This is a genomic window from Candidatus Pelagibacter communis, from assembly GCF_001180225.1.
GTDB classification, from domain to species: Bacteria; Pseudomonadota; Alphaproteobacteria; order Pelagibacterales; family Pelagibacteraceae; genus Pelagibacter; species Pelagibacter ubique_D.
On the sequence record NZ_CVST01000034.1, the window covers coordinates 115344 to 198925 of the forward strand.

The 83582-nt window shown below is 31.0% G+C and carries 84 protein-coding genes, 1 tRNA gene and 1 other RNA gene (1 of these 86 only partly in view); 25 read left to right on the plus strand and 61 right to left on the minus strand.

Annotated features, from left to right (window positions below):
- The 3 genes in view from AMN99_RS02270 to AMN99_RS02280 are tightly spaced (at most 21 nt apart) and all read left to right on the plus strand, a layout consistent with a single transcriptional unit that may run on beyond the window.
- Nucleotides 1-124, plus strand: the 3' portion of a protein-coding gene (locus AMN99_RS02270) for a DMT family transporter (RefSeq protein ID WP_075506220.1). Its footprint begins 746 nt before the window's first position; the window shows 124 of its 870 coding nt (coding positions 747-870); its start codon lies off the left edge, out of view; the stop codon is at nucleotides 122-124.
- Nucleotides 124-1065 (plus strand): NAD(P)-dependent oxidoreductase, encoded by a 942-nt coding sequence (locus AMN99_RS02275; protein WP_075506221.1) that lies wholly within the window; start codon nucleotides 124-126, stop codon nucleotides 1063-1065. The genes AMN99_RS02270 and AMN99_RS02275 overlap by 1 nt, the downstream gene beginning before the upstream one ends.
- A gap of 21 nt (nucleotides 1066-1086) precedes the next feature.
- A complete protein-coding gene (locus AMN99_RS02280) occupies nucleotides 1087-2517 on the plus strand; it encodes an aldehyde dehydrogenase family protein (RefSeq protein ID WP_075506222.1) in 1431 nt (476 codons plus the stop codon).
- Here AMN99_RS02280 and AMN99_RS02285 read toward each other — a convergent pair.
- Both AMN99_RS02285 and AMN99_RS02290 read right to left on the minus strand, forming a co-directional pair.
- Nucleotides 2514-3653, minus strand: coding sequence for a TauD/TfdA family dioxygenase (locus AMN99_RS02285; RefSeq protein WP_075506223.1), 1140 nt, complete (start codon nucleotides 3651-3653; stop codon nucleotides 2514-2516). The two genes, AMN99_RS02280 and AMN99_RS02285, sit on opposite strands and share 4 nt — an antisense overlap.
- Nucleotides 3653-4384: a class II aldolase/adducin family protein gene (locus AMN99_RS02290; RefSeq protein ID WP_075506224.1), complete on the minus strand. Its 732-nt coding sequence runs from the start codon at nucleotides 4382-4384 to the stop codon at nucleotides 3653-3655. Before AMN99_RS02290 ends, AMN99_RS02285 begins: the two co-directional genes overlap by 1 nt.
- 120 nt (nucleotides 4385-4504) lie before the next feature.
- Here AMN99_RS02290 and AMN99_RS02295 point away from each other — a divergent pair, with 120 nt between their 5' ends.
- A complete protein-coding gene (locus AMN99_RS02295) occupies nucleotides 4505-5530 on the plus strand; it encodes a quaternary amine ABC transporter ATP-binding protein (protein ID WP_075506225.1) in 1026 nt (341 codons plus the stop codon).
- A 7-nt stretch (nucleotides 5531-5537) separates the two neighbouring features.
- Here AMN99_RS02295 and AMN99_RS02300 read toward each other — a convergent pair whose 3' ends face one another.
- Nucleotides 5538-5936 carry a GFA family protein gene (locus tag AMN99_RS02300; RefSeq protein WP_075506226.1) on the minus strand — a complete coding sequence of 133 codons (399 nt, stop codon included), beginning with the start codon at nucleotides 5934-5936 and terminating at the stop codon, nucleotides 5538-5540.
- A 43-nt stretch (nucleotides 5937-5979) separates the two neighbouring features.
- Here AMN99_RS02300 and AMN99_RS02305 point away from each other — a divergent pair, with 43 nt between their 5' ends.
- From AMN99_RS02305 to AMN99_RS02350, 10 genes are all read left to right on the plus strand, one after another.
- The gene (locus tag AMN99_RS02305; RefSeq protein WP_075506227.1) at nucleotides 5980-6447 is read left to right on the plus strand and encodes a thioesterase family protein; all 468 of its coding nucleotides are present in this window, start codon (nucleotides 5980-5982) and stop codon (nucleotides 6445-6447) included.
- Nucleotides 6448-6487: 40 nt separating this feature from the next.
- A complete protein-coding gene (locus AMN99_RS02310; protein ID WP_075506228.1) occupies nucleotides 6488-7441 on the plus strand; it encodes a DMT family transporter in 954 nt (317 codons plus the stop codon).
- Nucleotides 7438-8406 (plus strand): 2OG-Fe(II) oxygenase family protein, encoded by a 969-nt coding sequence (locus AMN99_RS02315; RefSeq protein WP_075506229.1) that lies wholly within the window; start codon nucleotides 7438-7440, stop codon nucleotides 8404-8406. The genes AMN99_RS02310 and AMN99_RS02315 overlap by 4 nt, the downstream gene beginning before the upstream one ends.
- Before the next feature lie 57 nt (nucleotides 8407-8463).
- Entirely contained in the window at nucleotides 8464-9615 is a 1152-nt protein-coding gene (gene glpD / locus AMN99_RS02320; RefSeq protein WP_075506230.1) for a glycerol-3-phosphate dehydrogenase, read from the plus strand.
- A gap of 123 nt (nucleotides 9616-9738) precedes the next feature.
- Nucleotides 9739-10908 (plus strand): LLM class flavin-dependent oxidoreductase, encoded by a 1170-nt coding sequence (locus AMN99_RS02325; protein WP_075506231.1) that lies wholly within the window; start codon nucleotides 9739-9741, stop codon nucleotides 10906-10908.
- On the plus strand, nucleotides 10905-12608 hold the full coding sequence (locus tag AMN99_RS02330; protein ID WP_256998096.1) for a thiamine pyrophosphate-binding protein: 1704 nt from the start codon (nucleotides 10905-10907) through the stop codon (nucleotides 12606-12608). The genes AMN99_RS02325 and AMN99_RS02330 overlap by 4 nt, the downstream gene beginning before the upstream one ends.
- A complete protein-coding gene (locus tag AMN99_RS02335; RefSeq protein ID WP_075506232.1) occupies nucleotides 12605-13192 on the plus strand; it encodes an amino acid synthesis family protein in 588 nt (195 codons plus the stop codon). The genes AMN99_RS02330 and AMN99_RS02335 overlap by 4 nt, the downstream gene beginning before the upstream one ends.
- A gap of 6 nt (nucleotides 13193-13198) precedes the next feature.
- Nucleotides 13199-13981, plus strand: coding sequence for an alpha/beta fold hydrolase (locus AMN99_RS02340; RefSeq protein WP_075506233.1), 783 nt, complete (start codon nucleotides 13199-13201; stop codon nucleotides 13979-13981).
- A complete protein-coding gene (locus tag AMN99_RS02345; RefSeq protein WP_075506234.1) occupies nucleotides 13974-15455 on the plus strand; it encodes an aldehyde dehydrogenase in 1482 nt (493 codons plus the stop codon). Before AMN99_RS02340 ends, AMN99_RS02345 begins: the two co-directional genes overlap by 8 nt.
- Before the next feature lie 92 nt (nucleotides 15456-15547).
- The gene (locus AMN99_RS02350; RefSeq protein ID WP_075506235.1) at nucleotides 15548-16738 is read left to right on the plus strand and encodes an ABC transporter substrate-binding protein; all 1191 of its coding nucleotides are present in this window, start codon (nucleotides 15548-15550) and stop codon (nucleotides 16736-16738) included.
- Nucleotides 16739-16769: 31 nt separating this feature from the next.
- On the opposite strand, the gene AMN99_RS02355 is transcribed toward AMN99_RS02350, so the two are convergent.
- The 16 genes from AMN99_RS02355 to AMN99_RS02425 form a co-directional block, all read right to left on the minus strand.
- Entirely contained in the window at nucleotides 16770-17945 is a 1176-nt protein-coding gene (locus AMN99_RS02355) for an MFS transporter (protein ID WP_075506236.1), read from the minus strand.
- A 74-nt stretch (nucleotides 17946-18019) separates the two neighbouring features.
- Nucleotides 18020-19351, minus strand: coding sequence for a branched-chain amino acid ABC transporter permease (locus AMN99_RS02360; RefSeq protein WP_075506298.1), 1332 nt, complete (start codon nucleotides 19349-19351; stop codon nucleotides 18020-18022).
- A gap of 35 nt (nucleotides 19352-19386) precedes the next feature.
- Nucleotides 19387-20397, minus strand: a complete 1011-nt coding sequence (locus AMN99_RS02365) for a branched-chain amino acid ABC transporter permease (protein ID WP_075506237.1) — start codon at nucleotides 20395-20397, stop codon at nucleotides 19387-19389.
- Nucleotide 20398: 1 nt separating this feature from the next.
- Entirely contained in the window at nucleotides 20399-21106 is a 708-nt protein-coding gene (locus AMN99_RS02370) for an ABC transporter ATP-binding protein (protein WP_075506238.1), read from the minus strand.
- On the minus strand, nucleotides 21106-21894 hold the full coding sequence (locus AMN99_RS05665) for an ABC transporter ATP-binding protein (RefSeq protein WP_102134023.1): 789 nt from the start codon (nucleotides 21892-21894) through the stop codon (nucleotides 21106-21108). Before AMN99_RS05665 ends, AMN99_RS02370 begins: the two co-directional genes overlap by 1 nt.
- Complete coding sequence (locus tag AMN99_RS05670) at nucleotides 21895-22662, minus strand: pyrroline-5-carboxylate reductase (RefSeq protein ID WP_102134024.1); 768 nt, start codon at nucleotides 22660-22662, stop codon at nucleotides 21895-21897. It abuts the gene before it with no gap.
- A gap of 34 nt (nucleotides 22663-22696) precedes the next feature.
- Nucleotides 22697-23608: a glutarate dioxygenase GlaH gene (gene glaH / locus AMN99_RS02380; protein WP_075506239.1), complete on the minus strand. Its 912-nt coding sequence runs from the start codon at nucleotides 23606-23608 to the stop codon at nucleotides 22697-22699.
- A gap of 40 nt (nucleotides 23609-23648) precedes the next feature.
- Nucleotides 23649-23972: an AzlD domain-containing protein gene (locus tag AMN99_RS02385; RefSeq protein WP_075506240.1), complete on the minus strand. Its 324-nt coding sequence runs from the start codon at nucleotides 23970-23972 to the stop codon at nucleotides 23649-23651.
- A complete protein-coding gene (locus tag AMN99_RS02390; RefSeq protein ID WP_075506241.1) occupies nucleotides 23962-24666 on the minus strand; it encodes an AzlC family ABC transporter permease in 705 nt (234 codons plus the stop codon). Before AMN99_RS02390 ends, AMN99_RS02385 begins: the two co-directional genes overlap by 11 nt.
- Nucleotides 24666-25451, minus strand: a complete 786-nt coding sequence (locus AMN99_RS02395; RefSeq protein WP_075506242.1) for an ABC transporter ATP-binding protein — start codon at nucleotides 25449-25451, stop codon at nucleotides 24666-24668. Before AMN99_RS02395 ends, AMN99_RS02390 begins: the two co-directional genes overlap by 1 nt.
- Nucleotides 25451-26191 carry an ABC transporter ATP-binding protein gene (locus AMN99_RS02400; RefSeq protein ID WP_075506243.1) on the minus strand — a complete coding sequence of 247 codons (741 nt, stop codon included), beginning with the start codon at nucleotides 26189-26191 and terminating at the stop codon, nucleotides 25451-25453. Before AMN99_RS02400 ends, AMN99_RS02395 begins: the two co-directional genes overlap by 1 nt.
- On the minus strand, nucleotides 26188-27240 hold the full coding sequence (locus AMN99_RS02405; protein WP_075506244.1) for a branched-chain amino acid ABC transporter permease: 1053 nt from the start codon (nucleotides 27238-27240) through the stop codon (nucleotides 26188-26190). The genes AMN99_RS02400 and AMN99_RS02405 overlap by 4 nt, the downstream gene beginning before the upstream one ends.
- Complete coding sequence (locus tag AMN99_RS02410; RefSeq protein WP_075506245.1) at nucleotides 27227-27409, minus strand: hypothetical protein; 183 nt, start codon at nucleotides 27407-27409, stop codon at nucleotides 27227-27229. The genes AMN99_RS02405 and AMN99_RS02410 overlap by 14 nt, the downstream gene beginning before the upstream one ends.
- Nucleotides 27406-28299 (minus strand): branched-chain amino acid ABC transporter permease, encoded by an 894-nt coding sequence (locus AMN99_RS02415; RefSeq protein ID WP_075506246.1) that lies wholly within the window; start codon nucleotides 28297-28299, stop codon nucleotides 27406-27408. Before AMN99_RS02415 ends, AMN99_RS02410 begins: the two co-directional genes overlap by 4 nt.
- A gap of 63 nt (nucleotides 28300-28362) precedes the next feature.
- The gene (locus AMN99_RS02420) at nucleotides 28363-29601 is read right to left on the minus strand and encodes an amino acid ABC transporter substrate-binding protein (protein ID WP_075506247.1); all 1239 of its coding nucleotides are present in this window, start codon (nucleotides 29599-29601) and stop codon (nucleotides 28363-28365) included.
- Between the two features lie 88 nt (nucleotides 29602-29689).
- A complete protein-coding gene (locus AMN99_RS02425; protein WP_075506248.1) occupies nucleotides 29690-30304 on the minus strand; it encodes a LysE family translocator in 615 nt (204 codons plus the stop codon).
- Nucleotides 30305-30426: 122 nt separating this feature from the next.
- On the opposite strand from AMN99_RS02425, the gene AMN99_RS02430 reads away from it, so the two are divergent.
- Nucleotides 30427-30723 carry a TIGR03643 family protein gene (locus tag AMN99_RS02430; protein ID WP_075506249.1) on the plus strand — a complete coding sequence of 99 codons (297 nt, stop codon included), beginning with the start codon at nucleotides 30427-30429 and terminating at the stop codon, nucleotides 30721-30723.
- A 3-nt stretch (nucleotides 30724-30726) separates the two neighbouring features.
- Complete coding sequence (gene grxC / locus AMN99_RS02435) at nucleotides 30727-30984, plus strand: glutaredoxin 3 (RefSeq protein ID WP_075506250.1); 258 nt, start codon at nucleotides 30727-30729, stop codon at nucleotides 30982-30984.
- 8 nt (nucleotides 30985-30992) lie between these two features.
- Here the strand turns inward: grxC and msrB are convergent, their stop codons facing one another.
- From msrB to hflK, 23 genes are all read right to left on the minus strand, one after another.
- A complete protein-coding gene (msrB, locus tag AMN99_RS02440; protein WP_075506251.1) occupies nucleotides 30993-31367 on the minus strand; it encodes a peptide-methionine (R)-S-oxide reductase MsrB in 375 nt (124 codons plus the stop codon).
- A gap of 2 nt (nucleotides 31368-31369) precedes the next feature.
- Nucleotides 31370-32263, minus strand: a complete 894-nt coding sequence (locus AMN99_RS02445) for a histone deacetylase family protein (RefSeq protein WP_075506252.1) — start codon at nucleotides 32261-32263, stop codon at nucleotides 31370-31372.
- 2 nt (nucleotides 32264-32265) lie between these two features.
- Nucleotides 32266-33216 carry a D-2-hydroxyacid dehydrogenase family protein gene (locus AMN99_RS02450; RefSeq protein WP_075506253.1) on the minus strand — a complete coding sequence of 317 codons (951 nt, stop codon included), beginning with the start codon at nucleotides 33214-33216 and terminating at the stop codon, nucleotides 32266-32268.
- 2 nt (nucleotides 33217-33218) lie between these two features.
- Nucleotides 33219-34106 (minus strand): DMT family transporter, encoded by an 888-nt coding sequence (locus AMN99_RS02455; RefSeq protein ID WP_082255137.1) that lies wholly within the window; start codon nucleotides 34104-34106, stop codon nucleotides 33219-33221.
- Nucleotides 34107-35348 (minus strand): NAD(P)/FAD-dependent oxidoreductase, encoded by a 1242-nt coding sequence (locus AMN99_RS02460; protein WP_075506254.1) that lies wholly within the window; start codon nucleotides 35346-35348, stop codon nucleotides 34107-34109.
- Nucleotides 35349-35416: 68 nt separating this feature from the next.
- On the minus strand, nucleotides 35417-36541 hold the full coding sequence (rodA, locus tag AMN99_RS02465; RefSeq protein WP_075506255.1) for a rod shape-determining protein RodA: 1125 nt from the start codon (nucleotides 36539-36541) through the stop codon (nucleotides 35417-35419).
- Nucleotides 36541-38445, minus strand: a complete 1905-nt coding sequence (gene mrdA, locus AMN99_RS02470) for a penicillin-binding protein 2 (protein ID WP_075506256.1) — start codon at nucleotides 38443-38445, stop codon at nucleotides 36541-36543. The genes rodA and mrdA overlap by 1 nt, the downstream gene beginning before the upstream one ends.
- On the minus strand, nucleotides 38438-38956 hold the full coding sequence (gene mreD, locus AMN99_RS02475; protein ID WP_075506257.1) for a rod shape-determining protein MreD: 519 nt from the start codon (nucleotides 38954-38956) through the stop codon (nucleotides 38438-38440). The genes mrdA and mreD overlap by 8 nt, the downstream gene beginning before the upstream one ends.
- Nucleotides 38956-39801 (minus strand): rod shape-determining protein MreC, encoded by an 846-nt coding sequence (gene mreC / locus AMN99_RS02480; RefSeq protein WP_075506258.1) that lies wholly within the window; start codon nucleotides 39799-39801, stop codon nucleotides 38956-38958. Before mreC ends, mreD begins: the two co-directional genes overlap by 1 nt.
- Nucleotides 39802-39804: 3 nt before the next feature.
- Nucleotides 39805-40839, minus strand: a complete 1035-nt coding sequence (locus AMN99_RS02485) for a rod shape-determining protein (protein ID WP_075506259.1) — start codon at nucleotides 40837-40839, stop codon at nucleotides 39805-39807.
- Nucleotides 40839-42410, minus strand: a complete 1572-nt coding sequence (locus AMN99_RS02490) for a 2-isopropylmalate synthase (RefSeq protein WP_075506260.1) — start codon at nucleotides 42408-42410, stop codon at nucleotides 40839-40841. Before AMN99_RS02490 ends, AMN99_RS02485 begins: the two co-directional genes overlap by 1 nt.
- A 103-nt stretch (nucleotides 42411-42513) precedes the next feature.
- The gene (locus AMN99_RS02495) at nucleotides 42514-44193 is read right to left on the minus strand and encodes a dipeptide ABC transporter ATP-binding protein (protein ID WP_082255140.1); all 1680 of its coding nucleotides are present in this window, start codon (nucleotides 44191-44193) and stop codon (nucleotides 42514-42516) included.
- Complete coding sequence (locus tag AMN99_RS02500; protein WP_082255138.1) at nucleotides 44190-45122, minus strand: ABC transporter permease; 933 nt, start codon at nucleotides 45120-45122, stop codon at nucleotides 44190-44192. The genes AMN99_RS02495 and AMN99_RS02500 overlap by 4 nt, the downstream gene beginning before the upstream one ends.
- Entirely contained in the window at nucleotides 45115-46098 is a 984-nt protein-coding gene (locus AMN99_RS02505; protein WP_256998098.1) for an ABC transporter permease, read from the minus strand. Before AMN99_RS02505 ends, AMN99_RS02500 begins: the two co-directional genes overlap by 8 nt.
- Before the next feature lie 62 nt (nucleotides 46099-46160).
- Nucleotides 46161-47723, minus strand: a complete 1563-nt coding sequence (locus AMN99_RS02510; protein ID WP_075506262.1) for an ABC transporter substrate-binding protein — start codon at nucleotides 47721-47723, stop codon at nucleotides 46161-46163.
- A gap of 81 nt (nucleotides 47724-47804) precedes the next feature.
- Entirely contained in the window at nucleotides 47805-48827 is a 1023-nt protein-coding gene (ilvC, locus tag AMN99_RS02515) for a ketol-acid reductoisomerase (RefSeq protein WP_075506263.1), read from the minus strand.
- Between the two features lie 17 nt (nucleotides 48828-48844).
- Nucleotides 48845-49393, minus strand: coding sequence for an acetolactate synthase small subunit (gene ilvN, locus AMN99_RS02520; RefSeq protein WP_075506264.1), 549 nt, complete (start codon nucleotides 49391-49393; stop codon nucleotides 48845-48847).
- Nucleotides 49394-49398: 5 nt separating this feature from the next.
- Complete coding sequence (locus tag AMN99_RS02525) at nucleotides 49399-51165, minus strand: acetolactate synthase 3 large subunit (protein ID WP_075506265.1); 1767 nt, start codon at nucleotides 51163-51165, stop codon at nucleotides 49399-49401.
- 52 nt (nucleotides 51166-51217) lie between these two features.
- Entirely contained in the window at nucleotides 51218-52126 is a 909-nt protein-coding gene (gene miaA / locus AMN99_RS02530) for a tRNA (adenosine(37)-N6)-dimethylallyltransferase MiaA (RefSeq protein ID WP_075506266.1), read from the minus strand.
- Between the two features lie 2 nt (nucleotides 52127-52128).
- A complete protein-coding gene (locus tag AMN99_RS02535) occupies nucleotides 52129-53544 on the minus strand; it encodes a Do family serine endopeptidase (protein ID WP_075506267.1) in 1416 nt (471 codons plus the stop codon).
- A 1-nt stretch (nucleotide 53545) separates the two neighbouring features.
- Complete coding sequence (locus AMN99_RS02540) at nucleotides 53546-53731, minus strand: DUF2065 domain-containing protein (protein ID WP_075506268.1); 186 nt, start codon at nucleotides 53729-53731, stop codon at nucleotides 53546-53548.
- A 7-nt stretch (nucleotides 53732-53738) separates the two neighbouring features.
- On the minus strand, nucleotides 53739-54611 hold the full coding sequence (hflC, locus tag AMN99_RS02545) for a protease modulator HflC (protein WP_075506269.1): 873 nt from the start codon (nucleotides 54609-54611) through the stop codon (nucleotides 53739-53741).
- Nucleotides 54612-55718, minus strand: a complete 1107-nt coding sequence (gene hflK, locus AMN99_RS02550; protein WP_075506270.1) for an FtsH protease activity modulator HflK — start codon at nucleotides 55716-55718, stop codon at nucleotides 54612-54614. It lies immediately after the preceding gene.
- A gap of 51 nt (nucleotides 55719-55769) precedes the next feature.
- Between hflK and AMN99_RS02555 the strand changes: the two genes are divergently transcribed.
- Nucleotides 55770-56594, plus strand: a complete 825-nt coding sequence (locus AMN99_RS02555; protein ID WP_075506302.1) for an Mrp/NBP35 family ATP-binding protein — start codon at nucleotides 55770-55772, stop codon at nucleotides 56592-56594.
- Here AMN99_RS02555 and thyX read toward each other — a convergent pair.
- Entirely contained in the window at nucleotides 56575-57522 is a 948-nt protein-coding gene (gene thyX, locus AMN99_RS02560) for an FAD-dependent thymidylate synthase (RefSeq protein ID WP_075506271.1), read from the minus strand. The two genes, AMN99_RS02555 and thyX, sit on opposite strands and share 20 nt — an antisense overlap.
- A gap of 4 nt (nucleotides 57523-57526) precedes the next feature.
- Here thyX and ssrA point away from each other — a divergent pair.
- Nucleotides 57527-57825: a transfer-messenger RNA gene (gene ssrA / locus AMN99_RS02565) on the plus strand.
- On the opposite strand, the gene AMN99_RS02570 is transcribed toward ssrA, so the two are convergent.
- Genes AMN99_RS02570 through AMN99_RS02590 form a run of 5 tightly spaced genes read right to left on the minus strand, consistent with a single transcriptional unit; the run spans nucleotide 57826 to nucleotide 64434 of the window.
- Complete coding sequence (locus AMN99_RS02570) at nucleotides 57826-58032, minus strand: DUF1737 domain-containing protein (RefSeq protein WP_075506272.1); 207 nt, start codon at nucleotides 58030-58032, stop codon at nucleotides 57826-57828.
- 10 nt (nucleotides 58033-58042) lie between these two features.
- Nucleotides 58043-60703, minus strand: coding sequence for a pyruvate, phosphate dikinase (ppdK, locus tag AMN99_RS02575; RefSeq protein WP_075506273.1), 2661 nt, complete (start codon nucleotides 60701-60703; stop codon nucleotides 58043-58045).
- Nucleotides 60703-62769: a glycine--tRNA ligase subunit beta gene (glyS, locus tag AMN99_RS02580; protein ID WP_075506274.1), complete on the minus strand. Its 2067-nt coding sequence runs from the start codon at nucleotides 62767-62769 to the stop codon at nucleotides 60703-60705. The genes ppdK and glyS overlap by 1 nt, the downstream gene beginning before the upstream one ends.
- Nucleotides 62769-63641, minus strand: a complete 873-nt coding sequence (locus AMN99_RS02585; protein WP_075506303.1) for a glycine--tRNA ligase subunit alpha — start codon at nucleotides 63639-63641, stop codon at nucleotides 62769-62771. Before AMN99_RS02585 ends, glyS begins: the two co-directional genes overlap by 1 nt.
- Nucleotides 63631-64434 (minus strand): S49 family peptidase, encoded by an 804-nt coding sequence (locus tag AMN99_RS02590; protein ID WP_075506275.1) that lies wholly within the window; start codon nucleotides 64432-64434, stop codon nucleotides 63631-63633. The genes AMN99_RS02585 and AMN99_RS02590 overlap by 11 nt, the downstream gene beginning before the upstream one ends.
- A gap of 114 nt (nucleotides 64435-64548) precedes the next feature.
- Here AMN99_RS02590 and AMN99_RS02595 point away from each other — a divergent pair, with 114 nt between their 5' ends.
- The gene (locus tag AMN99_RS02595) at nucleotides 64549-65562 is read left to right on the plus strand and encodes a polyprenyl synthetase family protein (RefSeq protein ID WP_075506276.1); all 1014 of its coding nucleotides are present in this window, start codon (nucleotides 64549-64551) and stop codon (nucleotides 65560-65562) included.
- On the opposite strand, the gene pdxH is transcribed toward AMN99_RS02595, so the two are convergent.
- Nucleotides 65559-66185: a pyridoxamine 5'-phosphate oxidase gene (gene pdxH, locus AMN99_RS02600; protein WP_075506277.1), complete on the minus strand. Its 627-nt coding sequence runs from the start codon at nucleotides 66183-66185 to the stop codon at nucleotides 65559-65561. The two genes, AMN99_RS02595 and pdxH, sit on opposite strands and share 4 nt — an antisense overlap.
- 33 nt (nucleotides 66186-66218) lie before the next feature.
- Between pdxH and aroC the strand changes: the two genes are divergently transcribed.
- Complete coding sequence (gene aroC, locus AMN99_RS02605; RefSeq protein WP_075506278.1) at nucleotides 66219-67301, plus strand: chorismate synthase; 1083 nt, start codon at nucleotides 66219-66221, stop codon at nucleotides 67299-67301.
- A 4-nt stretch (nucleotides 67302-67305) separates the two neighbouring features.
- Here aroC and dxs read toward each other — a convergent pair whose 3' ends face one another.
- Genes dxs through AMN99_RS02620 form a run of 3 tightly spaced genes read right to left on the minus strand, consistent with a single transcriptional unit; the run spans nucleotide 67306 to nucleotide 70324 of the window.
- The gene (dxs, locus tag AMN99_RS02610; protein ID WP_075506279.1) at nucleotides 67306-69222 is read right to left on the minus strand and encodes a 1-deoxy-D-xylulose-5-phosphate synthase; all 1917 of its coding nucleotides are present in this window, start codon (nucleotides 69220-69222) and stop codon (nucleotides 67306-67308) included.
- Nucleotides 69219-70091 carry a polyprenyl synthetase family protein gene (locus AMN99_RS02615; protein ID WP_075506280.1) on the minus strand — a complete coding sequence of 291 codons (873 nt, stop codon included), beginning with the start codon at nucleotides 70089-70091 and terminating at the stop codon, nucleotides 69219-69221. Before AMN99_RS02615 ends, dxs begins: the two co-directional genes overlap by 4 nt.
- Nucleotides 70088-70324, minus strand: a complete 237-nt coding sequence (locus tag AMN99_RS02620) for an exonuclease VII small subunit (protein WP_075506281.1) — start codon at nucleotides 70322-70324, stop codon at nucleotides 70088-70090. The genes AMN99_RS02615 and AMN99_RS02620 overlap by 4 nt, the downstream gene beginning before the upstream one ends.
- Nucleotides 70325-70344: 20 nt before the next feature.
- Between AMN99_RS02620 and AMN99_RS02625 the strand changes: the two genes are divergently transcribed.
- Genes AMN99_RS02625 through AMN99_RS02635 form a run of 3 tightly spaced genes read left to right on the plus strand, consistent with a single transcriptional unit; the run spans nucleotide 70345 to nucleotide 72793 of the window.
- Complete coding sequence (locus tag AMN99_RS02625; RefSeq protein ID WP_075506282.1) at nucleotides 70345-71280, plus strand: L-threonylcarbamoyladenylate synthase; 936 nt, start codon at nucleotides 70345-70347, stop codon at nucleotides 71278-71280.
- Entirely contained in the window at nucleotides 71277-72005 is a 729-nt protein-coding gene (locus AMN99_RS02630) for an ABC transporter ATP-binding protein (protein ID WP_075506283.1), read from the plus strand. Before AMN99_RS02625 ends, AMN99_RS02630 begins: the two co-directional genes overlap by 4 nt.
- Entirely contained in the window at nucleotides 72002-72793 is a 792-nt protein-coding gene (locus tag AMN99_RS02635; protein WP_075506284.1) for an ABC transporter permease, read from the plus strand. The genes AMN99_RS02630 and AMN99_RS02635 overlap by 4 nt, the downstream gene beginning before the upstream one ends.
- 1 nt (nucleotide 72794) lies before the next feature.
- Here the strand turns inward: AMN99_RS02635 and AMN99_RS02640 are convergent.
- A tRNA-Arg gene (locus tag AMN99_RS02640) sits at nucleotides 72795-72871 on the minus strand.
- Between the two features lie 23 nt (nucleotides 72872-72894).
- On the opposite strand from AMN99_RS02640, the gene AMN99_RS02645 reads away from it, so the two are divergent.
- Entirely contained in the window at nucleotides 72895-73875 is a 981-nt protein-coding gene (locus tag AMN99_RS02645; protein ID WP_075506285.1) for an RluA family pseudouridine synthase, read from the plus strand.
- 53 nt (nucleotides 73876-73928) lie between these two features.
- Nucleotides 73929-74810, plus strand: coding sequence for an RNA polymerase sigma factor RpoH (gene rpoH, locus AMN99_RS02650; RefSeq protein WP_082255141.1), 882 nt, complete (start codon nucleotides 73929-73931; stop codon nucleotides 74808-74810).
- Here rpoH and AMN99_RS02655 read toward each other — a convergent pair.
- From AMN99_RS02655 to AMN99_RS02690, 8 genes are all read right to left on the minus strand, one after another.
- On the minus strand, nucleotides 74807-76099 hold the full coding sequence (locus tag AMN99_RS02655) for an adenylosuccinate synthase (protein ID WP_075506287.1): 1293 nt from the start codon (nucleotides 76097-76099) through the stop codon (nucleotides 74807-74809). The two genes, rpoH and AMN99_RS02655, sit on opposite strands and share 4 nt — an antisense overlap.
- Nucleotides 76099-76911 (minus strand): bifunctional hydroxymethylpyrimidine kinase/phosphomethylpyrimidine kinase, encoded by an 813-nt coding sequence (thiD, locus tag AMN99_RS02660; protein ID WP_075506288.1) that lies wholly within the window; start codon nucleotides 76909-76911, stop codon nucleotides 76099-76101. The genes AMN99_RS02655 and thiD overlap by 1 nt, the downstream gene beginning before the upstream one ends.
- Before the next feature lies 1 nt (nucleotide 76912).
- Complete coding sequence (gene glmM / locus AMN99_RS02665) at nucleotides 76913-78244, minus strand: phosphoglucosamine mutase (protein ID WP_075506289.1); 1332 nt, start codon at nucleotides 78242-78244, stop codon at nucleotides 76913-76915.
- A complete protein-coding gene (gene folP / locus AMN99_RS02670) occupies nucleotides 78244-79296 on the minus strand; it encodes a dihydropteroate synthase (protein ID WP_075506290.1) in 1053 nt (350 codons plus the stop codon). The genes glmM and folP overlap by 1 nt, the downstream gene beginning before the upstream one ends.
- A gap of 6 nt (nucleotides 79297-79302) precedes the next feature.
- Nucleotides 79303-81210, minus strand: coding sequence for an ATP-dependent zinc metalloprotease FtsH (gene ftsH, locus AMN99_RS02675; RefSeq protein WP_075506291.1), 1908 nt, complete (start codon nucleotides 81208-81210; stop codon nucleotides 79303-79305).
- A gap of 63 nt (nucleotides 81211-81273) precedes the next feature.
- The gene (tilS, locus tag AMN99_RS02680) at nucleotides 81274-82296 is read right to left on the minus strand and encodes a tRNA lysidine(34) synthetase TilS (RefSeq protein ID WP_075506292.1); all 1023 of its coding nucleotides are present in this window, start codon (nucleotides 82294-82296) and stop codon (nucleotides 81274-81276) included.
- The gene (gene ybgF, locus AMN99_RS02685) at nucleotides 82256-83260 is read right to left on the minus strand and encodes a tol-pal system protein YbgF (RefSeq protein WP_075506293.1); all 1005 of its coding nucleotides are present in this window, start codon (nucleotides 83258-83260) and stop codon (nucleotides 82256-82258) included. Before ybgF ends, tilS begins: the two co-directional genes overlap by 41 nt.
- A gap of 78 nt (nucleotides 83261-83338) precedes the next feature.
- Nucleotides 83339-83582: OmpA family protein (locus tag AMN99_RS02690; RefSeq protein WP_179850431.1), on the minus strand; the 244-nt coding region annotated here is incomplete at its 5' end.

Below are 83582 nucleotides of genomic sequence, written 5' to 3' on the forward strand. Positions count from 1 at the left end.
ATTGGCTGCAATTTTTCTTTTAGGAGAAGAGCCGACAAAAGAACTATTCATTGGTGGATCAATAATAATAGTTGGCGTCATATTAATTGTTTTTACAAAAAATAAAAAAGAAGAGGTAAAATAATGAAGATAGGTTTTATAGGTCTAGGAAATGTAGGTGCTAAACTTGCAGGAAGTTTACTGAGAAATGGATTTGACTTAACAGTAAGAGACGTAGACCAAAATTTAACAGATCAATTTAAAAATTTAGGTGCAAAAGTTGCAAACTCTGGAAAAGAACTTGCAGAACAAGTTGATCTTATAATTACTTCTTTACCATCACTAAAAGTAAGTGCAGAAGTTATGGAAGCTGAAGATGGAGTGCTTGAAGGCCTTTCTGAAAATAAAATCTGGCTTGAAATGAGTACTACGGATGAGGCTGAGGTAAAGAGAATTGGAGAAAAAGTAATTGAGAAAAATGCCATACCTTTAGATGGTCCTGTAAGTGGTGGTTGTCATAGAGCTGCAACAGGAAATATTGCAATTTTTGTAGGTGGTGAGAGAAAAGCATTTGAAAAAATATTACCTGTCTTAACAGTCATGGGAAGAAAAGTATTACATACTGGTGAACTAGGTACAGCAAGTACTCTTAAAGTAATTACAAATTATTTAGCTTCAGTGCACCTAGTTGCCTTAGGAGAAGCTTGGACGGTTGCTAAAAAATCTAACCTAGATCTTGAAAAAACATTCAAAGGAATTGCTGCATCATCAGGAAATTCATTTGTTCACGAAACAGAAAGCCAGGTAATCTTAAATGGTTCTTATAATATAAATTTTACAATGGATTTAGTTTTAAAAGACACAGGTTTATTTGATGATTTGGCAAAAAAGTTAAATGCCCCACTGGAATTATCTCCAAAAGTTGTTGGAATATTTAAAGATGGACAAAAAAAATATGGATCTAGAGCGTGGTCTTCTATGATTGTAAAAAGGATGGAAGATTTAAACAATATTGATTTTAGAGCCAAAGGTTTCCCAGAAGAATTAGTTGATAATGAGCCTGAGGAAAAAGGATATGAAATCTAAATAGTATGCTAAAATAGGATTATGTTAGATAAAAGAAAATTTTATATTGATGGTGAATGGGTAGATCCAATTAGGAAAAATGACTTTGATGTTATCAATCCATGTAATGAAGATCCTTGCGCAGTAATTTCTCTAGGATCCACCGAAGATACAAATAGAGCTGTAAAAGCTGCAAAAACAGCATTTGAAACTTGGAAAGAAACCTCAAAAGAGGAACGAATTAAATTATTAGAAAAATTATTAGCTATTTATAAAAAAAGATTTAATGAAATGGCAGAAGCTATTTCATTGGAAATGGGTGCTCCAATGGATTGGTCGACTGATGTTCAAACTGCATCAGGAAGAGATCATTTAGAGGATTTTATATTAAGACTTAAAAATTTTAACTTCGAAGAAAATTTTGATGAAAAATCAAATAACCATATTTGTTATGAACCAATTGGAGTTTGTGGATTAATAACTCCTTGGAATTGGCCAATAAATCAAATCGCTCTTAAAGTTGCTCCAGCATTTGCAACTGGTTGTACAATGATTTTAAAACCCTCAGAAATTGCTCCTATATCAGGAATGTTATTTGCTGAAATGATTGATGAAGCTGGTTTTCCAAAAGGAGTTTTTAATTTAGTAAATGGCGATGGAGCTGGGGTTGGAACAGACATTTCGAGTCATCCAGATATTGATATGGTCTCTTTTACAGGCTCAACAAGAGCTGGAAAGTTAATTTCTAAAAATGCTGCTGATACAATTAAAAGAGTTTGTCTTGAGCTAGGTGGTAAAGGAGGAAATATTGTTTTTGCCGACAGTTATAAAGATGCAGTGAGAGATGGTATCCGAAATGTAATGAGTAATTCAGGACAATCTTGTGATGCGCCTACAAGAATGTTGGTTGAAAAATCTATTTATGAAAGAGCAGTAAAAGAAGCTGTTGATGAAGCAAACAAAATTAAAGTAGATCAAGCAACTAAAAAAGGAGATCACATTGGCCCTGTAATTTCAAAAGTTCAGTACGATAAAATTATAAATCTTATTGAAAGTGGAATTTCTGAGGGAGCAACTTTAGCAGCAGGAGGGCCAGAATTACCAAACGGTTTAAACAAAGGATATTTTATCAAACCAACTATATTCACAGATGTTACTAACGAGATGAGAATTGCAAAGGAAGAAATCTTTGGGCCTGTTTTATCAATTATTCCGTTTGATACTGAAGATGAAGCAGTGAAAATTGTAAACGATACTTCTTATGGTTTAGGAAATTATCTTCAAACTGATGATAAAGAAAAAGCACATAGAGTTGCAAAAAAATTAAGATCAGGATGTGTTTACATAAACGGTAATGCGGCTGATGTTGGAACTCCTTTTGGTGGTTACAGACAATCTGGAAATGGTAGAGAAGGAGGAGTTTGGGGATTGGAAGAATTTTTAGAGGTAAAAAACGTAACTGGTTGGAATTAATTTGAATTTCTCAAATACCTTAATCTTCCAATAATTTCATCACGATCCATGTAATATCCTTGAAGGTGCCTATGACCTGAATTTGGATCAAATTCAGTTCTCCCATGAAGCAACCTTCTATTGTTGAAAGTAAATATATCTCCTGGCCCTAATCTAAATTTAATTTGAAATTTATCATCGTGTAATAAATTTCCAAATCGATGATGAGCTTTGTAAACTTTGTCCATTAAATCAGGATGGCAATCTAGAGCATCCATAGTTGCAACACTAAATCTAATGTCATGATAATCATTATCTTTAGTTAAAGAAATCGCAGGCGCATAATAACTCCTAACAGACTCTTGAGTGTAATCCATATCTCTAAATTTAAGGTGAACATTAACTAATGTATCAAAAATTTCTTTTTCATTTTTTCTTAAATAATCTGCAACTGCAAATCCATCTACAGCTGAAGAATCTCCACCATTTGCAGAATTAACCAAACAGTGAAGAAATTGATAACCTGGAGGTGTTTCAAACCAAGGTAAGTCCATATGATTTCTAAGAGCATGAGCTGTGTAAGCAGAATTATTTGGTTTTGGAATATTGATTACCTCAAATGGAGTTTTAAAAAAAGTTTCTCTAGTATGACTGATTCTATTTAAAACTTTAAATCCAGAGTTCTCATCTGTCGGTGCATTTTTTACAATTGCAATTCCAGTATGATGCAAAAGTTCCAACCATTTTATCAAGCCCTCATCTGAATTAATGATTTCATCATGATCAATTTCTACAGATTTTAGTTCATCTTGGAGAGAGTTATCCCAAAGCTTATAGGGTGATTTGTATTCTAAATTGTTTTTAATTGTATAACAATTATCTCTCAACCATTTTTGATCATAACAACTAACATGATCTCCCTCACTCCACTCAATTTGAAGTTTGCCTTCATCATTCAGAGAATATTTTTTAGGATTTATGTCTTTAGATACTTTGAGAATATTAAACATTCTGTGACGAGAATCTTTGTCGTGTGCTGTAGGGCAATTATCTCTCAACCATAAATAATTAAACTTACTTTTTTTTCCATCGCTCCAATAAACTTCTAAATTAGTAGAATTTTTAGTTATATTTTCAATTTTATAATTTTGTTCCATTAGCTTTTATAATTTGAATTTTCACGATCTAATTTTCTTAATAATGCAGCCCACTCTGTTTTTCCATCATAATTATAATCATCTGAACTGCTCATATTGTCCCAAAAATAAGCAGCTTTCTGTTTATCTATTTCATGTTTGCTTAATCCCATAGATAAATTTTTAACCTGAACAGTGCATGCTTGTTCTAAATAGTAAGCTCTAAAAAATGCTTCTGCAGCAGTTTTACCCACTGTGTAGTATCCATGATTTCTTGTAATTAAAATATCGTGCTTACCTATAAGATTTTCAAATTTTTTTCCAAAATCTTTATCTTCAACAAATTCATAATCAATGTATCCAATTAAATGATTTAAATAGACTGCTGCTTGTGAAAGGCACATCAAACCTTCTTTTGTCCCTCCAACTGCCATAACATCGTTAGCGTGTCCGTGAACATAAAAGTTAACATCAGGACGTGAATTAAATATCCATTGTGCAAGATTAATACAACCATCATTTAACCATGGTCCATCTGAATTTATTTTTCTTCCATATTTATCAATCTTAACTAAAGATGACGCTGTAATCTCTTCATAAAACATTCCATAAGGATGAACAAAAGAAAAATCTTTATCTTCCGCTGATCTCGCTCCCGCACATTGATTAGCTAAATCAGTCATCCCATACATGTGTAAAATTCTATAAAGTGCTGATAGTTCACATCGAACAGCATGATCTGATTTGCTCATAAATTAAATGATTATTTAAATGACTAACAAAATCAAACAAAATCGAATTTGGAAAAATCAATTAAAAGTTGTATAGAAATTGTTTTACATTTTGCGCCATGAACTGTTAGAACTTAATTGATGTCAAAAATCGAAATCAACAACGTTTATAAAATCTTTGGTAATAATCCAAAATCAGTACTTCCAATGGTCAAGGAAGGTTCAACTAAAGATGAAATATTAGAAAAGACTGGGCACACAGTTGGATTAGATAATGTCTCTCTTAAAATTGAGGAAGGCGAAACTTTTGTTTGCATGGGTCTTTCAGGATCAGGAAAATCTACATTAATTAGACATTTAAATAGACTTATAGATCCAACTGATGGGGAAATTTTGGTCGAGGGCACAAATGTGATGTCGCTTGATAAAGAAAAACTGATTGAGTTTAGAAGACATAAAATGAGTATGGTCTTCCAAAGGTTTGGTTTATTCCCACATAAAACAGTTTTACAAAATGTTGGTTATGGTTTGGAAATGCAAGGTAAAGCAGAAGATGAGAGAAACAAAATCTCAATGGAAAAAATTGATGCTGTTGGATTAAATGGATTTGAAAATCAATATCCAAATCAATTATCCGGTGGAATGCAACAGCGTGTTGGTTTAGCAAGAGCGCTAGCAACAGACACAGACATAATGTTGATGGATGAAGCTTTCAGTGCTCTAGATCCACTTATAAGAAGTGATATGCAAAAACAACTTATTGATCTTCAATCAGAATTAAAAAAAACAATTGTATTTATTACTCATGATCTTGATGAGTCATTAAGATTAGGTGACCATATTGGAATTTTAAATTCAGGGAAATTAGTACAAGTTGGAACTCCAGAAGAAATTATAATGAACCCTGCAGATGATTACGTAAAAGCTTTTGTTAAAGATGTTAATAGAGCAAAAGTGATCAAAGCAAAAATAATTATGAAAAATTTAAATGAGTCTGAAAATATAGATAAATCAAACGTTATTAAAGTAAATGAAGATCAATTTATTGAAGAATTTTTACCTCAAATAGTTTGTACAGACTCAAATTGTGAAGTAGTTGATAAAAATGGTAATATTAAGGGTTATATTACTAATCAAGAATTACAGTCTTCTTTAATTAAATCTTAAAATAATATTATTTAGCAAACCTTTTATATTTTGGAAGTTTGTCATTGATTTGATAAAAATCTGACTTTGAACCTACAAATATATTTCTAAAAGTTTTTATTCTTGTTTTACCGTCAAACATTCCTGCAGAAATTGAAACATTGTCAGATTTATCAACTTTAAAAAATATACTTGCTCCACATTTATTACAAAAACCTCTCTTGGAATTCTTAGATGACTTAAACCATTTCAAAGTAGTTTTGTTTAAAAATTTAAGTTCTTTATCTTTAATATTCGTATAAGCTCCAAATACGCCATGAGTTTTTCTGCATTGCACACAATGGCAATTAGATACACTTCTTAGTTTACTAAGTGTTTTAAACTTTACACCTTTGCATAAACAACTAGCTGTTAATACTTTTTTCATAAAAACTTTATTATATGATATTAATATTAATTTAAAAAATTAAATGTCTGTTTTTCTTAAAAGCTTCACAATCACAAATAACTGGGTTGATTATAACAACCATTTGAACATGGCCTATTATGTTTTAATATTTGATGAAGCATGGGAAGTAGCACTTGAGAAGTTTAAAATGGGAGCAAGTGCAGCAAAAAATCTAAATAGAAGCACTATGGTTGTCGAGACAAACACCAAATATCTTAATGAGGTTAAAGAAGGTGAATCTGTTGATATAAACCTTACTTACTTTGACCATGATAAAAAACGATTACATTTAAAAATGGAAATGGTTACAAAAGAGACTAAAAAAATCTCAGCAGTGATGGAATGGATATCACTATATATTGATCTCAGCAAAAGAAAGGTAACAGAATTCGAAGAAGAAAAGTTGAAGTTGATGGCTTCTTTTATAAAGGAAAATGAAGCTGAATTTTCAAGTGAAAATCTTTTGTTCTCTTCAAAACTGAAGAAATAATTAAATATAATTCATTATCTTATTTTGGTATAGGTGCGAAATGAGTACCGATAATAACTCTAAAGGAATTATTCTTATCATTATTGCAATGACTTTATTTGCAATGCAGGACTCATTAATCAAATTTATATTTGAAAAAGCAGCATTATATGAAATTTTTTTTGGCAGATACTTTGTTGCTGCAATTTTATTATTTGGTTACATAAAAATAAGAGGACAAAAAGTAATTTTGAAAACTCATTATCCCTTTTTAACTTTGGTGAGAGTGACTTTTCACTTTTTAGCATTTTCTGCTTTCTTCGTCTCCTTAACTTACATGCCATTAGCCACTGCTAATGCACTTTTTTTCTCCTGCCCTTTTTTTGTGTCAATTTTTGCCAAATTTTTTTTAAAAGAATTTATTGGAATTAGAAGATGGTCTGCAATTGTATTTGGTTTTATTGGAGTATTTATAGTTTTAGATCCAAATTTTTCAGATTTTGAATACAAAAGTTTACTTCCTGTCGGATGTGCTTTTTTTTATGCAGCATCAATGACAATTACAAAATATACATCAGATAAAGATGATGTGAACACACAGCTTTTTTATTTTTATTTGATTGCTTTAATACTATGTGGAATTATTTATATATTTATGGGCAATGGTCAATTCAATGATGTTAATTTCGACCAAACAACTCAATTTATTTTCAGAGAATGGTTTACAAATTCTGAATATACATGGAAATTTATTTTATTTTTTGGAGTTGCAGCATCAATTGCTTTTGTTTGTATATTTTCTGCTTACATTGTTGCCTCTCCTTCTGTTGTTTCGTTATTTGAATACTCTTTAATCATTATGTCCATGATACCAGGATATTTTTTATTTAATGAAATTCCGTCTACTAGAACTTTTATTGGCGTAGCCTGTATAATAACTGCGGGAATTTATATATACCTTAGGGAAAGAGTACGTGATCAATATATTGCAACTGAAACACCAGTTAGAAGATGACCAAAAGCTATATTCCAACTATTAATATATCCTCACTTCTCAAAAATAACTTTGATACATTAAATGCGACTAAAACATTAAAGAAAATTAAAAAAGCATGTGTTGATATTGGTTTTTTCCAAATTACAGGGCATGGGCTAAATTTAAATCAAATAAAAGAAACCTGCAAAATTGCGAATAAGTTTTTTAATTTAACAGATAAAGAAAAGAAAAAGCTATCTCCAAAAAAATGGAATAAAAAAAATAACAATACTTACAGAGGTTACTTTCCTAGTGATGTAAATGGGAAAGAAGGGTTAGATATAGGTGATTTAAGTGTTACAAAAAATTATTCTTCTAAACTAAAAAATCAATATATCGAACATTTAAATCTAGAAAATTGTTTCAGCAATAAATCTATAAAAATTTTGAATGGCTATTTTGATAATATCTATAATTTAAGTGAGATATTGTTTAAAAGTGTAATAAAACTTAATAACAAAAACCCAAATATATCCTCCAAAGCCTTTTCAAGAATTAAAACATTAAGCACTTTAAGATTTAATTACTATCCAAATCAAACAAAACCAGTAGAAATTTCAAAACAAGATGGAGTTGCACTTGGATGTGAAACGCATGTTGACAGTGGAATATTTACAATTCTCTACCAAGATAAAAAAGGTGGTCTTCAAGTGCAGAATAGAAAAACAAAAAAATGGTATGATGTACCATTTAATAAAAAAGCTTTAGTGGTGAATACAGGTAGAGCGTTAGAATTTTTAACAAAAAGTAAATTTAAAGCAACTAATCACAGGGTTTTATGGAACAAAAGTAAAAGACTATCTGTCCCTTTTTTCTTTGAGCCCTCATATGATTTCAAAATGAATAAATCTTTCCTTAACTCTAAAAAATACTCCAATACAGGTCAAGTTTATGAAAAATTCTTAAATCAATCATTAAAAAAATTTGTTGAATATCAGCGGTAAAATTTTCTAGCTCATTGAAAATTTTTCAATAAAATTTATAAACAATTCAAGGTTTAAATGTCAAAAGTATTTGATTTATTCATTATAGGCGGTGGTATAAACGGAGCTGGCTTAGCTAGAGATGCTGCTGGAAGAGGTTTGTCTGTGTGTTTGGCTGACAAAGGTGAAATTGGAGGTGCCACTTCCTCTTGGTCAACAAAATTAATTCATGGTGGCCTTCGTTATTTAGAAAATTATGAATTTAAGTTAGTTAGAGAGTCTCTTAAAGAAAGAGAAATTGTTTACAGAATTGCAAAAAACATCTCAAAACCAATACCATTTATTATTCCTCATACTGATAAAATTAGACCAGCATGGTTAATTAAATTTGGTTTGCTTTTGTATGATAATTTAGGTGGGAAAACTAGTATTCCTAAATCAAAAACATTGGATCTTAATAAAAAATTTCCAAATATTCTTAAGGAGAAATACAAAACTGGTTTTCAATATTATGATATTCAAATTGATGATAAAAAATTAACAAAACTAAATGCTCAAGATGCAAAAAGAAATAAATCCAAAATTCTAGAATACAACAAGGTTAAAAAAGCTGAAATTATTAATAATGCTTGGGTCATTAGTCTTCAAAATAGAAAAAAAATAAAATCAAAAGTTTTAATCAATGCGTCTGGACCATGGATAAATGAAACTTTACATAAAAATATAAAAATAAAATCTAAAAATAAAATAAGGTTAGTTAAAGGTAGTCACATAATTACAAAGAAATTATATAAAGAAGATGTTGCATTTACATTTCAAAATACAGATAAAAGAATAATTTTTGTAATTCCCTACAAAAAGAAATTTTCATTAATTGGAACGACTGAAGTAGAGGTTAAAAACCCAGAAAACACTGTAATATCAAAACAAGAAATTCAATATTTAATTCAGTCAGTAAATAATTATTTAAAAAAACAAATTAGCAAAAAAGATATAGTTGATACTTATTCAGGAATAAGGCCTCTAATAGAGGATTTTAAAGAGGCCTCAAAAGTTACAAGAGATTATGTTTTTGATTTACAAATTGTAAAAAAATTACCACTTTTAAACATTTATGGAGGAAAACTTACTACATACAGAAAGTTGTCTGAAAAAGTCCTATTAGATCTTAAAAAGTTTTTACCCAAAACAAAAAAAGGTCCATGGACAGATAAAAAGAATCTTTTTTAGATTTCCACTGCCATTAAAAAGTGATATCGTTATTTTATAAAGCGATACATAACTCGTCGTTAAAATCAAAGATTTGCGAAAGTGGGATCGGTCGTCTTTAAATTAACTTTTAAAGGAGGCTTTATGAAATTTGGTTATTTTTGCAATACCACTAACTGGACACACAAACCATATCATCAACTATTAGACGAAACTAAAGAGATCACAGAATATTGTGATCAAAATAATTGGAACTCTATTTGGTTTACAGAACATCACTTTAATCATGAAGGAATGGAGTCTTGTACAAACCCAATAATGATGGGAGTAGATGCAGCCGCAAGAACAAAAAATATTAGAATAGGACAAGCTGCAAATGTAATCACATTTCACAATCCTATAAGACTAGCAGAAGATATTGCTACGCTAGATCAACTTTCAAAAGGAAGAGTTGAAGTAGGTGTTGCTAGAGGAATTTACGGTAGAGAAGCAATAAATTTGAACAAAGAAGCTGATCTTAAAGACCAGGCAAAAAACTTCAGATTGTTTGCTGAAACACTTGAAGTTCTAAAAAAAGCATGGAGTGAAAAGTTTTTTAGTCATCAAGGTGAGTTTTATACATATCCTTCTCCAAATTATGTTTGGCAACATGATATGAGTCCACCAAGTGAAGAATTTATGAATATGGAAGATAACACAATGAAAAAAATTAGTGTTTTGCCACAACCTTTTCAGAAACCTTATCCTCCTATTCATCAAGTAGTTGATGGAATTAGATCAATTGAGTGGGCAGCTGAGAATAATATTAATATTATAATGTGGATACCAACAGTAAAAGCTCTAAAGGCAAAATTTGAAGCTTATAAAAATAAAAGATCTGAGGTAACCAAAAAAAATATTCCTTTAGGTGAAGGTGTATCTCTTGTTAGAGACATGTTTGTAGCTGATACAATGGAAGAAGCTAAAGAAAAAGCTGGTGAACACATGGTAAATTATATGCGTTGGGTTTGTCATTGGCGTGGTCTAGGTAATCATATGGATCCAGGTGAAGAACTTCCAGAAACCAAAGGTAAGCTAGATTTGTTAAATTATGAATTTTTACACAAAAGAAATATGTTATTTGGAACGCCTGAATATGTTATTGATAAAATTCATGAATTAAAATCTGAATTAAATTTACAAAACTTGCAAGTTTGGTCAAACTTTCCTGGTGTGAAACATAAAGATTGTATGAAAAGTATTAAACTTTTTACAGAAAAAGTGATGCCTCATTTTCAAGATGATTTAGGAACTGAAGTTAAAAAAGTTTCGTGATCAACTCCAAAAGAAAAATAAGCGGTGGTCAGGCTGCCGTTAGAGCTCTTAAGAGAGAAAAAACTAAACACGTTTTTGGTTTAATTGGTTCTGCAACAATGGAAATGTTTGATGCTTTTTATCATGAAAAAAGTATAAAATTTATTGGAGTTAGAGACGAAAGAACAGGCACTCATATGGCTGATGGATATGCAAGAGCATCTAATAAGCATGGTGTAATTATTGCAGGCCAAAATGGACCAGGTGCAACAAATTTAGTGACTGGGGTAGCGCAAGCAAAAGCTGCCTTCTCCCCTGTAGTTGCGATTGCAGGTTCTTACTCAACAAAAGATAAAATGGAAGATGCTTTTCAAGGCTTAGATCAACAATCCTTGTTTGCTCCAATTACAAAAAAGACTTGGACTGTAAAAAATTCTAAGGTTGTTCCTAAAGTAATTGGTGATGCATTTGATTTATCAATGAAACCAAGAAGGGGACCTGTTTGTATCAATCTTCCAAGAAACATATTGGCGGAAAAAAATACTTACAATATTAATTTAAATGAACCTTCGTTCTCAAGTGAAAGTAATCTTAAAGGAAATAAAGAGAGAATAAATAAAGCAACTAAATTGCTACTGAAATCAAAAAATCCAACAATAATTGTTGGGGCTGGTATTAAATATAACTCAAAATATAGAGAAGTTATTAAATTGGCAGAATTGCTAAATGTTCCAATTGTTACAGCCGCAGGTCATGGGGACGCCATACCCTTTAATCATAAATTAAATGCAGGGCAAATGGGACCAAGAGGCAATCCTGTTGCATCAAGATTAGTCAAAGAAGCAGATATTATTTTAGCTATCGGTACTCGACTAGGATTTAATTCAACATTTTACTCTTATGAAAATATAAATAAAAAAGCAAAAATAATTCAAATTGAATTAGAAAAAAAAATGATTGGAAAGTATTTTCCAGTTTCAATAGGAATTCATGCAGACGCTGCAACAGCAACTGTTCAATTATATAAAGAAATTAAAAAAGAAAAAATCAAATTAGATGCAAAAAAATGGACTGATTTGTATTTTAAAGAAAGAAAAGAATTTTTAAATAATAGAGAAAATGAAAATTTAGGAAAAAATTTTCCAATCCAGCCGAAAGGTTTGTTTAAACAATTAAGAAAAGTTTTGCCTAAAAATTCTGCCATCACTTTAGATGCAGGAACCTTGTGCTTACAAGCAACAGACGCTTTAGAATACTATGATCCCCCTTCTCTATTTACACCCCTAGATTTTGGCCTAGTTGGTTTTTCTTTTGCTTGTGGACTTGGAGTTAAAGTTGCAAAACCAAAAAAAACAGTTGTAAGTTTGATGGGCGATGGTGGTTTTGGAATGACTATTTCTGAATTAAGCACAGCTGTTGAATATGGAATAAATACAACAACTATAGTGATGAATAATCAAAGTTGGGGAGCCGAAAAAGCTTATCAAAAAGATTTTTTTGGTAAAAGATATTTGGGCGCTGATATAACAAGTCCATCTTTTGATAAAGTTGCTGAATTATATGGGGCAAAAGGATTTAAAGTTAAAAAAGTTTCTGAAATAAATGAAGCAGTTAGAGCTGCAATAAAAAGCAATAAACCTGCTGTGATAGATGTTGATGTAGATCCGAAAGCATTATACAGTTTTAGAAGAGATAGTTTTCAACATAGAATTAAAAAATGAAATTAGAGCTAAGAAAATTTTCAAAATTTGTAGACAAAACTTTTATTGAAGGAGGCAAGGAAGCAAAAGAGCCTGTATTATTAGTATCTGTTGCTGCAGTTTTTAAAAATCCATGGCATGGTCAAGGATTTGTTGAGGACTTAAGACCAACTATTTTAGATCTAGCTCCTAAGTTAGGTGATTTACTAGTTCCAGAATTAATAAAAGAAATAGGATCTCCAGAAAAAATACTAGCATATGGTAAAGCAGGAGTAGTTGGACTGGATGGAGAAATAGAACATGCATCAGCTTTTATTCACACTTTGAGATTTGGAAATAAATTTAGAGACGCTGTGGGAGGCACATCTTATTTAAGTTTTACAAATACAAGGGGACCAGCTGGATCAAAAATTTCTATTCCCATGATGCATAAAACTGACTCTGGGTTAAGACCTTATTATCTCACACATGAATTTACTATACATGATGCACCATTTAACGACGAAGTAGTTATTGCGATAGGCGGGGCATCTAGTGGAAGAGCACATGCTAGAACAGGTGATCGATATCAAGATATGAAAGAAATGGGAATTGAACCCAAATAAATCTTGATGACCACTGGAACTACTGCTTCTGGAACTTTTTACTCGTATATTAAGAAAGACCAAGAAATTCCAATCGTATTTGTTCATGGCGTAGGTTTAACTCACGAGATTTGGAAACCTCAATTAGATTTCTTTAATGATCATAGTACTCTTGCATATGATATTCTTGGTCATGGAAAATCGTCTTTAGATAAGGAAATAATTTCGTTTGATGACTTTTCGGATCAATTAATTGATTTGATTAACCACCTTAATATAAAAAAAATTCATTTGGTTGGTTTTTCAATAGGTTCTTTGATTGCGAGAAATTTTGCTATCAATCACAGTTCACATTTACAATCACTAACTCTTTTATGCTCAATATATAAAAGGACCGAAGAGCAACAAAAAATTGTAAATCAAAGATTTGAACAAGCAAAGAAAGATCTTAAATTGTCAAGACAAGCTCTTAAAAGATGGTTTACAGACAAGTATATTGAAAACCATCCAAGTATTTATGATAAAATTAGCTCTATTTTAGCAGCTAATAATATGGATCATTTTCTGAAAGTTTATGAGCTGTTTGTAAAACATCAAAATGATGAGGATTTTAATAAAATTCAAAATAACACTTTAGTTATGACTGGAGAATATGACATTGGCTCTACAGTTAAAATGTCTCAAGAATTAAATGCTTTAATACCAAAAAGCGAATTAAAGATAATCAGGGATGGAAAACATCTTTGTGGTATTGAGTGTGCCGATGATGTAAATTCATCTCTTAAAAATTTTATCAAAGAAAATGAGTAAACTTAAAAAATATCAAATGTATATTGATGGAGAGTGGGTCGATGCTGAAAACAATAAAACATTTGAAACTTTAAACCCTGAAAATAATGAACCTTGGGCAATTGTTCCCGAAGCAAGTGCTAATGATACTGATAAAGCAGTTAAAGCTGCACAAAAAGCATTCGAAGGTGAATGGCCTAAATTACTTCCTAAGGAAAGAGCAAAATTTTTAAGAGCTATTGGGGACCAGTTAAGAGAAAATGCAGAAATGCTTGGGGAAATAGAAACAATAGATACAGGAAAATTGTTTAGAGAAACAAAAAAACAAGCAATCTATATTGCAGAATACTATGATTACTACGCAGGTTTAGCTGATAAAGTTGAGGGTACAGTTTTGCCAATTGATAAACCAAATATTCAAGCAATAACCACTAGAATACCGATAGGTGTGGTGGCAGCCATTATCCCTTGGAACTCGCAAATGTTTTTAACTGCTACTAAATTAGCTCCAGCACTTGCAATGGGAAATACAGTTGTAATTAAATCATCAGAACTAGCACCTGCGGTATTATTTGAATTTGCCAAATTAATTGAAAAAACTGGGATACCCAAAGGAGTAGTAAATGTCATAACTGGATTTGGAGACCCATGTGGAAAAACTTTAACAACGCATGATTTAGTTGAAAAAATTGCTTTCACAGGTGGACCAGAAACCGCAAGACATATAATTAAAAATTCCGCAGAAAATCTTTCTGAAGTGAGTTTAGAACTTGGAGGAAAAAGTCCAGTGGCTGTTTTTGATGATGCCGAGCAAGAAAATGCAATTAATGGAATTACAGCAGGAATTTTTGGAGCAAGCGGTCAAAGTTGTATAGCTGGTTCAAGACTTTATATTCAAAAGGGTATCTATGACGAATTTTTAAACAAACTTTCTGAAAGAGCTTCTAAAATAAAAATAGGAGCACCTATGGATCCTGAAACTGAAATGGGCCCTTTGAGTAATTTTAAACAATTAGAAACAATAGAAAAAAATATTAAAGAAACTATTGATCAAGGTGGAAAAATTAAATGTGGTGGTGAGAGACATTCTTTTTCAAATAAAGGTTATTACTTCCCACCAACTATAATTGAATGTGATAATCATAATTTACCTGTTGCAGAAAATGAATTATTTGGACCTGTTTTATCTGTAATGAAATTTGATACTGAAGAAGAGGTTATCTCAAAAATGAATGACAATCAGTATGGATTATCTTCTGGAGTATATACCAGTAATTTATCTAGAGGTATGAGAGTATCAAAAGCAATTAGAGCTGGAATAACATTTGTTAATACTTACAGATTAATTTCACCGTCAGCTCCATTTGGAGGTATCAAGGATAGTGGATACGGTAAAGAGGCAGGAATTGACTCAATTAAAGATTACACAAGAGTAAAAACAACTTGGTTCTACACATCAGATGAACCATCTTTAGACCCATTCTCTATTAGATAATAGTTTAAAATAAGCCAATTTTGTCATTGAATATTCAGATTATTCATACTTTAATTAGATTTTATAAATTGTTAACAATAAAGAGGAAGATAATGAGAAAACTATTTATCGCTGCATTTATGTTTGTATCAAGCTTTGGTTCAAACGTTATGGCAGACGGACATTCGATCAAAATGGGAATCATTTTAGGATTTACAGGTCCTATTGAATCTCTTACTCCGGCTATGGCTGCATCTGCAGAGCTTGCATTCAAAGAAGCTTCAGATTCAGGTTCATTACTTGGTGGAAAAAAAATTGAAGCAATGAGAGCAGACTCAACTTGTGTTGACTCAGCAGCAGCAACAGCAGCAGCTGAAGGTTTAATTTCAGGTGGTGTAGCTGCAATTATGGGAGCTGACTGTTCAGGTGTAACAGGTGCTATTGCAACAAATGTTGCTGTACCAAACGGTGTAGTAATGATTTCACCTTCAGCAACTTCTCCAGGATTAACTACTCTAGATGATAATGGATATTTCTTTAGAACTGCTCCTTCAGATGCTAGAGGTGGTCAAATCTTAGCTGACATTACTAAAGACAGAAAAGTAAAAAGTGTTGCAATTACTTATACTAACAATGACTATGGAAAAGGTTTAGCTGATGTTTATAAAGCAGCAGTTGAAGCTCATGGTATTAAAGTTACAACTGTAACTGCTCATGAAGATGGTAAAGCAGATTACTCATCAGAAGTAGCAACTCTTGCTTCTGCTGGTGGTGATGCTGTAGCAGTTATTGGTTATCTTGACCAAGGAGGAAAAGGAATTATTCAGGCTTCTTTAGACTCTGGTGCATTTGATACTTTCGTTTTATCAGATGGTATGATTGGTCAATCATTAGTTGATGCATTTGGTAAAGACTTGAGCAAATCATTTGGATCTCTTCCAGGTTCTACTGGCAAAGGTGCTGGTGTATTTGCAGAAGTTGCAAAAGCTGGTGGTATAGATTCATCTGGTCCTTACACTGGAGAATCTTACGATGCAGCTGCTTTAATAGTTCTTGCAATGCAAGCAGGTAACTCTGCTGATAGAGCATCTATTGCAAAAAATGTAATGGATGTTGCTAACGCTCCTGGTACTAAAATCTACCCAGGTGAATTAAAGAAAGGTTTAGACTTACTAGCAAAAGGTAAAAAGATAAACTACGAAGGTGCTACTGGAGTATCTTTTACTGAAGTTGGTGAAGCTGAAGGTTCTTTCTTAGAGCAAGAAGTTAAAGGCGGAAAATTCAAAACTAAAAAACAAAGATAATTTAAATCTTATTTTAAAAAGCCCCGGTAAATTAGTTTGCTGGGGCTTTTTTTATATCTGCTCTTAAAATTACAAATAAAATAATTATCAAAAAAGGAATACACATAAAATTTACTATTTTCCAACTCAACAATGAAATTAAAATTCCTGCTGATAAACTTCCAATTGCTGTAGCAGAAAAAACTATTAGATCATTAAATCCTTGAGCTTTAAATTTTTCTTGCTCATTGTAGGTGGTAACTAATAAGCTAGTTCCTGAGATGTATAGAAAATTCCACCCTATACCTAAAAATATCAATGAGGCAAAATAATTTATAAAAGTTGGTTCAAATAAGCTTAATGATATTGTCAAAGCATAAAAAAATACTCCCGTGTACATTATATTTGAAAAACCAAATCTCTTTATTAGATTACCTGTGAACAATGATGGAAGAAACATTCCAAGTACGTGAAATTGGATAACCAATCCAACTTTGTCTACACTTAATTTATGGACATAATGCATACTAATTGGAGTAGCTGTCATTAAAAATGCCATAACCACATAACCAAAAGTAGCAGCTACCATTGCTTGTAAAAATTTTGGATCAGAAACAAATTGTTTGTAAGTCCTAACATTGGAATATGTTGAATTATTTTTATTAGTAATTTTTGAATTTTTATAAAAACTTAAAAAAATTGCAGGCATAATAGTAAGACATGCTAATGCGATATACGATCCAACATAAACATGATCACTAATTAAATCTTTTGTTTTATTTGCTAAAGTAATTCCTATAAATGCAGAGACAATTCCTGCTAACAAAAGCATAGAAACTGCCTTGGGTGCTTTATCTTTTTCAACTGTTTCAGCTGCTGCAAATCTATACTGATGAATGAAAGCCATTCCAGTACCAAGTAAAAAACAAGAAAATGAAAATATTATAAAGCTATTAATAAAGATTGAGTAAGCAGCAAGTAAACAAGCTAAAGAGCTACCTATAGATGCCAAAACAAAACCTAAACGTCTGCCAATAATTGACATAACCTTTGCAGCAAAAATAGTAGAGATTGCTATACCAACAACGTAAATTGAAGGAGGAAAAGTAGCTAGTGATTTAATAGTTGAAAGCTGACTACCGATTATTCCACTTAAAAAAACTGTTACATTGGCCGCTGTGAAACCAAAAACTTGGCTTGAAATAAGTAGCGAAAGATTTCTGTTCATTAAAACATATACTTGTCAGCCATATACATAGCCCAAGCAATAGCGGCACCTAAAATAATATATTTCATGTTTAATTATTTTATTTCTATTTTTTCTGGAAGTATACCTTTAGGTCGGTATCTCATTATGAATAACAAACCTAAACCCATCAATAAAAATCTAAAATAAGGAACACTTTCAATAAGATGAGCTTTGATAGCGTTTGTTTCGGGAATACCTGCTGTAAAGAAGTTAATTAAAAACATTGAAATTGGTGCTGCTTCAATCCATAAAAACCATACAACAAAACCACCTAAAATTGCACCAAAGTTGTTTCCACTTCCTCCAACTATGACCATAACCCAAATTAAGAATGTATATCTCATTGGTCTATAACTTCCTGGTGTAAATAATCCATCCTGAGTTACTAGCATTGCTCCTGCAATTCCAACAATTGCTGAACCTAAAATAAATATTAGCAAATGTTGTTTCACAACATTTTTACCCATAGCATTTGCTGCTTCTTCATTATCTCTTATTGCTCTCATCATTCTCCCCCATGGAGAATAAAGAGCTTTCTGTGTAAGAATTAAAAGTATTATAACGACAACTAAAAATAAACCTGAGTAACAAAGTTTAACAAATATTGAAGAGCCCTCTATTACGAATTGATTTAACGCTGCTTGTCTTTCGGATAAATCAGTAATTAGATCTAATTTACTAGATTTAAACTTTTCTACTAAATTTATAAACCAATCAGTGGTCTGCAGATCGACCTCATATGGAGCTGGCCTCTTTAAGCCAATAACATTTTTAACACCTCTAGTTAACCAGTCCTCATGCTTAATTATTGCTATTACAATTTCTGAAATCAATAGTGTTGCAATTGCTAGATAATCAGCTCTCAAACCTAAAGCAACTTTTCCAACTATAAAGGCTAAACCTCCAGCAAATAATGCACCTACGATCCAGGAGAAAATGATAGGTAAACCAAACCCACCGAGAAAACCAGTAGTTGCAGGATTTACAGCTTCAATTTTTTCAATACCTGGTTCCGCTGTAACTCTGATAATTATGATAGCTGCAATAATTAAAGCTGCAATACTGTAAGTTCTTAATTTTGATTTTTCAAAATTTTTCAAAATAAATCTGATAACTAAAACCATTACAATGATGAGCCATAAGCACATTAAAATATCAAATCCGCCAGCTCTCCATGCTTCCTGAACAGGATCAACTGAAATTATTACTGCAGCGAGACCCCCTAAAGCAGTGTATCCCATTATTCCAAAATTAATTAAACCAGCATAACCCCATTGTATGTTTGCACCCATAGTCATAACTGCTGAAATTAAACAAAGATTAAATATAGATAATGCAATATTCCATGATTGAAAAATTCCAACTAATAAGATTAGAACCATCATGATGCTGTATGCTGCAATAACGTTTAGATTTTTTCTCACAATACTTTCCCTTTGAATATCCCTGATGGTCTATAAAGTAATACAATCACCAAGATTGAAAATGAAACTGCAAATTTGTAATCGGTCGAAAGTAATTGAACTAAGCCTTCTGGCTCCATACTCTCAGGTAATATGTACATAAAAAATTTCTTATATGCATATGTTAATAAAATTTCTGAAAAAGCAATCACATAGCCACCTAAAAATGCACCGAAAGGATTTCCAATTCCTCCAACGATTGCTGCAGCAAAAATAGGAAGCATATTATTAAAGTAAGTGAAAGGTTTAAAACTTTTATCTAAACCATACAAAGCTCCTCCAATAGTGGCTAAAATTCCTGCAATTACCCAGGTTACCAATACTATTTTCTTTGGATCTATTCCTGAAAGCAAAGCAAGATCTTCGTTATCAGAGTAAGCTTTCATGCTTTTTCCTGTTTTAGTTTTATTTAAAAACCAGAACAATAAAGAGACTAAAACTATTGTAACAAAAATAGTAATGACTTGAGTAGATTTAAGGGCAAGTCCTTCGTTTAAACCTGTCATTTCTTTAAATTCTCTAGCCTTGATAATGAATTTTTCTCCATCAAAAAACCTTCTATCTCCTGGACCTATTATAATTCTAACAACTGCTTGGGTTACAAACATCACACCGATACTAACCATAGCAAACTGAACTGGAGGACTTTTTTGAGTTCTGTAATACTTAAAAACAAATTTATCGATTGTAAGCATGTATAAAATCATAAAAAAAATACCAAATGGAAGTGCAATTAAAGCTGTAGGCAGAACTCCAAGAGAAATACCTAAAGATTGAAAATACCAAGTGAATAAAATTGTCATCATGGTTCCAAATGACATCATGTCTCCAGTTGCAAAATTAGCAAATCTCAGAATTCCATAAATTAAAGTAACAAAAATTGCACCCAAAGCTAATTGAGAACCGTAAGTAAGTCCTGGAATAAAAATATAATTTAGTAAAAGAATTATTGCATTAATAAGATCCATATTATCCTCCTAAGAAAGAGCTTCTTACTCTTGGATCGTTCAATAATTCTTTGCCTGTTCCTGAATAACGATTTTCTCCAGTAACTAATACGTAGCCTCTATCAGAAATATTTAATGCTTGTTTAGCATTTTGTTCTACCATTAAAATAGCAACATTAGTTCTTTTTACTTTAACGATATGATCAAACAATTCATCCATAACAATTGGTGATACCCCTGCAGTTGGTTCATCTAACATTAGTACTGTCGGTTTAATCATTAATGCTCTTCCAAGCGCTACTTGTTGTCTTTGACCACCAGATAATTCACCTACCATTTGGTCTCTTTTTTCTCTAAGGATTGGAAATAGTTCGTAAATTTCCTCAATAATATTTTTTATCTCAGAGTTTACTAAAAAGGCGCCCATTTCTAAATTTTCCTCAACCGTCATTCCCGCAAAAACATTTTTTGTTTGAGGAACAAATGAAATTCCTTGTTTAACTCGATCCTGTGGAGAAAGTTTTGAAATATCCTTACCATCAATTTTAACTGATCCAGATTTTAAATTTAATAAACCTAACATTGCTTTCATAGCTGTAGATTTTCCAGCACCATTAGGTCCTAGAATAGAAACAATTTCTCCTTTGTTTACTTCAACAGAACAAGAATTAATTATATCTGGTCCATTTCCATAACCACCAGTCATCTCTATTCCCTCAAAATATGCCATTAAACTTCATCCTTTAATTTTGATCCTCTGCCAAGATAACTTTCTATTACCTTTTCATCTTTTTTAGCTTCATCAACCGTACCCTCAAATAAAACCGAACCTTCAGCCATAACAATTACGGGATCACATAATCTCCCTATAAAATCCATATCATGCTCAATCATACAAAAAGTATAACCTTTTTCTTTATTTAGCTTTTCGATTGCAGTGCCGAGATCTTTTAATAAAGTTCTATTTACTCCTGCCCCTACTTCATCCAGTAATACTAATTTTGCATCAACCATCATAGTTCTTCCAAGTTCTAACAATTTTTTTTGACCTCCAGAAAGATTTCCTGCAAGCTCATTTGACAAATGCCCTAGATTTAAGAATTCAACTACTTCTTTTGCTTTTTCTTTAACTTCTGCTTCCTCTTTTGCAACTAACCCTGGCTTAAATAATGCTGTCATTAACTTTTCACCTGATTGATTTCCTGGAACCATCATCAAGTTTTCTAGAACAGACAAATTTGAAAACTCATGAGCTATTTGAAAAGTTCTAAGTAATCCTTTAGGAAATAATTCATAAGATGGAACATCTGTGATATTTTCTTCATCAAATGTTACACTCCCACCTGAAGATTTTAAATTTCCTGCAATTAAATTAAATAAAGTTGTTTTGCCAGATCCGTTTGGTCCAATTATACCTGTGATAGTTCCTCTTTTAACTTTTATAGAACAATCAGAAACTGCAGCAAGTCCTCCAAAATACTTTGATAAATTATTTATCTCTAAAATATTATCAGACATTTATTTATCTAATCTTTTGTAAATGCTATTTAAAGTTTTCTCTAATGATTTATAAAAACCAGATTTTGACAATTCATTTACACCCTGCTCATTTAATCCCTTAGGTGTTTGCGACTCTTTAACTAACTCTCTTAAGTTTTCTTTAGAATGTATAACTGCATCTTCTGACAAAGCTAAAAACAAAGAAGTTATATATTTTTGAGCATTATTTCTTTTTACTCCTTTTTTAACTAACCAATCAGACATTACTCTTTGCATTTCATAAAAAGGTGCCATCATTCCAGAAGTAGACCAAAAGTTTATTGAGGATTTTTCATTTTTGATTTCTACAGTAGTTCCTAAATGATTAAAAAAAGCTTTCACTTTTGAATTTGGAGGACAAATTGGAACTGGTCCTTTCTTTAATGATATTGGTGGCAAAGGAATTGCTCTTACTATTTTTGCTTTTACTTTAATGGCTTTTTTTAACTGTGATAGAGTTATTGTAGAAATAAAGCTAACAATTGTTTGACTAGACTTAAATTTTAAATTTTTAATTATCTTATCTCCCACCGTAGGTGTAATAGATAAAAATACCCAAGTAGATTGATCAACAATTTGTTGATTATCTTTAGCAATAACTATTTTTTTGAACTTTTTTTTTAAACTTTTGGCAATCTGCTTATTCCTTGGAGAAATTATTATTTTTTTATATTTAAGGTTAGATTTACATATTCCAGTTATTACTGAAGATGCAATTTTACCCGTACCAATAAAACCTAAAATCATAATATTTTGGTTACTTTATATTGATTATATTGAATTAATTAACAAAAAAAGATCCTCTAATTCTCAACAATTCTCTGCTTAATTCTTTATTTTCTTTGAAAGGTTTTCTTCCATGAAGCCAAAAATAATTATTTGCAATTATAGAGCAACCAACCGGTAACTTTGTAATTACTTTATTTTCACTTCCTTCCAGAGCATCAGATAATCTCTGTAAAAAATTGCCTTGTTCCATGTTTTTTGGTTCAGGAAATTGGTCAATATATGAAATGTGTGGTCTTCCTTTATCATCTGAAGAAAAAACTGGATGCTCAACTTTATAATCTACATTTTTACTCTTAGGTGAGCTCCAAAGAAAATCTTGTTTACCCACAGGATCATTTGATAGTTCTTTGCAATGTTCCCAATCATCTAAATGCAACATCGCAGTCTCTCCACCCTCTACATTTTCTTCTTCTAACTTTGTCATAATTAACCAATCAGTAATTTCTTTAACATAAGTTCCATCTGTATGAAGATCCATATTACGGTAAGCTTTTCTTAAATAAGAGTCACTCGCGTCTTCGTGTTTAACATGAAAACGAGCATAGTATTTTCCTGCCATTGAATCATGGTTAGGATTTCCAATTAAATAGGCAATAGCTGTTGATAATTTTACTAAAAATTTATCATTAATTTTTGGTGAAATATTTTTTGGTCCAATTATAAAACAACCAGTTGAACGATCTCTAATTATTGAGTTCATTAGTTTACTAAGTTTATTTTCTGTTAAATCATCTAAACTTTTTGCTATTGTAAACCTTGTAAAAGGCTTTAGTTCTAAAGCTGTTAAGTCAAATTTATTAAATGGAAAAACTAATTTCTTAATAATCTCATCAGTAATTTTAATATTCAAAATTCTTTTTGATTTATCATGTTCTTGAATTTCTAAACCAGGTATTTTTTCCATAAGAAACCTTAAGTTAAGTTTTTTAATAAATCAATTTTATTTAGAAATAATTAACTAATATTGACATACTTATGGCAGAGAAAATTGTGGGATAAACATAATTTTTTTTAGAAATAAAAAAAACAGTTAAGGATAGTACAACAACAACAAATCTTACTAAGTAGCTTGAGTCATCCATTACACCAACTGGAAAAATTATTGTTCTTGCAATTAGGGCTGCTAAAGTTGCATAAGCTAAACAGTTAAACCATTTAAATATCTTAGAAGTTTCTTTTATACCTTCTGAGCTTATTGCTCCAAGAAATCTTGATAAAAAAGTTGCAAGGGATGTCACCAAAATTGCTAAAACGATACTAGTTGACATTTTTTTCTCCTATTAAGTAAGCAATAGTACCACCAACTACTCCACCTAATAAAATAGACCATTCAGGTGAAAAAAAATAAAAAACAGGTCCCAAAATAATTCCAAGTAAAACTGATAAAGTTACTTGTCTTGTTTTTGACGCTCCTACCATCATGCATAAAAAATATACAGGATTTAAAATAGCTAAACCCATCATCATTTCTTTGTTTAAATATTCTGAAAAATAAAAACCTATTAAAGTCCCAATTACAGCAACACTCCAAGTAGCGCTTCCAATCCCTATCCAATAATCAATTCTATATTTTTCTGGAATAGTCTTATAATTACTCTTCATAATCAACCAAGCTGATACAGCTATGAAATGGCATGAAAAATAATATTTCCACTTTGGCTGATCTTCATGCATCATTAATGGAAACAAAGAAACAGCCATTGGATATAAACGAGCATTAACAAACCAAACTGCTAAAAAAATATTTAACAAAGAAGCGCCAACCAATAAAGACTCTGCCATAACTAGAGATCCTGGCAATGCATAAGTCAGCATGGTAGAAAAAATGCTTTCTTGAATATTGAAGCCAAGATTTTTTAAAAGAGCTCCTATAGCAATAAAACAACAACCTAAAGCTATTGCTGGGCTATCGTGAGCTAGTATTGATTTATAGCCTTTAAAAAAGAAATCTTTATTTATCATTAGCCACCAAGGAATAGTCTACCAACATCAGGGTTTTGCAATAACTCATCCCCTTTGCCAGCAATTGCAGTTTGTCCAGATACTAATACATATCCAATGTCTGCAAATTCTAGTCCTTTTTTGGCATTTTGTTCAACTAATATAATAGTTTTCTTTTCATTTTGTTGAAGATCTCTCAAAATTTCAAAAACCATGTCAATATATCTAGGTTCTAAACCAATTGAAGGTTCATCAACTAATAGAACGGATGGTTTCATAACTAAAGCTCTAGAGATTTCTAACAATCTTCTTTCACCACCTGATAAAACTTTAGCAGGCTGATTTCTTCTATTTCTTAATCTCTCGTATTTTTCTAAAATTCTTTCAGCTTCTTCAAAAGACTCTTCAGTTTTATCTTTAATATATCCACCCATTAATAAGTTTTCTTCAACTGTCATATCTGGGAATACAGAATTATCTTGTAAGATATATGCAATTCCAACTGATTTTAATTTTTCAGCTGGTGTAAGATTTGTAATTTCTTTTCCTTCTATTTCAATTTGACCAGAGAAGATGTTCGTAAATCCATAAATTGAGTGAAGAATTGTAGATTTACCAGCTCCGTTTGGTCCAATCAAACACAATGATTGTGCTTTGTTCACGAATAAATCAAAATTATGTAATATTTCCATTTTACCATACCCAGCATTTAAATTTTTAATTGTAAGATGTATTTCATTTGGAGATAGTTTTTTTAAATCTTTTGGTGTTGGAGCTTTTCCTAAAACTTCATATTGATTTGACATTATTGGGCTCCTAGGTATGCATCGATAACACGCTTATCGTTTTTAATTTCATCTGGTGAACCATTTGCTAACATTTTACCGTGAGCTAAACAAAATATATTCTCCGCTAATTGCATGATCACTCTCATATTGTGTTCAATAACTAAAAGAGTGATACCAAAATCTTGATTTACTTTTATCAATCTATCAATAATTCCATTGATTAAAGTTGGATTTATTCCTGCTGTTGGTTCATCTAGTAAAAGCATTTCTGGTTCATTCATTAATGCCATAGCAAGTTCTAAAAGTTTTTGTTGTCCAAAAGATAAATCACCTGCTCTAAGTTTTCTCTTTTGATATAAACCAACAAAATTTAGTAAATTTTCTGCTTTTTCTGTAAGCTCTTGAGGTATTTTTGAAAACAGTTTTAATAAACTTTCATCACTACCTTTATGGCTAATAAGCATATTATCAATACAATTTAGTTTTCCATAAATTCTTGTTTGTTGAAATGTTCTTAATAATCCTAGCTTTGCAATTACGGGAACAGGAAGTTCAGAAACTTCTTTTCCATTAAATTTAATTGAACCCTGGTCAATTGGATAAGTGCCTACAATTGAATTAAACAAAGTTGTTTTTCCTGATCCATTTGGACCAATCAATCCTACAATTTTACCTTTTTCAACTGACATGGATATATCAACATTAGCCTTCACTCCTCCAAAAGATTTACTAACATTATTAACTTCTAAAATGCTCATTTTATCTCTACCTGAGCCTTTCGATCAGCTTCATCTACTACTTCTCCAAATCTGTGAGGATATTTTTCTCTCAACCATCCCATTAATCCCTCAGGGAAATAAATTACAATCACCACAATTAAAACTCCCAAGGCTACATACTGCCAGCCTAGGAAGAACGTCCAAAATCCTTCTTTGAAAATATGGAATATTGTTGCACCGATAACTGGTCCCCAAAGAGTTCCTTTACCACCTAATATTGCCATCAAAACCATGAACACACCCATTTCTCTTCCATCAAAAGCAACGTCTGTAGAGTCGATATATCCGACTAGTCCGCCCATTATTCCTCCTGCAAGACCACAGAAAAATGCAGAAATCATCCAACCAATAATTTTATATTTCATTGTTGCAATTCCCATAGCTTCAGCCTTGTCTTCATTGTCTCTGATTGCATTAAGGATTAACTTAAATCTAGTAGAGTAAATCGCTTTCACAGTTATAAATGTCAAAACTAAAACTATAAAACTTAAAAAGTAAAAGAATTCTCCTCTAGCTTCTAAGCCTCCTACATTAGGAAATGGTGGAGTTGTAAAACCTTGTCCTGCTCCAATAATTTCAATTCCTCCAGAAATTTCACCAGCAGCTACTCCTAATCCTAGAGTACAAATAGCAAAATAGTGGCCTCTCAATCCTAATATTGCATAACCAATTAAACCAGCAACAATAGTTGGAACCACTGCGGCAACAACAAGTCCCATTGCCATACCTTGGAAAAATTGGGTAGGAGTATGTACAAATGTTTTTTCACCACCACTTTCTGTCCACTCTGCTAATGGAAAAAACATTCCAACTTGAACTGAAGCACACAAATACATACCCAGTCCATAGAACAAAATATTTCCAAATGTATTGTATCCCATCTCCCCTCCTTGGATATTCCAAGTAGTTGCAAGAACAATTAGAATGCAAAGAATTGATAATTGTACTTTAAATGCTGGAAATATAAATGGTGCTGCTAAACCAAATATTAAAATTCCTATATAAAGTATTAAATTATTTTTGTTCATATAGACTATTAATTTTTTCTCTGAAATTTTGATCTACTGTAAAATAATGACCATCTTCATCATGTACACTTGAGCCTGATGAATGATATTCATCTAAGTGTTTTTTAAATTTATCTATGTCAACTTCAACTGTTTGACCTTGATTATCATTGATTTTAACTTTTCTCATTTTAAGTACTCTCTCTTTCTTGAAAGTTTAAATCTTCGATAAACTAAAATTAAGACTAGTAATAAAAATACTGATCCAATTCTAAATTCTGTTCCTAAAATATAATCTGCAAATTCCTCAAAAACTCCTAATCCCATACCTGACATTGCAACACCTGGTAAATTTCCTAAACCAGCAACAATAACAATCATAAAAGATCTAATCGTATAAGGTAATCCCATATAAGGGTGAATAGTGAATGTTATAGAGATTAAAGCTCCAGCTACACCACATAAAGCAGCATTAATTCCAAAAGTTGCTGCGTATACTTTTTCAGTATCTACTCCTAAAATTTTTGCAGCACGTGCGTTTTGAGCAGTTGCTCTAATTGCTCGTCCAAGCTTAGATTTTTTCATATAAATCACTAAGCAAACTGCAAATAAAATACTGATAAATGCTGAAAATATTTTTGAATTAGGAAGAACAACATTATTATCAAACAACATTGTTGTACCATAATGCGAATTTGCAAGCACAACATCTGCACCAAATGCAAAGTTCATTAATTGCATGAATAAAATACTTATTCCAAATGTAGCTAAAATTGAGATAAATAAATCTCTATCGACTACTTTATTTATAACCAGTTTATAGATCGCAATACCTACGAAATACATTATAATTGGAGCAACAATTACTCCCCATGCTGGATGAATACCATAAAGATACATAAAGTACGCAATGTATCCTCCTAAAATAACAAGATCTCCTTGAGCAATATTAATTATATTCATAACACCCCATTGAAGTGCCATTCCATAAGCAATTAAGGCGAACAATACTCCCAAAAGAATTCCATCCAAGCAAGCTTGAACAGTTATCATTGGGTATTGAAATACAAGAAAATCCATAAAATCTTTTTTGGTTTATATAAAAAAAAGCCCCCTATTACCAGGGGGCTCAATTTTTAATTATTATCTTTCAGACCACTTAGGCATTGGGTGAATTAACTTAGCAGATGCCCATTTTAATGGAGCAACAACTTTGTTTTCACACTTACCAGCATCATCACACATTACTTGGAAAAGTACCATTGGCTTATCAACGTTCTGACCGCCAGGTGCAAATTTAATATTTCCATAGAATGTTTGCATGTTAGTAGCTGCAAGAGCATCTCTTACTTTCTTTTGATCAAAAGAATTAGCTCTTTCAAATGCATCTTTGAACACCAATAACGCAGCTGAAGACTCAGCAGATTGGTATGGTGGATCATATCCAAACTCTTTCTCAAAGTCTGCAGCATAGGTCATTCCATCTTTAAAGAAATCATCTTTATAAGTCAGAGATTTATGCCATTGAGAAGCACATAGTGCATACTGAGAATTAGCACCATGTTGTTTTGATAATTTCGCTGCATCGCAGTGAGTCATAGCCAACATTGGAACATCAACCTTCATTTCAGCAATTTGTCTTACTGCAGTCAATGCACCTTTAGTATGACCTGATACAACTAAAACATCTGGCTTCATTTGTTTAACTTTAACCAAAGTTGCAGCCATATCATTTAACTCTTTAGGCAGTTTGTCATCGATGATGATTTCAGATCCAGTTCTTTCTGCGGCATCTAAAATACCTAATCTAACATCCTGTGAAAAAGCATCTTGTTCAAATGCTTGAGCAATTCTTACTGGTTTTCCACCATTTAGCTCAACTGCTGTTTCAATTGCTACATCAAGATATAAGTTTGCCGGAGCTAATACTGCAAATAGATATTTGTAACCTTTGGTAAACAAAGATCTAGAAGCACCATTCGCCTCTACCATTGGAACACCATATTTTTCAGTTACAGGTGCAATAGCTTTTGTAAGACCTGAACTGTATGGGCCAAGCATAAACTCAACACCATCTTGTGAAATTAATCTTTCTGCAAGCTGTGCAGCTCTCTTAGGGTTTGATTCATCATCGTAATAGATAATGTCAAACTTATAAGTTTTTCCACCAACTTTTACACCACCCATGCTATTAATTCTGTCAACGGCCATGTTATAACCATTTTGAGTATGAACACCATTTGATGAGTACTTACCAGTTAAGGAAATTGCAGCACCTAAAATAATTTTGTCACCAACTACTTTTGCAAAAGATGCAACAGAAGTTGAAAATAAAATTACTAATGCAGAAACAAAACTTAAAATTATTTTATTTAACTTCATTTTATTTCCCCTTTAATTAATTAATTAATGACTGATTAAATAAACAATTTTCAAACAATGCAAGTAGGAATAAAGACTTAGTATGAGTTTAATACTGTTGTGTAATAACAATAATTCCAGCAATAATGACTAAAACACTCGCTGAAATTGTATTAATAGTTTTCGGATTTGCAGTAATCCATTTAATCAATTTTTGTGCAAGTATTGCATAACCAATCAGAGATAAAAAATCTAACACAATGTAAGTTGTAATTAAAATTATAAATTGACTTAAAAGATTAGAACTAAAATCAATAAATTGTGGAAATATAAAAGGAAAAAACATCCAAGCTTTAGGACTGGTTCCTGCAACTAAAAATCCATCTCTAAAAAAAGATAAATTACTTTTTGTGACTTCTTCCTTATCTTTTAAATTTTTTGGACGAGACTTATAAATATCATAAGCAAGATATAAAATGTAAAGAACTCCAATCCATTTAAAAATATTAAGGATTAATGAATTTTCTGAAAAAAAAGAACCTATTACAAAAATTACCAAAGTAGCTTGAATTAAATTTGCAGTAACATCTCCAAGCGCTGACCAAACACACTTCCCTACACCATAATTCATTGAGTAAGAAATTATAACTATTCTAGGAGTACCGGGAGTAATGAATAAAAAAATGATAATCTGTAGATAAAGTATGAATTCTAAAGGAAGCATATTTTTAGAGAAGATAGTCCTTAAAAACCGGGAGCTAAAGATGGCTAAGAAGGACTATCTAAATCATAATATCAGAGGGTAAAAAAAATGCATTAAATTTTTTTTTCAAATATAAAGGATTTATGAAAAAAAAAGGCTACACCCCAGTAACTAAAGTTAAAAATCCTGAACCCAGTATTGATGACCCGGACTGGGTAATTTGGGCGGCATGGGCAGACAGAATTACTTTTGAGGAAATTGAGAAAAAAACGGGGAAGCGAGAATCTGATGTAATTAAAATTATGAGAAGATCTTTAAAACCATCGTCATTTAGATTGTGGAGAAAAAGAGTAAATCAAAAAAGTATCAAACATAGAAAAAAATTTGAATATTCTAGAAAAGAAATCACTAGTAAAATTAAAAAAGGTGACTATCTATAAGTTATGAAAAAAATTACTATGTATACTGGCCCCCTATGTAACTATTGTGAGGCTGCAAAAAGATTATTAACAAGAAACAATGCTCCATATAATGAAATTGATATTTCAAAAGTTGAAGGTGCAATGGATGAAATGATTAAAAAAGCAAATGGAAAAAGAACAATTCCACAAATTTTTTTTGATGAGCAGCATATAGGTGGCTATGATGAAGTAAGGGCCCTAGAAAAAGAAAATAAACTTCAAGATTTGTTAAAAAATTAAAATTATTTTTAAGCTTTTGGTTTAAAAACTAAACAGACACCATTATTGCAATATCTTTTTCCAGTTGGCTCTGGACCATCATCGAATATATGTCCATGGTGACCACCACATTTTTTACAATGATACTCTGTCCTTCCATAACCTAAATGATAATCTGTTTTTGTTTCAAAAACATCTGGTAAAGATTCATAAAAAGATGGCCAACCAGATCCACTTTCATATTTAGTATTTGAGTCAAATAACTTCTCACCACAATTTGCACAATGAAAACTTCCTTCTCTTTTTTCATGATTAAGTTCACTTGATCCAGCAAGTTCTGTGCCTTCCTCAAATAAAATTAATTTCTGTTCAGCGGTTAGGTTGGGGTTAATTTTTTTTGTCATATTCAAATATACTTAGCACAAGTTTGATGCAACAAAGAGTGCAATTCTACTAATTTTTCAAAATCTTTATTATATCCTCCTCCTAAAACTCCACAAAAAGGTATTCTTTTTGAATAAAAATTTTCTATTACAAGTTCATCTCTAAACTTTACACCTTGATCGGAAATTTTTAATTTTCCTAATCGATCATTAAAATGAATGTCTACTCCTGCGATATAAAATACAAAATCAAATTTTTCTTGATTTAACTCTGTTAAATAGTGCTTTAAAGTTTTGATGTAAGTATCATCCTCTGTGTTGTCTTCTAGCTCTACATCTAAATCACTAATAGATTTTTTTGCAGGATAATTAGTTTTTGAATGCATGCTAAATGTAAAAACGTTTCTATTTTCTTTAAAAATATCTGAATTGCCATTTCCTTGATGAACATCAAGATCTACAATTAAAATTCTATTGGCCAGACCCCTGTTAAGTAAATAATGAGCTGCAACTGCTACATCATTAAATACACAGTAACCAGCACCACCATTGTAATTAGCGTGGTGACTCCCTCCAGCCGTATTACAAGAAATTCCATAATTAATTGCAAGTTTTGATGCCAACACAGTACCCCCTGTTGCAACCAAAGATCTCTTAACAACACTATCTACCAAAGGAAAACCTATTTTTTTAACACCGTCTTTGTCTAAAGTTTTATTTTTGATATCACTTATATATTTTTCAGAGTGAGCAAACTTTAATGTTTCAGATGAGCATGGATAAGGTTTGTGAAACTTTTTGACTACATTTTTTTTAATTAAATAATTTGCAAGTTCGCTAAATTTATTTATTGGAAATTTATGATCATCTCCAATTTTTGCAAAATAATCTTCGTGATTTACAACTGGTAACTCCATGGTTACTCTAAAACTCTAATTGGCTTTCCATTAACACAAGCCTCTAACCCCTCAATCATTTGATTGTAAAAAATACTGTAATTTTCTGCTGTTACATATCCTATATGTGGAGTTAACACAGCGTTAGGTAAAAATCTTAATTTATTATTTTCAGGCAAAGGTTCTTTTTCATAAACATCAATTCCAGCTCCAGCAATTACATTAGTTGATAATGCTATAATCAAATCATCTTCATTAACTATTGGACCTCTTGAGGTATTAATTAAAAAAGCTGTCTTCTTCATATTGTCTAACTCTTTTAATGTTATGCAATCTTTGTATCTCTCTCCACCTTGAACATGAATAGATAAAACATCTGAGTTCTTAATTAAATCATCTTTGCTACATGGCAAGACATCTAGCTCTTTGCATTTATCTAAACTTAAATTTTCACTCCAAGCCATAACTTGCATTCCAAAAGCTTTTCCAATTTTTGCAACTTCACTTCCTACTCTTCCCAATCCTATTAATCCTAATATTTTTCCTTTTAGCTCAACACCAATAGTAGTTTGCCAGTATCCTTGATACATATTATCAAACTCTTCTTTAAAGTTTCTAGCTAAACCAAGAATTAGTGCCCAAGTAAGTTCAGGAGTAGGGTTGATATTAATATCTGTCCCACAAACTATAACTTTTCTTTTTTTAGCAGCTTCCAGGTCTATGGATCTATTTCTTAATCCACTCGTGATAACAAATTTTAAATCACTTAAATTATCAATTAGATTTTTTGTAATTGGAGTTCTTTCCCTCATTATCAAAAGAGCCTCAAAATCAGCTAATTGTTCAATAGCGTCTGCCTCATCTACAAAAGGTTCACTGAAAATTTTAAATTCATATTTTCCAGATAATTTTTCTAAATCAACAAATTGTTGAGCAACATTTTGGTAATCATCTAATATAGCAACTTTAAGCATTTTTAATTTTTTTTGTTTGATAAAAATAGACCTAATATAATTAAAATAGACCCAATTAAATGAAAAAATAAAAATTTTTCATTAAAAAGTATGATTGCAAAAATTGTACTGAATAAAGGAATTAATGATAAAAAAATTCCTGCCCGATTAGCTCCAATAATCGCAACAGCACCTGCCCAACAATAGTAAGAGCCAATACTTGGAAACAAAGCTATATAAAATAAAATATAAAAAAAGTTACTATTTATCTCTACAACTTTATCTTGAATTACATCGAAAAAAAATAGAGGCAAAAGAAATATTAGGCCAAACGTGCATATGATATGTACAAGGGCAAGTAGAGAAACATCAAAATTTCTTTTTCTTAAATATGCTGAATAAACTCCCCATGCAATTATCGCACCTAGCATAAATAAATCTCCTTTATTAAAATTTAAAGAAAGCAAAATATTAAGATCCAATCTTGTGATAATAGATAAAATACCTAATACAGAAATAAACAGGCCTGATAATTGAAAAATATTTGTTTTTTCAATTTTTAACAAAAAACAAACTAAAATTATTGTAACTGGTATTGCAGTATTAAAAAGAGATGCATTGATTACTTGGGTATGATTTAAAGCATTATAAGTAAATGAAGTAAATATACAAACACTGGTAAAACCAAGGATAAAAAATAAATATAAATTTTCTTTAATTTTATACTTTAATTTAAATATTTCCTGATACGTAAAGGGAAATAAAATTATCCATACAAGACACCATCTTAAAAATGAAAGAGTATTTGGTGGTATGTTTTGCAAGTATGCAAACTTAGCAATTGTAAAATTGCCTGCCCAAAATAATGTTGCACAAACCAACATTAAATATGCTTTGGCGTTCTGACCCACTTAGCTAAATCTTAACGAACTATAAGGTTTTAAATCTAAGTTTGTATTTTCGTTCGCAATCATTCCTGAAACAATCTTTCCAGAAATTGGGCCTAAAGTCCATCCTAAATGATGATGTCCAAAACAATAATAAACATTTTTATAATTTTTGGATGGCCCCATGACAGGTAAAAAGTCTGGTAAAGTTGGTCTAAATCCTAACCACTCATCCTCATGCTCGGGTAAATCACCAAGCATATATTTTGCATTATTAATTAAATTTTTAACTCTAGATTTTGACAAAGGATTTTCTAATCCACCAAATTCAACTGTACCAACTACTCTTAATCCTTGTTCCATTGGTGTAATTCCAAAACCACGGTTTGAAAATATTACTGGTCGGCTTAATAAATGATCACAGTTTTTAAAATGAACATGATATCCTCTTTCAGTATCTAGAGGAATTTGTTCATCTAAATTGTCAGTCAATTTTTTAGAAAAAGCGCCACAAGCAATTACTGCTTTATCAAAAACATAACTTTGTGTTTCAGTTTTAAAAATAGGTTTTTCATCATCAAATTTTATATCTTTAATATTTACTTTGTTAAACTTTCCACCTTTTTGCAAAAATAGATCAAATAATTTTAAAAGGATTCTTTTTGGATTTCGAGCATGTCTTGCATAAGGATAGTAAACTCCAGCATGATAGAATGGTTTAATATGGGGTTCTAAATCATGAATTTCAGCTTTATTTACTAGTTGTTGTTTAACTCCTAATTCATCTCTAACTCTAATTTCTAATTCCCTACTTTTTAGATCTTGATCATTCCAGATATAAAGTATTCCTTTGTTTTCCACTAATCCTTCAAGATCTATTTCATCAAATAATTCATCATACGCCGGTAGAGCTAAATCTAAAATTTGATGCATATTTTTTGCAGTATGCATCATCTTAGTTTTTGTAGTGTTCATGATAAATTTCATGAACCATGGAATCATTTTTGGAACGTAATTCCATTTTAAAGCTAGAGGACCAGTTGAACTTAATAACATAGCCGGAACATCCGCTAAGACATCGGTTCTATTTAAAGAAAGTGAAGCATAAGGCGAAAAATGTCCTGCATTTCCATAAGAAGCTGCTTGGCTTCCTGGATTATCTCTATCAAATATTGTTACATTAAATCCCTTTTTTTGAAGAAACAAAGCATTTGATATACCTTGGATACCTGCACCAACTATTCCAACCTTAATGTTCTTATTCATAAGAACGTTATACAATTAAAAAATTAAAGTTTCATAGTGACAAATTATGCTTAATTAAATTAAATATTTTAAGCAATCATCTGTTTATGATTTATCTTGGCGCTAAGAACAATACCAAACCCGATCATAGTTGCTAACATAGAGGAACCTCCATAGGACATTATCGGTAATGGAGAACCGACAATTGGCAATAAACCCAAGACCATCGAAAGATTTACAACAATATAAATGAATATTGCAAAAGCAAATCCAAAACAGAATAACCTTGAAAAATTGCTTCTTGAGATAGCACCTATTCTCAAGATTCTGATAATAATAATTGAATACAAAACCAACAATCCTACCGATCCTATAAATCCAAACTCTTCAGAAAATAAAGTGAATATAAAATCAGTATGTTTTTCAGGTAAAAAATCCAAATAACTTTGTGTGCCTTTTAAAAAACCTTTGCCCTCTAAGCCACCAGAACCTATTGCTATTTTTGACTGAATTATTTGATAACCAGCGCCCAATGGATCTCTATCAGGGTCTAAAAAAGTCAATATTCTCAATTTTTGATAAGGCTTTAAGAAAGAAATTACAAAAGGTAGTGATATTAAAAAAACTATAAAAGAATAAATAAAATATTTTATCTTAACGCCTCCTAGCCATAAAACAATTAATCCACTTGATGCAATAAGAATTGAAGTTCCTAAATCTGGTTGTGAAAGCACCATAATAATTGGTATTAAAATAATAGTTATAACTGTCATGATACTTGTAACTGAGTTTACATTTTCAATTTTAACCCTGTGATAATATTTTGCTAAGCAAAGTATAATTGCTATTTTCATTAACTCAGATGGCTGTAAATTAAATAAATATAAATCCATCCATCTTCTAGAGCCTGATGATTTTATTCCAAAAAAAGAAACATAAATTAGTAAAAGAATTACAGCTATATAAAACAAGTATGAAAAGTTGTGCCACCATCTAATATTAAAAAACGCAATTAAAATCATTAAAGGGAAAAAGACTACTATTTTACTAAAATGACTTTTTGTATGAAATAGAATTTCTCCTCCATCTGTTGAATACATCACAAATAAACTTAATATTGAAAGTAAAAATATACTTATCAGTAAAATATAATCTAACTCTTTAACCTTTTGCCAGAAAGTAAGTTCGTTATTTAATCTATCGTGTTGAAACATCAAATTTCTATTTCCTCAAAATTTTTTTGTTTATTTCTTAAATCGTTTCTATCAATTATTAATTTGAATAATTCCTTTGCAATTGGTGCTGCAGTTTTACTTCCTGAGCCACCATGCTCAACTATAATACTTAATGCGTATCTTGGATTAATATACGGACCATAAGCAACAAATAATGCGTGATCTCGGTCTTTATAAGGAATTTGCTCAATTTTAAGATCAAGTTCTCTTTCTCGCATGCTAATTCTCTTAACCTGCGCAGTTCCAGTTTTGCCAGCAAATTGATATTTTGGATCGTCTATTCTAGATTTGTATGATGTACCGTATAATTCATTAGTTGAACTAAACATAGCCTCTTGAACAATTTTTATATTTTTGGGATTCTCAAATAATTTTTTTTCTTCAGAAAATAAAGACTCTTCTTCAAATTTATTTTTAGCTTCTTCGAAAGAAACAGCATTATTATCAACTATTATTCTTGGTTTTATAGAGTAGCCTCCATTAGCAATCTGAGCTGTCATGAGACATAATTGAAGTGGAGTTGTTTGCGTGTAACCTTGGCCTATTCCAGTTATTAATGTTTCACCAAGAACCCAACCTTTTCCAAGATTATTTTTTTTCCATTTAGTGTTTGGAAATAAACCTGATTTTTCAAAATCAAAATAATCTCCTAATACCTTTTTACCTAAACCAAATTTTTCAGCTGTAACATTTAGTCGATCTACTCCTAGTAATCTTGCAACTTCATAAAAATAGGTATCACATGATTGTTTCATTGCATTTTTTAAACTTACAAATCCATGACCTTTTTCTTTCCAACAGTGAAAAGTCTGTCCATAGAGCTCCATCTTACCAGTGCATTTAACTTTAAAACTTGGGCTAACAATTTTATTTTCTAAAGCAGATAAAGCTACAATTGGTTTTATTGTAGATCCTGGAGAATAAAGTCCTGCAAGTGTCTTATTTACTAGTGGTTTTAATGGATTATTTCTAATTAATGCCCAATCATCATTGCTTATACCAAATAAAAATTTGTTTGGGTCATAAGAAGGAGAAGAATACATTGCTATGATATCACCCGTATAAATATCCATTACACTTATTGATCCTGCTCTGTCATTTAAAAGTTTTCCACAAGCTTTCTGAACCTCGGTATCAACAGTTAATCTTACTCTTAAACCTTGTTTTCCTTTTTGATGCTCAAGTTGATTAATTCTTTTCCCATAAGCGTTTACTTCATACCTTTGGATAGCATTTGTACCAATCAAGTAATTTTCTAAAGTTTTTTCTAGACCTAATTTTCCAATTTTCATACCTGGAACAAATCTTTCTTGAACAGTTTCATTGGCTAAAATTTCTTCCTCATTAGGTTGACTGACATATCCTAGAATATGAGTATAAGTTTCGCTAAAAGGGTAATTTCTTGAAATAGTCATAACTGGTTTAACACCAACTAAGTCATATAAATAATTATTTATTTTTAAAAAATCGCTCCAAGATAAGTTTTCAGAAACAATAATACTTTCCCAAGGTTTAAATTTATTTTTTGATTTTACAATTTTTTCTATTTTTTTATCGCTCAGGTTAAGTAGAGTTTTTAATCGAGTTAACAAATAATTGAAGTTTTCAACTTGTTCAGGAATTATATGAAGTTGATATACTTTTAAATTTCCGGCTATAACATTGCCAAAATAATCAACTATATCACCTCTTATTGGTGGCAACTTCCACTCTCTAATTCTATTTTTATCTGAAAGAGTAAGATATTTTTTATTTTCGTTAACTTGCAGAGAAAAAAGTCTAGCTATAATTCCTGTAAAAATTATTACTTTTGCAGCACCAATAATAAACATCCGTCTATTAATTACGTCTGTTTTTCTAATACCTGAATTACCGCTAATCATTCTGTTTAAGTGAAATTTTGCTATTTAAAATGTTAAATAAAATAAAAAATAATGGGTAAAATAAAAAAGTAAAACCAGAATTTATTAAGTAACTCATATAATCTACCTGATATAAAAATACTAAGTCTAAGATTATCACTTGAATTGAATTGATAAGCAAAACTGCAATGATAAATGAAAGCCAATCATTTATAAATTTTGGACTTAGTGTAATTTGTCTTATATATGAGGTAATGGCACAGATTAGTAAGTAACAAAAACTACTTATTCCAATTGGAATACCAATTACTACATCGTTAATAATTCCTGCTAAGAAAATTGAGAAATATCCCAGGTAATCTGGATTTCTTAAAGTCCAAAAAAAGATTAAAATGAAAATGAAGTTGAATGAAAAATAATCTAACTTTAAATAATTAAAGTCAAATTCATTAAACACTGAAAAGAACAAAATAATAATCGGCAAATAAGAGGGGAATGATCTAAAAAATGTACTTTTATTCAATGAAGCCATTATTGACCCTCCCCTATTTTAAATTCTACAATCTTTACAAAACTTAATTGTCCAAAATCAGAAAAAAAACTTAGTTGCTCTGAACTATTTGTTATTTTACCAACTGGAATACCTGGTTTAAAAATACCAGCAAGACCAGAGGTGTATACAACAGCCTCATTTTCAATCTGATTTTCTTTGTACTCATCTTTGGTATATTCAATTATTCCATGATCCTTACCAGTTCCAGAGGCTACAGCTTGTAGAAATGGGGGCTGAATTACCACTGGTATTTTGCTATTTAAATCTGACAGAAGTAGAGCCCTTGAATTTGAATAATTTACCTCAATAATCTGACCGACTAAATAATTTCGATCCATTACTGCCATTCCCATCTTTACATTATCTTTAGTTCCTCTATTCAAGACTATTGATTTTAAATATGGACTTTCTCTATCAATTAAAACTCTTGCAAATATATCTTCTGAATTTATTCTTTCATCAATCAACTCTCTAAGTCTTTTATTTTCAGCAGTTAAAATAGTATTTAATACTTTAATCTCATCTGCATTCTCTATTTTAATTAATTGGTTTTGATGATTTTTATAAAAATCAAGGTGTGATTTAAATTTAGCTATTGCCTCTTTAATTTTATTTTCTGGTACTGATACAACATAAGAAGATCTATATATTACTTCGTTAATTCCTAACTTAACAAGTTGAATTGGTTTAAAATTAAAATTACTTAAAATTATTATAACAACAGATAAAATAATTAAGCTTATAAGCGAAAACTTTTGTTGATCTTTCTTTTTTAAAAAAACTGATCTTAAGGCAATTACAAAGTCGTCTCTGCCTTTTACCATCTTTTAATATTCAGATAACATAGTAGAAAAAGTTTCTTCTTGATCCAAAGCTTTACCAGTTCCAACCGCAACGCAAGACAATGGATCATCAGCAACATGTACTGGTAAACCTGTTTCCTTTGAGAATCTTTTATCAATATTTTTTAATAAAGCTCCACCACCTGTTAAAGTAAGACCCATATCTACTAGATCAGCAGATAATTCAGGAGGAGTATTTTCTAAAGCATCTTTGATTGCACCAACCATTTCTTTCAATATATCATTTAATGCTTCAGCAGTATCTTCCTCGGTAATATTTACTTCTTTAGGAGTGCCTGATCTTAAATCTCTACCTTTTACTGGGTAAGTGTTAGTTCCTGTTGGAACAGCTGTACCCATTTCCTTTTTAATTTTTTCAGCAGTAGTATCTCCGATAAGCAAATTATATTCTTTTCTCATATAATTAACTATTGCTGTATCCATTGCATCACCTGCAACTCTCAAAGATTTAGAATAAACCAATCCACCTAGGGACATGACTGCTATCTCACTGGTACCACCACCTATGTCAACAATCATTGACCCTGTGGCTTCAGAAATTGGAAGTCCAGCTCCAATAGCTGCAGCAATTGGTTCTTCAATTAATTGAACTCTTCTTGCTCCCGCAGCTAATGCGCTATCTTGAATTGCTTTTCTTTCAACTGGTGTTGAACCAGTTGGAACACATATTAAAATTCTAGGATTAGCGAAAGTACTTCCTTTATGAACTTTTTTTATAAAGTGTTTGATCATCTCTTCTGTAACTATAAAGTCTGCTATAACACCATCTCTTAAAGGTCTGATAGCACTAATATTCCCAGGTGTTCTTCCAAGCATTGTTTTGGCTTCATCTCCAACAGCTAAAACATTTTTCTTTCCGCCTTGATCAACAATCGCAACAACAGAAGGTTCATTAAGAACAACACCTTTTCCTTTTAATACTACTAGTGTATTTGCTGTTCCAAGATCAATCGCCATATCTTGGCTCCATACCTTTTTAACGCTATCGAATAATCCCATTATATTCCCCTTACCTTTTGACTTTCTTGCTCCATTGGAGCTGTTTTATCTCGTTTAATTATCATTTTATTTAAAGCATTTATGTAAGCATTTGCAGAAGCAACTAAAGTATCGGTATCTGCTGCTTGACCTACAGTAGTTTTTCCATTTTCCTCAATTTTTACACTTACGGTTGCTTGAGCGTCGGTACCTTCGGTTACAGCATGTACTTGATAAAGCTGTAAATTTACATCATGAGGATAAAGAGTTTTTATACATTTAAATATTGCATCAACTGGTCCATCCCCAATTTCTGAAGCTTGTTTTACATCCCCGTATACATCTAGAGTCATCTCTGCTTTTTGAGGTTCTCCTGTACCGGCAAATACTTTTAATGATTTTAAATTAATTGCACTAACTTTATTATCAACAATTAAACTATCATCAACTAGTGCAATAATATCTTCGTCATAAACATGTTTTTTCTTATCCGCTAAAACCTTAAACTTTGCAAATGCATTTCCTACTACATCGTCTGTTAAATCTGGATAACCCAAACTATTTAATTTATCTTTAAAAGCATGACGTCCAGAATGTTTACCCATTACTAATGAGGTTTGTTTTACTCCAACACTCTCTGGGGTCATAATTTCATAAGTCTGTCTATTTTTTAACATTCCATCTTGATGAATACCTGCCTCATGTGCGAATGCATTTTTTCCAACAATTGCTTTATTATATTGGACTGGAAATCCAGTAGCATTTGAAACTATCTTTGATGCCTTGCTTAATAAAGTTGTGTTAATTCCAGTATCGTAAGGCATTAAGTCTGGTCTTGTCTTAATTGCCATTACAACTTCTTCTAATGCAGCATTACCTGCTCTCTCACCTAAACCATTTATAGTACATTCAATTTGTCTTGCTCCTGCTTGAACGCCAGCTAAAGAATTAGCTACCGCTAAACCTAAATCATTATGACAATGAGTAGATAAAATTGCTTTATCAATGTTAGGAACTTTATTTAAAAGCGTTTCAATGATTGTTTTGAACTCAGAAGGTATTGTATAACCAACAGTATCAGGAATATTAATTGTTGTTGCTCCATTTTTAATTGCAAGCTCAACTGTTTTACACATATAATCCATATCAGTTCTTGTCCCATCTTCACATGACCACTCAACATCATCAGTAAATTTTCTTGCATAAGAAACGTGTTTACCAATTGACTCATAAACATCTTCAGGTGACATATTTAATTTATGCTTCATATGTAATGGACTTGTAGAAATAAAAGTATGTATTCTAAATCTAGGAGCATGCTTTAGTGCTTCATAAGCTCTATCAATATCTTTTACTGAATGTCTAGATAATCCTGCTGGTATAGAATTTTTTAAAATCTTACTAACTTCAGAAACTGCCTCAAAATCTCCTGGTGATGCTATAGGAAAACCTGCTTCGATAATATCAATTCCCAGTTCATCAAACACTCGAGCAATCTGAATTTTTTCTTCCAAACTCATTGATGCGCCAGGTGATTGCTCACCATCACGCATAGTTGTATCAAATATAAAGACTCTATCTTTGTCGCTCATAATAAAAATTTTTGGAGAATCTATAATACAATCTATAAGAGAGATTGCAAAATAATTAGTATAAATAGCTAAATTTTTTCGTCCATTTTAGGTGATACAAAAATTAATTATAAATAGACTCAATTTTAGGCATCAAGTGCAAAAGTTCCTTTGTGTATTCATGAGAAGGGTTCAAAAATAAATCCTCAGTATTTGAAACTTCACATAACTTGCCATCTTTTAGAACTCCAATTCTATCACACATTTGTCTTACAACCGGTAAGTCATGGCTAATAAATAAAATAGTTAAATTTAATTGATCTTGAAGATCTTTTAATAAATTTAATATTTGTGCTTGAATACTAACGTCTAATGCAGATGTGGGTTCATCACAAACTAAGAGTCTTGGCTGAGTTGCTAAAGCTCTCGCGATCGAAATTCTTTGTCTTTGACCACCAGAAAATTCATGAGGATATCTATCTGCTGATTTTTGAGACATCTCGACAGAGTCTAATAAATCGTAGACATAATTATTTAGATCAGAATTAGATACCGAGGGATTGTGAAGCGTAATAGGCTCAGCAATAATATCTTTTACTTTCAATCTTCCATTTAGTGATGAATAGGGATCTTGAAAAATCATTTGTATTTGTTTTCTAAATTTCATTAGTTCAGACCTATTTTTTATCTTTGTAATACAAGTGTTATCAAAAAATATATCTCCTGATGAAGGTTTAAATAAATTTACAATCATTTTTGCAATAGTTGATTTTCCACTACCACTTTCACCTACCAATCCAAATGACTCACCTTCTTTTATTTCAAATGAAACATTATTTACAGCTAACACTGAATTTTTAGAATTTTCTGTAAAAAAATTGTCATCAAAACTTTTATTAAGATTTTTAACTTGAACTAAATCTTGGTTGGTAATTTCTTTTTTAGTCCATCTATTCAAAATTTTGATATTATTTTCTTTATTTTTTTTGTTTTTTTCTACTATTACAAATCTTGAAATTTTCTTGTTTGTAGGTGGAACCGAACTTACAAGACTTTTGGTATAACTTTGTTGGGGAGTTGTTAATATTTTTTTTGTTTCACCAATTTCGACTAAATTTCCACTTTTCATCACAGCTACACGATTGGCTGTTTCAGCAATAACACCCATATCATGAGTGATTAAAATCACAGCTAAGTTTCTTTCTTTTGTTAATTTTTTAATTAAATCTAAAATCTGTGATTGAATAGAAACATCTAGGGCAGTAGTAGGTTCATCGGCAATCAGTAATTCTGGTTCGCAACATAAGGCCAAAGAAATTACCACTCTTTGTCTCATTCCTCCTGAAAACTGATGAGGATAATCATTAAATCTTTTTTCAGCATCCTTAATTCCAACTTCTTTTAGTAAATTTATGGATTTATTTTTTGATTCCTCTTTGTTTAAATTTAGATGAGTTTGTATAGTTTCAATTAATTGTTCACCAACTGTTAATATTGGATTTAAAGATGTTTGTGGGTCTTGAAATATTAATCCAATTTTATTACCTCGATATTTAATTATACTCTCTGAGTTTTCATGAATATTTAAGTTTCCCAAAATTACTGAGCCACTTGAAACCTTTCCTGGCTCATCAATTAAATTAATAATAGCGTTTCCAACAGTGCTTTTTCCAGAACCAGACTCTCCAACCAATCCTAAAATTTCACCTTTATTTACTTCAATATTAACGTTTTTGGCTGCGTAAACAGTCTCTTTACGCATTTTATAATCAACACTTAAATTATTTATTTTTAAAAAACTCATTTTTTTAATTTTGGATTTAGAGTGTCTCTCATCCAATCTCCTAATAAGTTAATGGAAAAAGCTAAAATCACCAAAAAAATTGCTGGGAAAAATGTAATCCACCATTCTCCTGAAAATAAAAAATCATTTCCCAATCTTATTAATGTTCCCAAAGAAGGAGTTGTTGGAGGAACCCCAACACCCAAAAAGCTTAAAGTCGACTCTGCCAAGATTGCAAGAGCTAGACCAATTGTACCGATGACCAAAACTGGTCTCATAATATTTGGCAGAATATGTTTAAACATAATTACTATATTTGAAACACCGATTATCGTTGAGGCAGAAACATAGTCTTTATTTTTTTCTACCAAAGTTGCTGCTCTAGATACTCTTGCAAACTGTGGCCATTCGGAAATTCCAATAGCAAAAATCAAAACATAGATTGCCATTTCATCATGCATTTCTCTTGAAATTAATCCTCTTGCTATTCCATCAACCAATAGTGCCATTAATATACTTGGTACAGTCAGCTGAACATCTGTAAGTCTCATTACTACCATTTCATATTTGCCACCAAAATATCCAGCTGTTAATCCTAAACCAACGCCAAGAACTAAACTAAATATAATTGCAGCAAAACCAACGATAAGGGATATCCTGCACCCATATAAAATGGTTGATAACATATCTCTTCCTTGACCATCTGTTCCAAGAATAAATTTCGCTAAACCATCCTCTGTCCAAGACGGAGGTGTAAATGCATCCATCAAAGATAAAGATGATGGATCAAAAGGAGTGTAAGGTGTTAAAAATTCAATAAAAAAAGAACAGAAAAAAATAACAAATAGAATTACTGAAGATATGATTGCCGTAGGAGACTTTATGAAGCTATGATAGATATCGCTATCCTTAATTCTTTCCCATCTTGTTAAATTCAAATTATTATCCACTTGCTGTATCTCCTTTAACTCTAATCCTTGGATCAATAAAATAATACAGAATATCAACTATAAAATTTATCATTACAAAAACAAATGCAATAAAAACTAAATAAGCTGACATAATTGGTATATCTACAAACTGAACAGCTTGAATAAACAAGAAACCCATTCCAGGCCATTGAAAAACAGTTTCGGTAATAATTGAAAACGCGATTAAAGTTCCAATATTAATCCCAGCAATCGTTATTACAGGTATCAAGCCATTTTTTAGTGCATGTTTATATTTAATACTATCTTCACTAATTCCACGTGCTCGAGCAAATTTTATATAATCGGTTTGTAAGATTTCCATCATTTCAGCTCTTACTAGCCTGATGATATATGTCATTTGAAAAAGACTTAATGTAACTGATGGAAGAATTATCGCTTTAAGACCTGAAACTGTTAAAAAACCTGTTGTCCAAAATCCTATATCAACAACTTCTCCTCTACCAAACGAGGGAAGCACTCCTAGAATTACCGCAAATAAATAAATAAATAATATCCCAATTACAAATGTCGGAAGTGACACTCCGAGCAATGAAATTGCTAAAACTAAGTCACTTAAAAAACCTTTTCTATTTATACCCGTATAAACTCCTAAAAGAGTTCCTATCACTAAAGCTATCAAAGCAGAAATCACAACGAGCTCAATAGTAGCTGGCAATCTCTCAACAATCAGTTCAGACACCGGTCTTCTTAATTGATAAGAAATACCAAACTCTCCTTTAGACGCATTAATTACAAATCTTGAAAATTGAACATGAATTGGATCCATTAAACCCAATGTTTCTCTTAATTCAGCTCTCTCTTCATCTGAAGTTTCTTCTCCAACCATGTTATTTATTGGGTCTCCAACAAAATTAAATAAAGAGAAAGAAACAAAGGCAACAACTAGCATTACCAAGGCTGATTGAAATAATCTTTTAAAAAAATACTTTATCAATTTATGAGGATTTTAAATTTATAAGCCCCTTATAAATTTAAGGGGCTTATAATAATTTTTATTTAATTTACGCTAGCAGCTCTAAATAACGGTTCGTTATTAGGTCTGATAGGAACATTTACGTTACTTTTAGATGCCCAAGAAATTACTTGGTGGTGTAAAGGAAGATAAGCAATATCATCTTTTACAATTTTCCAAGCTTTAGCAATTGCAGCATTTCTTTTTTCTAAGTCAACTTCACCTTCCATAACTCTTATAGCTGCATCTACTTCAGCATTACTGAAATTAACTCTATTCCAACTAGCCCCTGTTTCATACAAGTAATGGAATACGTAATGACTGTCTAAAGTTGGAACTCCCCATCCAAGCATATAAAAATCACCCTGATTATCTTTAAGTTCTTTGAAATGCTTGCTTTTAGTTTGAGCAAATAAGTTAACTTTAACACCTACTTTACCTAGCATTCCAACAACTGCTGTGCAGATGGCTTCGTCATTTACATACCTGTCGTTAGGACATCTTAATTCAACTTCAAACCCATTAGGATATCCAGCTTCAGCTAATAATTTTTTAGAGGCTTCTGGATCATATGGTAATCTTTTGTCAAGTTCAGCTGTATAACCGTTTACTCCAGGGAAAGTTATTATTCCCGCAGGTTCACTTAGACCTCTCATTACTTTTTTCTTAATGGCTTCAATATCAATTGCTTGATAAAGCGCTTGTCTAACTTCTTTTTTCTTGAAAGGATTATCACCAGTGTTTCCAGTTCTTAATTTATCTGCTGCTTGATCCATTCCTAAAAAGATTGTTCTCATCTGCGGTGTACTTACAACTTGATGTCCTGAAGAAGAACCAATTCTTTTTAAATCTTGAACAGGTGCATCAGTCACTAAATCAATCTCACCAGATAGTAAGGCAGCTACTCTTGTTGCAGCATTTTTAATTGGAAGTAACTCAATTTGCTTTATGCCATCATCTTCCATATCACCCCACCAATGCTTATTTCTTTTAAACACTGTTTTTGTGTTCGGTTCTCTCAAAGTAATTTTAAATGGACCCGTTCCCAAAGCATTAGTTGCTGAAAAGGTTTCTTGTCCTGCATCCCAATTCTGAGGAGACATTGCAAAGTTTTTCTCAGACCAAGCTCTAGACATTATAAAAATGTTAGACAATTGATTTAAAAGTATAGGGTTTGGTTTACTTGTTGTAATTTTAACAGCATATTCCCCAACCGCTTTAACATCAGATATTGTGCTGATATATTCTTTGAAATCAGATGTTCTTTGTTTAGCTCTTAATATACTAAATACAACATCAGCTGATGTCATTTTAGAACCATCAGAAAATTTTACATCTTCTCTTAAATTAAAGATCCAAGTATTAGGATCTGTAGTTGTCCATTTTCTTGCTAACGCTGGTTCAATTTTCATATCTACTGCTCTTTGAACAAGAGCTTCATAAACTTGTCTAGATACTTGAGTAGTTGGACCTTCGTTTTGTGCGTGTGGATCTAGTGTAAGACTGTCTCCTTGCATTGACCATTTGATGGTTTTTGCCCATGCTGAAGAAAATCCAAATACTAGAACTAATGATAGTAATATTCTTACTAAATTTTTAGCCTTCATAATTAACCTCTTTTTTAAATTTATAAAAAAAATTATAAGTGAAAAAAAAAGATTATTACAGATATAAAATTCTATTAATAATTAACTTTTATCGCTATCAACTAATTTTTTCTTACTTATCCAAGGCATCATGGCTCTTAGCTCTGCGCCAACTTTTTCTACAGAATGTTCAGCCAATTTCGCTCTAGTTGCTAAAAAGTTTTTTTGACCAGTTTTACACTCATCCATCCACTCTTTGGTAAATTTACCTGATTGAATATCTGCCAAAACTTCTTTCATTCTTTTCTTTGTTTCTTCCTTATTGATAATTCTTGGACCAGATTGATACTCACCATATTCAGCAGTATTTGAAATTGAATAATTCATATTTGCAATTCCACCTTCATAGATCAAATCAACAATTAGTTTAACTTCATGAACTGTTTCGAAATATGCCATCTCTGGTTCATACCCAGCTTCAACTAAAGTTTCATATCCATTTTTAATTAGTTCAACCAAACCACCACATAAAACAGTTTGTTCACCAAATAAGTCTGTTTCAACTTCGTCTTTGAAAGTAGTTTCAATAATACCTGATCTTCCTCCACCTACTGCTGAAGCATAGGAAAGAGCTAAATCTCTTGCTTTACCAGATCCATCTTGATGAACAGCAAACAAACATGGAACTCCACCACCTTTTTCATATTCGCTTCTTACTAAATGACCAGGTCCTTTTGGAGCAACCATAAATACATCTAAATCTTTTCTTGCTTTAATTAAGTCATAGTGAACATTTAAACCATGAGCAAAAGCAATACTTGTTCCTTCTCTCACTCTTTGTTCAATATGATTTTTATAAATTTCAGCTTGTAATTCATCTGGAGTTAATATCATAACAACATCTGCCCAAGCAGCTGCATCAGATAAATTCATCACTTTTAAACCTTTTGATTCAGCTTTAGCAACACTTGATGAACCTTCTCTTAACGCAACAACAATTTCTTTAACTCCACTATCCTTTAGATTAAGTGCGTGAGCGTGACCTTGGCTCCCATAACCAAAAATCGCAATTTTTTTATTTTTAATTAAATCTACATCTGCATCTTTTTCATAAAACATTTTCATAATTTATCTCCTATTAATTAGTTAAAAATTTTTGCACCTCTTGTCATTGCAACAGCCCCTGTTCTTGAAGTGCTTATAAGTCCCAAGGGTTTTAATTTTTTGTTCATTTTATCAATCTCTCGTCTAAGTGCTGTTATTTGAATAACTGCAGATGATTTTGTTTCATCCAATACTACTGGGTTAAATTTTTTACAAGCATTTAAACATTTTTCAATTTTATTTTTTTTACCTACAATTTTAAATAAAGCCATCTCTTTAAAAATCACGTCTTTATCGTCTCTTTTAAATTCAGCAACTTTGTGTACAGGAACTAATTTGGTTAATTGCAGTCTAATCTGGTCAATTACTTGTGGTGTTCCAGTTGTTACAATTGTTATTCTGGATATGTTTTTGATAGCATCAATTTCTGCTACCGCCAAAGACTCAATATTATAACCTCTGCCAGAAAAAAGACCAACCACTCTTGCAAGAACACCCGCTTCATTATCTACCCAAACTACAAAAATATAAGTATCTGATTTTTGTTTTATAGATGGAGAGCTATAAGCTGACTTTGATTTTGGCATTTTGATTAAACTAAGGCTTTGCCTTTTCCTTTTATTTTATTCTCTTCTTGATCATTTGGTCCTAAGATCATTTGATTATGAGGTTTACCTGAAGGTATCATTGGAAAACAGTTTTCATTTGGATCCACATGACAATCAAAAATAACAGGACCATTATGGTCAACCATTTCTTGAATTTTTTCATCCAGCTCTAATGGATTATCAGCCTTAATTCCTTTACAGCCATAAGCATCAGCCATTTTCATAAAATCTGGTAATGCTTCTGAATAACTTTCAGAATAATTCTTTTCATGAAGCAGCTCTTGCCACTGTCTTACCATTCCCATGTACTGGTTGTTCAAAATAAATATTTTTATTGGCAAATTATATTGAACAGCCGTGGACATCTCTTGCATTGTCATTAAAACTGAGGCTTCTCCAGCAATATCAATAACTAATTTTTCTGGATGAGCTACTTGAACTCCAACAGCTGCTGGTAATCCATAACCCATAGTTCCTAATCCACCTGAAGTCATCCATCTATTGGGTTTGTTAAATTTATAATGTTGAGCAGCCCACATTTGATGCTGACCTACTTCTGTTGTTACATAAGTATCTTTATTTTTTGTTAACTCATAAAGTCTTTGAACAGCATGCTGAGGTTTTATGCTATCTTCACTGTTAATGAAATTTAAAGAGTCTTTACTTCTCCATTTTTGAATTTGTTCCCACCATTTTGCAATATTTGGTTTATTTGATTTACCATTACCATTTTTCTTTTTAACAATTGTTTTGTTTACTTTATCAATTACTTTCGTTACATCACCTACGATTGCAAGATCTACTTTAATAATTTTATTAATTGATGATGGATCAATATCAATATGAACTTTTTTTGAATTAGGAGAGAACTCATCAATTTTTCCAGTAATACGGTCATCAAATCTTGCACCAATATTAATTAATAAATCACAGTCATGCATTGCATTGTTTGCTTCATATGTTCCATGCATTCCTAACATTCCTAAAAATTGATTATCATCTCCTGGATAAGCACCTAAACCTTGCAAAGTTGAAGTAATTGGAAATCCAGTTAGTTCAACAAATTTTCTAAGAGCCTCACTTGCTTTTGGTCCTGAATTAATTACGCCTCCACCACTATAAATTATTGGCTTCTTTGTTTTACTAATTAAATTAATTAATTGGTCAATTTCATCAGTTGAAAACTTATTGTGAGATTTGCCATTTAAACTTTTTTCTTTTTTTGGTTTTTTATATTTTGCTTTTGCAAATTGAATATCTTTTGGAATATCAATTAATACTGGGCCAGGTCTTCCAGTTGTTGCAACTTTAAATGCTTCATGCATAACATCTGAAAGTTCATTAATATCTTTTACTAACCAGTTATGCTTTGTACATGGTCTTGTTATTCCTGTTGTATCACATTCTTGAAATGCATCAGTACCAATCAGGTGTGTTGGAACTTGACCCGAAATACAGACCATTGGGACTGAGTCCATGTATGCGTCAGTTAAAGCAGTAACTACATTGGTTGCACCTGGGCCTGATGTAACTAGAACAACACCAGGTTTTCCTGATGATCTCGCATAACCTTCTGCTGCATGACCTGCACCTTGCTCGTGTCTTACAAGAATATGTTTAATAGATGGATGGTTTTTTAACTCATCATATATTGGCAGTACAGCACCACCAGGATAACCAAAGATATGATTTACCTTTTGGTCTTCAAGACACTTAAATACGATTTCAGCTCCAGTTAATAATTTTGGCATTTCGCAATCTAGCTGAAGTTGTGCTAATTGGTCAAGGTTAAGTATGGAAAAATTAAATTTTTTTTAAAAAATTATTAATCTCAGATGGCTTGAGTTTAACCCAATCACTCATGTTTCCTCGAGCCCATGTGCTTTGTCTTTTAGCGTATTGTCTAGTTTTTATTGATATTTTTTCTTTGATTTCATCAATTTTTTTTTCTTTTGCTAAATATTCCTGAATTTCATTTATTCCAATTGCTTTGTATGCAGTCATATGCGCATTAATTTTTAGTTTTAGAAATCTTTTAACCTCATTAACAGCACCCATTTTAATCATTTTACCAGTTCTTTGATGAATTCTTTCAACCAACTCATCACGTGGATAATCAATATAAAATTTGACAAAATCCTCCTCTAAATAATTTGATTTAGTATTTTTAAACCATTCATGAAGAGACTTCTTTGTAAACTTTTTAACTTCAAAAGCTCTTATTGATCTTTGGGTATCTGTTGGATTAATTTTATTTTTTGATAGAGGATCTAGTTTTAATAATTGCTTATAAAATTTATTTTGGCCAATTTTTTTATTTAAATTTCGAATTCGATTTCTAAACCTTACTGGAATATTTGGAATTTGAACCAAACCATCAGTCAATGCTTTAAAATAAAGTCCAGTACCTCCAACAAGAATTGGAATTTTTTTTCTATTTTTAACTTCAATTATTTTTTTATTTGCAATTTTAAGCCAATCACCGGTTGAAAAACTTTTCTTTGCATCTTGGAAACCATATAGATGATGTTTTATTGATTGATAATTTTTTGGACTAGGTCTTGCAGACAAAATTTTAAGTTGCTTATAAACTTGCATACTATCAGCATTAATAATTTCCCCTTTAATTTTTTTTGCAAGTTTAATTGCAAAACTTGATTTTCCAGATGCAGTGGGTCCTGAAATTAAAATTATCTTGGATTTTAAATCCATTACTAATCTAATTTAACACCAATATATCTTCGTTGATTTTGATTGTTATAAATCGCAATTAAAATAGTTTTTTGATTTGAGTTTATTGCTTTTTGAGTGATATCTCTTAAATCATCTGCTGATTTTATTTTTTTCTTCTGAGCTTCAATAATAATACTATTAATCTCAATTGAGTTTACTAAAGGACTGTTGTTAGCCATATTAGTAATTACTAATCCTGTGGTTTGGTTTGGTAATTTACGGTTTTTTATATCCTCTTTAGTTAAAGGTCTTACTGATATTCTTAAATTCTCAATAATTTCATCTAAATTATTTTCATCTTTTTTTGGATTTTCACTTACTTTAAAATCATCAGAGGTTTCTAATCTTCCTAACAAAACCTTTTTAGTTATTTCTTTTTTATTTCTCCAAATTTTTACATCTACATTTTTTCCAACTTCTGTTCTTGCAACAATTGCTGGTAACTCTTTCATTTGCTTAATCTCAACTCCATTAAACTCCAAAATAATATCTCCAGCCTGAATTCCTGCTTTTTCAGAGGGACTATTTTCAGCAACGCTTGCAACTAAAGCACCTCTTGGTTTATCTAGATCTTCAACTTCAGCAATTTCTTTTGTTACATCTTGAATTCTTACACCTAACCAACCTCTTTTTGTTTCGCCAAACTCTATAAGTTGTTTGATTACTTGTTGAGCGCTGTTTGATGGAATTGAAAATCCTATACCAATAGAACCATTTCTTCCCAAGATGGCTGTATTAATTCCAATTACATTTCCTTCCATGTCAAATAAAGGTCCACCTGAATTTCCTGAATTTATTGATGCATCTGTTTGAATAAAATCTTCATATCTTGATAACCCAATAGATCTGTTCCTTGCTGAAATAATTCCAGCAGTTACTGTTCCTCCAAGACCAAATGGATTTCCAATTGCTAAAACCCAATCACCAATTCTTGCTTTATCTGAGTCTCCAAAGCCAACTGGTTTAAATTTATCTTCTGTATCTAATTGTAACACTGCTATATCCATTAAAGGATCAGCACCAAGCACTTTTGCTTTATATTCTTGGTCTCCGTTAACTCTAACTATAATATCATCAGCATCCTGAATCACGTGATTATTTGTAACTACTACCCCCTTCTCATCAATAATAAATCCAGAACCCAAAGCTGCTGATTTTCTCTCTTGAGGAGTTCCAAATTCTTTAAACATATCTTCAAATGGAGAGCCTGGAGGGAATTGAAATGGAAAAGAATTATTATTTGTAACTACAGTGGTTGATGTAGAAATATTTACTACAGAGGGCATCAATTTTTCTGCAAGATCTGCAAATGATTCTGGAACAGGCCTAGAGTTTGATTGTAATGAAAAACTTAGAGAAAATATAATTGTTAAAACAATAAATTTTAATTTTTTCATATTAACTTTTAATAAAATAAATAATCACAAAACCTATAACTGCAAAAATAAGTCCTCCTGATCTTAGTTGACTATCTTTAACAAGTTCAAGTTTTTTAAGCATACTTTTCATTTTTGCTGGAAATAAGGCATATAAAATTCCCTCTATAAATAAAAAAAGACCAAAAGCTATGACTAGCTCATTCATCTAAAAACTATTGTTTAATATCAGGATTTATATTTCCAAAAAATTTGAAAAATTCACTATCAGGAGACAAGATCATTGATGTTTCTCCTGCATTAAATGCCTTACCATAAGCTTGCATAGATCTATAAAAAGCAAAAAATTCAGGATCTTTTCCAAAAGCTTCAGCGAAAATTTTGTTTCTTTCTCCATCACCTTCTCCTTTCATAATTTCAGATTTTTTTTGAGCATCTGCTAGTATCACGGTTACTTCTTTGTCAGCAGTCGAAGTAATTGTTACTGCCATCTCAGCACCTTTTGCTCTAAATTCCTTTGCTTCTCTTTCCCTCTCAGTCTGCATTCTTCTATAAATTGCATCACTGTTTGCCGTAGGAAGATCAGCTCTTTTTATTCTTACATCTACAATATTTATTCCAAAATTTTGCGCTTCATTATTAACTCCATCTTTAATCAAAGACATTTGTTTTGATCTATCTTGTGATAGCAAAGTTTGTAATTCTTCTTGACCCAAAACATTTCTAATTCTTGAGTTTATAATCGTAGATAATCTTGATCTTGCAACCCTTTCGTCTCCAACAGAAATATAAAATTTCAAAGGATCAACTATTTGAAATCTCGCAAAAGCATCAACAATTAATCTTTTTTGGTCAGATGCAATTACTTCCTCGGGCGGGGTATCTAAATTTAAAATCCTTTTATCTAAATAAACAACGTTTTGAATAAATGGAATCTTAAAGTTTAAGCCAGGTTTCATTATAATTCTTTTTGGGTCACCAAATTGAAGAATTATCGCTTGATTAACTTCTTTGACTATAATTACTGATAGGAACGCTACAACACCAATTAAAATTAATATTCCAGCTACTATTTTTCCAGCTTTCATTTAATTTGTCTCTTTCTTTTTAAGCTCTGGCAATGGTAGATATGGCACCACACCTGAACCAGACTCTTTATCTATGATAATTTTATTTATATCTGCTAAAACCGTTTCCATTGTCTCTAAAAACATTCTTTCTTGAGTCACTTGTTTTGCTTTAGCATACTCATTGTAAATTGCTAAAAATCTACTAGCTTCACCTTCAGCTTTAGCAACAACTTCTTTTTTATAAGCTTCTGCAGCTTGTAAAATTTTCTGAGCTTCCCCTCTTGCTCTTGGGATCACATCGTTTGCATAAGCTTCGGCTTCGTTTTTAGATCTTTCCATATCTGCTCTTGCAGCTTGAACATCTCTAAATGCATCAATAACTTGATCTGGTGGGTCAGCTTTTTGTGTTTGAACTTGTGTAATTTGAATTCCACTCTCATAATCATCTAAAATGCTTTGAATAATTTCTTGAGTTTCAATCTCAATGCTTGATCTACCTTCTGTTAATATTGGTTGAATATCACTTTTAGCAATTACTTCTCTCATTGCTGTTTCTGCTGCTGCTTTAACAGTTCCTACAGGATCCTGAATTTTAAATAAAAAATTTCCAGCATCTTTGATAACCCAAAATACTGAAAAATCGATATTTACAATGTTTTCATCACCAGTAAGCATTAAACTTTCTTGAGGAACATCTGCAACTCCTCCACCTGTAGAAAAACCACTATCTCTTTCAGACCTAAATCCAATATCGATTCTATTTACTTTAGTTACTTTTGGAGTTTGAACAGTCTCAACTGGAAAAGGAATATGATAGTTCAATCCAGGTTGAGTAGTTTTAACAAATTTTCCAAATCTAAGAACAACTCCTTGTTCATCAGGTAATACTCTATAAAGCCCACTTGCAAGCCATACAAAGGCTAAGACCAATAAAATTAATCCAATAGACTTTCCACCTGAAGATTTTCCACCAGGTAAAAACTTTCTTATTTTATCTTGAAACTCTCTTATGATTTCATCTACGTTTGGTGGTGTTGGTCCTCTTCCTGAACCATTGCCTCCGCTACCACCTCCTGGAGGTGTTCCCCATGGGCTTCCGCCTCTGCCTCTGAAATCATCTGACATATGACAAAGTATATAGTGTCTTTATCGCAAAAAACAAGTAAGGATAGTTTTATGTCAGATAAAAAGACAGAACTAAGTGACGCAATGAAAAAGAAGGTTGAGCCTAGAGTTTTTACAAAAAATCCAATTTTAGGAACTAAGTTTACTATTGCAATCTCGAGTGCAAAAGGTGGTGTAGGTAAATCTACATTTGCAACGAATCTTGCATTGGCATTAAAAAAAGTTGAATGCAAAGTTGGATTGTTAGATGCTGATATTTATGGCCCTTCAATTCCAAAAATGTTTGATATTAATGAAAAGCCAAAAAGTGACGGTCAAAAATTAGATCCTATAACAAAATATGACATTCAATGTATGTCAATTGGATTTTTAGCAGATCAACAAACTCCGATGATTTGGCGTGGTCCAATGGTGACGAGTGCAATTAAAACTTTTACTCAGAAGGTTAATTGGAAAGATTTAGATTTTATAATTGTTGATATGCCTCCAGGAACTGGTGACACTCAATTAACTTTTTCACAAGAAATTAAAATGGATGGTGCAATAATTGTATCAACTCCACAAGAAGTTGCTCTTTTGGATGTAAAAAGAGGAATTAAAATGTTTGATAAACTTGGAGTTAAAATTTTAGGTTTAGTTGACAACATGAGTTTTTTTGTTGGGGATGACGGAAAGAAGTACAAGATATTTGGAGAAGGTGGAGTAAAAAAAACAGCAGAAGAATTTCAAAAAGATTTTTTAGGAGAAATACCAATTAATCCTGAAGTTGGAAATTCTGGTGATCAAGGAAAACCAATAGTCGAGTCAGACCCAGACCATCAAATTTCAAAAATATATCTAGATTTTGCTGAAAAGATTAAATCAATTTATCTTTAAGATCAAAAGCAGCCATTAATTCATTCCATTCTCTTTTAGATAGACCTGAACTCTCAATATCTACATCTTCACCTTTAATGAGATTTTGAATTATTACTTTTCCTTTAGCAGAAACCTCTGTTCCTCCTACTCTGTAATCCATAAATGCATCATAAGTTATCGGTACCCATTTTTTAACTGTATCTAACATTATATCTGCATACACTCTTATTTCATACTGAGCGTGACTGTCAGCTCTCAACCTTAAAAAATTCATTAAATTTAATAAATCAGTTTTCCAATACCACTGGGTATAAGTATTTAATGTTAGGTTCATTCTAGCAAGTTCTCTTGCTAATCCTTTTTTATTCTCGTCAATTGTTGAACCATCATATCTTTCATTAAGCATTGTTTCATAATTGTCATAAGTTCTCTCTGCATCACTTTTCAAAAGTTCTAAAACTTCTTCTGCTTGTTTTCCTTCAAGGACATCTCCTCTTCCTTGTCTATTGCTAGTAGATTGCGCTGCTAAATTTTCTTTAGTTGGTAAATAAAATTCTTTATCTAAAATTGAATATCTTGCGGAGTATTCATTTACGTTGGCAGTTCTATGTCTGATCCATTGCCTTGCAATAAATATTGGAAGTTTAATATGATATTTTATTTCACACATTTCAAATGGCGTACTGTGCCAATGTCTCATCAAGTATTTTATTAAACCTTTATCTGTTGAAACTTGCTTTGTCCCTTTTCCATAAGATACTCTTGCTGACTGAACTATAGACGTGTCATCACCCATATAATCAACTACTCTTACAAATCCATGATCTAATGCTGGCAGCGCTTCATAGAGTATTTTTTCAAGCTCTGGAGCGGTCACTCTTTTAGTTTGATTGCTTTGGGATTGCTGGTTTTTTATTTCTTCTGATTGTTCTTTTGTTAATTTCATGATTGTTATTGAATCTGTTGTAATTACTTTTATATTATTAATGTTGGATTTCCAACTACGACGATAAACGAATTTCGTAATAACCATTGCGGACGTGGGGGCAGTACCCACCACCTCCACCATTACAACTTACGGGGGTGAACTAGAATCGACGGGTGACTAAAGGCTATTCTTTCGTTCGGGATTGTTCCACCGTAACGGGCTAATTTATAATTGCTAACGAAAGTTACGCACTTGCTGCATAATTAACTTAGTTAATTAAGCACGGGGTCCGGGGCACCTGGCAACAGAACGCCCCCTACTTTATATTGATGATAAATTAATTTTTTTTGAGTATTTTTTTTTAGGTGAATTTTTTATGACTGCTTGTCCGCAACGCATAACACCTCTCTTTTTATCAAATGTCATTTTTGGCTCTCCATATAAAGTCCAACCATTTGACAATGCTTCAGTAACACGGTGACAAAATTTTGATGTATCATCGTCTGTAATAAATCTATATCCCTTCATAAAATTCTCTCTATTTATTTTTTAATTCGGCTTGTGCAGCAGCCAATCTTGCTACAGGAACTCTATACGGAGAACAAGAAACGTAATTTAATCCAGCTTTTGAGCAAAATAAAATACTGTTAGGATCACCGCCGTGTTCTCCACAAATTCCAAGTTTAATATTTTTATTTTGACTTTTTCCTTTTTCAACAGCTATTTTGATTAAATCTCCAACTCCATCATCGATCGAAATAAACGGATCAATTGAAAAAATTTTATTATCTATATAATCATTTAAAAATTTTCCACTATCATCTCTACTTATTCCAAATGTAGTTTGAGTTAAATCATTAGTTCCAAAACTAAAAAATTCAGCATGTTTTGCAATATCTTTAGCTTTTATAGCTGCTCTAGGAAGCTCAATCATCGTACCTACCATAAACTCAATTTTTAATTTATGCTCTTTTTGAACTTCACTTGCAATCCTAATTACTAAATCTTTCATAATTTTTATTTCTGCTTCAGTAGATACTAATGGGATCATAATTTCTGGAAAAGCAGATTTAATTTTTTCTTTTTTGAGCTCTGCTAGAGCTTCAAATATTGCTCTACATTGCATTTCATATATTTCAGGAAAAGATATTCCAAGTCTACATCCCCTATGACCCAACATGGGATTTTGTTCATGCAATTCATCAATTCTAGATTCTACTTCTTTTACTGGAAGATTAACAATATTTGCAACTTCATTAATCTCTTTATCTGTTCGAGGCAAAAACTCATGAAGAGGTGGATCTAACAATCTTACTGTAACTGGCAATCCACTCATAATTTTAAATATTTCTATAAAATCCTTTTTTTGATGAGGTAAAAGTTTTTTTAATGCAATTAATCTATCTTCTTTAGTCTTTGATAAAATCATTTCCCTTACTGATAAAATTCTTTCTTCATCAAAAAACATATGTTCTGTTCTGCAAAGACCAATTCCTTCAGCTCCAAAATCTTTTGCTGTTTTAGTATCCTTAGGTGTTTCAGAATTTGTTCTGATATTTAATTTTCTAAAACTATCTGCCCAAGTCATTATCTTGGAAAAATCTCCAGATATCTCTGGTTTAACTGTTGCCACACTTCCTGATATAATTCTACCAGTTGATCCATCTATAGTAATGATATCGCCTTCTTTAATTTCCATTGAAGATGTTTTAAATGTCTTCATCTCATAATTTATATCAATCTCACTTGAACCAGATACGCATGGTCTTCCCATGCCCCTTGCAACTACTGCAGCATGACTCGTCATTCCTCCTCTAGCTGTCAAAATTCCTTTTGCAGCATGCATTCCTTGTATATCTTCAGGCGAGGTTTCTACTCTTACCAAAATAGTGTCTTGCATCATCGAAGTTAATCTTTCAGCTTCCTCTGAAGTAAATACCACTTTCCCACTTGCTGCACCTGGTGAAGCAGGTAAACCATTTGCTATTACATTGATTGTACTCTTTTCATCAAGTGTAGGATGCAAAAGTGCATCTAAAGAATTTGGATCAATTCTTAATACTGCTTCTTTTTTTGATATTAATTTTTCCTTAACCATATCAACTGCAATCTTTACCGCAGATTTTGCAGTTCTTTTTCCTGATCTAGTTTGAAGCATCCACAGTTTATTATTCTCAACCGTAAATTCTACATCTTGCATATCTTTGTAATGTTTTTCCAATTTTTTTAAAATTTTTTTTAATTCTTTGAAAACTTTTGGCAAAGACTCCTCCATTGAAGGTTCTTCAACTTTAGCATTTTTTCTTGCCTTCTTAGTTATATATTGAGGTGTTCTTGTACCAGCAACAACGTCCTCGCCTTGTGCATTAATTAAGTACTCACCATATATTTCATTTGATCCATCTGATGGATTTCTTGTAAATACAACTCCAGTAGCACAATCATCACCCATATTTCCAAAAACCATTGATTGAACGTTGACTGCTGTTCCCCATTCTGCTGGTATTTGATTTAATTTTCTATAGACTTTTGCTCTATTGCTTTCCCATGATAAAAATACAGCACTAATTGCACCAAATAATTGTTGAAATACATCTTGAGGAAATTCTTTTTTTGTTTTTTCTTTTACTGTTCTTTTAAAATCTTCAATTAAACCATCCCAATCATTTTCATCTAAGTCTGTGTCTAACAAAACACCTTTTGTTAATTTATAATTTTCAATTAATTCTTCAAAATGATAGCTCTCCACACCCATCACAACGTTTCCATACATTTGAATAAATCTTCTGTAACTGTCTTTAGCAAATCGCCCATTGGAAGTTTTCAAAGCTAACGCATTTACTGTTTTATCATTTAAACCTAAATTAAGAATTGTATCCATCATTCCTGGCATAGATACTCTAGCGCCCGATCTAACAGATAATAACAAAGGATTTTTTAAATCTCCAAATTTTTTAGAAACATCTTTTTCTATAATTTGTAATTCTTTTTTAATTTGAGAAATTAAATTTTTATTCAATTTTTTCTTATCTTTATAAAAAATCTCACAAACTTTAGTAGATATTGTAAAACCAGGTGGAACCGGCAAACCCATTCTGCCCATTTCAGAAAGGTTAGCACCTTTTCCACCCAAAAAATTTTTTGGATTTTTAATACTTTTAGATTGTTTCGAATTGAAGTTTAATATGAGTTTCGTCATTAGCTAGACTCGATTAAAGAAAAGTTAACATAATTGTCGAATGTTTTACACATCATTTGAATTAGTTCTAGCCTATTTTTTTTAATTACCAGATCATCCTCATTCACAATTACATTATCAAAAAAATCAAATACCTCTCTTTTAATATTTGCTAAATTGTCCAATGTTTGAACAAAATTTTCATCATTATTAATACTAGAAAAATATTTCCTCAATTCATTAATTTTTTTAAATAAATTCTTTTCAAGCTCAGTTTTAAAAATACCAGGGTCAGTTGTATTAGATAATTCGATTTTATCTTTTTTTAACTCACTTTCTAGAATATTTGATGCTCTTTTATAACTTGCAATAATATCTATTCCGTTTTGTTTATTTATTACTTTATTTAAATTTTTTGCTTTATTAAAAATAATTACAGATTGATCTAAGTTATAAGAACTTATTGAAGCTTGTATTATATCGTTTCGGATATTTTCTTCCTTCATATAATATTTCAATCTCTCTAATAAAAAATCTAGTAATTCTTTTTGTAAAGATTTATTCTCAAATTCAAATCCTTGATCCTGATACAAACTTGAAGAATAATTTATTAAATCTCTAATTTTAAAATCTTTTTTATTTTCAATCAGAATTCTAACAACCCCTAATGCTAATCTTCTTAAAGCAAAAGGATCCTTGGAACTTGTTGGTTTTTGGTTTACACCAAAAAATCCAACTAAAGTATCAATCTTGTCAGCTAAGGATAAAGCAATGCTATAAGGTTTTTTTGGAATTTTTGTTCCAGATCCAACGGGTAAATATTGCTCACTAACAGCAAGTGATATTTCTTTATCAAAACCTTGCTCATTTGCAAAATAACCTCCCATAATTCCTTGAAGTTCTGGAAATTCACCAACCAATTCGGATAACAAGTCTACTTTACTTATAGATGCTGATAATTCCACTTTTTCTTTGCTAATTAATAACTCATCAGAAATATTAGCACCAAGCTTTCTCATTCTTTGAGCTTTATCAAAATAATTTCCAAGACCTTTGAAGTAATTCATTAATTTTAAATCAGAAATTTTTTTGACCATGTTTTGAGCTTTATCTTTCTGCCAGAAAAATTCTGCATCACTTAATCTTGCTTCAACTACTCTTTCATTTCCTAGTTTAATTAATCCTTTTTTATCTTTATTGTTTGCTACTACCAAAAATTGATTTGTAATATTTCCTTTTTTATCAAAAGTAGGAAAATACTTTTGGTGATATTGCATGGTTAGTATTAAAATCTCTTTAGGTATATTTAAAAATTTTTTATCAAATTCACAAACAATTACGTTAGGTTGGTCAGTTAAATCGACTACTTCTTGAAGAAGCTTAGGATTGCTATCAATATTTATATTTCTTTTTTTTAAAATAATATCGAATTTTTTTTCTATTAAATCTTTTCTCTCAACGTGATCGATAAGTATATCCATTTTTTTAAAAAAATTTTTATATGTTTTAAAGTCTGAAAATAGTTTTTTCTTTTCTTCAAATTCTTTATCTATAAATGTCGAGTTAGATGAAATTAAATGATGAAATTTAAAATTTAGTTTTTTTTTATCAAAGATGGATAAAATAGATTTTAATGGCCTACCCCATAATAGTTCATAATTTGACCATTTCATTGACTTTTTCCATTGAATTTTATTCAGTATTTGAGGTATGGCTCCTTCTAATAATGTATGAGTATCTAATTTTTTTGATCTAGTTTTATAAAAATAGAACTCACCTTTATCTGTTTTTTTTACAAACAACTCTTTTTTTGAAACGCCATTTGATCTAGCAAATCCCTCCAACGCAGCATCTGGAGACTTTGTATTCGGACCTTTTATTTCCTCAGATTTTAAAACTATCTTCTTTTCAACTCCCTCAAACAAAATTAATAACCTATTGGGTGTCGAGTAAGATGAACTTTTTTTAAATTTAATAGATTTTTCTAAAAAAAATTCATTAAAACTTTTTAGTAGATTTTCTCTTAAATTCTTTTGTAAATTTGAAGGTATTTCCTCACTAAACAATTCTAAAAAAAATTCAGACATTATTTTTGACTATCTAACCAAATACTAGCAGCTGCTTTTGTAATATCTCTTATTCTTGCAATATATCCTGCTCTTTGAGCAACGCTAATTGCTCCACGTGCATCTAATATATTAAATACATGACTTGCCTTTAAACATTGATCATAAGCAGGTAAAGAAATTTTTTTTTCAACTAATGACTTTGCTTCCAACTCGTGCATATCAAACATTTTAAAAAGTGATTCTACATTCGCATGTTCAAAATTATATGCCGAAAATTCTCTCTCAGCTTGATGAAATACTTCTTTATATTTTACACCATCATCATTCCATAACAGATCGTAGACATTTTTTTGCTGCTGAATAAACATACATATTCTTTCTAATCCATATGTAATTTCTACAGAAACTGGTTTGCATTCAAATCCTGCCATCTGTTGAAAATAAGTAAATTGAGTAATTTCCATGCCATCACACCATACCTCCCAACCAAGACCAGCAGCTCCCAATGTTGGACTTTCCCAGTCGTCTTCTACAAATCTAATGTCATGATCTGAATGATCAATTCCTATAGATGATAAACTATTGAGGTAAAGTTTTTTAATATTTTCAGGCGAAGGTTTTATAAGAACTTGAAATTGATAATAATGTTGAAGTCTATTTGGATTGTCTCCATACCTTCCATCTGTGGGTCTTCTTGATGGCTGCACATATGCTGTCTTCCAAGGTTTAGCCCCTAATGACCTCAATGTAGTTGCTGGATGAAATGTGCCTGCTCCTACTTCCATGTCATAAGGTTGGAGAACTAAACATCCCTTTTTGCTCCAAAACTTTTGAAGATTTAAAATTGTATCTTGAAAAGTAAGAATTTTCTCTTTTGATTTAGAAACCATATCTTTGCCAGATTGATCTTTCATCCAAAATATTTGCAAATTGGTCAATATGATTTGAAGATGAAAGTTTTTGACTTAACCACCCTTTTGTTTTTTCAAATTTTTTAATTACAACATCTTCACCAAACTTTTCTTTTAAGATTTCATGTGCATCTCCTATGTCATCTATTAATCCTAATTTTTTAGCTCTTGAACCTGACCAAAATTCACCAGAAAATAATTCTACTTCTGTTTTATTTAATTTTGCTCCACGACTTTTTTCAACAACATTTATGAAATCTTGATGTAAATCTAATTGGATATTTTTAAGTCTTTGAATATCTTCTTCCTTTTCTTCCATAAAAGGATCAAGTGTGCTCTTATTCTTTCCAGCTGTGTGAACTCTTCTCTCAACACCTATTTTCTTGATTAATTCAGTAAAACCAAATGATGAATATATAACCCCAATAGACCCAATAATTGAACTTGAATTTGCATAAATTTCATCTCCAGCACATGAGATGAGATATCCCCCAGAAGCAGCAACATCCTCTGCAAAAAAAATAACTTTCTTATTACTTTTTTTAGCTTGCTGACGAATAAAACTATAAATTAAATGTGACTGTACAGGTGAGCCTCCTGGAGAATTGATTGATATTGCTACTGCAGCAGCTTTTTTCAGTGAAAAAGCTTTTTTAATAATTTCTTCCTGTCCTGCAAAATCAATACCTTGCTTAAACTTACCAGCATTACCAATGACGCCATTTAATTTAATATGTGAAACAATTTTTTTCTTTTTTAAAAAGGAGAACATATTTATCTCTTACAGAATATTTAGTTGATTATAAAGACTACTTATAATTGAAGAAATAGGTGCGTCAAATGATAAGTAATAAATATAGCTTATTTATATTAATTTAAAATTAATATGGGAACTGTAGTACAACTTAAAAACCAGATAAATAATTCATATTTCCAATTGAGGGACTCTGTTGAAGAAAAACTAGCTTTGACTGAAGAAAGAATAAAATCCAAATTAACTAGTGATGTTCAATTAGTTCAAAAAATGACTAATTATCATATAGAAACTGGTGGCAAAAGACTTAGGGCTTTATTAACATTGGGAAGTGCTAAGTTATGTGGTTACTCAAAAGGTTCAAGAGACGTAAATTTAGCAGCTTGTGTAGAACTTATTCACAGTGCAACTTTGATGCATGATGATGTTATCGATGAAGGTGAGATTAGAAGAGGTAAAGAAACTTTAAATAAAATTTGGAATAATCATTCCTCGGTTTTAATTGGAGATTATCTCTTAAGCAGATGTTTTGAGATGATGGTGGAAGATGGAAACTTAGAGGTATTAAAATTATTATCATCAACTTCATCTAAAATTGCCCAGGGAGAAGTATTACAACTACAACATAATAATGAAGTTGATATGCTTGAAGAAACATATCTAAAAATTATCTCTGCCAAAACTGCAGAACTATTTGCTGCTTCAACAAAAGTAGGTGCAATTTTAGCTGATGTAGAAAATAAAGAAAAAGATGCACTAGAATTTTATGGAAGGAACTTAGGGTTAACTTTTCAAATTGCAGATGACACGTTAGATTATAATTCTGAATTAAAGTTATTTGGAAAAAAAATAGGAAAAGATTTTTTTGAAGGAAAGGTGACTTTACCAATAATCTTGCTTTACCAAAAATTAGAAAACAATGAAAAAAATAAGCTTAAGGAAGTATTTAACAAAAAAGAGAGAACAAAAGAAGATTTTAATAATATTATATCTTTAATTAATAAATATAAGATTATAAATGAATGCTACCAAAAAGCTCAGCACTATATTAATTTAGCATCAAATTCTTTAAGCGTGTTCAAGGATACTAAAGAAAAAGAAATTCTTAAAAAACTTACATCTTTTAGTTTAGCAAGAAATTTTTAAGGACTTAATAAAGACTTATTCCATAATCCATTCTGGCTTTTTGTATATAGCAATCTTTCATGAATTCTATTTTCTCCATCTAACCAAAACTCTATATTTTGTGGATTTAAATTCCATCCAGACCAGTGTTTTGGTCTAGGAACTTTTGTTTTATCAGAATATTTATTTTTATATACCTTAATTGAATTTATTAATTCATCTCTGTTTTTTAATTCTTGGCTCTGATTTGATGCCCATGCACCAATTCTACTTTCATATGCTCTCGAGGAATAATATTCATCTGCAACATCATCAGAAACTAATGATACAGTTCCAGTAATTCTGACTTGTCTTAAAAGACTTTTCCAATGAAAACACATTGAAGCGTTAGGATTTTCCTTTAGTTCATTACCTTTTCGACTATTTAAATTAGTGTAGAAAACAAATCCATCTTTACTAAAACCCTTAAGGAGCACCATTCTGACGGATGGAACATTATTTTTAGTTGAAGTTGCTAACGCAACCGCATTTGGATCATTTAGTTCAGTCTGTTTGGCTTTTTCCATCCATATTTCAAACAGCTTAATTGGGTCATCTAAATTTAAAAAGCAGCTGTTGATACCAAGTTGGTTTTTTTCATTCATAATTTAAACAAAATAATCTATATAATATAAATAATGTCATTTAACACTTTTGGAAAGCTATTTCGTTTCACAACTTGGGGTGAATCTCACGGTCCTGCTATTGGCTGCATAGTTGACGGTTGTCCTCCAAACATACATCTAGATGAAAAAGATATTCAATTAGAATTAGATAAAAGAAAACCTGGACAATCAAAATTTACCACACAAAGAAAGGAAGATGATAAAGTCCAAATACTTTCAGGTGTATTTGAAGGAAAAACTACTGGCACACCAATTTCTTTAATTATCTATAATAAAGACATGAAATCTAAAGATTATGGAAATATAAAAGATAAATTCAGACCAGGTCATGCGGACTTTACCTATTTCAAAAAGTACGGAATTAGAGATTACAGAGGTGGAGGAAGATCTTCAGCTAGAGAGACGGCATCAAGAGTTGCGGCTGGTGCTATAGCTAAACTAGTACTCCAAAAAAAATTAGGAAAAAAATTTAAAGTTATAGGTGCTGTAACTCAATTAGGAATCTTAGGATGTGATACGTCACAATGGAATGATAAAATTATTTCAAAAAATCCATTCTTTTGTCCAGATAAGTCCATGATTAAATTATGGGAAAAATATTTACTTGGTGTAAGAAAATCAGGGTCATCATGTGGTGCTGTAATAGAGGTTAGAGCAAGAGGTATTCCTGAAGGTCTTGGTGCGCCTATTTATTCAAAATTAGATTCTGATATCGCATCAGCGTTTATGAGTATTAATGCAGTTAAAGGAGTAAATGTTGGTGCTGGAATGAATTCTGCACAACTAAGTGGCGAGCAAAACTCTGACGAAATATCATTAAAAAATAATAAATTAAAATTTAACTCTAATAATGCAGGCGGGATCTTAGGCGGAATTTCTTCTGGGCAAGAAATAATAGCATCATTTGCAGTTAAGCCTACATCTTCAATTTTAACTACAAGAAAAACTATTAATAAATTCGGAAAAAATACCACAATATCAGTTAAAGGGAGACATGACCCTTGCGTAGGAATAAGAGCTGTTCCAGTTGGAGAAGCTATGATGAATTGTGTTTTATTAGACCACTACCTAATGAATCAGGCTCAGTGCGGATAAATAATTAGTTTTTTACTACTCTAATTGAATCCTTATTAAATAAAACTTCTAAAACTTTTTTTGTAATTTGTGGACTATTAAGTCCAGCAATATCATACATATTTTTTGGATTATCTTGCTCTATGAATTCATCTGGAAGAGTCATGGATCTAAATTTTAACCCTTTATCAAATATCCCTTTTTCAGCTAATAAATTTTTAACATGGGAACCAAATCCTCCTATAGAGCCTTCTTCAATTGTAATCATTAATTCATGTTCTCTTGCAGATTTTAAAATTAAATCTTCATCTAAAGGTTTTGCAAATCTGGCATCTATAATTGTTGTTGAAATACCCTTTGCTTTCAATTCTTCTGCAGCTACTTTACATTCCTCAAGTCTAGTTCCTAAACTCAACAAACAAACCTGAGTTCCTTTGTGAATAATTTTTCCTTTACCTATCTCTATTTTTTCCTCTATTGAAGGAAGTTCAACTCCAACACCTGTTCCTCTTGGATATCTTATTGCACAGGGTTTATCATTAATATCAACCGAAGTATTAATCATTTTTACTAACTCAGCTTCATCACTAGCTGCCATCACGATAAAATTTGGTAAAGTTGACAAATAAGTGATATCAAAAGACCCTGCGTGCGTTGATCCATCTGCGCCAACTAATCCAGCTCTATCAATTGCAAATCTTACAGGTAGACACTGTATTGCTACATCATGCACTACTTGATCATAAGCTCTTTGAAGAAAGGTAGAATAGATAGCGGCATAGGGTTTATACCCTTCTGTTGCAAGACCTGCAGCAAAAGTAACTGCATGCTGTTCAGCTATACCAACGTCAAACATTCTTTTTGGAAATTCCTTACCAAAAATATCCATACCTGTTCCACCTGGCATTGCTGCAGTTATTCCAACAATCTTACTGTCTTTTTTTGCATGCTTAACAAGTGTATTTGCAAAAACTTTTGTATATGCAGGTAAATTAGAACCACTTTTTTGTTGCTCTCCAGTTTCAACATTAAATTTTGATACTCCATGATAGTGATCGCTAGCTTTCTCAGCATAAGAATATCCTTTTCCTTTTTGAGTTTTAATATGTATCATAATTGGACCCTCATGCTTTGAGTCTCTAGCATTTCTTAAAATAGGGACAAGTGTGGAAAGATCATGTCCATCTATTGGTCCTGCATAATAAAAACCAAGTGAGCTAAATAGTGTTCCACCGGTGACAGCAGAACGAAAAAAATCTTCTGCCTTACCAGCTTTAGCACTAAATCTTTTTGAAAAAGCTGAGGTGATTAATTTTAAAGTTTCTCTTAAGCTAAAATAGATTTTTCCAGTAAATAACTTTGCTAAATAAGTTCTCATTGCACCTACTGGTTTTGCTATAGACATATCATTATCATTTAATATAACGATCATTTTAGTTTTTGATGCGCCAGCGTTATTCATAGCTTCATATGCCATACCAGCACTAATTGCGCCATCTCCAATAACAGCTATTACATTTGAAGATTTATTTTCTAATTTATTTGCTTCAGCAATGCCAAGTGCAGATGATATAGATGTGGAACTATGAGCTGCACCAAATGGGTCATACTCACTCTCAGATCTTTTAGTAAAACCTGATAAACCGTTGCCTTGTCTTAAGGTTGTAATTTTTTGTTTTCTTCCCGTTAAAATTTTATGTGGATATGCTTGGTGTCCTACATCCCAAATTAATCTATCATTAGGTGTGTCAAAAACATAGTGCAGAGCAACAGTCAGCTCAACAACGCCTAGACCTGCACCTAAATGTCCACCAGTTTTAGATACTGCACTTATCATCTCTTCTCTAACTTCATCAGCTACTTGTTGTAAATCATTTTCAGAGACTTTTCTTAAATCTGATGGAAAGCTAATGTTATCTAAAAACTTGTAATTATTTTTCATTTATTTCTATTCAATATAAATTCTAATGTATCGTTTAATTTTTTTGATTTTGAACCATAAATTTTTAAATTTCTATTAATATCTGATATAATCTTGCCACAATATTTGATTGATCCATCATAACCTAGCAAACTTATAAGTGTAGCTTTGCCTTTTTTTTGATCTTTTTTTGTTCTTTTCCCAGCAATTTTAGAATTACCTTTAAAATCTATTAAATCATCTGCTATTTGAAAAAGAAGACCAATATCAGAACCAAGCTTCTCAAAAAATTTTATTTCCTTCAAACTTTTCTCCTTAATGATTGCTGGTACTGCGCAACAAAAACTAAAAAGTTTTCCTGTTTTTTTAATTTCCATATCTATAATTTGTTTTTTTGAAACTTTCTTTTTTTCAAAATCTAAATCTAAATATTGACCTCCTGCTATACCCAAATGTCCTGAGCACATAGAAAGTTTATCTACTAATTTAACTTTAATTTTGTTGCTCAACTTTAACTTAGAACTAGTTAAAATTTCAAAAGCCATTGTTAATAATGAATTTCCAGCGAGGACAGCTGTCGACTCACCAAATTTAATATGAGCTGATGGTTTACCTCTTCTCATATTATCATTATCCATGCATGGTAAATCATCATGAATAAGAGAATAAGCATGAATACATTCAACAGCAGCACCTACAGCAATTAATGTATGATAGTTAATTGAGAATAACGATCCAATATCAATTAATATTTTAGATCTAATTTTTTTTCCTCCGGGAAATAATCCATACTTCATTGCATAAACTAATTTGGAATTTTCTTGTTCCTGAATGTATTTTTTCAAGAATAAATTGGTATCTTTTGCAATTTTATTAAGTTGATTTTTCACTTTCTCTTAATGATATCCTTAATTTTTTTATTCGTATTTTCACTAATAGATCTAAAATTTTTTTGAAATTTTTTTTCGATTAAATTATTTAATTTTAGTAACTCTTGATAGCTTTCTACAGAATTGTCTAGGTCATCTTTTTCTTCTAAAGACTTTATCATTTGATTTGCTTCATCTGTTAACTCTTCAAGCGTTCTATTATCATAATCGAGTGGTAAATTTTTATCTTTCATATATTAATCATTACTATTACATGAAAAATATTCAATCAAACATCAAAAAAGCGAAAAATTACTTAGATAAAAGTCATTGTGTAGCTGTTCCAACAGAAACTGTTTACGGTCTCGCGGGTAACGCGTACTCGGACACCGCTGTTAAAAAAATTTTTAACCTAAAAAGAAGACCTGCTAACAATCCACTAATTGTTCACTACTATAATTTAAAAAAAATTTCAGAAGACTGTGAGATAAATGATAATTTTATAAAACTTTATAAAAAATTTTCTCCAGGACCAATAACATATATATTGAAGCTTAAAAAAAATTCTAGAATATCAAAGTTTGTAACTAATGATAAAAAAACAGTTGCTATACGATTTCCAAAACATCCTCTATTTAGAAAATTACTCAAAAATTTAAAATATCCAGTTGCAGCACCAAGTGCTAATATTTCTTCAAGATTAAGTGCTGTAAAAGCTGCAGATGTCAAAGATGAATTTGGCAACAAAATAAAATTTATTTTGGATGGCGGTGTTTGTAGAATTGGTGTCGAGTCTACAATTTTAAATATAACTAACAAACCTAGATTACTAAGATATGGAGGATTGAACGTTTCAAAGATTAAAAAAACTTTGAATCAAAAAATAATAATTAATATAAATTCAAAAGATAAAATTTCTCCTGGTCTTTTTCCTTTACACTATTCTCCAGGATTACCTTTAAGAATGAATGCAAAAAAAAACAAAAAAAATGAAGCTTTTGTACTCTTAAAAAAAAGAGAAAATATATCTAAAGATATTTATTATTTAAGCAAAACAAGAAACTTAAATGAAGCTGCCAGAAACCTGTATAGTGTTTTGAGGAAAATAAAAAAAGATAAATATAAATCAATAGCTGTAGAAAAAATACCAAATGAAGGAATTGGAAAAACAATAAATGACAGACTCAAGAGAGCATCAAACTTCAAATGAAAAACTCAATAGAAGTCATAAATCTATCAAAATCATATAAGACTAAAAATGCAGTTAATAATATAAATTTTAAAATTAATGAAAATGAAATAGTAGGACTGTTAGGTCCAAATGGTTGTGGAAAAACAACAACAATCGGAATGATACTAGGATTATTAAAACCAACAAGTGGCCAAGTCTTAATTAACGGTAAAAATATTGAAAATAATAAAATTTCAATTCTACACAAAATGAATTTTATTTCTCCCTATATTGAATTGCCTAAAAAATTAACAGTAAACCAAAATTTAATTGTATATGGAAAACTATATAATATTCAAAATTTGAATGAGAGAATTAATTCTCTCTCAGAAAAATTAAGATTGGGAGATCTTTTAGATAAAATTACAGGAGAGCTGTCATCAGGACAAAAAAATAGGGTCAGTCTTGCGAAAGCATTAATTAATGATCCTACAGTGCTCTTGTTAGATGAGCCAACTGCTGCTCTAGACCCCGAAACAGCAGATTTTATTAGAACCTTTTTAGAAAAGTATAAAGAAGAAAAAAAAATATCTGTTTTGCTGGCTTCTCATAACATGGATGAAGTAAAAAGATTATGTAATTCTGTTATGATGATGAAAGATGGTACTATCGTAGACAGTGGCACTCCAGAAGATTTGATAAAAAAATATGGACAAAAAAACCTGGAAGAAGTTTTTTTAGAAATTGTTAGGAAAGATAAATGAATATTATAAGAATATATGGATTATTTTTAAGGCATTTTTATTTAATTACTAGATCGTTCCCAAGAATACTTGATTTAATATATTGGCCCTCCATCCAGATAACTCTTTGGGGTTTTATTTCGAATTTTTTTGCAGAACACAGTTCATACTATAGTGGAGCTGTTGGAGTTATATTGTCTTGTGCAATTCTTTATGATTTTCTTTTTAGAACAAGCATTGGTTTTAATATGTTATTTTTAGAGGAAATTTGGAGTAGGAATTTTACTAATTTGTTTATTGCTCCAATGAAAATTAGTGAAATAATTACTGCACTTGTAATCACCGCTTTAATAAGAGCTTTAATCGGATTAATTCCAGCGATACTTTTAACCTCACCATTGTTTGGCATATCTATATTAAACTTAGGATTGCCATTAGCTTTTCTTTTTTTAAGTTTGTACATTTTTGGAATTACTTTGGGGCTTTTTGTATCAGCTGGGTTGCTAAGATTTGGGCCATCTTTTGAGAATATTGCATGGTCTACAATGTTTTTATTGGCACCTTTTGGCTGTATCTATTATCCAGTTGAAATTTTACCTGAAATATTTCAATCAGTAGCTTTCGCATTGCCATTAGTTTATATATTTGAAGAAACCAGAAATATCTTGGTCAATGGAATTGTTAGCTATGAAAATATTCGTGTCGCACTTTCATTAAATGCATTTTATTTCACAGTTGCTATAGCAACTTTTTATTTTTCGTTTGATAAAGCTAGAGAAAAAGGGACATTAATTAATATTGGAGAGTAAATGGTGCGCCTGCAAGGAGTCGAACCCTGAACCTCCAGAGCCGAAATCTGGCGCTCTATCCAGTTGAGCTACAAGCGCATTTAGTATTAATATTATATTTTATGGAAAAAAGCATTAATTTTATAGTTGAAGAAGAAGAAAAGAATTTAAGAGTAGATGTATTAATTAACAAAAGAGACGAAATTATTAGTAGAACCAGAGTTAAAAATTTAATTTTAAAAGAAAAATTAAAACTAAATAATGAAATAATTAAAAGTCCATCTAAAAAAGTTTCGATTGGTGATGTTGTAAATCTTACGATTCCAGAACCAGAGATTGCATCTCTAAAGCCTTATGATTTTAAATTAAATATTGTTTATGAAGATTCTGATTTATTAGTCATCGATAAACCTTCAGGAATTATAATGCATCCTGGAGCAGGCAATTATGACAAAACAATTGTAAATGCATTGATGCATTACGATAAAGAGTCTTTATCAACTATTGGGAATGAATTAAGACCTGGAATTGTCCATAGAATTGATAAAAATACTTCAGGTTTAGTTGTTGTGGCAAAAAATAATGAGACCCATGAAAATTTATCAAAACAATTCAGTAAGCACACAATTATTAGAGAATACCAACTTTTAATATGGGGAAAGCTAAGACCATCTTTTGGTAGAATAGAAACATTTATTACTCGTAGTTCAAAAAACAGACAACTTATGGAAGTGAGCAGCTCAAAGGGTAAGAAAGCTGTAACAAACTATAAAACAGTTGAAATTTTCGAAAATAAAAAAATACCTACATTAAGTTTAGTCGAATGCAAATTAGAAACTGGCAGAACTCATCAAATCAGAGTGCACATGAACTATAAAGGAAATAGTTTAGTTGGTGATGACAAATATAAAAAAAAATATAAAAAATTAAAAAACGTTGATTTTGACATTCAAAATTCAATTACAAATTTAGACAGACAATTTCTACACGCAAAGACTTTAGGCTTTGTTCATCCTAGAACTCAGAAAGAGCTGATTTTTACCTCAATTTTGCCTCAAGAACTAAATAATATTTTAAAAATGCTTAGAAACACTGAAGAATAAATTATTGAAAATTAAGTATAATTAACTAAATAAACTCTGCTATGAACACAACTATGAGCAACAATCTTCCTACACTATCCAATGAGGGTGGTCTTTCTGCATATTTAGAACAGATTAAAAAATTCCCAATGTTGGCCGCAGAAGAAGAATATATGTTAGCCAAAAATTGGAAAACAACTGGAAATATTAAAGCTGCTGAAAAATTAGTAACTAGTCACTTAAGATTAGTTGCAAAAATTGCTATGGGATACAAAGGCTATGGTCTGCCAATTAATGAAATGATTTCAGAAGGAAATGTTGGTTTGATGCAGGCTGTTAAAAAATTTGAACCTGAAAAAGGTTTTAGATTAGCAACTTATGCTATGTGGTGGATTAAAGCATCCATCCAAGAATATATTTTAAGATCTTGGAGTCTTGTAAAAATTGGAACAACAACTGCTCAAAAAAAATTATTTTTTAATTTAAAAAAAATTAAAAATCAAATATCCCCTGAAACTGAAGGTGATTTAAGGGACGAACACGTAAACCATATTGCCAACAAACTTGATGTGAGTAAAGAAGAAGTTGTTTCAATGAACAGAAGACTTTCTGGAAAAGAGTTTTCATTGAATGCTCAAGTTGGAGAGGATGGTGATGAATGGCAAGACTGGTTAGTAGATAAAGAGCTTGATCATGATTTAAAATTTGCTCAACATGAGGAAATGGAGCAAAGAAAAGACTTATTAAAAGATTCTATTACAGTGCTTAATGATAGAGAAAGAGAGATATTGTATTCAAGAAGACTTAATGATGATCCAACTACCCTGGAGGATTTAAGTAAAAAACATAAAATTAGTAGAGAAAGAGTTAGACAAATAGAAAATAAAGCATTTGAAAAACTTCAAAAACAAATGCTACTTCTTGCTAAATCTAAAAATTTATTACCTGCAAATTAAGCTTCAAAAGGATTTTCAATTAAAATAGTATCATCTCTTTCAGGACTAGTAGAGACGCTTGATATTTTTGCACCTATAAAATTTTCTACTGCAAAAATATATTTTTTTGCATTATCGGGTAATGAGTCTATATTTTTAATTCCACTAGTAGATACTTTCCAGCCTGGAAAAGATTTGTAAATTGGTTTTATTTTAATTTGATCCTCTACAGCAGCAGGCAAATAATCTAATTTTTCTCCATCTAGTTCATAAGCAATGCACATTTTAATTTCATCTAATTCATCAAGAACGTCCAATTTTGTTAAAGCTATACCATCTATACCTGAAACTTTAATTGTTTGTCTTACTAGAACACCATCAAACCACCCACATCTCCTTTTTCTACTTGTAACAGTTCCAAATTCTTTTCCACGTGTGCCCAAAAGTTCACCTACTTCATCGGTTAGTTCTGTTGGAAAAGGCCCTTCCCCTACTCTTGTTGTATAAGCTTTTGTAATTCCTAAAACATAGTTTATTGAATTAGGACCACAGCCTGTTCCAGTAGCTGCGCTCGAAGCAACTGTATTAGATGAAGTTACAAAAGGATAAGTTCCATGATCGACATCAAGTAAAACACCTTGGGCACCTTCAAATAAAATTTTCTTTTTTTGCTTTTTAAATTGATCAATTTTAAGCCATACAGGCTGTGAAAATTTTAATATTTTAGGAGCAATTTTGAGTAAATCAGATTTAAGTTGATCTTTTTCAAAAATTTTTTTTCCAAGTCCTTTTCTGATTGCATTATGATGCATCAATACAGAATCTAATCTTTGATCTAAATTTTTTTCTGATCTTAAATCCATAACCCTTATTGATCTTCTCCCTACTTTATCCTCATAAGCAGGACCAATTCCTCTTCTGGTAGTTCCTATTTTACTTTTTCCTGCCGTATCTTCTCTAATTTCATCCATTTCTCTATGGAATGGCAAAATCAGATTTGCAGATTCTGATATTATGAAGTTATCTACATCTACTTCTACACCTTTAGATTTAATCTCTTCAATTTCTTCCAATAAGGCCCAAGGATCTACAACAACGCCATTACCAATTATTGATATTTTACCCTTTCTAACAATGCCAGATGGAAGTAATCTTAGCTTATAAGTAACGCCATCAATAACAAGAGTGTGGCCCGCATTATGACCACCTTGAAATCTAATAACTACATCTGCCTGTTCAGATAACCAATCAACAATCTTACCTTTTCCTTCATCACCCCATTGAGATCCAACAATAACTATGTTTTTCATTAATTAAATTTTTTATTTACTTTTATAGAAGTGAGATGGTTAATCGGACCATGACCTCTTCCATAATTTGGGTTTGTTTTAATAGCTGAACTTACATACTTAATTCCAAGCTCACAAGATTTCTTTGCTGGTTTTCCACACGATACAAATGTAGTGACTGCACTTGATAAAGTACAACCTGTACCATGAGTATTATTTGTTTTAAAACGGTTACTATTAAAAATCTTAATATCTTTTTTATTAACAAAAACATCCTTAACTATTTTATTTTTTGAATGTCCACCTTTAATAAGAACATTTTTAGCTCCAAATTCCATAAGCTTATTTGCAGCGTAAATCATATCTTCAACAGATATGATTTTTGTTTCAGTCAAAATTTCAGCTTCAGGAATATTAGGAGTAACTAGTGAAACTTTTTTTATTAATTCCGATTTTAATAACTTAATTGCTTTATTATCTATTAATTTGGCACCACCTTTTGCAACCATGACAGGGTCTAAAATAATACTTTTAACTTTAATTAAATTTAAAGCTTTAATTACCATCTTGATAACATTAGATGAGTGTAACATTCCTATTTTGATTGCATCAGGCTTAATATCTTTGGAAGTAAAAACTATTTGATTGAAAATTTCTTTTGGATTGATGCCTACTATTGATTTCACACCTGTAGTATTTTGAATTGTAACTGCAGTTATAGCTGTCATCGCATAAGAACCTAGAGCTGTAACAGTTTTAATATCAGCTTGTATACCGGCCCCACCAGATGAATCTGAACCCGCAATAATTAAAATTTTCGAATTTGGTTTCAATTTATTTTATTTTTTTGGATATCATGTTTACACATCTGGATAAAAGTATTTTATTATTACTTTCTGCCATCACTCTAATTTTAGATTCTGTTCCTGATTTTCTAACTAAAACTCTTCCCTTACCATGAATTAATTTTTCTGCGAGTTTTATAACTTTTTTTATTTCAGGTTTATTAATAATATTTTTATCTTTAACAATTATATTTTCTAATAATTGAGGAGTTTTTTTAAAACTCTGAAAAAATTCACTCGTTTTTTTACCTTTTCTCAGAGCAAAAAGAACTTCTAAAGCTACAAGCAACCCGTCTCCAGTCGTTGCAAATTTACCTAAAATAATATGTCCTGATTGTTCACCACCTAAATTAAATTTATATTTTTGCATTTTTTCTTTAACATATCTATCGCCTACATTAGCTCTTAAAAATTTTATTCTTTTAGATTTTAAATATTTTTCCAATCCATAATTCGACATTAGAGTTCCAACAACACCACCTTTTAGCATTTTTTTATTTTTCCATCTTGCAGCTAAAGCAGCTATTATTTGATCACCATCTACAATGTTCCCTTTTTCATCGCACATTATAATTCTATCAGCATCTCCATCTAAAGAAATGCCAATATGAGCTTTATATTTTTTTACAGCTGTTCTAATTTTTCTTGGAAAAGTTGAGCCACAATCTTTATTAATGTTTAAACCATTTGGGTTTACACCTATTGCTATAACTTTAGCGCCTAATGATTTTAATAACTCAGGCCCTGCTTTATAACCAGCACCATTGGCACAATCTATAACAATTCTTAATCCTCTTAAATTGAACTCTTTTGTGAAATTTTTTTTCAATATTTTAATATATTGTTTAGTTCCTGTTTCTAATCTTTTAACTCTTCCTAACTTTTCAGGACTGGAAAGGTTATTTGATATTTTTTTATCTATGAGAGCTTCTATTTTTTTTTCTATTTTATCTGATAATTTCATTCCATCAGGACCAAATAATTTTAATCCATTGTCGTAATGAGGATTATGAGAAGCTGTAATCATAATACCCATATTAGCCTTCATTTCTTTTGTAAGCATAGCTAATCCATTGGTTGGTAAAGGACCCAATGTGTAAACATGCATGCCAGCAGAAGCCAAACCAGAAACAAGCGCAGGTTCAAGTGTATATCCTGACAATCTTGTATCTTTTGCTATTATTGCTGTTTGTTTTTTTTTCTTTTGGGATTTAAAATATGTACCACTAGCTAGTCCAAACTTAAAAAACATATCTCCATTAATATTTTTACTATTAATAGCTCCTCTTATTCCATCTGTTCCAAAATATTTTTTTGCCATTATTTATTTGTTATCTCTTTAAAAACTTTAATTGCTTGCATAACTTCATTAACATCATGAATTCTTAAAATCTGAACTCCTTGTGTCATCAAATATAATGATGACGATATTGTTCCTCCAATTCTAGTAAAGCTATCATTTTTTTTGGAAATATCTCTAATAAATCTTTTTCTAGAATTTCCTACAAGTATAGGAAATCCTAATGAATGAAAAATAGAAACACTTCTGATTAAATTCATATTATGTTTCAGTTTTTTTCCAAACCCGATTCCAGGGTCTAAAATTATATTGTTATGTTTAATACCTTTAGACCTTAGAAGTTTTATTTTCTCCTCAAAAAAATCATAAATATCTAGTAATTCATTATTATATTTTGGATTTTTTTGCATATTTTCTGGTGTTCCAAGCGTGTGCTGAATGACAAAAGGAACTTTATTTTTTTTTAATACGTTTATTGTTTCTGAATCAAAACTTAAGCCTGAAACATCATTAATTAGTTTTACACCTAATTTAATTCCATTTTTCATTATATCAGATTTTCTAGTATCCAAAGAAATCGGAATTTTTTTTACAATAGATTTTAAGATTTCATTAATTCTTTTCCATTCATCTTCTTTATTTACTGTCTTTGAACCTGGTCTTGTTGACTCTCCTCCAACATCGATTAAATCAGCGCCATCGTTATATAGTTTAAAAGCATGACTTATTCCTCTTTGTTTTGTATTAAATTTTCCTCCATCAGAAAAACTATCTGGGGTAAGATTTAAGACACCTAGTATATTTGGAACTTTTTTAAATTCTAAGTTAGAAAAATTTTTTTTTTTAGTTTTAATTTTTTTTAAATCTAAATTAACTTTTTTCTTTAAATCATTTGGTAAATATTTTATTTGATTAATTGAAATTTTTTTCTTTGATTTTCTAGTTATTATTTCAATATGATCAAACGATATTTCCTTAATTTGATGTAATGGTATGGCTTTTTTTTTACTTACTAAAATTTTTGATTGATTACCATAATAGAAATTACACGCTCTTGTGTAATATCTTTGCATTATAAATTAATGAACAATTTTTGGTTTTAGACCCATGGCTCCTAAAGCCGAGTCATGATCATCTTTTGAGTCTTGATTTTCTAAAATTTTATCTCTTGGATATAAGTTTTTGTTAATTATGTTCTCAATCTCTTCACCTGTTAAGGTTTCGTAAGTAATTAATGCTTTAGCAATTTTATGTAGATCGTCAATTTTCTCAGTCAAAATTTTCTTTGCTTGATTATATCCTTCGTCGACTAGTTTCCTAATTTCCTTATCAATTTTTTGAGCAACTTCTTCAGAAACTGATTGTGTTTGAGTAACAGATCTACCTAAGAAAACTTCCTCTTGATTTTCTCCATACTCAACTGGACCCATTTCCTCACTCATACCATATTTAGTTACCATCGCTCTTGCAAGTTGAGTAGCTTGATTAATATCTGAACCACTTCCTCCACCTGCTCCTGTAGAAATGTTATCTTTTCCAAAAATTAATTCTTCTGCAACTCTTCCTCCAAAACAAACTGCTAGTCTAGCTTTTAAATATTTGATTGAATATCCATGTTTATCTCTTTCTGGTAAATTCATAACCATTCCCAAAGCTCTTCCTCTTGGAATGATAGTGGCTTTGTGAATTGGATCATAACTAGGCATATTAAACGAGACTAAAGCATGGCCACCTTCGTGATATGCGGTAAGTTTTTTTTCATCCTCAGTCATTACCATTGATCTTCTTTCAGCACCCATTAATACTTTATCTTTTGCCTCTTCAAATTCTAATAAAGTTACAATTCTTTTATTTTTTCTAGCTGCTAATAAAGCAGCTTCATTGACTAAGTTAGCTAAATCTGCTCCTGAGAAACCGGGGGTCCCTCTTGCAATAGTTCTTAAATTTACATCGGGTGCCATCTTAATTTTTTTCACATGGACTTTTAAAATTTTTTCTCTTCCAATAATATCTGGGTTCGAAACAACTACTTGTCTGTCAAATCTTCCAGGTCTTAATAGTGCTGGATCAAGAACATCAGGTCTATTTGTTGCTGCAATTATGATAACTCCCTCATTAGTATCAAACCCATCCATCTCTACTAATAATTGGTTTAAAGTTTGCTCTCTTTCATCATTACCTCCACCTAAACCTGCACCTCTACTTCTTCCAACTGCATCTATTTCATCAATGAATATTATGCACGGAGAATTTTTTTTACCTTGTTCAAACATATCTCTTACTCTTGATGCTCCAACACCAACAAACATTTCAACAAAATCTGAACCAGAGATAGTAAAGAAAGGAACTCCTGCTTCACCTGCAATAGCTCTTGCTAACAAAGTTTTTCCCGTTCCTGGAGGTCCAACCAATAAAGCACCTCTAGGTATCTTTCCACCAAGTCTACTAAATTTTTTAGGGTCTTTTAAAAATTCTACAATTTCTTCTACTTCTTCTTTTGCCTCTTCTACTCCAGCAACATCATTAAATGTTACTTTGCCTTTAAGTTCATTCATCATCTTAGCTTTTGACTTGCCAAATCCCATTGCTCCACCTTTTCCACCTTGCATCTGTCGCATAAAAAATATCCAAACAGCAATTAATAAAAGCATTGGGAACCAAGAAAGTAGTACGCCAAATAAAGATGGCATTTTTTCTTCTAACGGAGCTGCTGAAATACTTACTCCTTTGTCTGATAATTTTTCAATTAAATTTGGATCGTTTGGAGCATAAGTTGAAAATGAATTTCCATTTGAGTAAACACCCTTGATGTTGTTTCCCTGTATCTCAACTTTTAAAACTTCTCCATTTTCAACTGAAGTTAAAAAATCTGAAAAAATTATTTGATTTCCTCCTCTAATATTTGATTGAGGATTTTTAAACATGTTATAAAGACCAATAGTTAAAAAAACTATTATTCCCCACATAGCCAGATTTTTAAAATTCATGATGTAAAGATAAGAATTATTGCAAATTAAACAAGTGACAAAATAACTATAAATTTAGTGATATTAACGCTCTTTATATACAATTACAGTTTTCTTGATTTTTTTAATTACACAATTCCCAAGTGTAGACTTAAAAGTAATTTTACTCTGTAGATTTTCTAAAATATTGGTAATTTTTTTACCTCTGGGCGGAAAATACTTTTTCCCAACTAACTGTAAGATCTTTGAAAATGACCTGAACAAAACTTCTTGAGGAAAATTAAAAAATTCTTCTTTTAATACAACTTTATTTTGAGAAATAATCGAATTTTCTTTTAAATTTTTTTCACAAAAAAACTGGATTGATTGGTCTACACTTTTTAAATTACTAATTGATAATTTGAATTTACTTTTATCCAAACCTTCACTTTCAAGATTTTTAATTAAATTTCTTACTCTCACTCTTGTAAAAATTTCATCTTCATTTGAAGGGTCTTCTACATATTTATTAAACACCTTTTTTGAGATGTAGATTAAATCTTTTTTTTCAACGTTTATTAAAGGTCTTAAGATATTTGCATTATTAATTAAAGTCGTTTTGTCTAAAGATACGATACCCTTTAAACCACTACCTCTTAAAAGCCTAATTAAAAAATTTTCATAAACATCATCTTCATGATGACCAAATAAAATATGATTAATTTTAAATTTTTTTGATTGGTTAATTAAGAGATTATATCTTTTTTTTCTTGCAAGAGATTGAATATTATTTTTGGGTTTTTTCCCATTCCATTTTAAAATATCTAAATCTATAGAAAAATCCTTCAAAAGATTTTTTACAAATAAAGCTTCTACAGATGAATTATTTCTCAATTTATGGTCAACTAGAAAGTATTTAATTTTTAAAGATTTTTTAATTGAATAAATTTTTGAAAAAAAAGCTAAAGCAAGACTATCAGGGCCACCTGACACAGCAACTGTAAAATCGTTATTTAAATTTAAATTATTTTCAAATTTATTATAGATTTTATAAATTCTTTTATCTCTTAGCTTATTAAGAAGTTGTTTATGAATCTTGCTTGACGCATTCAAATTTTTTAGACTCATATTTTGCTTTTTGTATTACAGACTGATTTGCGTTTGGATACTGCAACTCTACACCATTAATCATCTTACAGCCTTGATCTTTTTCACCAATTTGAACCATTGAAACTCCAAGTTTTAATAAATTTATTGGAGCTTTCTTTCCTTTTGGATATTTTTGATATCCTTCGAGATAAGCTGAAGCAGCATCAGTATAAAGTTGTCTTATTCTGAAAGTTTCTGCATACCAATATTGAGCACTACCTGCTAATTCATCTTCAGGATTTGATAACACAAATTCTCTAAAAGCTCTTTCTGCAGTACTGTAATCTCCAACTTTTAAGAAACTTGTTGCAAATTCATATTGTTCTTTTGGAGTTAAATCTATTGGTAAAATTTTATCCTCAGCTTGAAAAGTTTCTTCTACAATAGAAGCTGTAGTATCAACCGATTGAATCTGTTGATTCTCCTCTGAAGTTTCCATATCTTTATAAGAAATTGTACCTAAGTCCTGAGGCTGCGAGCTTCCAGGAAGAATTTGCTTCTCAATTTTAGGCGCAGAACTGAGTTGTTGACTGCTATCAATTACATTAATAGAACTTAAATCATTTTCTATATCTTGAAACCTTATCTGATTATCAGACTGTAGCTTGGATACTCTGTTCGAAAGTTTATCAAGCTTAAAATTAATTTCCTCAAATTTATTAGTAAGTTCTCTAAACTGCTCCTCTACCTCTGATAACTTTAACAAATGTCTAGTTAAGACATCCTCAGAATTATTATCAAGACTTGATACTGATTGATTATTTGTTGTACTTTCTATTTCTATTGATCCTGAGTAAACGGCTCTTTCAAGAGTTTTTAAATCTTTTTTAATTAAATCTAAAATTTCATAAATATTATGGTTATCTGAGTAAGCAATCCCCGAAAAAAAGAAATTTAATATTATTATTAAATTAAATAATGTTGATCTAAAAAGTGATCTCATTAAATTTTTATATGATTATAAAAAGGCAAAAAAAAGACCCTAAAAGTTTTTAATTTTAGGGTCTTTTTTAAAAATTCTTTAGTTTGCTTTAACAGTAACTGATCTTCTGTTTTTAGACCATGCTAAAGGATTTGATCCTGAGTCAACAGGTCTTTCTTTACCATAACTGATTACAGTAATTCTGTCTGATGAAACACCATAAGTCATTAGATAATCTTTTGCAGCGTTAGCTCTTCTTTCTCCAAGTGCTAAGTTATATTCTCTTGTTCCTCTTTCATCTGCATGACCTTCTAAAACTACAGTGATGTTAGAATTTTCTCTT

What these genes read in the sequence shown, in the direction of transcription:
- AMN99_RS02275 (WP_075506221.1), top strand. Translation starts at nt 124, where the DNA reads ATGAAGATAGGTTTTATAGGTCTAGGAAATGTAGGTGCTAAACTTGCA.
- AMN99_RS02280 (WP_075506222.1), top strand. Translation starts at nt 1,087, where the DNA reads ATGTTAGATAAAAGAAAATTTTATATTGATGGTGAATGGGTAGATCCA.
- AMN99_RS02285 (WP_075506223.1), bottom strand. Translation starts at nt 3,653, where the DNA reads ATGGAACAAAATTATAAAATTGAAAATATAACTAAAAATTCTACTAAT.
- AMN99_RS02290 (WP_075506224.1), bottom strand. Translation starts at nt 4,384, where the DNA reads ATGAGCAAATCAGATCATGCTGTTCGATGTGAACTATCAGCACTTTAT.
- AMN99_RS02295 (WP_075506225.1), top strand. Translation starts at nt 4,505, where the DNA reads ATGTCAAAAATCGAAATCAACAACGTTTATAAAATCTTTGGTAATAAT.
- AMN99_RS02300 (WP_075506226.1), bottom strand. Translation starts at nt 5,936, where the DNA reads ATGAAAAAAGTATTAACAGCTAGTTGTTTATGCAAAGGTGTAAAGTTT.
- AMN99_RS02305 (WP_075506227.1), top strand. Translation starts at nt 5,980, where the DNA reads ATGTCTGTTTTTCTTAAAAGCTTCACAATCACAAATAACTGGGTTGAT.
- AMN99_RS02310 (WP_075506228.1), top strand. Translation starts at nt 6,488, where the DNA reads ATGAGTACCGATAATAACTCTAAAGGAATTATTCTTATCATTATTGCA.
- AMN99_RS02315 (WP_075506229.1), top strand. Translation starts at nt 7,438, where the DNA reads ATGACCAAAAGCTATATTCCAACTATTAATATATCCTCACTTCTCAAA.
- glpD (WP_075506230.1), top strand. Translation starts at nt 8,464, where the DNA reads ATGTCAAAAGTATTTGATTTATTCATTATAGGCGGTGGTATAAACGGA.
- AMN99_RS02325 (WP_075506231.1), top strand. Translation starts at nt 9,739, where the DNA reads ATGAAATTTGGTTATTTTTGCAATACCACTAACTGGACACACAAACCA.
- AMN99_RS02335 (WP_075506232.1), top strand. Translation starts at nt 12,605, where the DNA reads ATGAAATTAGAGCTAAGAAAATTTTCAAAATTTGTAGACAAAACTTTT.
- AMN99_RS02340 (WP_075506233.1), top strand. Translation starts at nt 13,199, where the DNA reads ATGACCACTGGAACTACTGCTTCTGGAACTTTTTACTCGTATATTAAG.
- AMN99_RS02345 (WP_075506234.1), top strand. Translation starts at nt 13,974, where the DNA reads ATGAGTAAACTTAAAAAATATCAAATGTATATTGATGGAGAGTGGGTC.
- AMN99_RS02350 (WP_075506235.1), top strand. Translation starts at nt 15,548, where the DNA reads ATGAGAAAACTATTTATCGCTGCATTTATGTTTGTATCAAGCTTTGGT.
- AMN99_RS02355 (WP_075506236.1), bottom strand. Translation starts at nt 17,945, where the DNA reads ATGAACAGAAATCTTTCGCTACTTATTTCAAGCCAAGTTTTTGGTTTC.
- AMN99_RS02360 (WP_075506298.1), bottom strand. Translation starts at nt 19,351, where the DNA reads ATGATGGTTCTAATCTTATTAGTTGGAATTTTTCAATCATGGAATATT.
- AMN99_RS02365 (WP_075506237.1), bottom strand. Translation starts at nt 20,397, where the DNA reads ATGGATCTTATTAATGCAATAATTCTTTTACTAAATTATATTTTTATT.
- AMN99_RS02370 (WP_075506238.1), bottom strand. Translation starts at nt 21,106, where the DNA reads ATGGCATATTTTGAGGGAATAGAGATGACTGGTGGTTATGGAAATGGA.
- AMN99_RS05665 (WP_102134023.1), bottom strand. Translation starts at nt 21,894, where the DNA reads ATGTCTGATAATATTTTAGAGATAAATAATTTATCAAAGTATTTTGGA.
- AMN99_RS05670 (WP_102134024.1), bottom strand. Translation starts at nt 22,662, where the DNA reads ATGATTTTAGGTTTTATTGGTACGGGTAAAATTGCATCTTCAGTAATA.
- glaH (WP_075506239.1), bottom strand. Translation starts at nt 23,608, where the DNA reads ATGGAAAAAATACCTGGTTTAGAAATTCAAGAACATGATAAATCAAAA.
- AMN99_RS02385 (WP_075506240.1), bottom strand. Translation starts at nt 23,972, where the DNA reads ATGTCAACTAGTATCGTTTTAGCAATTTTGGTGACATCCCTTGCAACT.
- AMN99_RS02390 (WP_075506241.1), bottom strand. Translation starts at nt 24,666, where the DNA reads ATGATAAATAAAGATTTCTTTTTTAAAGGCTATAAATCAATACTAGCT.
- AMN99_RS02395 (WP_075506242.1), bottom strand. Translation starts at nt 25,451, where the DNA reads ATGTCAAATCAATATGAAGTTTTAGGAAAAGCTCCAACACCAAAAGAT.
- AMN99_RS02400 (WP_075506243.1), bottom strand. Translation starts at nt 26,191, where the DNA reads ATGAGCATTTTAGAAGTTAATAATGTTAGTAAATCTTTTGGAGGAGTG.
- AMN99_RS02405 (WP_075506244.1), bottom strand. Translation starts at nt 27,240, where the DNA reads ATGAACAAAAATAATTTAATACTTTATATAGGAATTTTAATATTTGGT.
- AMN99_RS02410 (WP_075506245.1), bottom strand. Translation starts at nt 27,409, where the DNA reads ATGAGAAAAGTTAAAATCAATGATAATCAAGGTCAAACAGTTGAAGTT.
- AMN99_RS02415 (WP_075506246.1), bottom strand. Translation starts at nt 28,299, where the DNA reads ATGGATTTTCTTGTATTTCAATACCCAATGATAACTGTTCAAGCTTGC.
- AMN99_RS02420 (WP_075506247.1), bottom strand. Translation starts at nt 29,601, where the DNA reads ATGAAGTTAAATAAAATAATTTTAAGTTTTGTTTCTGCATTAGTAATT.
- AMN99_RS02425 (WP_075506248.1), bottom strand. Translation starts at nt 30,304, where the DNA reads ATGCTTCCTTTAGAATTCATACTTTATCTACAGATTATCATTTTTTTA.
- AMN99_RS02430 (WP_075506249.1), top strand. Translation starts at nt 30,427, where the DNA reads ATGAAAAAAAAAGGCTACACCCCAGTAACTAAAGTTAAAAATCCTGAA.
- grxC (WP_075506250.1), top strand. Translation starts at nt 30,727, where the DNA reads ATGAAAAAAATTACTATGTATACTGGCCCCCTATGTAACTATTGTGAG.
- msrB (WP_075506251.1), bottom strand. Translation starts at nt 31,367, where the DNA reads ATGACAAAAAAAATTAACCCCAACCTAACCGCTGAACAGAAATTAATT.
- AMN99_RS02445 (WP_075506252.1), bottom strand. Translation starts at nt 32,263, where the DNA reads ATGGAGTTACCAGTTGTAAATCACGAAGATTATTTTGCAAAAATTGGA.
- AMN99_RS02450 (WP_075506253.1), bottom strand. Translation starts at nt 33,216, where the DNA reads ATGCTTAAAGTTGCTATATTAGATGATTACCAAAATGTTGCTCAACAA.
- AMN99_RS02460 (WP_075506254.1), bottom strand. Translation starts at nt 35,348, where the DNA reads ATGAATAAGAACATTAAGGTTGGAATAGTTGGTGCAGGTATCCAAGGT.
- rodA (WP_075506255.1), bottom strand. Translation starts at nt 36,541, where the DNA reads ATGTTTCAACACGATAGATTAAATAACGAACTTACTTTCTGGCAAAAG.
- mrdA (WP_075506256.1), bottom strand. Translation starts at nt 38,445, where the DNA reads ATGATTAGCGGTAATTCAGGTATTAGAAAAACAGACGTAATTAATAGA.
- mreD (WP_075506257.1), bottom strand. Translation starts at nt 38,956, where the DNA reads ATGGCTTCATTGAATAAAAGTACATTTTTTAGATCATTCCCCTCTTAT.
- mreC (WP_075506258.1), bottom strand. Translation starts at nt 39,801, where the DNA reads ATGGTAAAAGGCAGAGACGACTTTGTAATTGCCTTAAGATCAGTTTTT.
- AMN99_RS02485 (WP_075506259.1), bottom strand. Translation starts at nt 40,839, where the DNA reads ATGGGATTATTCGATAGCGTTAAAAAGGTATGGAGCCAAGATATGGCG.
- AMN99_RS02490 (WP_075506260.1), bottom strand. Translation starts at nt 42,410, where the DNA reads ATGAGCGACAAAGATAGAGTCTTTATATTTGATACAACTATGCGTGAT.
- AMN99_RS02495 (WP_082255140.1), bottom strand. Translation starts at nt 44,193, where the DNA reads ATGAGTTTTTTAAAAATAAATAATTTAAGTGTTGATTATAAAATGCGT.
- AMN99_RS02510 (WP_075506262.1), bottom strand. Translation starts at nt 47,723, where the DNA reads ATGAAGGCTAAAAATTTAGTAAGAATATTACTATCATTAGTTCTAGTA.
- ilvC (WP_075506263.1), bottom strand. Translation starts at nt 48,827, where the DNA reads ATGAAAATGTTTTATGAAAAAGATGCAGATGTAGATTTAATTAAAAAT.
- ilvN (WP_075506264.1), bottom strand. Translation starts at nt 49,393, where the DNA reads ATGCCAAAATCAAAGTCAGCTTATAGCTCTCCATCTATAAAACAAAAA.
- AMN99_RS02525 (WP_075506265.1), bottom strand. Translation starts at nt 51,165, where the DNA reads ATGCCAAAATTATTAACTGGAGCTGAAATCGTATTTAAGTGTCTTGAA.
- miaA (WP_075506266.1), bottom strand. Translation starts at nt 52,126, where the DNA reads ATGGATTTAAAATCCAAGATAATTTTAATTTCAGGACCCACTGCATCT.
- AMN99_RS02535 (WP_075506267.1), bottom strand. Translation starts at nt 53,544, where the DNA reads ATGAAAAAATTAAAATTTATTGTTTTAACAATTATATTTTCTCTAAGT.
- AMN99_RS02540 (WP_075506268.1), bottom strand. Translation starts at nt 53,731, where the DNA reads ATGAATGAGCTAGTCATAGCTTTTGGTCTTTTTTTATTTATAGAGGGA.
- hflC (WP_075506269.1), bottom strand. Translation starts at nt 54,611, where the DNA reads ATGAAAGCTGGAAAAATAGTAGCTGGAATATTAATTTTAATTGGTGTT.
- hflK (WP_075506270.1), bottom strand. Translation starts at nt 55,718, where the DNA reads ATGTCAGATGATTTCAGAGGCAGAGGCGGAAGCCCATGGGGAACACCT.
- AMN99_RS02555 (WP_075506302.1), top strand. Translation starts at nt 55,770, where the DNA reads ATGTCAGATAAAAAGACAGAACTAAGTGACGCAATGAAAAAGAAGGTT.
- thyX (WP_075506271.1), bottom strand. Translation starts at nt 57,522, where the DNA reads ATGAAATTAACAAAAGAACAATCAGAAGAAATAAAAAACCAGCAATCC.
- AMN99_RS02570 (WP_075506272.1), bottom strand. Translation starts at nt 58,032, where the DNA reads ATGAAGGGATATAGATTTATTACAGACGATGATACATCAAAATTTTGT.
- ppdK (WP_075506273.1), bottom strand. Translation starts at nt 60,703, where the DNA reads ATGACGAAACTCATATTAAACTTCAATTCGAAACAATCTAAAAGTATT.
- glyS (WP_075506274.1), bottom strand. Translation starts at nt 62,769, where the DNA reads ATGTCTGAATTTTTTTTAGAATTGTTTAGTGAGGAAATACCTTCAAAT.
- AMN99_RS02585 (WP_075506303.1), bottom strand. Translation starts at nt 63,641, where the DNA reads ATGGTTTCTAAATCAAAAGAGAAAATTCTTACTTTTCAAGATACAATT.
- AMN99_RS02590 (WP_075506275.1), bottom strand. Translation starts at nt 64,434, where the DNA reads ATGTTCTCCTTTTTAAAAAAGAAAAAAATTGTTTCACATATTAAATTA.
- AMN99_RS02595 (WP_075506276.1), top strand. Translation starts at nt 64,549, where the DNA reads ATGGGAACTGTAGTACAACTTAAAAACCAGATAAATAATTCATATTTC.
- pdxH (WP_075506277.1), bottom strand. Translation starts at nt 66,185, where the DNA reads ATGAATGAAAAAAACCAACTTGGTATCAACAGCTGCTTTTTAAATTTA.
- aroC (WP_075506278.1), top strand. Translation starts at nt 66,219, where the DNA reads ATGTCATTTAACACTTTTGGAAAGCTATTTCGTTTCACAACTTGGGGT.
- dxs (WP_075506279.1), bottom strand. Translation starts at nt 69,222, where the DNA reads ATGAAAAATAATTACAAGTTTTTAGATAACATTAGCTTTCCATCAGAT.
- AMN99_RS02620 (WP_075506281.1), bottom strand. Translation starts at nt 70,324, where the DNA reads ATGAAAGATAAAAATTTACCACTCGATTATGATAATAGAACGCTTGAA.
- AMN99_RS02625 (WP_075506282.1), top strand. Translation starts at nt 70,345, where the DNA reads ATGAAAAATATTCAATCAAACATCAAAAAAGCGAAAAATTACTTAGAT.
- AMN99_RS02630 (WP_075506283.1), top strand. Translation starts at nt 71,277, where the DNA reads ATGAAAAACTCAATAGAAGTCATAAATCTATCAAAATCATATAAGACT.
- AMN99_RS02635 (WP_075506284.1), top strand. Translation starts at nt 72,002, where the DNA reads ATGAATATTATAAGAATATATGGATTATTTTTAAGGCATTTTTATTTA.
- AMN99_RS02645 (WP_075506285.1), top strand. Translation starts at nt 72,895, where the DNA reads ATGGAAAAAAGCATTAATTTTATAGTTGAAGAAGAAGAAAAGAATTTA.
- rpoH (WP_082255141.1), top strand. Translation starts at nt 73,929, where the DNA reads ATGAGCAACAATCTTCCTACACTATCCAATGAGGGTGGTCTTTCTGCA.
- AMN99_RS02655 (WP_075506287.1), bottom strand. Translation starts at nt 76,099, where the DNA reads ATGAAAAACATAGTTATTGTTGGATCTCAATGGGGTGATGAAGGAAAA.
- glmM (WP_075506289.1), bottom strand. Translation starts at nt 78,244, where the DNA reads ATGGCAAAAAAATATTTTGGAACAGATGGAATAAGAGGAGCTATTAAT.
- folP (WP_075506290.1), bottom strand. Translation starts at nt 79,296, where the DNA reads ATGCAAAGATATTACACAAGAGCGTGTAATTTCTATTATGGTAATCAA.
- ftsH (WP_075506291.1), bottom strand. Translation starts at nt 81,210, where the DNA reads ATGAATTTTAAAAATCTGGCTATGTGGGGAATAATAGTTTTTTTAACT.
- tilS (WP_075506292.1), bottom strand. Translation starts at nt 82,296, where the DNA reads ATGAGTCTAAAAAATTTGAATGCGTCAAGCAAGATTCATAAACAACTT.
- ybgF (WP_075506293.1), bottom strand. Translation starts at nt 83,260, where the DNA reads ATGAGATCACTTTTTAGATCAACATTATTTAATTTAATAATAATATTA.